Origin of the sequence: Fibrobacter sp. UWH6 (assembly GCF_900142465.1) — a bacterium.
Taxonomy (GTDB): Bacteria; Fibrobacterota; Fibrobacteria; order Fibrobacterales; family Fibrobacteraceae; genus Fibrobacter.
Window position 1 is genome coordinate 1 of record NZ_FRAX01000008.1, and the last position, 115,343, is coordinate 115,343.

The 115,343-nt window shown below is 50.5% G+C and carries 86 protein-coding genes and 4 tRNA genes (1 of these 90 running past the window's edge); 18 read left to right on the plus strand and 72 right to left on the minus strand.

Annotation, left to right across the window (positions count from 1 at the left end; genetic code table 11):
- Positions 1 to 3: 3 nt before the first annotated feature.
- The 3 genes from uvrB (at position 4) to gpmI (ending at position 5,182) form a co-directional block, all read left to right on the plus strand.
- Positions 4 to 2,214, plus strand: coding sequence for an excinuclease ABC subunit UvrB (gene uvrB / locus BUB73_RS08320; protein ID WP_073285105.1), 2,211 nt, complete (start codon positions 4 to 6; stop codon positions 2,212 to 2,214).
- 157 nt (positions 2,215 to 2,371) lie between these two features.
- Positions 2,372 to 3,418: a hypothetical protein gene (locus BUB73_RS08325; RefSeq protein ID WP_073285007.1), complete on the plus strand. Its 1,047-nt coding sequence runs from the start codon at positions 2,372 to 2,374 to the stop codon at positions 3,416 to 3,418.
- 129 nt (positions 3,419 to 3,547) lie between these two features.
- Positions 3,548 to 5,182, plus strand: coding sequence for a 2,3-bisphosphoglycerate-independent phosphoglycerate mutase (gene gpmI, locus BUB73_RS08330; RefSeq protein ID WP_073285010.1), 1,635 nt, complete (start codon positions 3,548 to 3,550; stop codon positions 5,180 to 5,182).
- Positions 5,183 to 5,304: 122 nt separating this feature from the next.
- Here the strand turns inward: gpmI and BUB73_RS08335 are convergent, their stop codons facing one another.
- Positions 5,305 to 5,712, minus strand: a complete 408-nt coding sequence (locus tag BUB73_RS08335; protein ID WP_139259164.1) for a hypothetical protein — start codon at positions 5,710 to 5,712, stop codon at positions 5,305 to 5,307.
- 72 nt (positions 5,713 to 5,784) lie between these two features.
- Here BUB73_RS08335 and BUB73_RS08340 point away from each other — a divergent pair.
- Together BUB73_RS08340 and BUB73_RS08345 are read left to right on the plus strand one after the other, a co-directional pair.
- Positions 5,785 to 5,867 (plus strand) — tRNA-Leu (locus tag BUB73_RS08340).
- Positions 5,868 to 5,903: 36 nt separating this feature from the next.
- Complete coding sequence (locus tag BUB73_RS08345) at positions 5,904 to 6,344, plus strand: hypothetical protein (RefSeq protein WP_073158670.1); 441 nt, start codon at positions 5,904 to 5,906, stop codon at positions 6,342 to 6,344.
- A 65-nt stretch (positions 6,345 to 6,409) separates the two neighbouring features.
- Here the strand turns inward: BUB73_RS08345 and BUB73_RS08350 are convergent, their stop codons facing one another.
- Genes BUB73_RS08350 through BUB73_RS08370 form a run of 5 tightly spaced genes read right to left on the minus strand, consistent with a single transcriptional unit; the run spans position 6,410 to position 12,111 of the window.
- Positions 6,410 to 6,958, minus strand: a complete 549-nt coding sequence (locus tag BUB73_RS08350; protein WP_073158667.1) for a hypothetical protein — start codon at positions 6,956 to 6,958, stop codon at positions 6,410 to 6,412.
- 9 nt (positions 6,959 to 6,967) lie between these two features.
- Positions 6,968 to 8,722: a single-stranded-DNA-specific exonuclease RecJ gene (recJ, locus tag BUB73_RS08355; protein WP_073234386.1), complete on the minus strand. Its 1,755-nt coding sequence runs from the start codon at positions 8,720 to 8,722 to the stop codon at positions 6,968 to 6,970.
- Positions 8,719 to 9,876, minus strand: coding sequence for a DNA polymerase III subunit (locus BUB73_RS08360; protein WP_073285011.1), 1,158 nt, complete (start codon positions 9,874 to 9,876; stop codon positions 8,719 to 8,721). Before BUB73_RS08360 ends, recJ begins: the two co-directional genes overlap by 4 nt.
- 12 nt (positions 9,877 to 9,888) lie before the next feature.
- The gene (locus tag BUB73_RS08365; protein WP_083539700.1) at positions 9,889 to 11,262 is read right to left on the minus strand and encodes a murein hydrolase activator EnvC family protein; all 1,374 of its coding nucleotides are present in this window, start codon (positions 11,260 to 11,262) and stop codon (positions 9,889 to 9,891) included.
- 6 nt (positions 11,263 to 11,268) lie between these two features.
- Positions 11,269 to 12,111, minus strand: a complete 843-nt coding sequence (locus BUB73_RS08370; protein WP_254794886.1) for a cell division protein FtsX — start codon at positions 12,109 to 12,111, stop codon at positions 11,269 to 11,271.
- A gap of 91 nt (positions 12,112 to 12,202) precedes the next feature.
- Here BUB73_RS08370 and BUB73_RS08375 point away from each other — a divergent pair, with 91 nt between their 5' ends.
- The 4 genes from BUB73_RS08375 to BUB73_RS08390 all read left to right on the plus strand — a co-directional run bounded on the left by BUB73_RS08375 (position 12,203) and on the right by BUB73_RS08390 (position 15,728).
- Entirely contained in the window at positions 12,203 to 13,219 is a 1,017-nt protein-coding gene (locus BUB73_RS08375) for a CdaR family protein (protein ID WP_073158655.1), read from the plus strand.
- The gene (tsaD, locus tag BUB73_RS08380) at positions 13,216 to 14,223 is read left to right on the plus strand and encodes a tRNA (adenosine(37)-N6)-threonylcarbamoyltransferase complex transferase subunit TsaD (RefSeq protein WP_073158652.1); all 1,008 of its coding nucleotides are present in this window, start codon (positions 13,216 to 13,218) and stop codon (positions 14,221 to 14,223) included. The genes BUB73_RS08375 and tsaD overlap by 4 nt, the downstream gene beginning before the upstream one ends.
- A 144-nt stretch (positions 14,224 to 14,367) precedes the next feature.
- A complete protein-coding gene (locus BUB73_RS08385; protein WP_249269418.1) occupies positions 14,368 to 14,847 on the plus strand; it encodes a hypothetical protein in 480 nt (159 codons plus the stop codon).
- Between the two features lie 2 nt (positions 14,848 to 14,849).
- Positions 14,850 to 15,728, plus strand: coding sequence for a biotin--[acetyl-CoA-carboxylase] ligase (locus tag BUB73_RS08390; protein ID WP_073285017.1), 879 nt, complete (start codon positions 14,850 to 14,852; stop codon positions 15,726 to 15,728).
- Position 15,729: 1 nt separating this feature from the next.
- On the opposite strand, the gene BUB73_RS08395 is transcribed toward BUB73_RS08390, so the two are convergent.
- From BUB73_RS08395 to BUB73_RS08415, 5 genes are all read right to left on the minus strand, one after another.
- Complete coding sequence (locus BUB73_RS08395; protein WP_073158633.1) at positions 15,730 to 15,963, minus strand: hypothetical protein; 234 nt, start codon at positions 15,961 to 15,963, stop codon at positions 15,730 to 15,732.
- Entirely contained in the window at positions 15,950 to 16,843 is an 894-nt protein-coding gene (locus tag BUB73_RS08400; RefSeq protein WP_073158631.1) for a UbiA-like polyprenyltransferase, read from the minus strand. Before BUB73_RS08400 ends, BUB73_RS08395 begins: the two co-directional genes overlap by 14 nt.
- Positions 16,833 to 17,393 (minus strand): UbiX family flavin prenyltransferase, encoded by a 561-nt coding sequence (locus BUB73_RS08405; RefSeq protein WP_073234374.1) that lies wholly within the window; start codon positions 17,391 to 17,393, stop codon positions 16,833 to 16,835. Before BUB73_RS08405 ends, BUB73_RS08400 begins: the two co-directional genes overlap by 11 nt.
- Positions 17,390 to 18,115 (minus strand): ubiquinone/menaquinone biosynthesis methyltransferase, encoded by a 726-nt coding sequence (locus BUB73_RS08410; protein ID WP_073285020.1) that lies wholly within the window; start codon positions 18,113 to 18,115, stop codon positions 17,390 to 17,392. The genes BUB73_RS08405 and BUB73_RS08410 overlap by 4 nt, the downstream gene beginning before the upstream one ends.
- Before the next feature lie 90 nt (positions 18,116 to 18,205).
- A complete protein-coding gene (locus BUB73_RS08415) occupies positions 18,206 to 20,635 on the minus strand; it encodes a CotH kinase family protein (protein WP_073285022.1) in 2,430 nt (809 codons plus the stop codon).
- A 234-nt stretch (positions 20,636 to 20,869) separates the two neighbouring features.
- Here BUB73_RS08415 and BUB73_RS08420 point away from each other — a divergent pair.
- Positions 20,870 to 20,942, plus strand: a tRNA-Phe gene (locus BUB73_RS08420).
- 133 nt (positions 20,943 to 21,075) lie between these two features.
- Here the strand turns inward: BUB73_RS08420 and BUB73_RS08425 are convergent.
- Positions 21,076 to 22,233: an HD domain-containing phosphohydrolase gene (locus BUB73_RS08425; RefSeq protein ID WP_073158620.1), complete on the minus strand. Its 1,158-nt coding sequence runs from the start codon at positions 22,231 to 22,233 to the stop codon at positions 21,076 to 21,078.
- Between the two features lie 87 nt (positions 22,234 to 22,320).
- Between BUB73_RS08425 and BUB73_RS08430 the strand changes: the two genes are divergently transcribed.
- Positions 22,321 to 22,401, plus strand: a tRNA-Ser gene (locus BUB73_RS08430).
- A gap of 68 nt (positions 22,402 to 22,469) precedes the next feature.
- Here BUB73_RS08430 and BUB73_RS08435 read toward each other — a convergent pair.
- From BUB73_RS08435 to tyrS, 20 genes are all read right to left on the minus strand, one after another.
- On the minus strand, positions 22,470 to 23,186 hold the full coding sequence (locus BUB73_RS08435; protein WP_073158923.1) for a phosphoribosyltransferase family protein: 717 nt from the start codon (positions 23,184 to 23,186) through the stop codon (positions 22,470 to 22,472).
- A gap of 105 nt (positions 23,187 to 23,291) precedes the next feature.
- Positions 23,292 to 24,545: a rod shape-determining protein RodA gene (gene rodA, locus BUB73_RS08440; protein ID WP_073158617.1), complete on the minus strand. Its 1,254-nt coding sequence runs from the start codon at positions 24,543 to 24,545 to the stop codon at positions 23,292 to 23,294.
- Entirely contained in the window at positions 24,542 to 26,410 is a 1,869-nt protein-coding gene (gene mrdA / locus BUB73_RS08445; protein ID WP_073158614.1) for a penicillin-binding protein 2, read from the minus strand. The genes rodA and mrdA overlap by 4 nt, the downstream gene beginning before the upstream one ends.
- Positions 26,403 to 26,891, minus strand: a complete 489-nt coding sequence (gene mreD / locus BUB73_RS08450; protein ID WP_073158611.1) for a rod shape-determining protein MreD — start codon at positions 26,889 to 26,891, stop codon at positions 26,403 to 26,405. Before mreD ends, mrdA begins: the two co-directional genes overlap by 8 nt.
- Positions 26,878 to 27,711 (minus strand): rod shape-determining protein MreC, encoded by an 834-nt coding sequence (gene mreC / locus BUB73_RS08455; RefSeq protein WP_073158609.1) that lies wholly within the window; start codon positions 27,709 to 27,711, stop codon positions 26,878 to 26,880. The genes mreD and mreC overlap by 14 nt, the downstream gene beginning before the upstream one ends.
- 17 nt (positions 27,712 to 27,728) lie before the next feature.
- Entirely contained in the window at positions 27,729 to 28,751 is a 1,023-nt protein-coding gene (locus BUB73_RS08460; RefSeq protein WP_073158607.1) for a rod shape-determining protein, read from the minus strand.
- A 69-nt stretch (positions 28,752 to 28,820) separates the two neighbouring features.
- Positions 28,821 to 29,195, minus strand: coding sequence for a hypothetical protein (locus BUB73_RS08465; RefSeq protein ID WP_073234358.1), 375 nt, complete (start codon positions 29,193 to 29,195; stop codon positions 28,821 to 28,823).
- 160 nt (positions 29,196 to 29,355) lie between these two features.
- Positions 29,356 to 30,651 carry a S1 domain-containing protein gene (locus tag BUB73_RS08470; RefSeq protein WP_073234355.1) on the minus strand — a complete coding sequence of 432 codons (1,296 nt, stop codon included), beginning with the start codon at positions 30,649 to 30,651 and terminating at the stop codon, positions 29,356 to 29,358.
- 190 nt (positions 30,652 to 30,841) lie between these two features.
- Positions 30,842 to 31,786: an AgmX/PglI C-terminal domain-containing protein gene (locus BUB73_RS08475; protein WP_073158600.1), complete on the minus strand. Its 945-nt coding sequence runs from the start codon at positions 31,784 to 31,786 to the stop codon at positions 30,842 to 30,844.
- Positions 31,787 to 31,789: 3 nt separating this feature from the next.
- Complete coding sequence (locus BUB73_RS08480; protein WP_073158597.1) at positions 31,790 to 32,284, minus strand: ExbD/TolR family protein; 495 nt, start codon at positions 32,282 to 32,284, stop codon at positions 31,790 to 31,792.
- Positions 32,285 to 32,286: 2 nt separating this feature from the next.
- Positions 32,287 to 33,183, minus strand: a complete 897-nt coding sequence (locus BUB73_RS08485; protein WP_073158587.1) for an ExbD/TolR family protein — start codon at positions 33,181 to 33,183, stop codon at positions 32,287 to 32,289.
- Positions 33,184 to 33,218: 35 nt separating this feature from the next.
- Positions 33,219 to 33,839, minus strand: a complete 621-nt coding sequence (locus tag BUB73_RS08490) for a MotA/TolQ/ExbB proton channel family protein (protein WP_073158584.1) — start codon at positions 33,837 to 33,839, stop codon at positions 33,219 to 33,221.
- 185 nt (positions 33,840 to 34,024) lie between these two features.
- On the minus strand, positions 34,025 to 37,846 hold the full coding sequence (locus BUB73_RS08495) for a tetratricopeptide repeat protein (protein ID WP_249269421.1): 3,822 nt from the start codon (positions 37,844 to 37,846) through the stop codon (positions 34,025 to 34,027).
- 50 nt (positions 37,847 to 37,896) lie between these two features.
- Positions 37,897 to 40,137 carry a tetratricopeptide repeat protein gene (locus tag BUB73_RS08500; protein ID WP_249269422.1) on the minus strand — a complete coding sequence of 747 codons (2,241 nt, stop codon included), beginning with the start codon at positions 40,135 to 40,137 and terminating at the stop codon, positions 37,897 to 37,899.
- Between the two features lie 11 nt (positions 40,138 to 40,148).
- The gene (locus tag BUB73_RS08505) at positions 40,149 to 41,666 is read right to left on the minus strand and encodes an OmpA family protein (protein WP_249269423.1); all 1,518 of its coding nucleotides are present in this window, start codon (positions 41,664 to 41,666) and stop codon (positions 40,149 to 40,151) included.
- Between the two features lie 187 nt (positions 41,667 to 41,853).
- On the minus strand, positions 41,854 to 42,054 hold the full coding sequence (locus BUB73_RS08510; RefSeq protein WP_073158531.1) for a hypothetical protein: 201 nt from the start codon (positions 42,052 to 42,054) through the stop codon (positions 41,854 to 41,856).
- A gap of 124 nt (positions 42,055 to 42,178) precedes the next feature.
- Complete coding sequence (locus BUB73_RS08515) at positions 42,179 to 42,973, minus strand: 1,4-dihydroxy-6-naphthoate synthase (RefSeq protein WP_073285108.1); 795 nt, start codon at positions 42,971 to 42,973, stop codon at positions 42,179 to 42,181.
- A gap of 108 nt (positions 42,974 to 43,081) precedes the next feature.
- Complete coding sequence (locus BUB73_RS08520; protein WP_073285025.1) at positions 43,082 to 43,765, minus strand: phosphorylase family protein; 684 nt, start codon at positions 43,763 to 43,765, stop codon at positions 43,082 to 43,084.
- Positions 43,766 to 43,767: 2 nt separating this feature from the next.
- Positions 43,768 to 44,724, minus strand: a complete 957-nt coding sequence (locus tag BUB73_RS08525; protein ID WP_073158526.1) for a 1-phosphofructokinase family hexose kinase — start codon at positions 44,722 to 44,724, stop codon at positions 43,768 to 43,770.
- A gap of 21 nt (positions 44,725 to 44,745) precedes the next feature.
- Entirely contained in the window at positions 44,746 to 45,963 is a 1,218-nt protein-coding gene (gene tyrS / locus BUB73_RS08530) for a tyrosine--tRNA ligase (RefSeq protein ID WP_073158523.1), read from the minus strand.
- Between the two features lie 260 nt (positions 45,964 to 46,223).
- Here tyrS and BUB73_RS08535 point away from each other — a divergent pair, with 260 nt between their 5' ends.
- A complete protein-coding gene (locus BUB73_RS08535; RefSeq protein WP_158535463.1) occupies positions 46,224 to 46,853 on the plus strand; it encodes an outer membrane beta-barrel protein in 630 nt (209 codons plus the stop codon).
- Positions 46,854 to 46,900: 47 nt separating this feature from the next.
- On the opposite strand, the gene BUB73_RS08540 is transcribed toward BUB73_RS08535, so the two are convergent.
- The 3 genes from BUB73_RS08540 to rpsU all read right to left on the minus strand — a co-directional run bounded on the left by BUB73_RS08540 (position 46,901) and on the right by rpsU (position 49,347).
- Positions 46,901 to 48,433 (minus strand): sigma-54 interaction domain-containing protein, encoded by a 1,533-nt coding sequence (locus BUB73_RS08540; protein ID WP_073285028.1) that lies wholly within the window; start codon positions 48,431 to 48,433, stop codon positions 46,901 to 46,903.
- Positions 48,434 to 48,507: 74 nt separating this feature from the next.
- Positions 48,508 to 48,978: a GatB/YqeY domain-containing protein gene (locus BUB73_RS08545; protein WP_073285030.1), complete on the minus strand. Its 471-nt coding sequence runs from the start codon at positions 48,976 to 48,978 to the stop codon at positions 48,508 to 48,510.
- Between the two features lie 159 nt (positions 48,979 to 49,137).
- Positions 49,138 to 49,347, minus strand: coding sequence for a 30S ribosomal protein S21 (gene rpsU, locus BUB73_RS08550; RefSeq protein WP_014546541.1), 210 nt, complete (start codon positions 49,345 to 49,347; stop codon positions 49,138 to 49,140).
- Between the two features lie 198 nt (positions 49,348 to 49,545).
- Here rpsU and BUB73_RS16905 point away from each other — a divergent pair, with 198 nt between their 5' ends.
- Positions 49,546 to 50,334 carry an SPOR domain-containing protein gene (locus BUB73_RS16905; protein ID WP_073158512.1) on the plus strand — a complete coding sequence of 263 codons (789 nt, stop codon included), beginning with the start codon at positions 49,546 to 49,548 and terminating at the stop codon, positions 50,332 to 50,334.
- 71 nt (positions 50,335 to 50,405) lie between these two features.
- Here BUB73_RS16905 and BUB73_RS08565 read toward each other — a convergent pair whose 3' ends face one another.
- Complete coding sequence (locus BUB73_RS08565; RefSeq protein ID WP_073158509.1) at positions 50,406 to 50,846, minus strand: hypothetical protein; 441 nt, start codon at positions 50,844 to 50,846, stop codon at positions 50,406 to 50,408.
- A gap of 87 nt (positions 50,847 to 50,933) precedes the next feature.
- On the opposite strand from BUB73_RS08565, the gene rimO reads away from it, so the two are divergent.
- On the plus strand, positions 50,934 to 52,250 hold the full coding sequence (gene rimO, locus BUB73_RS08570; protein WP_073285033.1) for a 30S ribosomal protein S12 methylthiotransferase RimO: 1,317 nt from the start codon (positions 50,934 to 50,936) through the stop codon (positions 52,248 to 52,250).
- 253 nt (positions 52,251 to 52,503) lie between these two features.
- Here the strand turns inward: rimO and BUB73_RS08575 are convergent.
- The 6 genes from BUB73_RS08575 to BUB73_RS08600 all read right to left on the minus strand — a co-directional run bounded on the left by BUB73_RS08575 (position 52,504) and on the right by BUB73_RS08600 (position 57,500).
- A tRNA-Arg gene (locus BUB73_RS08575) sits at positions 52,504 to 52,578 on the minus strand.
- Positions 52,579 to 52,693: 115 nt separating this feature from the next.
- The gene (locus BUB73_RS08580) at positions 52,694 to 53,707 is read right to left on the minus strand and encodes an autotransporter outer membrane beta-barrel domain-containing protein (RefSeq protein WP_073285036.1); all 1,014 of its coding nucleotides are present in this window, start codon (positions 53,705 to 53,707) and stop codon (positions 52,694 to 52,696) included.
- A gap of 135 nt (positions 53,708 to 53,842) precedes the next feature.
- Positions 53,843 to 54,616 carry a DUF3108 domain-containing protein gene (locus BUB73_RS08585; RefSeq protein WP_249269425.1) on the minus strand — a complete coding sequence of 258 codons (774 nt, stop codon included), beginning with the start codon at positions 54,614 to 54,616 and terminating at the stop codon, positions 53,843 to 53,845.
- A gap of 69 nt (positions 54,617 to 54,685) precedes the next feature.
- Complete coding sequence (purE, locus tag BUB73_RS08590) at positions 54,686 to 55,156, minus strand: 5-(carboxyamino)imidazole ribonucleotide mutase (RefSeq protein WP_073158501.1); 471 nt, start codon at positions 55,154 to 55,156, stop codon at positions 54,686 to 54,688.
- Entirely contained in the window at positions 55,150 to 56,427 is a 1,278-nt protein-coding gene (purD, locus tag BUB73_RS08595; RefSeq protein ID WP_073285041.1) for a phosphoribosylamine--glycine ligase, read from the minus strand. The genes purE and purD overlap by 7 nt, the downstream gene beginning before the upstream one ends.
- A gap of 122 nt (positions 56,428 to 56,549) precedes the next feature.
- Entirely contained in the window at positions 56,550 to 57,500 is a 951-nt protein-coding gene (locus tag BUB73_RS08600; protein ID WP_083539704.1) for a PD-(D/E)XK nuclease family transposase, read from the minus strand.
- 501 nt (positions 57,501 to 58,001) lie between these two features.
- On the opposite strand from BUB73_RS08600, the gene BUB73_RS17250 reads away from it, so the two are divergent.
- Positions 58,002 to 58,175, plus strand: a complete 174-nt coding sequence (locus BUB73_RS17250; RefSeq protein ID WP_170932339.1) for a hypothetical protein — start codon at positions 58,002 to 58,004, stop codon at positions 58,173 to 58,175.
- 74 nt (positions 58,176 to 58,249) lie between these two features.
- Here BUB73_RS17250 and BUB73_RS08605 read toward each other — a convergent pair whose 3' ends face one another.
- The 7 genes from BUB73_RS08605 to BUB73_RS08635 form a co-directional block, all read right to left on the minus strand.
- On the minus strand, positions 58,250 to 61,873 hold the full coding sequence (locus BUB73_RS08605) for an InlB B-repeat-containing protein (protein ID WP_073285044.1): 3,624 nt from the start codon (positions 61,871 to 61,873) through the stop codon (positions 58,250 to 58,252).
- 94 nt (positions 61,874 to 61,967) lie between these two features.
- Positions 61,968 to 63,347, minus strand: a complete 1,380-nt coding sequence (gene rseP / locus BUB73_RS08610; RefSeq protein WP_073285047.1) for an RIP metalloprotease RseP — start codon at positions 63,345 to 63,347, stop codon at positions 61,968 to 61,970.
- A gap of 136 nt (positions 63,348 to 63,483) precedes the next feature.
- A complete protein-coding gene (locus tag BUB73_RS08615) occupies positions 63,484 to 65,316 on the minus strand; it encodes a glycoside hydrolase family 9 protein (protein WP_073285050.1) in 1,833 nt (610 codons plus the stop codon).
- A 165-nt stretch (positions 65,317 to 65,481) separates the two neighbouring features.
- The gene (locus BUB73_RS08620) at positions 65,482 to 66,627 is read right to left on the minus strand and encodes a 1-deoxy-D-xylulose-5-phosphate reductoisomerase (RefSeq protein WP_073161099.1); all 1,146 of its coding nucleotides are present in this window, start codon (positions 66,625 to 66,627) and stop codon (positions 65,482 to 65,484) included.
- Between the two features lie 210 nt (positions 66,628 to 66,837).
- On the minus strand, positions 66,838 to 67,848 hold the full coding sequence (gene galE, locus BUB73_RS08625) for a UDP-glucose 4-epimerase GalE (protein WP_073161100.1): 1,011 nt from the start codon (positions 67,846 to 67,848) through the stop codon (positions 66,838 to 66,840).
- Positions 67,849 to 67,922: 74 nt separating this feature from the next.
- The gene (locus tag BUB73_RS08630; RefSeq protein WP_083539705.1) at positions 67,923 to 68,792 is read right to left on the minus strand and encodes a phosphatase PAP2 family protein; all 870 of its coding nucleotides are present in this window, start codon (positions 68,790 to 68,792) and stop codon (positions 67,923 to 67,925) included.
- An 86-nt stretch (positions 68,793 to 68,878) separates the two neighbouring features.
- Positions 68,879 to 69,439 (minus strand): flavodoxin, encoded by a 561-nt coding sequence (locus BUB73_RS08635; RefSeq protein WP_249269389.1) that lies wholly within the window; start codon positions 69,437 to 69,439, stop codon positions 68,879 to 68,881.
- A gap of 169 nt (positions 69,440 to 69,608) precedes the next feature.
- Here BUB73_RS08635 and BUB73_RS08640 point away from each other — a divergent pair, with 169 nt between their 5' ends.
- The gene (locus tag BUB73_RS08640; RefSeq protein ID WP_073285114.1) at positions 69,609 to 70,148 is read left to right on the plus strand and encodes a nitroreductase; all 540 of its coding nucleotides are present in this window, start codon (positions 69,609 to 69,611) and stop codon (positions 70,146 to 70,148) included.
- A gap of 89 nt (positions 70,149 to 70,237) precedes the next feature.
- Here the strand turns inward: BUB73_RS08640 and BUB73_RS08645 are convergent, their stop codons facing one another.
- The 11 genes from BUB73_RS08645 to BUB73_RS08695 form a co-directional block, all read right to left on the minus strand.
- Positions 70,238 to 71,371 carry a GGDEF domain-containing protein gene (locus BUB73_RS08645; protein WP_139258445.1) on the minus strand — a complete coding sequence of 378 codons (1,134 nt, stop codon included), beginning with the start codon at positions 71,369 to 71,371 and terminating at the stop codon, positions 70,238 to 70,240.
- Between the two features lie 57 nt (positions 71,372 to 71,428).
- A complete protein-coding gene (locus BUB73_RS08650; RefSeq protein WP_073161103.1) occupies positions 71,429 to 72,310 on the minus strand; it encodes a phosphatidate cytidylyltransferase in 882 nt (293 codons plus the stop codon).
- Positions 72,303 to 73,013: an isoprenyl transferase gene (locus BUB73_RS08655; RefSeq protein WP_073161104.1), complete on the minus strand. Its 711-nt coding sequence runs from the start codon at positions 73,011 to 73,013 to the stop codon at positions 72,303 to 72,305. Before BUB73_RS08655 ends, BUB73_RS08650 begins: the two co-directional genes overlap by 8 nt.
- A gap of 21 nt (positions 73,014 to 73,034) precedes the next feature.
- Positions 73,035 to 73,568, minus strand: a complete 534-nt coding sequence (gene frr / locus BUB73_RS08660) for a ribosome recycling factor (RefSeq protein ID WP_073161105.1) — start codon at positions 73,566 to 73,568, stop codon at positions 73,035 to 73,037.
- A gap of 130 nt (positions 73,569 to 73,698) precedes the next feature.
- Positions 73,699 to 74,406, minus strand: a complete 708-nt coding sequence (gene pyrH, locus BUB73_RS08665) for a UMP kinase (protein WP_073161106.1) — start codon at positions 74,404 to 74,406, stop codon at positions 73,699 to 73,701.
- Between the two features lie 131 nt (positions 74,407 to 74,537).
- Entirely contained in the window at positions 74,538 to 75,434 is an 897-nt protein-coding gene (gene tsf, locus BUB73_RS08670; protein WP_073161107.1) for a translation elongation factor Ts, read from the minus strand.
- A 2-nt stretch (positions 75,435 to 75,436) separates the two neighbouring features.
- Positions 75,437 to 76,171 (minus strand): 30S ribosomal protein S2, encoded by a 735-nt coding sequence (gene rpsB, locus BUB73_RS08675; protein WP_073161108.1) that lies wholly within the window; start codon positions 76,169 to 76,171, stop codon positions 75,437 to 75,439.
- A gap of 302 nt (positions 76,172 to 76,473) precedes the next feature.
- The gene (rpsI, locus tag BUB73_RS08680) at positions 76,474 to 76,878 is read right to left on the minus strand and encodes a 30S ribosomal protein S9 (protein WP_073161109.1); all 405 of its coding nucleotides are present in this window, start codon (positions 76,876 to 76,878) and stop codon (positions 76,474 to 76,476) included.
- Positions 76,879 to 76,900: 22 nt separating this feature from the next.
- Positions 76,901 to 77,329 (minus strand): 50S ribosomal protein L13, encoded by a 429-nt coding sequence (gene rplM, locus BUB73_RS08685; protein WP_073161110.1) that lies wholly within the window; start codon positions 77,327 to 77,329, stop codon positions 76,901 to 76,903.
- A gap of 336 nt (positions 77,330 to 77,665) precedes the next feature.
- Positions 77,666 to 79,594, minus strand: coding sequence for an endo-1,4-beta-xylanase (locus BUB73_RS08690; protein WP_073285055.1), 1,929 nt, complete (start codon positions 79,592 to 79,594; stop codon positions 77,666 to 77,668).
- A 243-nt stretch (positions 79,595 to 79,837) separates the two neighbouring features.
- A complete protein-coding gene (locus BUB73_RS08695; protein ID WP_073285056.1) occupies positions 79,838 to 81,682 on the minus strand; it encodes a cellulase family glycosylhydrolase in 1,845 nt (614 codons plus the stop codon).
- A gap of 272 nt (positions 81,683 to 81,954) precedes the next feature.
- Here BUB73_RS08695 and BUB73_RS08700 point away from each other — a divergent pair, with 272 nt between their 5' ends.
- Positions 81,955 to 83,493, plus strand: a complete 1,539-nt coding sequence (locus BUB73_RS08700) for a PHB depolymerase family esterase (protein WP_083539706.1) — start codon at positions 81,955 to 81,957, stop codon at positions 83,491 to 83,493.
- Between the two features lie 152 nt (positions 83,494 to 83,645).
- On the opposite strand, the gene BUB73_RS08705 is transcribed toward BUB73_RS08700, so the two are convergent.
- From BUB73_RS08705 to BUB73_RS08720, 4 genes are all read right to left on the minus strand, one after another.
- Positions 83,646 to 86,645, minus strand: coding sequence for a glycosyl hydrolase family 95 catalytic domain-containing protein (locus tag BUB73_RS08705; protein WP_073161113.1), 3,000 nt, complete (start codon positions 86,643 to 86,645; stop codon positions 83,646 to 83,648).
- Between the two features lie 173 nt (positions 86,646 to 86,818).
- Positions 86,819 to 90,718 carry a beta-galactosidase, LacZ type gene (locus BUB73_RS08710; protein ID WP_073285058.1) on the minus strand — a complete coding sequence of 1,300 codons (3,900 nt, stop codon included), beginning with the start codon at positions 90,716 to 90,718 and terminating at the stop codon, positions 86,819 to 86,821.
- A gap of 178 nt (positions 90,719 to 90,896) precedes the next feature.
- Entirely contained in the window at positions 90,897 to 93,056 is a 2,160-nt protein-coding gene (locus tag BUB73_RS08715; RefSeq protein ID WP_073161115.1) for a carbohydrate-binding protein, read from the minus strand.
- A gap of 125 nt (positions 93,057 to 93,181) precedes the next feature.
- Positions 93,182 to 95,797 carry a carbohydrate-binding protein gene (locus BUB73_RS08720; protein ID WP_073285060.1) on the minus strand — a complete coding sequence of 872 codons (2,616 nt, stop codon included), beginning with the start codon at positions 95,795 to 95,797 and terminating at the stop codon, positions 93,182 to 93,184.
- A 643-nt stretch (positions 95,798 to 96,440) separates the two neighbouring features.
- On the opposite strand from BUB73_RS08720, the gene BUB73_RS08725 reads away from it, so the two are divergent.
- Positions 96,441 to 101,969: a vWA domain-containing protein gene (locus BUB73_RS08725; protein ID WP_073285062.1), complete on the plus strand. Its 5,529-nt coding sequence runs from the start codon at positions 96,441 to 96,443 to the stop codon at positions 101,967 to 101,969.
- A gap of 4 nt (positions 101,970 to 101,973) precedes the next feature.
- On the opposite strand, the gene BUB73_RS08730 is transcribed toward BUB73_RS08725, so the two are convergent.
- The 8 genes from BUB73_RS08730 to BUB73_RS08765 all read right to left on the minus strand — a co-directional run.
- Complete coding sequence (locus tag BUB73_RS08730) at positions 101,974 to 102,837, minus strand: hypothetical protein (RefSeq protein ID WP_073161119.1); 864 nt, start codon at positions 102,835 to 102,837, stop codon at positions 101,974 to 101,976.
- 69 nt (positions 102,838 to 102,906) lie between these two features.
- Entirely contained in the window at positions 102,907 to 104,478 is a 1,572-nt protein-coding gene (locus tag BUB73_RS08735; RefSeq protein ID WP_073285063.1) for a sensor domain-containing diguanylate cyclase, read from the minus strand.
- Between the two features lie 40 nt (positions 104,479 to 104,518).
- The gene (locus BUB73_RS08740) at positions 104,519 to 106,216 is read right to left on the minus strand and encodes a carbohydrate-binding protein (protein ID WP_073285065.1); all 1,698 of its coding nucleotides are present in this window, start codon (positions 106,214 to 106,216) and stop codon (positions 104,519 to 104,521) included.
- A 166-nt stretch (positions 106,217 to 106,382) separates the two neighbouring features.
- A complete protein-coding gene (locus BUB73_RS08745; protein WP_083539707.1) occupies positions 106,383 to 108,200 on the minus strand; it encodes a carbohydrate-binding protein in 1,818 nt (605 codons plus the stop codon).
- Between the two features lie 95 nt (positions 108,201 to 108,295).
- Positions 108,296 to 109,816 (minus strand): extracellular catalytic domain type 1 short-chain-length polyhydroxyalkanoate depolymerase, encoded by a 1,521-nt coding sequence (locus BUB73_RS08750; RefSeq protein WP_073285117.1) that lies wholly within the window; start codon positions 109,814 to 109,816, stop codon positions 108,296 to 108,298.
- 205 nt (positions 109,817 to 110,021) lie between these two features.
- Complete coding sequence (locus BUB73_RS08755; RefSeq protein ID WP_073285067.1) at positions 110,022 to 112,388, minus strand: beta-xylosidase family glycoside hydrolase; 2,367 nt, start codon at positions 112,386 to 112,388, stop codon at positions 110,022 to 110,024.
- 921 nt (positions 112,389 to 113,309) lie between these two features.
- Complete coding sequence (locus BUB73_RS08760) at positions 113,310 to 114,908, minus strand: sialate O-acetylesterase (RefSeq protein ID WP_073285068.1); 1,599 nt, start codon at positions 114,906 to 114,908, stop codon at positions 113,310 to 113,312.
- A 185-nt stretch (positions 114,909 to 115,093) separates the two neighbouring features.
- Positions 115,094 to 115,343, minus strand: partial view of a carbohydrate-binding protein gene (locus BUB73_RS08765; RefSeq protein ID WP_073234291.1) — the final stretch only. The gene runs 1,889 nt beyond the window's last position; the window shows 250 of its 2,139 coding nt (coding positions 1,890-2,139); its start codon lies off the right edge, out of view; its stop codon occupies positions 115,094 to 115,096.

The following is a 115,343-nucleotide window of genomic DNA, read 5'->3' on the forward strand; positions in this document are numbered from 1 at the left end:
CTCATGGCTAGAGCGCGCAAGACAATTACCCCGGATCCGTATGCAAAACCGATAGCAAAGGTTCTCTCCCCCGAGCAGAGCCTTCCGGGCAGATTGCGTCAGTTCCAGGCGCCGACCCGCGCCAACTTCGAACTGGTAAGCCAGTATGGCGCCGCCGGCGACCAGCCCAAGGCCATCGAGCAGATTACCGAGGGTTTCAAGCAGGGCGATCAATTCCAGACGCTCCTTGGCGTAACCGGTTCCGGTAAGACGTTTACCATGGCCAACGTCATCAAGAATGTAGGCAAGCCTACCCTCATCCTCACCCACAACAAGACCTTGGCCGCCCAACTCTACCAGGAATTCAAGGCTTTCTTCCCCAAGAATGCGGTGGAATATTTTGTCAGCTATTACGACTATTTCCAGCCCGAAGCCTACATTCCCCACACCGATACCTTTATCGAAAAAGACGCCAGCATCAACGACGAAATCGACAAGCTGCGTCTGCGTGCAACGGCTAACCTGCTGACCCGTCGAGATGTCATCATCATCGCATCCGTCAGCTGCATTTACGGCTTGGGCAGCCCCGCCGAATATTTCGACCTGATGGTCCGCGTGAAAAAAGGCGACATCAAGGATCGCGACGACTTGCTTCATGAACTGGTCCGCATCCAGTACACCCGTAACGACTTCAGCCTGGAACGTGGCACCTTCCGCTGCCATGGCGACGTCATCGAAATCCACCCCAGCTACGACGAAGACGGCATGCGCATCGAGCTGTTCGGCGACGAGGTGGATCGTCTGGTGCGCTTCAACATCATTACCGGCGAGGTCATCCAGGAGCTGGAAGAAATGACCATCGCCCCGGCAAAGCACTTCGTCACGAAGGAAGAAGGCCGAGCCGGGATCCTGCAGCGCATGCAGTTGCAATTGACGGACCGCCTTGCGGAACTGGACAAGGAAGGTAAGGTCCTGGAATCCGCCCGACTGAGTAGCAGAACCCGCTACGACATGGAAATGATCCGCGAGACCGGCATGTGCTCCGGCATTGAGAACTATTCCGCCCTTATCGAAAACCGCGGCCCCGGCACCCGCCCCTTTACCCTCATCGACTACTTCGGCGATGACTGGCTTTTGATGGTAGATGAATCCCATGTGAGCATTCCCCAGGTGGGCGGCATGGCCGAAGGGGACAAGAGCCGAAAGACGACGCTGGTAAATTACGGTTTCCGTCTGCCTTGCGCCCTGGACAACCGCCCCATGAACTTCAAGGAGTTCGAATATATGTACCCCAAGCAGGTGCTGTTCGTCAGCGCCACCCCGGGGGAATACGAACTTGAAAAGACTGGTGGCGTAGTGGCCGAGCAGATTAACCGCCCCACCGGCCTATTGGATCCGAAGATCGAGATGTTCCCCATCCAGGGCCAGATGGACGTTCTGCTTTACCGTATTGACGAAGTGGTGAAGAAGGGAGACCGCGTACTGGTTACAACGCTGACCAAGAAGATGGCCCAGGACCTTACGGACTATTTTGTAGAAGCAGGCATCCGCGCCAAGTACCTCCACAGTGACATCAAGACCCTGGAACGTCACGACTTGATCAAGGGGCTGCGAACCGGTGAGTTCGACGTGCTGGTGGGAATCAACCTTCTGCGTGAAGGTCTGGACCTTCCGGAAGTCAGTATGGTGGCCATTCTGGACGCCGACAAGGAAGGTTTCCTCCGCAACTACCGCAGCCTGATCCAGACCATGGGCCGCGCCAGCCGTAACGTAAACGGAACCGTATTGCTGTTCGCCGACAACATGACCGACAGTTTGCAGAAGGCCGTCGACGAAACCATCCGACGCCGCACCCTGCAAGAGGAATTCAACAAGGAACACGGTATTACGCCAAAGTCCGTCAGCCGCAAGCTGGAAGGGGACCTGGTCATCAACGATCCGCTGATGGACCTGTGGCGCGGCGACAAGACTCCCAAGGCAGCCGAGGACCCGGATTTCGACGCAGATTACGGTTTCGCCGACAACGACGAAAATGGGGATGCCCCCCTGTTCAAGGGCGCCCCCATGGGCAAACCCAAAAAATCCTCGAACCTGAAAGCAAAGCCACCTCACACCTCAAAGCGAAGCGACCTGTCAATCGAGGAGCTGGAAAAGCAGATGAAGGCCGCCGCGGCCAAGCTGGATTTCGAGGAGGCAGCCCGTCTCCGCGACCTGATCCGCGACCTGGGAAAGTGATTTTACCTCCTGCGGAACCCTTTTTAGTATGCTTTTTTAGCCTGAATTCACAATATTTTCACGTTTTTTTACACCTATTTAATAGGTCCCCTAGTCCGTTTTGGAATATTTTTGTGTATTTTCAATGGGCAAAAAACATTTAGAGAGAGGAATCTATATGACTTTTAATTTCGCAAAGACCCTTATGATGGGTTCCGTGATTACCATGGGCGCTTTCGGCCTCATCGCTTGCGGTGATGATTCCAGTAGCGGCGCACCTGCAGATGAACAGCCGGGCAGCTCCGCCAGCGCCGACGCCACCCAGGATATTTCTATCAGCGCAACCAACCTGGGTTCCAGAATTAGAGGCAACGGTGCCGACGCCGAAGTAATTTTTAGCGGCAACTTCGACATCGACCTGAGCGCACAGCAGACCGGCGAAGCCACCGATATCAGCTTCACCGCCATTTCCTATGACGTGGCCTACGGTACCGTGGTTCCGGGCGAAAGCTACAGATCTCTGGGCGATCAACTTGTCGACCACAAGGAAGTCAGATTCCCCACCAAGATGATCGACTTGGGCTCCGACCACTCCGCCGGCGTTTCCATTTCTCTTGCAAATCCCGCTCTTGACCCGGTCGGCTGCGGCACTTACACCTTGATCGTCAAGGTTTCCGCTGTCGATACCGAAGGCAACGACAAGGTTTCCAACCAGTTCATCACCTTCGACCGTCCTGAATCTTTCTGCAAAACCAGCGAACCGGAATCTTCTTCTTCTGAAGCCGTAGTCGAAGAAGTTCCCATGACCAACTGCCAGGTTAAACTTTCTACCAACATGGCTCCGGGTCTCGACCTGGCAACCTGCACTGCAGTGGACGCTGCTTCTGCAGCAACCGCCGACGTCATCTTCACCGCAGCAAATGGCGACATCACCATGTCTAGCGGCAACGGCGCTATGTTCGGCAAGCTGGATGCAGACTACTCCGTAGGCTACTGGCCCGAAACTGCAAACAACCGCACCTTGGCTTACAAGAGCGACTTCCCGTATCGTGCAATTGCAAACGCAAGCTTTGCAAACATGATCGAAAGTGCAGAACAGATCTATGTCATCCAGACCGCTGCCGGCGGCTTCTACGCACTGGGCTTCGCAACCGAAAAATCTTACGAGAAGCTGACCAACAACGACTACTCCTTCTCTATCAAGCTCTACATGCCTGCACAGTAATTCCTAGCGAATTTCTCCTTTTAAGGGCTTCCCGTTTAGGCGGGGAGCCTTTTATTGTACCCCACATTTTTCTATTTTTTAACCGTAATTTAACACGCCCGGAAGGTCCGGGCATAACTGGAGTAAACTATGCTTAAGAAGCTTTCCAACTTCCCTGGTATCAAGGGTCCCGTTGTCACTATCGTGATGGACGGTTACGGTTTCAACCCCAACGAACAGGGCAACGCTATTGCCGCTGCTCGTAAGCCCACTCTGGACGCCTTGTTCGCCAAGTACCCCAACGTTCTTCTGAACGCTCACGGCCGCGCCGTGGGTATGCCCACCAACGAAGACATGGGTAACTCCGAAGTCGGTCATAACGCTATCGGTGCTGGCCAGGTCTATAACCAGGGTGCAGCCCTCGTTCAGGACGCAATCGTTTCTGGCGATATCTTCGGCCGCGACGCATGGAAGGAAATCTCCGCCAACGTTCGTGAAAAGAACTCCGTTCTTCACTTCATCGGCCTCTTCTCCGACGGTAACGTTCACTCCAACATTTCTCACCTGAAGGCCATGGTGGCCCAGGCCAAGAAGGAATCCGTCAAGACCGTTCGCGTTCACATCCTCCTGGATGGCCGTGACGTTCCGGAAACCTCCGCTCTCGATTATGTCGGCCCGTTTGAACAGTTCCTTGCAGAACTCCGCTCTCCGGAATTCGACGTTTGCATCGCTTCTGGCGGTGGCCGTATGCAGATCACCATGGACCGTTACAACGCTAACTGGAAGATGGTTGAACTTGGCTGGAAGACCCACGTTCTGGGCGAAGGCCGTATGTTCGCTTCTGCAAAGCAGGCTATCGAAACTCTCCGTGGCGAAACCAAGGCTATCGACCAGGATCTTCCTCCGTTCGTAATCGCAGCTAACGGCCAGCCTGTTGGCACCATCAACGACGGCGACTCCGTGGTGTTCTTCAACTTCCGTGGCGACCGCGCTATCGAAATCACCCGCGCCTTCGAAGAAGAATCCTTCAATGAATTTGACCGCGTCCGCTTCCCCAAGGTTTGCTACGCCGGCATGCTCCAGTACGATGGCGACCTGAAGCTCCCCAACCGCTTCCTGGTTCCTCCTCCGGCAATCAAGGAAACCTCCGGCGAATGGTTCGCAGAAACTGGCGTTAAGCAGTTCGCCTGCTCCGAAACTCAGAAGTACGGTCACGTGACTTACTTCTGGAATGGTAACCGTTCCAGCAAGTTCGACGGCGAAACCTACCTGGAAATCGAATCCGACGTTGTCCCGTTCGAACAGCGCCCCTGGATGAAGGCTGCAGAAGTTACCGACGCCATGATCGAAGCTATCAAGAGTGGCAAGTACCAGACTCTCCGCTGCAACTACCCCAACGGCGACATGGTGGGCCACACTGGTTCCTTCCGTGCAGCTACCATGGCTATCGAAGCTGTGGACATCGGCCTCGCTCGTCTCCTCCCGGTGATCGACGCAGCCGGCGGTGTTGCTCTCATTACCGCTGACCACGGTAACGCCGACGAAATGTACGAAATCGACAAGAAGACCGGCATGCCCAAGGTGAACAAGGATGGTTCCTTCAAGGCCAAGACCAGCCACACCTTGAACAAGGTTCCCTGCATTCTGTACGATAACGTTACCGGCGGCAAGCTTGGTCTCAAGGAAGGCAACTGGGGTCTGTCCAACTTGGCAGCAACCACCGCCAACCTCATGGGCTTCGAAAAGCACGAAGCCTGGGACGACTCTATGCTTATTGTTAAGTAGGAATTATGAGTCATCTACACCGACCAAGGTCGGTGTTAAAAAAGGTCGGGCATTCAGCTCGACCTTTTCTTTTTTATGTTCTTTTTATAGAATGCAGTTCTATTCTGCGAACAAAATAAAAACTAGCGGAATACTTCGCTGGCGATTTCCTTGCCGGGGGCGTTGCTGCCCTTGCCGTGCTTGATTTCGTACTTGATGTCGCCTTCCTGGTTCAGTTTCACCCGGACTTCTACGTCCAGTTTGTAGGCGCCATGGGTGCCCTTGATCTTGAAGCCGCCGGCCACTTCATCGATTTTTACGTAGGCGGTTTGGGGAGCCTCGAATTCCAGGGTCTGCCAGCTGCCGCCGATTTTTTCGGGATTCTCGTCGGCCACCATATTGACGCATTGGACATAGCTGTCGCGGACCAGGGCCAGGTCTTCCTTGAACTCGTGGTATTCGTCCATGTCGCCATCATAGGCGAAGGCGGAAAGGCATCCAAACAGGCTCAGGGCCAGAAAAACAAGGGTATTACGGATTAACTTCTTCATAAAACCCAATGTAGCTAAAAAAACAGCCTGCATTGCCCCGCTTTTTTATATATTTGCGCTACGCTCACACCAGCCCAGGTGGTGGAATGGTAGACACTGGGGACTTAAAATCCCTTGGGGGCAACCTCGTGCGGGTTCAAGTCCCGCCCCGGGCATTAATGAGCTAACTTTTAAAAGGTAGCGAGGTCAACATGATCGACTTTTATCCGAACAGCATTTACTACCCGCGCGAAGCGGTGGAAGAGAAGCTTGCCAAGGGCGAACTTCAGCGCACCGAGAAGCACCTGATTGGCTGGACGGAACGCCACCGTGGCGAAATCTGGGACTGCGCCCGTGACGACGCCGACGAACCTACCGACGAAATCCTTCTGGACAACCTGCGCGCCCTGCTGCTGTGCAAGGGCTCCCTGCAGCCCGCCGCCGAACTGGGCGACATGATCCGCGAAATCAAGAAGGAAGAATGGTATCAGAACGAAAAGGAAAAGGACGGCGGTCACGAAGACACCGAAATGGTGGCTGACGATTGGCGTGCCAAGTACCTGATCAAGTGGCGTGAAGCCCGCATGTTCGAAGCCTTCATCCTGATCGAAAAGAAGGCCGACCAGTTGCTTTCTATTCTGAAGGCAAAGTAATTCCAACGTTTATTTAAAGTTTGACGTATTTGAAAAGGCTGGGCGGAATGCTCAGCCTTTTTGATTCACTTAGCCACGAAGGGGCTCCAGTCCTGTTTCCAGACGAAGGGGGCCCACATTTCAAAGCGACCGCCAGCGCTCTTCCTGTAGCGCCAGAACTGGCTGATATGCTGCTGCACCAGGGCGTTCAAAGCTTCGTCGTTGACGTTGCTGAAGAGGATCTGGGATTCGAATTGACCCAGAGAATCTAGGGAAAGTTTGATGCCCATGAGGATGTCGCCCTCGGAGGACAGGGGCTGCAGACGGCTGGGTTTCTTGCGGGATTTCTTCTTGGCCTTGAAGTGTTCGGCAGCCAGCCAGTGGAGGCCCGCGGCACGGCCCTGGATATACTGGGCGATCTGGTTCAGGTCGCGGTTGGCCGTATTCTCGAGAACGTAGATGTCGTTGATGGAAGGCATGACCATGCGGCCCGTGTAACCGGCCATGGGGCTAACGGGAGCGGGCTCGGCGGGAATGATGGTCACGATGGGAGCAGGAGCCTGCTGGATGCGCAGGAGGGCAACCACCATTACGGCAATGACAAATGCCAGAAAAATCAGGGGAAGGTTACGCATGATCCAGTGCTACTCGATGGCCTTGATGCAAAGTTGCAGGGTCTTCTTGCCGTTGAAGTAGTTCCAGGTGGGTTCGAAAAACACGGAGACCAGTTCACCGCGAGTCAGCAAGTTCTTGTTCTTGCGGAGGCCGAAGGCGATGGCCGGGAACACGCGGCTACCCGCCTGGGAGATATCCATCTGCAGGTGTCCGCCCTTCAGTTCACGCATCCTGTGTACGCGGACGCCGGCGGCACGGAAGGTCGGAGACGGGAAGTTACCGCCGAAGGGTTCCATCATATCGAAGAAGTCCAGCACCGTGATCATAGGACGCAGCATCTGGTTCTGGGCGAAGGGGATTCCCTTGGTGGGCATGTACTGTCCAGCTTCCACTTCAAGTTCGTGGAGAGAAACTTCAATATCGTAGGGGTAGGCTTCTTCCTGCAATTCCTCTTCGCCGGTGTAGCCCTGAACTTCGGCAGAGCGTTCCAGACGGGCGCGGAGTTCATCCACCTTGTCGGCAGGGAGAGAGAAGCCGGCGGCGTTGGCGTGGCCACCCCAACGGTCAAACAAATCCTTGGATTCGAAAAGGGCCTTGTGCCAGTTAAAGCCGGGAACAGCGCGGGCACTGGCGTGGGCCATACCATCACAAACCGACATGACGGCGGAGGGTCTGTGGAATTCCTGGGCCAGCTTGGCAGCCACGATACCGATCACACCCACATGCCACTTTTCACCGGCCACCACAATCACGGTGGGAATACGTTCGCCATAGACAGCGCGAACCTGTTCCATGGCCATCTCGGTGATTTCCGCTTCCTTCTGCTTGCGGCGGGCGTTCCAGTCGCGAAGTTCCGCCAGCAGGGCATTGGCGCTGGCTCTGTTGGGGCTCAGCAAAAGCTTAAGTGCCGGATCCGGACGTTCCATTCGACCGGGGGCATTGAGGATGGGGGCAAACTTGTACATCACGTCGATGCCGCCCACGGCGCTGTGGGGCTTCATCAAGTTGCCATACATTTCCTGAAGGCCGGGCCAGCTACTGCTCTCAAGATTCTTGAGGCCAGCCTTGGTAAAGCATCTATTCTCGGGAGTCATCTGAACCAGGTCGGCCAGAGTTCCAAGAGCCACCAGGTCCAGGAATTTTTCGGGAACGGGACGTCCGAGCCTGGAGTACAGAGCACAGACAAACTTATAGGAAACACCCACGCCGCAAAGTTCAGGGTTCTGGTAGGTATCGCCTTCCTGATGGGGATCCAGAAGAACATCGCAAACCGGGAGGCCATCGCCAGAAGGCTGATGATGGTCGATCACCATGACCGCCATTCCCAGTTCCTTGGCGTGAGCAATTTCGGCGTTGGCGGTAATACCCGTATCGACAGTCACCACATAGCGGGCGCCAGCTTCGTACATCTCGTCTACCGCCGACATAGAAAGGCCGTAGCCATCACCGAAGCGGTTAGGCAGGCGCCAGTCAGACTCCATGCCGATTTCAGCCAGGGCACGAGTCATCAAGGTCACGGCAGTCATACCGTCCAGGTCGTAGTCACCAAAGACGAAAACCTTGCCACCTTTTTCGCGCACATCCAGAAGCCAGTTGACTGCGTCTTCCATCCCCATGATTCCAAAGGGGTCCAGCACATCATCCTTGCTACCGCAGAGCATGCGGTGGGCATCGGCCGCAGAAGTAATTCCGCGGGCCACCAGGAATCGGGCCACCACATGGGGGATCCTGAGGCTGTGCGAGATAGACGTCGCCAGGCGTTCTTCTGTTACGCCAAAAGTCATTTATAGCCCTCGAAAAGTTTAAGGGCCAGATTCTGCAGACACATGGAGGCGGTCACGCGGCGGGACTCGATGCGGGACATGGTCTCCTGGACTGCAACCAGTGAAAGTTCAAGGGCGGTGGCATCTACCCGCGGGAAGTTCTCGATACCCACGTTAGCCGTGGTCTCGGGCAAGCGCAAAGCCGCACCAGCCACCAGGCGGATCAGGTCCGCAATCAGGAAGGAAAGAACTTCGAGGAATCGGTTGGCCTCGTAGGCCTCATCCAGTTCGGCATCCTTCAAAGTCATAAAAAGGTCGGTGTAGTCCTGCAACAGGGACTTGCGGACGAATTCGGCGGCAAGCTTGCACCAAGTCTTGCTCCGCTTGGCATAGTAGAGAGCCTTGCCCGGAGAGCCTACAGCCAGGCCCACCACATCGTCGGGAATTTCAACACCTTCGCTAAAGCTATCCTCATCCTGTTCCTCTTCGGAAACCTCGCCGGCAGAAACCCGGGCACATTCGCTGCGGACCTCGGCATCGGTCAGGGGCAGCAGGTGCAGGGCCAGGCAACGGGAACGGATGGTCTGCAGCATCTTCTCGCGGGAAGACGTGGTCAAGATGAAATAGGTATCGGGGGGAACGTCTTCCAAAGTCTTCAGGAAGGCGTTGCTGGCCGCCTCGTTCATGCGGTCAGCCTCGGCAATGATCACCACACGGACGCGGTCACCCTTCATGGCGAATCCACCGGTCATGGAACGGATCAGGTCCACCGAAATAAAGGAGGCAGGGCCAAAAAGGTCTACGCGGTAAGGGTTCTTCTGGATTTCCTCGATGTAGCCCTTCTTAATATCTTCTACAGTCTTGGCGGTACTGCCGGCGGAAACGTCGGCACCGCTCTTGGAGTGGGCTTCCTTGGAATCCAGGGGAATAACCCAGCTATTGGTATCGCCGCTGTCCATCGCCATACGGCAGCCAAAGCAGTGGCCGCAAGGGCGTTCGTCAGGGTTAGAGCACTGCAGAGCCTGAGAAAGCTTCATGGCCAGAGCCTTCTTGCCGATACCGGCAGGACCGTCAATCAGGATTGACTGCGGGAAACGATTCTCACGGAGAGCCGACATCAGCCGGATCCTTGCACGTTCCTGGGAGGCGGGGCCATTTAGAATATATTCAATCATCTACTGCTTTATTTACTGCTTTAACCACTGAAGGGGATCCACGGTCTGAGTCCCTTCGCTAACTTGAAAGTACAATTTAATTCCATTTAAGGAAGCAACGTCGCCCACCTCGCCAATTTCTTCGCAATTTCGGACTTCCTTGCCTTCTTGCACGCGAATAGACTTCATATGACCATACACGGAATAGGTTCCGCCCTGGTGTTCGATAATCACGGAGGGGCCGCGACCGTCAATTTCGGAGACCATGACCACGGTACCGGCAGAAGCAGCCTTCACCATTTCGCCACGCTTGCCACGGATTTCTACACCCAAATTGCGAGTCATGATATGAAGCACCGGATGTTCCTGGAGACCATAATTACTGATGACGTCACCCTTCAAAGGTCTGCACTTAGGTCCCTTTACCGATTCGGCCACCACGACCTTGGGCTTGGACACCGTCTTCGTATCCTTCTTCTCGGGCTTCTTGCCCTTAGACTTGCCCGCCTTTTCCTTTGCCTTGCGTTCGGCTTCGGCCTTCTTGGCCGCCTCGATTTCCTTCTTGCGGCGCTCTTCCAGCTTCTTGATCAAGGCCAGCATGGTCTTCTGGTTCTGCTCAAATTCCTTGAGGGCGCGGCGCTGCATATTCTGGTCCTGCTTCAGGGACTTCAACATCCGTTCCTGACCAGACATCTGGCTCACGAGACCCTTTTCTTCGGCAGCTTTCTTGTCGCGCATTTTCTTCAAGTCAGCCAGATGGTCGGTGGACTGCTGTTTCTTTTCATCACGTTCATAAACCAGCTGCTGCAAGGTTTCCACTTCCTGCTGGTCCTGATTCAAAATTCGATGTACCCAGTACACCTGTCGATCAGGGTTGCCTTCCTGAGTCAGAAGATTATAAAGGACCTTCGCCTCGTTAGCGCGTCCATTTACATACAAAGTTCTAATTCTCTTTTTCATGGCCTCCTTTCGTTCCTCGATCTTCTGGTCAAGGGAATCGATATCGGCCTCCAGCTGAACAATGGCGCTTTCCAGCATGTTCTCGCTCTTGGAAAGTTCGCTGATGTAAGTTCGAGTCTGGTTCAAGTTCTGGTCCAGAAGAGAAATCGTGTTCAGCACGCCCTTCTCTTCGGTTTCAAGGAGAGCCAGTTCCTGACGTTTCTTGGCCAGGTCGGACTCCAGTTTCTTAAGTGCGTTTTTCTGTTCGCTGATCTGGGCGTCTGTTTTTTTGGTGACCGCCTTAGGAGCCGCAGACTTTGAGGCGGCCGGCTTACCGGCCGAAGGTTTTGAAGCCGCAGGTTTTGCAGGCGCAGATTTCGCAGCAGGTTTTGCAGGCGCAGCCTTTCCATTGGGAGCGGCAAAGCCTACACCCACCAGAAAGCACAACAGCAAGACCAAAAAACGCATGAAGCCCTATTCCTGTTCGTTACGCTTGACCATCAGGAACCGGCGAACAGTCCTAAAGCTGAAATAACCCGACAGGGCCGTCACCAGCAAGACCACCAGCGCCAAGACAAGACCCAGCCCATCCAGGTAAGTCCAGACAATCGGGAAAGCCTGCGTCACGGAATTGACCAGCGTCATCAAGAGGATCACCGCAAGACCGCTACCCACAAGGCCCTGAATCACGCCCTGCAGCACAAAGGGGAACTCGATAAAGAAATAGCTTCCGCCGGCGTACTTCATGTTCTCTACCAGCAGCTGGCGAGAGAACAGCGAAAGGCGAACGGAATTACAGATGATCAGCGACAGCGTCACCAGCAGCAACACGCTAATACAGACGGGCCAGAAAACCAGTTTGAATTTCCAGGCCGCAAATTTTTCAACCCATTCCACAGGCGCCTGGACTTCCTCGAAAAATTCTTCCTGGGCCAGGGCATTCCGCAAAGTCACCAGGTCGGCAGGATTCTGGCTAGCCTCATCCAGGGTCACCCTGAAAAACGGAGGAATGGGGTTCCCTTCCACAAGGTCCAGCATCTCACCCGAGAAATGGTTGCGGAAATCCGCCAGGGCGGAATCGGCACTGATAAAGGAAACGGAATCGATATGCTTGGTATGCTGCAGGCGGGTCTGTATAACTTTTATGGAATCCATCGAAAGGGATTCGGGCAGGAAAGCCTCGATTGCATACAGGTTCCGCTCCGTAGACATCAGACGCACAACACCACCCAAAACGGTGATGGAAGCCGAAAGCAATAGGGAACAGAGAAAGATTGTGACCAACGAAGGCAAGATCACCGTACGGTGTTGCCTCATTCCTCTAAAAGATTCTGATATTAAGTAGCCGAGTTGTCCAAGCACGGGTTGAATAATAACTAAATTTTCAAGAGTTCTTTACGGGGCGACAATGGGAAATATCGTAATAAAGATAACAGCACTAGTCTTTGGCATAGCCCTCTGGTTTCTTGTCATTTCACAGAAGGACTTCCAGCTTTCCATGGAAGTTCCCCTGCACTTCGTGAAACTTCACGAGAACATGGCCATCGCCTCTAAACCGCCCCACACCTTGCACATTACCGTAGAAGGCAAGTCCTGGGATTTGATCCGTCTGCGCCACCAGATGAACAAGGACAAACAGAATTCCGTAGCCATGGTGGTAGACCTGCAGAACGCCGAACTAGGCGGAACCCGAATCCACCTGGACGCCCACAACTTCGTGGCCCCCGGATTCCCCGACATCCGCTTTGTGGAACCCGACAACCAGCTTATCTTTATCGACCTGGAAATCGACACCCGCATCGTCCGTAACGTTCCCATCAAGTCTAACGTAAATTTCAACGCCGCCCAGGGTTACCTGCTGGCCGACGATCCCGCCATCCTCCCCGAAGAGCTTAAGGTTTCCGGCGCCCGTAATGCCCTCACCCGCATTATCGACATTCCCACAGACTCTGTCAACTACGATACCCTCCGTAAGAGCGGCAAGTTCAAAGTCCCCCTGAATTTCGCATCTCTTCCATCCTTCGTAAAGCCCAGCGATTCCACAGTGACCATCGCCGTGAACATCCAGAAGATGGACAGCAAGACTTTCCAGAATATTCCCGTCAGCCTGATTGGTTTCTTCGACAAGAAGATCTACTCCCTGAACCCCGACACCGTATCCGTAGAAATTACCGGCGGCGAACAGGTACTGGATTCCATCTCGTCAAAGGACATCGAACTGATACTGGAATTCAACCGATTTGCAATTGAAGACGCCGACAGCCTGGCCCCCACCGTCAAGCTTACGCTGCCCCCCAGCGTAAACCGCGAAATGTCCATCAAGGCTATCCAGATCAAGCCCGAAAAGGTTCGCCTGAACAAGGTAGAAGTCAAGCCGGCCGTCACCGAGAATCCCGAAGAAACAGTCCAGGAGGCCACACCATGATTTGGCTTGGAATTGAATCCAGCTGCGACGAAACAGCCTGCGCCATCTTGCAGGATGACCCGCTGAAAGTGCTTTCCAACCCGCTGTACAGCCAGATCGACGAACACGCCCTCTATGGCGGCGTGGTTCCCGAAATCGCAGCCCGCGCCCACCTGCAGAAAATTGTTCCCGTCGCCGAAGCCGCCGTCAAGGAAGCAGGCATCAAGATGGAAGACATCGACGCCATCGCCTACACCACAGGCCCGGGCCTTATGGGACCTCTCCTTGTGGGCGCAAGCTTCGCCAAGGGTCTTGCCCGCGACTTGCAGATTCCCGCCTACGGCATCAACCACCTGGAAGGCCACCTGGCTGCCGCCTGGTTGAGCCACCCCGAAATCGAGCCGCCCTTCCTGACACTTACGGTATCCGGCGGCCACACGGAACTGGTGTTGGAAGAACCGGGATTCAAGTACACAAGCATCGGACGCACCCGCGACGACGCTGCCGGCGAAGCCTTCGACAAGTGCGGAAAGCTTCTGGGTCTCAAGTACCCTGCAGGCGCCACCATCAGCAAGCTGGGTGCCAATGGCAACCGCAAGTTCGTCGAATTTCCCCGAGCCCTCCGCTCCCACGACAACTGCGAATTTTCCTTTAGCGGCCTGAAGACCGCCGTGCTGCGCTATACCGAAACTCACGATCCGGAATACATCCAGCAGAACCTGGGCGACATCTGCGCCTCCCTGGAAGACGCCATCGTGGATAGCCTGGTGACCAAGACCATCAACGCCCTCAAGAAGACCAAGATGAAGACTTTGGTCATGGGCGGTGGTGTCAGTGCCAACGCCTGGCTCCGCACCCGACTGCAAGACTATTGCGGCAAACACGGCATCAAGTTCCTAGTTCCCGACCGCAGCCTCAGTACCGACAACGGCGCCATGATCGCCGCTGCAGCCATCCGCCGAGTCCGCCAGAATATGCTGACCTCCATTGACGTAGTCAAGCCCTGGATGCCTCTAGCCCAGTAGCCCTAGATACCTGCGGTTTTACCAAAAAAATCGGATCCTCCTGTTCCAATCAGAAGGATTTTTCGTATCCTGGCAACGTCTTCGTGTATTTTTTCGCACAAACTTTTGCACACCCCTCTTTTCGATTGCGTTTGTAAGTATATTATGAACATGAATTGCCCTGCTTTCAAAATTTCTCTGTTTACAGTGACCCTGGCAAGCCTCCTCTGGGCCCAGGATCTTTCTAAACCTGTAAACGACGTAGATGTGTTCCGCCCCGAAAAGCGCGAAACCCAGGTGCAATTGGTCGACTCCACCAAGAACAACGCCGTGACGCTGAACGTGGACATCTTTGCCGATGGCATGGTAGGCTCCTACTACATCCTGTGGGATGAGGTGGACCTTTCCGAAGACATCAAGAAGATGATGACCACCCGCGATTTCGCCCGCGACGAATTCTTTATGCAGAACATCGACCGCGAGCAATTCGAACAGGAACGACTGCTGCAGCTCTTCGAAGACAAGAAGCGTGAATACTTCGCCATCTTCCCCGAAGAGGCCCTGAAGATGCTGGAAGACCAGAAAAAGGATGACCTGGTCGAGACAGAACTCGATCCCAAGAAAGACGAGCCCAAGGCTCAGTAAGAATGTTTTCTACGGAACCAAATTTTGACCGCTGGAAACTGACCGGCTTCGCCGGCCAGAACGCATACCTTTTGGAGACAGTCGAGAGTACACACTCTCTTATGAAACAGCAGGCAGCCACGGGCAAAATACAGCCTGGCGCCCTCGTTGTCGCCAACCAGCAAACCGCAGGCCGAGGCCGCCACGAACGCACATGGGCCTCCCCCGCCAACGAGAACCTCTATTTCAACATCCTGATTCCGCTAGAGGGAATCGCCCTCTCCAAGGCACCGCAAATCACTCAGGTCGCCGCCCTCACCTTCGCAGAAACATTCCGCGACATCCAGGACGAATCCGGCACCGCACCGCAGCTGGGACGCGTCACCGTCAAGTGGCCCAACGACATCCTCTGCGGCAAGAGCAAGTTCTGCGGCATCCTGGCAGAAATCGTCTTTGTACCCGGCGAAACCGTAGACGGCAAGCGCCAACCGCCCAGACCCGCAGTCAACATGGGCATAGGCATCAACGTCAACAGCGATCCCGCAAACTACGCCTTTCTAAACCGCCCCGTCACCACCCTAAAAGAAATCGCAGGCGGCCGCCAGATCAACCGCGAAAAATTACTGCAGGCCCTCGTAGGTAACCTGGAGCGTGCCATAGGCCAGTTCCGCGCCTTCGGACTTTCTCCCTGGATTGAAGCCTGGCGCAAGATGGACCAGTTCATCGGCGCCCGGGGCACCATCGTGGTCAACAACAACTGCACCGACGAAAACCGCGACAGCGGCGCAGGCTCCATCAAAAAATCGGGCCGCATTCTCGACATGCAACCCGACGGAAGTCTACTATTCGAAACCGACGACGGCACCGTAGAAACGGTCTACTCCGCCGACCTTGAAATTTGACTTATTTTCTCTTTGTCTTAAAGAATACGCTACCGACCAGCGCCACTGCCAGCACCACGATCATGGCAGTGAGCCCCATGTCCAGCAAATTCTGGTAAGCCTCGAACTTTCCACTCTCGATCATCAGGATGATAATCAGTGCAAGGACGGCTCCCAGGGAACCCAGACGTTCAAACATCTTGATCTTGTCTTCGTTATCAAACTTCTTCGGACCGTTACCACTAATAAAGGACATTGACATCGCCTCCCATTAAAATCCAGACGAAGAGACCCACCATGACCAACACACTGATGGTGACATTGGCCAAGAAGAAATCACGGTTCATCGCATCCAGATCGTCAGACTTTCTAAACAAGTGAATATAAAATACCGCGGCAGCCATCAGGGCCGTTACAGCCCACCAGGCTACACCCATCTGCCAAATAAAGCCGAAAGCCACACAAAGGGCAAGCATGGCCATATGACTCCAGAAGGCAATCTGCAAGGAACGCTTACGGCCAAATCTTGCCGGCACGGAATGCAATCCCATCTGGCGGTCAATCTCTTCATCCTGTGTGGCGTAGATAATGTCGAAGCCCCCCATCCAGAGCATCAGAATCATCAGCAAGAAAATGGGGAACAGCGCGAATTCGCCTCGGATAGCAATCCAGGCACCCAGGGGGCTCATGCCGATGGCAAATCCCAAGAACCAATGGCAAAGCCAGCTAAAGCGTTTCCAGTAGGAATAGGACAACAGCAATAGCCACACAGGCAAGGCCAACAAACCGGCCAGAGGCTGCAACAGCGCCGCAAACAGAACGAACAGAACGCCGTTTACCGCCAAAAAGGCAATCACCGATTTCTTGCTCAAGCGTCCATCGGGCAGGTGGCGCTTGGCCGTGCGAGGATTCTTGGCATCGATATCTGCATCGGCAATGCGGTTAAAACTCATGGCGCTGTTACGGGCCGTTACCATGCAAAGCACAATAAGCACCACGATGCGGGCAGTCTCCTGCCAACTCATATCACGGAAACCATTTGCAGCCACCCACATGGATCCCAGCGCAAAAGGCATGGCGAACAGCGAATGACTCAAACGAACCAGGTGACCGAATTCAAGAATCTTATTTAACATCAACTTTCTTCCATGGTTCTACAATTTTCGTTTCTTCTCCCAGGTGTTTCAAAATTTTCGCCACCACCGTATCCACCAGTTCCTCCATCGTCGTAGGCTTGCTGTAGAACTGGGGGCTCGCGGCAATCACAACCGCTCCCGCGCGAGTCAGACGTTCCATATTTTCCAGGTGGATTAAATTATAGGGCATCTCCCGCGGAACCACAATCAGAGGGCGGCGTTCCTTCAGGCATACATCCGCCGAACGGACCAACAAATTGTCAGATGTACCTGCCGCCATTCTCCCCAAAGTTCCCATGGAACAGGGCACCACTACCATGCCTGCATAATCGGCGCTACCGCTGGCACATTCCGCAAAAAAATCATTCACGTCAGGAAGTTCATCGCAGTAATCGTACAGAGATTCCTGCCCCTCGTAGGCCACCACTTCGCGACCCGGGGAAGTCACCAGGGCCGTCACATGATGCCCCAGTTTCTTGAGATGCATTGCAGTGCGGGTCGCATAGATAGCGCCGCTAGCACCCGTCACGCCCAGAATATAACGGCTCACTTGACCGCCCCCGCCGCAGATCCATCCGCAGAAACTTTCTTCAGAAGAACGCGATAGGCAACGCCCCAAAAGCAGGGCTTCACATGGACCAGTTCAAACCCGTTCTTTTCGGCCAGCTTCACAAATTCGTCTACCGGCAAAAAGTGCAGCACGGAATTCACCAGATATTCATAGGCATCATGCTTGCTGAACAGCGCCCCCATTACAGGAATGAACATAGGCGCCAAAACTTTATAGAAGAACTTATTGAACGCATTCCGCGGAGCGAAAAACTCAAGCACCTGCAGGTAGCCTCCGTGGCTCAGCACGCGGGCCGATTCCTTCAAGCCGGCATCGGCATTAGGCAAGTTTCGCATACCAAAGCCATTCAGCACCACATCGAAGGAAGCATCGCCAAAGGGCATCTTCATGGCATCCAGCTGGACAGGAACCGCGGTCGTATTCTTGCCTTCTGCACCACGGAGCATTCCGTAAGAAAAGTCCCCGAGAATCGCCACGTCCTGAGTCCCGTTAAACTTTTCGTAGGTCACGGCAAAATCGCCAGTACCGCCGCACAGGTCCAGCAACCGCCTGCCCGGACGCAACTTTCTCAGTTCCTTACAGCAGGCCCTGCGCCAACGGATATCCTGAAAACAGCTGAGGGTATGATTCAAAAAATCATAACGCCCCGAAATTTCGTCAAACATCTTGCGAACGTAGCTCTTGTCTTCAGGATTTCTCATACTTCAAATTTAGAAATTAAAAAAGAGTGCGATTCACAAACGTGAGCCGCACTCCTTTCAAATGTAAGCCACGGGATCGCCCGCCGGCAATTACTTGAAGTTAGCCGTAATGGTCATGCCATCGGTAGGTGTAATGATATGGGGATTGTCGGTAGAACCGTCGCTCCAGCCGCTGAACACAGCGCCTCCCGTTGCGACGGCTGTCAATTCCATATTCATACCACCAAAGAACTTGCCCTTATAGGAACCGTTGCCCGGAAGTTTCATACCTTCCATCAACACAGTACCGCTACCATTTGCAGAAATAGTCAGGGAAATGTCTCCAGAAAGACCAAATTCACTTGTATATTCGCTCCTTACAGTAGCGTCACGTTCAGAAGCCCAGGGGCCAAGCTTTTCGCCATAGGGGTCGAAGGAGTGAGCATAGCTGTTTCTTCTTTCCTTATAGGCTTCAACAGACATATCCCTTTCAACGTCAGATGCATCAAGCATGTTGGCCAGGAACTTAGCCTTTTCCGTCACATTGCTTCCATTCAGGTAGGTACCGAACATCACAGAGGCATGGTTAACGAACAGACGCTTAAAGTCAGCATTCTTGATCAGGCTGTTGTACAGAGAGGCGAAGCAATTATTTGCAGCCGAAGCGCAACCATTCTTGCCACCCTTCTTTACCCAGGAGAACATATTTGTAGACTGGCTGAAACCAGAAACAGACCAATCCCATTCAAAACCATGGTCAAGGTCATAGACCATAAACTTCCAGGGCTGTTCCGGAGACTTCCAGGCGCGAACGTTATTGTCGGGCCAGTCACCATTATGAATGTACATTTCTGCAATCATATAATCGGCAAAGTTTCCAATATCGATGAGAGTCTTGGCCGCTTCATAATTTTCAGGAACGGTCATGTCGTTTCCACCGATAAAGGCCAGCATGGCCAGGTAATCAGCTTCGGTGCCGTTGCTCGCAGTTACAGTCTTATTCAGGTGCTTAATAAAGTTCACGGAGCCGGCATCGATGCCATAGTTTGTTTCTACATAGTTCTTGTTGTAGCGTTCACGCATATCGTGGATGCCATAGTATGTACCATTGTAGAACACCACCACCTGGCGGCTGCGCTGGTAATCAACGCCACTGCCTTCAAGGATGGCACCGCCAGCAGCATCGGCAAAATAGTCAGCCACAAAGCGGTTACCGTTGTTACGGAGGTTAAAGCCCTTGAACTTGCTATTCTTATCCTTACGGGTTTCAAACAAAGGATATTCAAGCCAGCCAGCTTCATATTCTTCACGCATGACAATGGCCACAGACTTCTTTCGTTCCATGCGGCTCCAGCCACCCATCAGAGAAATACCACCATCAATTTCCCAGGCCTTCTTGCTAGACTTGCTTCCTTCGGCGTAGAATTCCACATGAACAGGAAGTTCACCAGAATCATCAGGATAAGCCTTGTTGGGTGCATACATCTGGTCTTTATCCATATCGGGTTCGCCACCGTTAGTCTTCTTATAGTACTTCGTAAAGAATTCCGGGGCTACGGACACAGACACCACAGGCATCTTCACCTGTTCACCAATAAAGTAAGTATTGGTAACAACCTGTCTGGTCAACAAACCATCCTTAAAGGCGGCACAACGCAAGACTGTATTCTTGTCAATTACGATGGGGCTATTAAATTCCTGGGAACTCTTCGTGGGAATAGAACCATCCTGGGTGCAGCGCACAGAAAGTCCACCGCTAACAGAGGGCGGATTCAATGTCACAGGTTCGTTATAGAAACCGCCCTGAGCGCCATCAAAAGAGAATGTAGGTGCATAGCCATCGTAGGCAGTAGACTGGTTGTTGGGCTGTTCCGGAGTGGGAACATCAAACATCTTCCAGGCGCCACCATCCACGATACCCCAGCTTACGTTACCCGTCAATGCCGGATAAGTTACCGAGTCACGAATTCCATAGTAAGGGTCAATCAGGTATACGGTACCGCCATCCTTTTCCAACTTCCAGTTGGTATGGACACGATAATGCCTGTCGAGGGTATCAGTTCCAGCCACTTCATTCAGGTTTTTCTTGTCGCAGAATACGGTGGTAAACTGCTTGGGCTTCAACACTACGTTACCAAAGAACCACTTACGGGCATTCTTCCTGTTTTCTACAAGGGTATAACCCTTCAGGTTTGCTTCGGTTCCGCCAGCGTTATAGATTTCAACCCAACCCGGGTCGCCACCTTCTTCGTCAAGCCAGTCCAAGTTCACCGGAGCAATTTCCGTAATCACCAGGGCAGAATTGCCAACCCAGCGAAGAGTCGTGTCAGCCGGATAGTAAGCCGTGTCTAGCTTAATGATCGTATCGCCTTCGGGAGTAACTACACGGATAGAATCAATCCCCACCACGCTGGTATCGCCGCTGGGGCCAATAACAACAGTCGTAGTATCACCATCAGGGGTTACGATTACGGTAGTATTACCTTTCTTATCATCTTCTGCAGATGCACTATCGTCGGAGCAAGCGATAACTCCATTCAATACCAGACCAAAACAGCAAAATGCTGCAAAACCTTTTAACGATTTTCCCAGAAACACATCGCTACCTTTTAATTTTTTAACAAAAGCCGAAATAATCCCAAAAATTCGGTCCCTACATTCAACACCTGGCATTAAATTTAGAAGTTTCTTAAAAAAAAAGGAAAAAATGTCGGTAATATCTTATTTACCCTTGACAAGACTCACAGATTGAGTTATATTTGGGCACATCAAAACGGCGCTGTAGCTCAGTTGGTAGAGCAGCGGACTGAAAATCCGCGTGTCGTCAGTTCAACTCTGACCGGTGCCACGAAAAAAGACCTTAGCGAAAGCTGAGGTCTTTTTCATTTTCCCCATATACTAAAAAAAAATTAGACGGACCTGCCAGAGGTCCACCCATTCATAAATAATTTATTCAAAGAATCCGTTAACGCCCAGCCCGATTATCTGCGATAGTCAATGGCGTCGACGTCAATAGTTGCATTCTGGGAACGGTAACAAGAATAGATATCGTCCCAATGTTCAAGCAGAGCATCAACAATTTCCGGCTGGAACTGGGAACCCTTCATCTTCGCAAATTCGGTCTTCACCTTTTCTTCAGGCCACGGGGCCTTATAGCAGCGGTAGCATGACAAGGCATCCAGCACATCCGCCACGGCACAAATACGAGCAGCCAGAGGAATACTCTCCCCCTTCAAACCAAGAGGATAGCCCTGTCCGTCCCAACGTTCATGATGGGAGCGAGCCACATCGGCCGCATAGCGCAGCAGCTTTCTCTTAGAATTACAGAGCATCCTGTAGCCGAGATCCACATGAGTCTTCATGACGGCGTATTCTTCATCCGTAAGGCGGCCAGGCTTATTCAGCACAGCGTCAGGCACGGCAATCTTACCCAAGTCATGGAGGGGAGCCGTCAGACGGATTCGTTCAACCTCATCCGGCGGCAGTCCGAGATACTCGGCCAACTTACGGGAAATCTCAGCCACACGCAAAATGTGGTCACCCGTTTCCTGGCTACGGTATTCAGAAGCCTCACCCAAGGTATGAATAATTTCACGCTGGGTCGCTTCCAGTTCCGCTGTCAGCATGGCAGACTCCACAGTCTTCGCGGAATATACAGCAGTCAGCCTCAGACGTTCCAGGTCCTGTTCAGAAAATTCATCCACAGTCCCGCCCTGCTTGTTAATCGCCTGGAACACTCCCATCACCTGCCCCGTAGAATCCTTCAGGGGTACAGTCATCACTGACTTGGTATGGTAGTGAGTTTTCTGGTCAGTACGACTATCAAACCTGGAGTCCAGGTAGGCGTCCTTAATGAGCAGAGCTTCGCCGGTAGTTACGGAACAGCCTACAAAGCCTGCAGTCTTGGGAATCCGGAGTTCGCTGACACCATGGGCCACCTTCGTCCAAAGTTCGTCTCTTTCATCATCCACAAGCCAAAGGGAGCAACGGTCAGCCGAAACAATGGAACGGCCAAGATCGGCCATCAATACAAGCAAATTGTCCATCTTACGTTCAGCCGCGATCTTCGGCATGTAAGAGAACAGCAAATCCAGAATTCTCTGAGATTCTATCGCCTGTTTTGAATCAAACTCCGTCATACGATGTAAAAATAGCTAAAGATTTTCAAATAATCACAGGAATTGTTGACGGAAACACCCAAATTTTTCTATCCTTTGCCCACCCCTGGAGGAATAGGCTAATTGGTAAGTCAGCGGTCTTGAAAACCGCCGCCGTAAGGCTTGGGGGTTCGAGTCCCTCTTCCTCCGCTCCAAAGAAGACCGTTCGAGAAGACCTCGACGGTCTTTTTTTTGACCCCGAAGCCGGCTGACCGCCCCTATCGGTAATTCCAGTCCATTCGATTATCCGCCACGAAATCAGCCACGGCCGTGATCGGTTCATCGTACAGCAGCGTACACACCTTAAGGGGCAGCGGGAAATCCACTCCCAGCGCATCCACACAGGCCGAAGTCGTCGACCCGGTCGTGTAGACATCATCCACAATAATAACGGTTCCACCCTCAGGCAGCCGTTCTGGCAAACGGGCCACAAAAGCCCCCATCACGTTACGTTCGCGAGCCTCCCTAGAAAGTTTCGTCTGCGACATCACGAAGGTCCGCCTCTTCAGCCAGCGGCACACCTGGCCTCCGGTCACCAAGGCAAGAGCCGCGGCAATCTGCTCCGCCTGGTTATACCCGCGTTCCCGCATACGAGCCCTGTGAAGAGGCACCGGCACAAAATACAGCGGATGGGGCAAGAGCGCAAACTCCTGTCCCACAGCGCCGTCCCGCACCGCCGCCGAGCGCCGCACAAGATAGGCCGCCATCCCATGAATGCTCTTGTACTTCAGGGCATGCACCAAATTACGGGTCAACGACCGCATCGGGAAAAGACAGTACACCCCCTCCTTCGGGCTGGAATAGGATTTCATCTCCCTAGCCAGTTCATCCACACACTCCGGACAAAGCCAGGGGTCTAGACCCCCCGACGCCTTGCCGCACCCCAGACATTCCGAACCGAAAATAAAACCGCTCACCTGACTTGCAATACTCATATCAACCTCTAAAAAAAGAGAGACCCACACGAGGCCTCTCTTATTAACACGTTTGAAACAAGTCGAGATGACGAAAAACTTTATTTACAAAAAATTTCAGTCAAACTATCGGCGGCTTCCCTGGTAACGCAGGCAAAGCAAAAATCCCACCAGCACCATGCAAGTCAAGGCAAAAGACCCACCATAAGAAAGGAACGGCAGGGGAAGCCCGGTCACAGGCATAAGGCCTATGGTCATGGCGATGTTCACAAGAATATGGAACAGGAAAATCGTAGAAGCTCCCATCACCATCAAAGTCACGAACGGATCCGCCGAACGCTTACAAATAGACGTGGCACGCCACAGGAACAAACCATAAAGAACCAGGACAAAGGCGCAACCCACGAAACCAAATTGTTCCCCAAGAACACTAAAAATAAAATCGGTATGTTCTTCGGGCAGGAACGCCAAATTGGTTTGAGTTCCGTTACCAAAACCCTTACCGGATACGCCTCCGGAACCGATGGCGGTCAAGGACTGCAGCACCTGATAACCATCCCCCAGGGGATCACTCATTGGATCCAGGAAGGTATTCACACGCTTCTGCTGATGAGGCTCCAGCATATTCCACGCCATGGTACTTGCATACCCAGCCAGAATATTTGCAAAAAGGAACAACCCCGTCAAAATCTTGGGCAATTTCCGACGAACCAAGGTAAACACGACCGCACAAATCAGAAGCCCCCACAGAACCTCAAACTGTATAGACTGGGAATGGGAAAACAACACCGACAGCAGCGGGCTCACAATCAAGAAAACATCTGCAAAGGAAAGCCCGGCAAAAAAGAAACCGACCATAGTCACCGCAATAAAAACGAGGGCGGTACTCAAGTCCGGCTGCTTCAACACAAGGCCAAAAGGCACAATGAACAAGGCAAAGGGGACCGCAAAAGTCTTCACCTTGTGCAAGCTGACGGGATGTCTAGAAAGCCAATAGGAAATTGTCAGAAGGTAGGCAATCTTCGCAAACTCGGAAGGCTGAAGCTTAAAGACACCAAGGTCAATCCAGCGACCCGCACCCTTCACCACATCGCCAGCAAAAAAGAGAACCACCGCCAGGAGGATCAGCGAAACAACATACAACGGAACCGCCGCACGCTTCAGCCAGTCAATACGGACAAAGACCAACGCTCCCGCCATAATAATTCCGCAGAAGAAATAAACAATCTGCTTAAACCAGAAAGCATCCTTCAGGGGGACTTCTTCAAACACTGTCGCAGAATACACCAAAGTAATGCCGCAACCCATCAGGGCCAGCACCAGCACGATGAAAAGCCAGTCAAACTTAAGGGAATGATCTACAAAACGCTTTGAAATCATGGTTCCTCCTCCACAATTCCTTCATCGAGCTTCTTGTTTTCAAAGTAAGCTTCCAAGACCTTCTTGGCTATAGGTCCAGAAACGGAACCACCGCCGCCTGCAGCTTCCATAATGACAGCCACAGCAATTTCCGGGGCATCCAGAGGGGCAACCGCCGCATACCAGGCATGAGTCTTCTCGCCCTTCTTCCATTCGCCAGAGCCAGTCTTCGCACCCACGCGAACATTAGGAAGAGCGCCTCGCTTACCCGTTCCACCGGGATGGTTCACCACAGAATCCATGGCGTTCATCAAAATGCGATGAGTGTAAGGCTTCATGTTGCCCGGGCGAACAACCTCAGGCTCATAACGGCGCACCACGTTACCCTTGTCGTCCCGCAGTTCCTTCATAAAGTGAGGCCTATAGACGCCCTTTCCCGTAGCCAGGGAGCCCACAAAAACAGCCTGCTGAAGCGGAGTCACAATCTGGCCCTGACCGATAGACAAGTTCAAAATCAAGCCGCGAGCCCAACGCCAGCCAGCCCTCTTGTTACGAACGTTGAAGGAAGCCGAATCCGGAAGCCAGCCAGCACGTTCTCCGGGAATATCAATACCCAGCAGCTTTTCACCATAACCAAAACGTCGGCCAAATTCGTTAATACGCTCCATGTCGATTTCCAAACCAGCCTGGTAGAAGAATACGTCACAGGAAAGACGGATGGCATGAACCACATTCAGGCCACCATGAGTTCCCCAGCACTTCTGATAGCGGACGCCATACTGATACCCACCCGTACAGGATTTCGGGTAATACTTGTTCTCTGTCAAAACACCATGTTCAAGCCCCGCCCCAGCCGTCACCAGCTTAAAGACAGAAGCCGGCGGATACGTACCAGAAATGGCACGATTAGTCAAGGGTCGCATAGAGTCCAGAGCCACATGAGCCCAGCCCTTGTTACGTTCGCGACGCTTCAACGAGAAAATGTTCGGGTCCAGTCGCGGAGAACTGACCATGGCAAGAATTTCGCCAGTTCTGGGATCAAGGGCCACCAGGGCCCCCTTGGCGCTATCGGGAATGGCGGCTTCAGCCACCTTCTGCAAACGCAAGTCAATGGTAGAAACCAGGTGCAGTCCAGGTACGGGAGCCAGCTCACCACCACTAGACACAACGCCCACCTCTCGACCAGAAGCGTTCACCTCAACAAGCTTTACACCGTTCTTTCCACGGAATTCCTTATCATACCCCTGTTCAAGCCCTTTCTGACCAATACGGTCACCCTGGGAATAATCGGCGTATTCAGGCAACTTCAGCTGATCTTCAGAAATTTCGTTGGTATACCCCAGCACATGGGAAGCCAACGTTCCATAGGGGTATTCACGGCGGGATTCAATCAAGGTCACCACGCCAGGCAATTCCGACGCATGCTCCTCAATCACAGAAACCTGTTCCGGCGAGGCGTCTTCCAGCAAACGGATGGGGCGGGTCTTAATCCAGCGGGACCTCATAAACGCCGTATCCAGCGAAAGGGAGTCGAAAAGACGTTCGCCTGACTTGTCTCGAATTCTCAGCAGACGATTCAAGACAGAATCGCGCTGATCCTTCTTGCGGGGCATCTGCACCGCCTGCAACGAAATCTGATACGACGGACGATTTCTAACAAGAACTTCACCGTTGCGGTCGTAAATGTAACCGCGTTCCGCAACCAGTTCCACCTTACGGATACGGTTGTTATCGGAACGCTGCAAATTTTCATCGTAGTGGGTATACTGCAACGAAAACAGTCGGAAAAGCAAAACCGAGAACAGCAACACCACACCAGCCATGTAAATCAATACATGGAGGTTCCTGTTCTGCACAACCTCATTTTCCGAAGCACCATTAAGCATGCTTTTTCTTCTTGCCTACATCCAGGTAGAACAAAATGCTACCAATCAGCATGGTATAAGCGCAACCCGGCAAGGAGAACGTCAAGAACAAATTCGTAACGATTTCCTTCGAGAGTCCGGTAATGGCAAAATAAATACCGTCACAAATCAAGCACGAAAGTCCAAGCACGCCAATCTTTGCAGGCATGTTCAAAGACAGGAATCGTTCTTCCAGCTGTCCAACCACAAAGCCGATAACCGTCATTGAAATGGTATGAGCACCAAGCCATTCAATGGGAGCGTACACATCCTGAGTGAAACCGGCAAGGAATCCCCAGAAACAACCTGCAGCGGGACCGCACTTAATAGCCACAGCCACAATAAAGATGATGACAAAATCCGGACCCACGTCAAAAATGGAAAGCCAGTCCGCCACCGTAATCTGGAAAGCGAACGTAACCACGAAAAGGATCAGGAGACTAAACCACCTAAGGTTCTTCATCGAGCAACTCCTTTATTTCCCAGTCCGGATCTTTTTCCATCACAAAAACTTCTTCCAGAGTAGAGAACTCCTGGAACGGTTCCACATCCATCTGACGCATTACATCCAGGTCAGACTTTCTAACCTGCTTAACCGTCCCCACGGGAATCCCCTTAGGAAAGATACCGCCAAGGCCCGATGTGACCAAAGTATCGCCAACACTGACGCCAGCATGGGCAGGCACCATGGCCGTAAGCACATGGCCATCCATGGATTCCAGGAAGCCCACGACGCGGGTGCGGCGCTCCATTACAGACAACTTAAGGTTTGGATCTACAAGCAACTGAACTCTTGAATGCGTAATCGAAGCCTTGGTTATCTTACCCACAAGTCCATTCATAGAGAACACAGGCATGTTCTCCTTTACGCCATGCTTGCTTCCACGGTTCACCACCAGAGTCGTAAGGAAACGCCCCGGATTATGCCCCACCACGCGGGATGTCACGATCGGGAAGTCCCACTTGTCGTCAAACCGAACCAGCGTATGCAGTCGGGCCAACTCCTGCAGGCCTTCGCGGGCATGGTAGGTCTCCTGACGGAGCCTTGCATTTTCCGATTTCAGCTGGGCATTTTCGTCTGCCAGGGAACGATAGGCGTTCACAGAAGACACAGCCAGCTGAGCCGGATAGAATACAGAACCTAATGCAGACGAAACGACACTCTGACGCACCGAATTGGGAGACTGCCTCATCAGCAGCCCCAAAGCGAGAAAAAAGGCAAAGGCGACAACGCCATGCCTTTGAGTGAACAAGTCGATAATAAAGCGAAAAGCCCTAAGCATCGATCAAGATTCTGTTATTAGGTAGAAGAGGCAATCAGGACCGGACGATACTTGTCCAGGTCTTCCAGAATGCGGGCGGCACCCTTGCAAACGCAAATGAGAGCTTCGTCGATCACATTCACAGAAAGGCCAGTTTCCTGACGGATGCGTTCGTCAAAGCCGCGAAGCTGAGAACCGCCACCAGTCATGATAATGCCCTTGTCGTAGATATCAGCAGAAAGTTCCGGCGGAGTAATGCTCAGAGCCTGCTTGACCGCTTCAACGATAGCAGTCACAGGTTCGTTCAGGGCTTCGCGGATTTCAGCACTGTTGATGGTCATGGTGCGAGGCATACCGGCGATAAAGTCGTGACCCTTCACTTCCATGGTCAGTTCTTCTTCCAGGGGGCTTGCAGAGCCGATCTGCATTTTGATCTGTTCGGCAGTGCTTTCGCCAACGCAAAGGTTGTACATGGTGCGCAGGTAACGGACAATGGCTTCGTCCATTTCATCGCCGCCAACGCGAACAGAAGCGTTACAGACAGTACCATTCAAGGCGATAACAGCGATATCGGAAGTACCACCGCCAATATCCACGATCATGTTACCCACGGGATCTTCAACAGGAATACCCATACCCACGGCGGCAGCCATAGGTTCGTGAACCAGATGCACTTCCTTGGCACCAGCCTGCTTGGCAGCGTCGATCACGGCACGCTTTTCCACTTCGGTAATACCGGAAGGAACACCAACCACAACGCGGGGCTTAACCATCCACAGCGGATACTTCTGAACACGCTTGATGAAAGTCTGGAGAAGGCTTTCCACCAGTTCAAAGTCTGCAATCACGCCATCGCGCATGGGGCGTACGGCGCGGCTTTCGCCCGGAGTTCTACCGAGCATCTTCTTTGCTTCGGAACCGATGGCGGAAACACGGTTATTCTTGCTGTCCACCGCAATAACCGTAGGTTCATTAATGACGATGCCCTGGCCAGCTACATGGACCAATGTATTTGCTGTACCCAGGTCAATACCGATATCGCAAGAAAAAAGACCGAACAAAGTTGTGCCCTTCTTATAAAAAAATGAAACTTAACGCAGCAAATATAATTAAGAGAAAAACAGTGCGTGTCAATCGGGAATCGTATCCCTACCGAATTTCAGCACTTTCAGATAGCGATCCCACTTGCGGGTATGTACATCATACCTGTACTTGCGCTTTTCATGCATGGCAATATCCTTGTAGATGAAAAAATCCACTTCGGCATAAGCCGCATAAATGCGGGACTCGGCCCCTTCGAACAAACGAAAATCCTTGACGCGATAGTACGGCTCTTCCATCAAGGCCGACTTATCACCCGACGACCGGATCGTTTCGGCCACCATGAACTTCAGGTCCTCCTGCAAGTACGGAGTTAACTTATTTTCAATACGGTCTGTAGGCTCGGAGCAACCCAGCACCAGGAATAGGAGGGACGTCAAAAAGAAAATCGCTAACTTTTTCATAAAATTAAAAAACGTAAGAAGTTACACCCCTAAAATAGAAAAGCCCCTCAAAAAAAGAAACATCAAACAAACAAAAAAAGAGCCGCCAAATGGCAAGCTCTTCACACCCGAATGACGGGTGGGAGTCCAGAGGGAGGGCAGGCCCTCCCTTTGCATCTCATCAGAAGGAGTAGGTAGCGTCCAGACGAGAGAAGATGCGACCTTCACCCTGGAACGGGTTGCGGAACAGCAGGTCTTCTGCGACAGTAACGTCGATCTTCAGCTTTTCTTCGATGTTGATACCGAAGCCGAAGCCAACATGGTCGTCATTGGAGCCATCAGCAAGAGGATTGGTGGTGAAGAAGGAACCATCGTCCTTGCAAACGCCGTTACCCTTGTGCTTGCCCTTTTCAGCAACTTCGCATTCGGTGTACAGGATAGACTTCTGACCGCCAACGCGGATCACGAACCAATCCCACCAGATGTTACGTTCAATACCGAAGCTGATCTTGCCGCCGATATCAGAACGCTTGTCCCATTCAGGATCGTCTTCGTAGCGAGAGTCATAGACCCAAGCCTTCTTGTCGTTGCTGTAATAGTAGTCATGAGCCTTCAGCTGATTCCAGATGAAGTCAACACCCATCCAGAAGAAACCGCGGTCCATAGCGACGTTAATACCGAGACCGCCCTGAGCGCGCTTGTCATCGATACCCGGAGCCTGAGCAAGTTTCATAGAGACTGCAGGAACCAGTTCGCCGTCAATTGCTTCGAGAGTGAAGAATGCACGAGCCTTAGCCAAGAAGGTAAAGTCACCATTTTCGAAGAAGTCATAGTGACCCGGGCCATACTGAACACGAGCCAAACCGAAAGAAGCTTCGTAAGAAGTACCACCGGAAGTCTGGATATTCAAGCCACCGTCAGCCTGAACGATAGAAGCATGAGCTTCAGTATCCGGCTGATAAGTACCGCTTTCATCCAGATCGCCACCATCCTGGTGAGCGATGTAAATGTGCAAGCCCCATGCATCACCGCTAGAGAAGGTGCCGCCAAGGAAACCGTCAAAGTTGGTCACGGTTTCAGGAACCTTGTAGAAAGCATTGTCGCCTTCCTGCACATAAGCAGGCAGGTACATAGCCAAGTCAGTGTTGATACGGCCAAAAAGACCACCGATCGTGAACTTCGGATCCGGATTGTTGTCATCGCCGAAAGAAACCGCGAAGATGCCACCGAAGGTCGGGTGCTGAGGATCATGATTGCCACCTGCGGTAACGTTCATGTCGGTATAGGCACCGAAGCCACCGATCAAATAGTTGGAATAAAGATTTGCATTAGCAGCATTATCAAAAATGCTCACATCATCCATAATGTAAGTGGTATTCTTACCCATGGATTCTACACGAGCATAAGTTGCAAAGGCGGAACCTACGCCAAAGACACCAACAGCGGCGCCAACAACAGCAGCAGTTCTTAAGTTCATTATAAAACTCCTCTTGAAATTTCTGCAATAAAGTTAGTTTTATTAAACGTAAAACGCAATAAAAATTTAAACAATTGCGTTTTTTTTGCCCCCTTTAAGTCTTTTTCGCCCAATAGCATAAAGGAAAAAGGCCCAGACCTTGCAGTCTGGACCTTTTTCAATCTCTACTGAAATATCTTCAGAAAAAGAATTATTCAGAGAAGGTGAACGGAATCGTCACAGTGGTGTTACCGGACTTAACCTTGCTGAACTTCCAACGGCTAACAGCGGTCTTGATTTCACCATCAAATTCGCCGAAACCAGTGGTAGAAGAAGCAATGGAGATGCTGATAACTTCGCCGCCCGGAGCGATCGTGAACTTCAAGGTAACCTTACCCTGGAATCCCGGTTTCTTCTTCAGGAACTTGTTATAGATGTGACGGAGACCCGGAGTACGCTGACGGACAACCTTCATGATGTCTGCAGCAGAACGGGAACCACCACCAGCGCCCATATCGATATCACGTTCAGACGGAGTCTTGATAGAGCCCTTAGACTTAGTAGCGATACCACCGCCACCACCGCCAAGGAGGCCTGCAAGACCGTCACCGATACCACCGGAACCGCCTTCAGCGTAACCTTCGTTAAAGCCACCATCAGCCTTACCGCGACGGCCACCGAGAACAGTCTTACCAGTAGTCTGGAGACCTGCAACGTCCTTCAGCACCTTATCGATGTCCTTAGAGAACTTCTGGTTCTTCATAAGGTCGTAGGCACCAGCACTTGCATTCTTGGTCTGAGCAGTGAGGAGCTTGAGCACGCCACGAGTCTGGGGAGCGTTGGGCTGACCCTTACCACGGGGCTTACCACCGCCACCAGCCTTCTTACGAGGCTTCTTGGGTTCTTCCTTCTTCTTCTCTTCCTTCTTCTCTTCCTTCTTTTCTTCGATGGTCATAGAAGCAGTAAGATCAGCAGCTGCGGAGTCATCGAACACGACTTCATCCACAACCTGTTCGTACATGGAAGCCCAAAGGCATATTGCCAAAGCGACAACCAGAGAGATACCTGCGATGGCACCCATCTTCTTATCGGATTCCGGCATCAGGGACGCTACTAACGGATCAATAGCAGGAGCTGCCTTTTTAGTCTTTGCCATATGTTATTCCTCCCCGCCGTTCTTTTCCATCACGGCGAATGCAATATTGGTGTAACCGGCAAAGCCACAAGTAGCCATAACCTTATACATTGCATCGTAAGGGATGTTCTTGTCAATCTGCACAACAATGTGACCGGCTTCGTCGGCAGGCAGACCCTGCTTGAGGGCATGTTCCTGTTCAACAGCGCGGCGTTCCTTCAGCACAGAGTCCACCTGAGCAACCAGGAGGTCTTCCTGCTTCAAGACGTCGTCGGTCGGGATAATCTTAGCGTTATCAACGATCACATAGTTTGCGTCAACCACGACAGTCAGAGAAACTTCCTTCGGCTGCACACGAGAGGTGGAAACCGGAAGAATCAAGTTTTCTGCCTGAGTCAAGAGCTGACCTTCTGCGTCCATGTTCTTAATCATGAACACCAGAATAATGGTCATCATGTCCATCATGGACGTAATTGAGAACGGGACTTCTTCACCGTATTTACGACTTTTTCTAGCCATGATTAACCTCCCAACTTAGCAAGATTGATCTTGCTGAAACCGGCTTCTTTAGCACGGTCCATAAGTTGAATGATCTTGTCAAACTGAGTATCATCGTTAGCAACGATAATAATATTGTCCACGTCATCAAGGTCGATGAACTGAGTATGAATCTGGATAAGGTCCTTAGCAATCAGATCATATGCAGACAGCGGGTAGATCATGTTCTTTGCAGCCACATCCGGTTTCAGCTTACGAGCAGAGTTCGGAGTGAGGGTAGCAAGATCAGCACCTGCGCCCGGCTTCCTCAGAGTAGACGGCGGATTCAGACCAAGAGCGCCTTCACCCGGAGCCATGAGGAAATTGTTGTTACCATCTACGTATGCACTGTCAGCAACGGCTTCTTCAGCGGTACCGCCGTTGGTGTAAACAGCCCACATAACCTTACCGGGATCTTCTTCAGATTCCTTATTGATAGCCCAAAGTTCGATGCTCTCGATTTCATAGAGATACTTCTCTACGTTCATCTCGGATCCATCCTTACACTTAGGACCATGACCGCTTTCGACAGCTGCCTTAACATCATCCGGAGAATGGGTAATCAGCTTAGCATCGGACTTGCAACGGAACGTCCACATTTCCTTGAAGTAGACATTCGGCTGGAAACCACCGCGAGCACCAATAACGAGGTACTTGTCGGTAATAGCCAGAGACAAGTTCAAAGCCTGCTGGTCCGGTTCCGGAGGTGTATCGTTGTCCATCTGCATCATGGAACGTTCCGGCAGATTGACTTCAACGATAGCCAGCTTGGAGAAGGCAGCCATAGACAACAGCATAGGAATCAGAATCGTGAACAAGCCCATGGCCGGCAACAGATCCGGTTCTTCAGGCTTTGCTGGTTTCTTAAGTTGTCTTGACATATTTTAAACTCCAGTTAATTATTAATCCTAGGCGATTAAGCGAGGGAGTTGATAATCTTGAGGCCCTTTTCTTCCATTTCCTGGATAAGGCGTTCGGAGTTCATGTTCAGGAGGCCAACGATGACCAGAAGAGGCACTGCAGAGAGAAGGCCCAGGAGAGTGGTACCCATAGCGATAGCAATACCGTCAGAAAGAGCCTTAGCACGTTCAGAAGCCGGCTTGTTAGCAACAGCGTCGAAGGTGAAGATCAGACCGTAAATGGTACCCATAAGTCCGAGCAAGGTAGAGATGGAAGCCATAACGGAGATGATGGAAACGTAGCGAGTCAGACGGGGAGCTTCGGTCAGGAACACTGCATCGCAAGCAGCAGTCATGGTTTCGCGGCCACCGTTACGGGTAGAAACGATTGCAGCCATAACGCGAGCGATGGGGAGCTTGGTAGCATTGGCGAGGCTCAGAGCCTGATCATACTGCTGAGAAGAGATCAGCTTACCGAAATCAGCGAGGAACTTTGCACGACCCTTAGAGCTCTTGAGCAAGACGTAGACAAAACGTTCGATGGAGAAACCAAGGCCGATCAGGAAGACGACCAAGATGATCCACATGAACTGCCAACCATCGGATTCAGGGCTGAAGGATTGAAGCATTTTAGACATTAGAGTACTCCTTTATTGAGTGTTTTGGTTTATTTTGAAAAATCTTTGTTCATATTTAATTTTTTTTGAGAAATATGGGACAATAATTGGGTAAAACTTAGTTTACCGAGTAAAAAACGCCATTTTTCTCAAATAAAATAGGGGGAACCCTATGAACAAGGTTCCCCGTAAATTTGTTTTTACCGCTAGTAGCCGGCTTCGTCAGCGTCAGCAGCACCTGCAGCAGCACCAGCACCGGTAGTCGTCGGAACCGGAGAAAGCTTCTTCTTCAATTCAGCAAGTTCAGCCATCAGCTTTTCTCTTTCAGCCTTAGCTTCCTTGATGATATCGCGGTAAGTAGCAATCTGTTCTTCCGGAGTCATGACTTCGGACTTGGAAATCTGTTCGATACGAGCCTTGGTCTTGAAGTAGGCAGGATCAGAGAACAGAGTAGACGGGTCAAACTTTTCGATCTTGGTGTTGAGAGCTTCGTCGTTTTCGTCGAGGCTCTTGAGCAATTCGAACAGCTTGGCAGTCCACTGGTTGTCGATACCATAGTGGGCAGAGGCCTTAATACCGGTAGCGCACTGGGGCTTAGCAAGATCCTTAGCACCTTCAGAACGGGTATTCAGTTCTTCACGGTATGCTTCGAGGTCTTCATGCACAGCTTCAACAGCGTCTTCCTTAGCCATACCTTCGTATTCCACGTATTCCTTCACGATGGAGGCGGAGTCCGGGAGCGGAGAGTTAGCAAAGGCATCGGCAACTTCAACGAAGACTGCGCAACCCTGGTAGTACATTTCGATATAGCCTTCTTCAGCTTCGATCACGTCCTGGTTGTAGAAGCCCTGGTCGCGAGCGAGGTCGATGTTCTTCTGGAAGATGGGACGTGCCTGTTCGTAGTAGCTGGGCAGCTGCTGAACAATACCGATACGTTCTGCAAAGCGTTCGTCTTCCTTCTTGCCGTTCAGTTCCTGTTCACGGATCTTAGCAGCCATGGTGACGAAGAGCATACCCATACGGTTGGTAGCACGGAAGGTCCAGCGTTCAGATGCGTAGGTTGCAGACTTGGAGTAGTGACCCATAGCCTTCTGGAGGATGTCCACCAGCTGCTTGATGATCTTAGCCTTTTCCTTATCCTTACCCTTCAGGACGATGGGTTCCATCTTCTTGTATTCATGTTCACCGAGGTAGTAGGCAGCTTCAGCAGGAACACCCGGATCAGCGTTCTTGATCTGAAGACCGAACTTATCGTAGTTCTTCAAAGTTGCATCGTAGTCAGCAATGGCCTTGTCTTCTTCCTTCAGTTCCATGTAAGCACGAGCGGCACCGATGTAAGCAGCAATCAGCTTTTCCTTGTCTTCGGTGTACAGCTTGATGAAGGTGTGGTATTCCTTAGCAGCCAGATCCCACTTCTTTGCGTTAGCATAAGCCATGGGGATAGAGAATGCTGCATCCAGAGCGTAGGAGCTCTTCGGGTAATCACGGACCAGGTCCTTGTTACAACGGATAGCTTCATCAACCATCTTGGCTTCGTCATAGCTCAAGCATGCGCTATAGAGGTAACCCGGAGTACGTTCATCCTTCGGATAACGCTTGTAGGCGATTTCGTAGGTGACAGCAGCGGACTTCTTATCAGCGATGGAGTCATAGACCTGAGCAGCAGAACCGATAGCCATGAATGCCATGGAATCCTGCGGGAAGTTGTTGGTGATGAACAAATAGGTCTGAGCGGCATTACGGTACATCTGATCGTAGTACTTCTTGTCGTTCTTCTTAGTTGCAGCTTCCTTCTTGTAAGCGTCACCAGCACGGACAATGCCCTTAATGGTGAGCGGAGAAGAAGCATACTGCTTGGGCAGCATCATGAAGGTTTCAGAAGCCTTGGTGAACTGCTTTGCGGATTCATATGCAACTGCAGCTTCGAACACAGCCTTATCAGCAATGTCGATGAGCGGGTAGCGCTTCACGAGAGCCAGGTAAGCCTGAGCACCCTTTTCGAACTGACCCTGCTTTACACTCTGTTCAGCCATCTGGAAGAGAACGTAAGCGATAGCCTTTTCGATTTCCTTGGCCATGGAGTCATTTCTGGTTTCCTTGACCTTGGTGTACTGAACAAAGAGCCATTCGAATTCCTTCAGAGCGTCATCCAGCTGGCTGGATTCCAGGAGGGACTGAGCCAACATACGGCTGATGAGCAAGATGTACTGATGGTTGGGGAACTTCTGCTTCAGATCGCGGAGCACCACAACTGCAGTCTTGAACTGCTTTGCATCATAATGAACGATAGATGCGTTGTAAGCGAGTTCTGCGGCTTCCTTGTACTGACCGAACTTAGCCATGTACTTATCCACCTGAGCGAAGTAAGCCTTGGTTTCTTCGGACTTGTAAGCCTTGACAGCGTCATCGCCATACTTGTTCTTCTTGGCAGTTTCGCGAGACTGATCCATCATGAGCACGGCGTTATAGGCTGCTTCTTCCTTCTTCAGGAGAGCTTCAGAACCCATGGGACGACGGCCATAACGGGTAGTATCAGTGTCAACGATCCAGTTGAACATCTTAGCAGCGTTAGCATACTGAGCCATTTCCTGGTAAACGAGGGCCAAGTTGATGTGGACCTTGTATTCATCCCAGGTCGGTTCCTTCTTGTAGCGAGCCAAGAATGCTTCGTAAGCCTTGATAGCTTCTGCATACTGCTTCTTACCGGCTTCCAAGTCACCTTCCTTAGTGAGCTTAGCAGCGCGAGCGTGGTGGTACTGCGGAATGTCGAGCATAGCGCCACGGATTGCAGTTTCAGCGTTCTTCACAGATTCCGGATACTTCTGGTTCTTCTTGTACCAGGAAGAGTTACGGTCATAACGCTTCACGACAGTGTAACGATGCTTCTGAGCTTCTTCAAACTTCTGCTGGATGATCAAGATTTCGATCATAGCGATGTCAGCCAGAGGAGCGTCGATATAGTCGGGGTTGATGCTCATCAAGCGCTTGAAGGACTGGACAGCTTCTTCGTTACGGTCATGGTCCTTATTCTTCATACCGATACGGTAGTAGACGGAATCCTTGAACGGAACCTTCTTGTCCTTCAAGAAAGCTTCAGCTTCCTGGACACCACCACCTTCCAAGTCAGAGAAGGAAGCTGCCATGAAGTCCATAGCTTCTGCGCGCAAGTCAGCAGGGTATTTACCCTTGTCAGCGCCAATGATGTATTCAAAGTACTTGATAGCTGCAGTTTCGTATTCTGCAGTGTTATAGTAAGATTCTGCCAAGTGGTACATGGCAAGTGCGGCTTCCTTACCGGTCAGGTTGTCGAAGCCAGTCACCTTCTTATAAGCATTGATAGCGTCACGGAACTTACGGTTCATGAAGTGGTATTCCGCAATACGGAGCCAAGCCTTCGGAACGAGACCGTTATCCGGGAACTTTTCAACAAGACGCATACGAAGCTTGTAAGCCTTGTCGTCTTCGCCAGAAGCTTCCTGCACTGCAGCAGCCTGGTAAATCACGGTCGGGGTCTTGCTTTCGTTGGGATACTTGTCGATGTATTCCAGGAAGTAACCCAAGGACTTCTGGTGGTCGGCCTTGGGGAGCTGATCGATGTTAGCGCACTTAGCCGGCTTGTTATCGCGGTCTGCGCACCATGCAACATCCTCTTCATACTGGGCATTTTTGTCCAGGAAGAGCTTTTCTTCCAACTGGAACTGGTAATGACCCAACTGCTGGAGAGCAGAAGCGCAACGGGCATTCTGCTTACCCTTACAGTTATTAACCTGTTTTTCCCACTGAGCGATAGCCTGACGCATACCGTCTTCATCAAGGCCACCAGAACGGCAAGCCTGAGCTGCCTGGTTCTTAATAACCTTATAGGAACTTGCACACTGTTCGTAGCCAGAGTTGCCCTTACCAATGGACTTACACTTGGCCATCATCTTTTTTGCTTCGGCGGTCTTTTCCTTACAAGGATCAGATGCTGCAATGGAATTTCCAGCAAGGGAGCAAATAATTGCTGAAACAAGCAAAAGTTTTTTCATCGTTCTCTTATCCACCTATGATATCATCATAGAAAAGGGAAGAACCCGGATTACTCCAGGTCCTCCAGTTCATCAAGTTCCTGCTGAGCTTCCTGAGATACACCAGCACCCTGACCCATCTTGGTCTTAACGGTTGCCAAAGTAAAGCCAGCATCATCAAGAATACGCTTACGGTTGGATTCGAAGCGGTCACTCTGGATTGCTCTCTGGTTGAATGCAGCGTAGTCTTCGATAGCTGCATTAGCCTTATCAAAGCTGGGCTTGAGAGCTTCACGCTTGCTTTCCACACGGGGAGTGGGCAGCTGGCGAGCGAGGTCAAGAGCCTTAACCTGCACAGAGTCGAAATCATCCTGCATAGCTTCGTATGCCTGGCGAGCGCTATCACGGGCAGCCACAGAAACAACCGGCTGTTCAGTGCGCTTTTCAGCCTGTTCGAGAGCCTTGACAGCACCGTTGTAGTCCTTCTTCATGAAGTGGCAGTAACCAATCACGAGGTAGGCTTCAGAAACCAGGAAGGATTCCGGGAGGTTGCTGACGATCCACTGAGCGGGCTTCATAGCTTCATTCGGCTTGTTAACCTTGAGGAAGGACCATGCAATGCCGAGCATAGCTTCATCGTACACCGGAGAACCGGGCTGGACCTGACCATACATCTGAGCAGCAGCACCGATGTCAGCCTTTTCGCCAGAGAAGAACAAGTGGCCGAGCTTCACACGAGCAGCATCCTGCAGGTCGCGTTCAGACTGGTTGGAAACGGGCTGTTCGGTAATGTCGCGGAAGCAGTTTTCAGCTTCGTCGAACTTGCCGAGACGGCTGTATGCGATACCCATGGTATAGCGAGCATAGAAGTAGTTGGCGTTACCCGGAAGAATTGCAGCGAGCAGGTCGACAGATTCCTGATAGAGACCCTGTTCGAACTTGATCTGGCCTGCAACGTAGTCAGCGTCAGCCTTAACGTCGCTTTCACCGAACTTCTGAGCAATTGCCTGATACTTAGCCATAGCGTCAGTGTACTTGCCTTCCTTATAGTCGATGTTCATCAACTGGAAGTGGTACTTGGCGCGTTGGTCACTCTGCGGATAGCGCTTGATAGCGTCTTCGTACACAGACTTTGCAGCCTTGTGCATACGGAGGTTTTCAAAGGACTTTGCCTTGTAGAAAGCAGCCTGGTCAACAAGGTGGAATGCGGGGTACTTGGTCTGAACCTTACCGAAAGCATAAGCAGCTTCGAGGAACTGACGGTTCAAGTAGAGACGCATTGCTGCACGGTAGTCGTTTTCAGGTTCGATCTTCAAGCGGCGATAACGTTCTTCACCAATCTTTTCTTCGCGGGTGTCACCGAAGCGAGAAGTAATCTTCACGGCCCAGATGAAACCACGATTCTTCTTGGCATAGAGGTCATCGTGAGACATTTCCAGATCCAAAGCCAGGTAACGGAAGATGCTAACATCCTTAACGTTAACGGTGGCACCTGCAACCGGGTAGCCTTCCTTAGTAAAGCGGAGGCGGACACCGAGATGAGAGGACAGGTAATAAGTCAAGGTGAAGCTCATTTCCGGGTTCACACCGTCACCACCTTCGGTATCGGAGTGGAACACGTCGATGAGGGAAATTTCAGCCTTTGCTTCGAGAGAGCGGTTGAGACCGCGGTAGAAGAAGGAAAGGTTCAGGTTGCTGGGGATGTTGTAGGCATCATCGCGATCGCCACCGAAGAAACCCGGAGCGACGAAGCTGCCACCATCTTCTTCCATGCTGATGCCCGGCTGAGCCAGGTTCTGCAGGGCCACACCTACCAAGAGGTAGCCATACTTAGAAGAAGCAAGGGGATTCCAGCTAACACCCACGTCAGCACCGACGGTCAAGTGCTTGACATCGTCGAACTGGTTGATGTAAAGAACGGAAACATCGATACCCAGAGCAACACACTGCATCAGGTTGTAAGCATAGCCGAGCAACCAGGAGTATTCACCATAGGACTTACCGCCATCAATGGAAGCACCGTTTTCGAAGAAAGACAGGCCCAAAGTGTGCTTGTAATCCATGGGGAAGGTCAAGCTGACGTATTCCTGAGAAGCTTCACCACTGATGGAGCTGAAGAAAGCTGCGCTGAATTCCAGCTGTTCAGTTTCTGCAATTCCTGCCGGGTTGACGTACATGGCGGTATTGCCACCGAATTCTGCAAACCAGTCATTCTGCTGATACTTATGCGGAGAATAAGTGGCTTCTGCAAACAGAGAAGTGCTGGCTACTGTGAGTCCGAGGACTGCGGTTTTAATAAAACTAGAACGCATCACTTACTCCTTTACTTAATATCCGTGCGGATGAACTCGATACGACGGTTCTGAGCACGACCTTCCGGTGTCTTGTTGGATGCGACAGGCTTGGTGTCACCCATACCGTCGGTGACCATACGGCTTTCGTTAATACCCTTTTCTACAAGGAAGTTCTTAACGGCGGCAGCGCGATCTGCGGAAAGCTGCTTGTTCTTGTCTTTGTTACCAACGTTATCTGTATGACCGACGATTTCAAACGTTGCTTCGGTGAAGGTTTCCATAATGTCGACAACCTTCATCAGAGAGATGTAGGAATCCGGAGTAATCGTAGCCTTACCAGATTCGAAGTTAACACCTTCAAGGACGAACACCTTCTTAGGCGGCTGGGGAACTTCATCCGGGCAACCATCTTCGTCCTTGTAGCTGTTGAGAGTTTCAGCCTGTTCGGGGCAGAGGTCAACGCCCTTACAGACGTGAGCGAAGTTGGCCAGCATACCCTTAGCTTCTACCCACGGGTCGCAGAGACCGTCGCGGTCGTTATCTGCATCCGGGCAGCCATCGTCGTCCTGGAAGCCGTCGAAGTCTTCAGCTTCTTCGGGGCAGTTGTCGAGGCCGGTGCAGACAGAAGCATACTTGTCGGAGAAGCCTTCTTCGGAAACCCACGGATCGCAGAGGCCATCGCCATCGGTATCCGGATTACGAGTTTCTTCAACGGCTTCTTCTTCCTTCACCAGTTCGGCAGCAGTCAGACCGATGTCCAGCTTGCCCTTACCGCGCTTCAGCATCGGAGAGGTGGACTGGCAGTAGAAGTTCGGCTTGGAGAGCGAAGGATTCATGAACTTCGGATCCAAGGAAACGTTAGTGCGGTTCACCTTGATGAACTGGTTGAACGGATAGTAGTTCTTGTAGATGTTGTTGTATTCCACCTTGGTCTGGCCGGCAGCGGGGTCGGCGAACACACCGTAGTAGTGGTTTTCCATGAAGATGTTGTTGCGGGCAATCACGTTGGTCGGGCCCTTGAGAGCGAGACCGGAGTAGCCGTTACGGAGCACAACGTTCTGTTCGATATAAGCGTCGAGGGACTTAGCACCCCAGGCCAGAATGCCGGACCAGCGGTTGCCGTACACCACGTTATTACGAAGATGCGGGAGGGAAATGAAAGCACCGATACCGGTTGCCTTGTTATCCATCACGTAGCAGTGATGAATGTAGGGGGCTGCGTTTTCGCACAGAATACCTTCGAGGCCGTTCTTCACAGTGAAGTGAGACATTTCGGCGCCAGAAGTACCCATGACGGTCGGACCGCGACGGCCACCATCGATGATGGTAGTGAGCGGGTCCTCGCCCTTAAGCACAACGCCCATCACCAAGGTGATGTTTTCGTTGTAAGTACCGCGTTTGACGAGGATGGTATCCCCGGCATCTGCATTACCGAGTGCGTCTGCAATCTTCTGGTAGTCGCCAGGCACGTTGATATTCTTTGCCATGGCGGTTCCAGTCAAGAGCATAGCCCCGGCCGTGATCAAGACCAGTTTCTTTAGGGTCATACTGCTACGTTTCTCCAATCATAGAACACATAAAATTCATGCATCTATACTACCCCCAATGGGGCAAGTATAAAATTCAAATGGGAATATACCTTCAAAAACGCCATTAGTCAAACGATTTTCGCAAAAATGGGCAAAATTATCGTAAAAATATTGTGATAGTGGTCGCATTTGAAGTTTTCCCAGGTCAATCGTCGGCTTCCGGTTCGTCCTTTTCGCCGTCCTTCTTCGCCCCCTGGATGGAGACGCGAATCTCTTGGCAGGTTTTCTTTATGTCCTGCAACACTTTACGAGCTCTTGTACCAGCGGACTTATTGCCGCGCTGGAACTTCTCGTACTCGCGCTTAAAGTTCTCGACTTCCTGTTCAAGATCGTTCACTAAACTCATAAGCAAACTCCAAAAAAAAGATGCTGTAGGGAAAATAATTAAAGTTTTTTCTAAAAATTCGCCATTTTGTAAAATTAAGTTCACATTAACATAATATTACAATAAAACGAAACCCTTCAACAACTTATAAACCACGTACCAACGTCCACAAATGATCCAGGGCGGCCTGGCCGCGTTCCCCGACGTTTTCGGAGAAGTCATTGACAAACATCCTGATGTGGGCTTCCATGACAGAATCGTCCTCGATCTGAGCCTTTTCGCTGATAAAATCGGTGATGAGCGTATCACGGGAGCGGGCCATTTGCAGACTCTTCCGGATTTCACTTTCAACCAGTTTAACGGTCTCGGGTCCGAGTTCCCTTCGCGCCAGCGCAATTCCCAGGGGGATCGGGGTTCCAGTTTCCTGTTCCCAGAAGGCACCAAGATCCTGCAACAGGAACAGACCGTCCCTTTTCCAGGTAAAACGATGTTCGTGGATGACAACGCCCTGAGGAGCCTCCTTGGAGCGCAAGGAACGATAGACTTGGTCGAATAGGGCGTATCGCAGGTCTGCGGGGACTTTCCGGGTTCGGGAATGCCAGAAACGGAACAGCAAGGCGGCCGTGGTGTCGCAACCGGGCAAGGTTACCGGCAGGGAATCGTCAAAGGACTCCCCCACTGCGGAAAGGAGCAGAGGTCCGCATCCATAGCCGATAGCGCCGCCACAGCCCAGGCAGACATAATCCTTTTCCACCTTGGGGTAAACCTGGGCGCTCACCTTGGCCACGTCCAGTTCGCCACGGCGGACCATTTCGTTCAGGGTCTGGACATCGGCAAAATGGACGTCCCAGTCAAAAGGGGAACCTTCAAGGCCCTTTACCAGGGCTTCGTAAATGTAGGTGTCATTGGGGCAGGAAGAAATTCCGAGAGAAAGTCGCATAAGAGATGAGGGGTGAGAGACGAGATACAAGATATGAATTACTAATTAAACAGCTAGCGTTTCCATCCTGCGAACCCCCTTTAGCCGTTTCGCTTCAACCTTTTCGCTTTACGCTAAAATGGTTGCGCGCAGTTTTTCTAGGGCTTCCCTGGATTTCCACTGGCTCTTGTCACGGGATGTGGCAAAGTTGCTAACGGCGCGGATCTGGAAAGCGGGAATCTGGAATTTTTCGCAGACCGCGAAACAGGCGATGCCTTCCATGGACTCTACGTCGCAATCCAGTTTCTGGGAACGCAAAATGGAGGTACATTCCGTACCGGTGCAGCAATTTACGGTTGCGCCTCTGACAGATTTCAGGTTGGAAACAATGTTGCGGATGGATTCCGGAGCCTGTTTGGGAGAAGCGGCGTGACGAGCTTTCGCCCAGGAACTAAAGGAACCGTCCTGCTCCTCGCAGCCGTAATCGCCCAGCAAGTCTTCGTCGACACGGACCACGTCAAGAAGGTTCAGACAACGGTTCGGATATGCGCCACAAATACCGACGTTGACTACTGCAGAAACGGCAATATTAGTTTGTCTACACTCAAGGAGGATGCTTGTCAGACCAACAGAAAAATCCAGGGCACCGACGTCAAGTACGCAGGCGTAGGCACCGCCGGGAAATTCATCGATAGGGATCAGCTTATTGACAGCGTCGGGATATTCTGCGGACGCCTTGGGGAAGACCGCCGAAAATTCCATAGCTGTCGCAAAGGCAAACAAGGGTACATTTTCAAAGGCGGGCTTTTCCATAATCACTCCAGTTTTTCTACGGCTTCGGCCAGGGACGCCTGCAGTTCCGACACACGTTCCAGCTTAAGATTCCAGGGACGATCCGTTTCGCAACGGGCTGCGGCGACTGCGGTGGCAAGAACCAGACTGTCTTCGAAAGACATGCCCTGGGTATCTGCGTACAGCCAACCGGCAAAGAAGGAATCACCTGCACCAACGCTGTTCTTGACCTGAATTGTAGGCGGCTGGATCTGGACTCCCTGGAACTTTCCTTCTAAAAGTCTGAAGGCTCGTACCGGAGATTCCTCATCCGTAACCACAAGGTTCTTGATCGGCAGACGTTCCAAAACCGCCGTGGCGGACATCTTCCAGAACTGGGGGCTGGACATGACCAGGGGAATTCCCATTCGTTCGCACAACTTGCAGTATTCCTGCATGTTGATCTTCAGCAGTTCCACGCCCTTGGCAAGCCAGGCATCGATGTCTTCTACGGCATCCACAAAAATTTTTTTGCCGGTAAAATCCAGGGAATTGATCTTATTGACATCAAAGCCCTTGGGGAACGTTCCACAAAGGGCCACACGCTGGGTGGAGTCCCAGTAGTCGTTCAGGTTCTGCAGGAAATCATCATTCTCGGATTCGGTCAGAACGGGAGAGGGTTCAATCAGCTCCGTAGATTCACCAGCACTGACGATGGTGGTACAGATTCGGGTCGGTTCCTTGATCCACACCGGGGCCTGCTGAACACCGCAAGCGGAAAGTTCATCAAAGATGTGCGAACCGTTCTGGTCGCCAAGGAAATGCATCAGAAGAGCCGAACCGCCCAGCAGCTGCAGGACGCGACCACAGTTGATGCCCTTGCCCGAGGCGTATTCCTCTACCTTGGAAATACGATGTACCTCGCCAGGCGTAAACTTGTCCAGGAAGAACAAGCGCTGCCAGGCGGGATTCAAACCGAGGATGAGAATTTCTTGAGCCATACCCAAACCCTTAAAACACCCTTAGAAGTTCACCTTGTAGAACTTACGCTTACCCACCTGGATAACCATCTGGTCACCGCCCTTGATTTCAATCTGGGCCTGGGGGTCAGCAAGTTTTTCACCGCCAATCTTTACGCCACCGTTCTGGACCATGCGGCGGGCTTCACCCTTGGAGGCAAAGGCCTTGACTTCAACGAGGAGGTCGAGAGCGCCGTAGGAACCGGCTGCTACAGAGCATTCTGCTGCGTCGCTAGGAATGGCGTTACCGCTGTGGACTTCCTTTTCCTTGGCGGCGGCAGCGACCGCGGCTTCGGCGCCGTAGTACTGGGTGACGATGTCAATAGCCAGGCGATGCTTAGCTTCGTTGGGGTTCATCTTGCCGGAAGCCACGTCAGCCATCATCTGCTTGATTTCTTCCATGGGGATTTCGGTCAAGAGTTCGAACCAGTTTTCAACGATGCTGTCAGCCAGGCTGTAGATCTTGTGGTACATCACGTCCGGGGCTTCGTTGAGGCCCACGTAGTTACCGATGGACTTGGACATCTTGACCTTGCCGTCGGTACCAAGGAGGATAGGCATGAAGAGACCGATCTGGGGTTCCATGCCTTCAAAAATCTGAAGGTCGCGACCGCGGAGCACGTTGAACTTCTGGTCGGTACCGCCAAGTTCCACGTCGGACTTGATAGCCACGGAATCGTAGCCCTGCATCATGGGGTACATGAATTCGTGAAGGCTAATGGGGGTATTTGCAGTATAGCGGTTGTGGAAGTCTTCGCGTTCCAGCATCTGGGCTACAGTGAACTGGCCCATGAGTTCTGTGACCTTGCTGAAGTCCAGCTTGGAGAACCATTCGCCATTGTAGTGGATTTCCACCTGGTCGCGACGGACAACCTTGAAGAACTGTTCCTGGTATTCCTTGGCGTTTTCCAGAACCTGTTCGTGAGTCAAACGAGGACGGGCCTTGTTACGGCCGCTGGGGTCACCAATCTGTGCGGTGTAGTCACCGACGATAAGAACAACGGTATGACCCAGATCCTGGAACTGACGGAGCTTGCGCATCACAACGGTATGGCCGAAATGAACGTCCGGTGCGGTGGGGTCCACGCCCATCTTAATACGGAGGGGAACGCCAGTCTCGTAAGACTTCTGGAGTTTCTTTTCGAGTTCATCCTGCGGGACGATATCGATAACGCCGCGCATCAAAATATCAAGCTGTTCTTTAACAGGACGGAATTGCATAATTTTCTCAGTGGTTAGTGGTTAGTGATTGGTGGTTAGGAAATGCTAGCCATCAATCAACTAAAGCCCATGGAAAAAGAGTGAATTTTCATTTTCTACGGGGAAAGATAGAAATTAGTAGGAAGTAGGTAGTAGGTAGTAGACAGGAGAAAGGTCCACGGAAGGCGCCTTACCAAAGATTAACAAAAGTTTACAAAAAAACAACAATCTACTATTACTCTTTTTTATCTTTTACGTTGTTCAATTTTAGGAGGATTACCTTGAAAAAGAGTTTGTCTATACTCGCTCTTGCTGCGGCGTCCACTTTTGCGGCTTCTGCACCCCACACCCATGACGGATTTTTTCTGAGTTTTGCAATGGGACTGGGTTTCCAGAGCATTGATTTTGTCCTTGGTGATTATGATGACGAAACAACCAGTCAATCGGGGCTAGCAACAGACATTGATATAAAAATCGGTTTTTCCTTAACAAACAACCTCGCCCTTCACTTGACCCTTGCTGGCAACACCCCCACATCCACGATTTACGATCTTGAAGATTTTAACGAGGATGACGAATTCAAGGATTTTAAGACAAACCTTTCCATCCTCGGCATCGGTGCTACATACTATTTCCCGGGCAACTACTTAGCATCTGCGTCTATCGGCGTCGGACAGTTCCGCGTATGTGATGACATTCCCACATTCCAGGCCAATGTCCAGGGGAATCCAGACGATTACTCCCGCAGTGGCTTCGCTCTCCAGCTGGCCGGCGGCAAGGAATGGTGGATCAGCGAAAACTGGGGTATCGGCGCAACGGCCGCTATTCTGTACGGCAGAGAAACTAATCTTGGCGACGCAACTGAATCTTCCATCGGTATATCCGCAAGGCTTACCGCAACTTGGAACTAAAGTTTCTACGATAAAAAATTACAAGGACCTCCCCAAAGGAGGTCTTTTTATCGGGTAAATGCAGCTAGGTCGATGCCTAGCTGTTTTATTTTGTACGTAAGAATGCGGGGCGTGGTGGAGAGGCTGCGGGCGGCAGCGGCCATCTTGCCCTTGGAACTCTTGAGGGCATCGCAGATGATGTCGCGTTCGTAGGCTTCCACCATCAGCTTCAGGTTGCCGGACACCTGGGTGCCGGAAGTTTCTGCCGTCTGCAGCGTTGTGGGGAAATGGTGCGGGTAGATGACGTCTTCGTCGGTCACGAGGACCGCGCGCTCGATGGCATTTTCCAGCTCGCGGACGTTGCCGGGCCAGGGGTAGCTCATGAGCATGTTGATGGTGGTGCGGGCCAGACGGCGCACATTCTTACCTACAATACGGCAGTAATGTTCCACAAAGTGGTCTGCCAGAAGAACAATATCCGTCTTGCGGTTATGCAGGGCGGGAACGTAAATGGGAGAAATGTGAAGCTGGTAGTAAAGGTCCTCGCGGAAAGTTCCCTCGGCCACCATCTGCTGCAAGTTCTTGGTGGTGGCGGCAATGATGCGGACGTTCACCTTCTTTGAAAAACGGGCGCCCACGCGTTCCATTTCGCCGTCCTGCAGAAGGCGCAAAAGTTTCACCTGAAGGTTGGGAGAAAGCTCCGCCACTTCATCCAGAAAGAGAGTTCCACCATCAGCCTGCTCCACGCGGCCCGGAGTTTCCGTAAGCACGCCAACCAAGGCGCCACGCTCGCTTCCGAAAAGTTCGCGGTCCAGCACAGATTCTGGCATAGAGGCGCAGTGGACGCGAATGTAGGGATGAGTGTTGCGGTCGGAACGGTAATGGATAGCTTCAGCCACGAGGCCCTTGCCGGTACCCACCTCCCCCACGATCAACACGGGAAGAGGATTCTTGGAAACCTGGTCGATCTGGGCGTAGACACGCTGCATTTCACTGGAGCGACCGATAATATTGTCAGGCTGGAAACGGTCCTTAAGCTCCATGGTCAAGCGTTCATTTTCGGCCTTGAGGATCTCGTTTTCTTCGCGAGCCTGACGGCGCAATTTCACGGCCGCGGCCAACATCTGGGCGATAATTTCCAGAAGGCGAAGTTTTTCGGGAAGCTGTTCTTCCACAGGATCCTGGACGTCGGCACTCAAGGCACCAATGACCTCATGTTCCATGATCACGGGAACGCAAAGGAAAGCACGGTTTTCATCCTTACCACGACCAGTACGGTCAAGGAAGTTGGGATCCTTACCCACAGAGGGAATGATGACCGGCTTACCAGTTTCCACCACGCGGCCAGTGACGCCTTCACCCACCTTATAGCGACCCTTACGGGCCTGGCGGCTGGAAAGGCCTTCTGCAATTTCAATGGAGATTTCGCCGGTATGGCGATTATACAAAGTAAGGGTGGCATGCTGCACACCCATGGTAGACTCCAACACTTCAAGAATGGGATGAGCCACATTCTCGAAGTCCAGACTCTGGTTCAAAATGGAGCTGATCTTGTAGAGCAGCTCCAGTTCTTGAATCTTACTTTGTTGTAGTTTTTCCATCTAGTAGTTTTCGCTGGATCCTTCGCTTCGCTCAGGATGACATCACTGTCTACTTCCTACTAACCACTGTCTACTTACTTCAGGGCTTCCTGGACCAGGGCGCTGACGCGCTTGCCATCGAAACGGCCCTTCACCTTGGGCTGAAGTTCCTTCATGATCTTGCCCATATCCTTGGGAGAGGAAGCACCAGTTGCAGCCTTGATTTCGGCGATGAGAGCCTTCACTTCTTCTTCGGAAAGTTCGGCAGGCATATACTTCTTGTAGATGGCGATGACAGCTTCTTCAGCGGGAATCTTGTCTTCAAATCCACCCTTCTTGAGGATTTCAATGGCTTCCTGCTTCTGCTTCACGCTCTTTGCCAGGGCATCGACGCACATTTCGTCGGTAATGCTTTCGGTAATCTGGGCGGGAGTAGCGCCGGCCTTCATGGCTTCATTCTTGATATCAGAATGAAGAGTGCGAAGAACGCTGAGAGTTTCGGAATCATGAGCCTTCATAGAGGCCTTGATATCATCAAGAATGCGAGTCAACAATTCACTTGCCATATTTTTCCCTTTGACTATAAACACCTAATGAGCCACCAACCACAGGTTAGCGACTCACAAAGTAGAAAGTTTCGCTTTTTAGGAATGCCCGGCTACGCGTAAGCTAGACATTCTCCGGCGTGACACTATCTGGACTGTACCCTAGACAGGGCGACCAGACTAGTAGAGACGCTTGCGGTTCTGGTCAGCGATTTCCTTCAGGCGCTTGCGACGAGCAGCAGTTTCGATGCGCTTCTTTTCTTCAGAAGGCTTTTCGAAGCGCTGACGCTTCTTGACATCGGAAATGATGCCGTTCTTTTCGCAAGACTTGGTGAAACGCTTGAGAGCGCGTTCGAAAGGTTCGTTGGACTTAACAATAACGCCGATCACGATAATCCTTTGGTTAAGTTTAAAATTCAAAATTGGATAGCCAAATATATTTATTCCCAATAGTTCCGTCAAGGGTAATAAAAAAAAGACCCTTTTTATTTTTTTATAACTTGCGGAATATCAAAGACTTATGTATATTTTAACCGAAAATCATATAGCTTATTTTTTTGATACATTCAATAAAATTCGGAGATTTTGATGAAATCCCTTTCCGTTTTTTCTGCGAAAATCGCAACGATAATTTCTCTTGCCGCGGCATGTTCGATGTTCGTTGCCTGCAACGAAGAGGAAGACCTCGTTCCCCAGATGGAACCCGCCAAGCCCGCCGCCCAGGCAGCACCCGCTCCCAAAGCAGCAGCTCCCGCCCCGGCTCCCAAGCCCGCCCCCGTCGAAGAAGCTAAGAGCGCAGACGAACCGGTCCTGGTTCCCATCCAGTCCCTTTCCAACGACAACAAGGATGATGCTCCCGCAGCAGTTGCCGCCCCCGAAGGCAGCAACCAGCCCGGCAGCAAGGGCGACTTCGTAATTCAGGTCAGCATCCAGTCTTCCAAGAAGGCCGCTGACGGTATCGTAAAGAAACTGGCAGAACAGAATATCAAGGCCTACATCGCCGAAGTCGAAAATCCGGGCGAGCTGGAAGGCACATACTACCGCATCCGCGTCGGTTTCTTTGAAACCAGCAACGACGCCCAGGAATACGGTAAGCAAGTCCTGAAGGCATTGAATTTTGCATGGTGGGTCGACAAACGTAAGAACGACGAAGTCGGCAATCCCGCAGGCGATTACTCCAGTGATATGGAAGAAGACGACGAAGAAGAAGAGGAAGAAACTCCGGCTCCGGCACCCAAGCCCGCACCGGCTCCTGCTCCTACTCCGGCTCCCGCTCCTGCCCCTGCACCGGCTCCGGCACCCGAGCCCGCACCGGCACCCGAGCCTGCTCCCGCTCCCGAAGCACCGGCCGCAGACGGTTTCGACGACTGGGACTAATTCAAAAAAGAGATTAAAAAAAGCTCCGTTCCAAAGGAACGGGGCTTTTTTTAATTGCTTCAAAAAACGAACTACATTTCGCCGCGGCTAACGAAATCGTTGAAACTTTGGCATATGTCGTTAAAATTTTCTTCGACTTCGTCCAAGCCCTCTGCAGCGCCGTATAAATACTCGCTGTATTCATCAACAGTTATCTGCAAGCCGGAGCATTCGACCTGGTAGCTGCCATCTCTCCATGAAGCAGCTTCTTCCTTCTGATCAGCACAAGCCACATCGGCATCCGCCTGAGTCGAGTAACCATAAACAGAATGGAAGGTCACCTTGGAGTCGCTAACCACAGTTGCAGTGGACGTATAGGAAATACCCATTACGTATTCGCTCAAAGTCACAGAGTTTCCAGACCTGGAAACACTACATTGAGCACCCTGGGCATTAGAGCTGCTATCACCACAGGCAGTTAAAGAGAACATGGCACCAGCGGCCACGACAAATGCGAATTTACTCAAGTTCATAATTCCTCCTTTTAAGAAAGTTAGCTCAAATACACTCTTTTTCTGCCAATCATTGAAAGCTATTCCACCGAAATCTATATTTTACCCATGCCTACAAGAAAGCCTAAGATTTTCGTCGTTCATCTCGGTTGTTCCAAAAACCAGGTGGACGCAGAACGCCTCGTTGGAGAAATGCTGAACGTCGGTTTTGAAACCACGGAAACAGCCTCCAAGGCCGATTACATCCTGGTAAACACCTGCGGATTTATCGAAGCCGCCAAGGAAGAATCCATCAACGCCATCCTCGCCCAGGTAAAGGGCAAGAAAGCGAAGCAAAAGCTGATCGTGACGGGATGTCTCAGCAAGCGCTACGGCGAAGAGCTGGAAAAGGAAATCCCCGAAGTCGATTTCTGGGCAGGCACCTATCAGCCCGGCGAACTTCTGGCAAAGATGGGCATCGACCAGCCGGCAGGCTGCAATCCTGCCAAGCTTCCCCGCCTGAACCTGGGCGGACTCCCCCACCACGCCTACCTGAAGATTGCGGAAGGCTGCAACCGCCGCTGCGCCTACTGCGCCATTCCCAATATCCGCGGGCTGCAGAAATCCACCTCCGTTGCGGAACTGGTGAAGGAAGCCAAGGAACTGGAAGCCCAGGGCATCAAGGAACTGACCCTTATCGCCCAGGACACTACCTTCTTCGGTCGCGAAAAGAAGAAGGAAGGCGAAACCCTCACGGACCTGTTGAAGGCGCTGCTCGCCGAGACGAACATTCCCTGGATCCGTATGCTGTACTGGTACCCCGCCTTCATCGACGATGAACTGCTGGACCTGATGGCCAAGGAACCCCGCCTGGTCAAGTACATCGACATGCCTATCCAGCATAGCAGCGACCCCGTTCTGAAGAACATGCTGCGCAAGTACACCCGTCAGGAACTCCGTGACATCCTCCGCAAGATCCGCACCAAGCTCCCCGACGTCACCCTCCGTACCACCGTGCTGGTAGGCTTCCCCGGCGAAACCCACGAAGACTTCGAAGACCTGATGGACCTGCTCCAGGAAATCAAGTTCGAGCACTTGGGCGGATTCGTGTTCAGCCCCGAAGAAGGCACTCCGGTCATGAACATGAAGAAACTCGCCCCCGTGGACGAAAGCGACGCCCGCGCCCGCCTGGACGCCATCACCGACTTCCAGGAAGAACTGGCAGCACAGCGCGCCGAAGAAATGATCGGCAAGACAGTGACCGTCATCCTGGACGAAGAAGCCGAAGAAAGCGAATACCACTTCTACGGCCGCACCGAAGGCAACTCCCTGGACACCGACGACATCGTGAAGGTGCTGGAAGGCGACGGTGAAGTTGGAACGTTCCGCCAGGCATTGGTTGTCGATGCGGAACCCCACGAACTGATCGTAAAGTTGCTAGACTAGATTATTTTGGGGTGGTCCGCCGACCCCAAGCGCAAACAATAAAAAGAACATAAAAAAAGACCCCCGCTGGGGGTCTTTGGCGTTTTTATGCTCTCGACGCGATTCATCAAAACTTCGTTTTGATAGCTCCTGCGCGGCTCGGCAATGAACGAACAAGTTCGTTCGCTGCACTCGCCTTATGCAGGAGTCGAACTAGTTCTCGTCGCCTAGTAAAATAAAACACCAAAGACCCAATGGGTCTTTGGCGTTTTTATGCTCTCGACGCGACTCGAACGCGTGACCTTCTCCTTCGGAGGGAGACACTCTAATCCAACTGAGCTACGAAAGCGAAAGCCTCTAGAACCGTTGAACGTTCTTCAAGGCGATTCGCAATATAGTAAAAAAGAAAACCGCCCATCTTGATTGGGGCGGCATTCTTTAAAACTTGTTCCAAAAGTTAGCTGTTATCGACCAGCAGCGCTAGAACGGGCACGAGCCTTTTCACGTTCACGACGACGCTTTTCGGTGTCATCCGGGAAGAGTTCCGGCAGGGCATAACCGATGGCGATACCGAAGACAATACCAGTCTTGTTCATACCGTCCTGGTTAACCACCTTGGAATCCCACTGACCATTCTGCCACATGCCAAGCACTTCACGCTTGCCCCAGCTGGGGTTGTCGGTGGATTCATCCCACTGGGCAGGCTTCTTTGCCAGCTTGGGAGCATAGTACATACCGATAGAGAACTGCAGGTAGTACCATTCATTGGTCATATAGGCAATAAGAACGTCAAACTGGTAACCTTCCACAGAAATCAAGGCACGAACGTTATTATCCGGTTTGATGTCATGGTCGAAGTAAACAGTGCCATAAGAAGCAGAAATACCCAGATGGAGAGGATTCTTCGGGAAGAGGTAGTAGTTAATACCGGCCTTCCAACCAGAGCCACCTTCCAATTCAAATTCTTCGAAGTCGGTGTCGGTACCCTTAGGCAGGAAACCGAAAGAACCGAATACGGCCAGATGGAACGGCAGGACGTATTCCGCACCGATACCGAAGCTCATACCCATACCGGTTTCACCCATGAAGGCATAGCGAGAACCCATACCCATCTGCAGAATGAGACGGTTACGGAGCCAGTCACGACGACGTTCGGAGTTTGCGTATTCATCCTGACGCTGTTCTTCTTCGAACTTCTTGCGTTCCAGCTGTTCCTTGCGCTGAGCGACAGTCAGATCGCCGCTGGCAAATTCTTCATCTTCCCCTTCTTCGTCATCGTCGTCCATGGCAGCAGCACGGGCAGCCTTGCCCTTAGATGCCTTCGGCGGAGCAGAGACAAAGCCATCATCGTCTTCGTCAGAAGCAACAGACGGAGCGGAGACGTAATCGTCGTCATCATCATCCTGAGCCCAAGATACAGACGCAAAAGCGGACAAACCGAGAGTCAAACAGGTAGTCAACAAAAGTTTTTTTAACATCAAAAGCCTCTGATTATATAATCGCCTTTGGAATATAACTTATTAAATCCGCCAAATGCAAAAGCCTTTATGTAAAAGTTGATTAAAAATGCCGATTTTTATAAAAACAGCGGGTTTGTGCGACCCAAGGTCCCGCTATTCCACTTTTAACAACTTAGCTTTTATGGAACCGAGGGCAATTTCGCACTCCATAAGGACCGGAATACGACGTTCATCATCGGTCAGCCATATAAAAATGCGGCCCTTCGACACAAAAATGCCGTCTCCATCCAGCACGGGTTCCACTTTTATAGTGTTTACCGTGCCAATTTTGGTCTTTAGGGTTTCGCGTCCATGGACAAGGACCTTCAGTTCGTAGCGTTTCTTGCCGCTCACTGCCGAAAAGCGAGAAGTATCCCCTACCGTCAACGGCAGAGTTCGGACCAGGTAAAAGGCAGACATGATGCTGTGCTCGATACCCTGGATGGCCACGACGGTATCGGCGGAGCGCTTGACCTTGCGAACCTTTCCGTCGGTAAAGACCGTGTCGGAAAGCCATGCCTTTTCGCCCTTGCGGTCGAACCGGATTACGGACTTGTTATGGTAGCTACCCTCGTTCAAGGTCTTGCGGAAAACTTCCGTCATGAGCCCCTTGTTACGAACGCGGGTGTAGATGGTGTCAGACACCGGATAGATTTTCTTGAGGGACCCCTCATCATGAGCCAAGGTGTAGAATTCAGTCTTGCCGTCCTTGGAAGGTTTGACCTCCAGCACGGCCTTGCCTGCAGTAATGATACCCCAGCCCAGACTAAAAGTCAGACGTTCACCCTTCATCCAGGGAGCCTTGACCTCGGGAAGGTTCGGCTCACCGGCAAAGGATGAAGTAGAAAGCAGGCCTAGAAACGCAAATGCAAAAAACAACTTAGACACAAAGCCAAATTTGCACTTGATTTTTTTCACGATCCTAACCACTTCCTACCGTCTACTTCCTACTACCTACTAGCCTTCGATGTCGCCCAGACCCTTGCGGTATTCCACAAGCTTTGCCTTGACGGCAGGGTCAGTGAGAGCGACGATGTGGGCGGCCAGGTAGCCGGCGTTCTTGCCGTTACCGATACCAACAGTTGCAACAGGAATGCCACCGGGCATCTGGACGATGGAATGGAGAGCGTCCACACCGTTCAGGGGACCGCCAGCGCAGGGCAGACCGATCACCGGAAGGATGGTGTGAGCGGCCAACACGCCCGGAAGAGCTGCGGCGAGACCGGCAACACCGATGATGACCTGGAGGCCACGGCCTTCAGCTTCCTTGGCGTACTTTGCAGTAGCGTTGGGAGTGCGGTGTGCAGAGTAAATGTTGAATTCCCACTTGATGCCGAAGCTGTCCAGCACAGCGGTGATCTTGTCTACAACTTCCTGGTCGCTCTTGCTACCAGCAACGATGCCGACCTTAGCGTTTTCTACTAGCATCTTGCCAAACCCTTCTTACCAATGTCCTTACGATAGAACTTACCTTCGAATTCAACCTTTTCGCAAGCGGCGTATGCAACGTCCAGAGCTTCGCGAAGAGTTGCACCGTGACCTACGACGCCGAACACGCGACCACCGTTGGTGACCAGCTTGCCGTCGGCCATCTTGGTACCGGCGTGGAGAACCTGTGCGCCGTTCTTTTCGGCTTCTTCGATACCGGTAACCACCTTGCCCTTTTCGTAGGAACCAGGATAGCCAGCGCTTGCGAGAACCACGATTGCAGCGGAACCCTTGGGAGCCTTGGGGGCGCCAAGCTTAGAGAGTTCGCCCTTTTCGGCAGCGTCAAAGAGAGCCAGCACGTCGCCATCGTAAAGCGGCAGAACAATCTGGCATTCCGGGTCGCCCAGACGGCAGTTGTATTCCACAACCTTGGGGCCCTTAGAGGTCACCATGATGCCCACATAGAGCACGCCAGTGTAGGGCTTGCCTTCGGCAGCCATACCCTTGAGGGTAGGTTCGATAATGGTCTTCTTCACTTCGTCCAGCAGAGCGTCGGTAACAACCGGAGCCGGAGAGTATGCACCCATTCCACCGGTGTTGGGGCCCTTGTCGTCATCGAAGACGCGCTTGTGGTCCTGGGCGGAAGAGAGGATGGCGTAATCCTTGCCGTCGGAAACGACGAAGATGGAAGCTTCTTCGCCGTCCATGAATTCTTCGATCACGACAGTCTTGCCGGATTCGCCAAAGACGGCCTTTTCGCCAAGCATTTCTTCCACAGCGTCGTCAGCTTCCTTGTCGGTCATGCAGACGATGGCGCCCTTACCAGCAGCAAGGCCGGAAGCCTTCACCACGATGGGAGCGGGATGTTCTGCCAGGAACTTCTTTGCGGAAGCCAGGTCAGTGAAAGTTTCGAATGCTGCGGTGGGGACATTGTACTTCTTCATGATGTCCTTGGAGAAAGCCTTGGAGCCTTCCAGAGCAGCAGCACCGGCGGTGGGGCCGAATGCACGGAGACCGCGAGCGCGGAATTCGTCAACCACACCTGCTACCAGCGGAATTTCCGGTCCGATGATGGCCAGGTCGATGTTGTTAGCCACAGCCAGATCTGCAATAGCCTTGGGGTCAGCCACATCAACGGGGATGCACTTGCCCAGGTTTGCCATGCCAGGATTGCCCGGTGCGCAGATGAGAGAATCGCACATGGGGGACTTCTTAACAGCGAGGGCGATGGCGTGTTCACGACCGCCGCTACCGACTACGAGAATGTTCATACTAGACCTTGGTGGTTAGTGGTTAGTGTTTAGTGGTTAGTGGATGAATACGACACTAACTAATTTTCGGATATAAAGTAGAAAAAAAGCTGTCAGGAAATGTGGAAGGGGACTCGCAAAGGCTACAATGCTTTTACCTGTTCCTCGGTGAGATTCTGGTACTTAATGACCTTTTCCAAAGGAATATTGTCACGAAGCATCTCGCGAGCAGCCTGCAACTTCTCAGACAAAGCCTTTTGGCGTTCTTCCTTGCGGCCAATATCTTCGCCGTCGGCTTTACCCTGCAGGTACGAGCCTTCTTTTTCGTATGCGAGATCAGTCATGCCGTCGGCCTCCAGAAGAAAAACATCATTAGTGTACGAGGAAAAAGATACATCATTTGCAAACTCCCTGTCAAGGAGACCTTCGGCTTTTTCCTCCGTGATTTCCTTATCCTCCAAAATTTCGCGGAAGAGACGAAGCATGTCGGCTCGGCGGCTCCGTTCACGCTGTTCCAGCGGAGTACGGTCCTCAATAGCAAAGAACTTTTCCAATTCCACCAGGTTAACATCTAGTTTATCATAGTAAAACTTTTTGTTGCGAACCAATTCCAAAGTGTGGTAGTAATGGTCTCGGTCCAGGACGAACTGATCCTCGGTTAGGATACTCAGAATGTAGATGTGCGGCAGGTCGTAGGACTTGGATTTCTTCACGGTTCTACTGATTACACGGGATGTGTAGTAGATGAGACGATCAACAAACAACTGGTTATAGTTTTGCTGAACTTCAATGAGTACAGGTTCCCCCACCTGGGTAGTACCATAGATGTCAAAGATTGCAGTCTTCTCGTTCAGTACGCCAGGGTTTTCTTGCACGCCTAGGGAAAACTTCGAAATGGCCTTGTCACCCTCCAAGCCAAGCATTGCGTTGAGGAACATTACGGTTCGCAGCGGTTTGGCTTCGTTCGCTAATAAAATTTTGATCATTCCATCACTGAACGGATAGACATTCTTGAAGATCTTGCGATAATGGGCCAGACGGTCGGGATTCTTTTTGATATCCTTCGCCATGGCGATAAATTCCTTGCGATTCATTTTCACTCCATAAAAAAAGACCGCCGCTGCTTCCGGGCGCAAGCCCTAGGCAGTAAAGCGATCTAACAAACTATGTTACGTGATGGAATTTAGAAAGAGGCTACGAGAAAAACAAGGGACCAGGTTTCCACTGACGCATTTTGCAAACAACTGTTTGCACGAGAGCCTTGGCGATCAAGTTTACTTGAATCGACATGGCCGAGGCTTAGGTTGTTCTAGAAACAACTGTTGACACGAGTGTCGTGACCATGGCAAGTTTACTTGCCATTGGGCACCTGTCCTCGCTTGACGGGGATGACCGAGGTCAAGGTTGTTCTATAAACAACTGTTGACACGAAAACGTGGCCCTTGACTTATTGCACCAGATGGATGTATATTTGCGCAATTAAATTGCGCATTAATCTGCGCCTCGGTCATATCCAAGCAATCTTGGCTGCGACTCTCGGCTTGCGATTAATTTAGGGTCATTGGCTTATAGAGAATTTCAAGGAGGCATTCAGAATGGATTTCGTTCGTCCAAACTACAAGACTGTCGGCGACGCCATTTTTGAAGACGGAGAAAAGCGCCAGGCCGAAGAAACCGCCCGCAGGATACTTGCCGAAAATGAGCCCATGGAAAAGATTATCGCCTACACAAGTCTTTCCAGGGAGCAGATCGAAGCGCTCAAGAAATAATTTGTACGGGTTTAAAGGGAAAGGCTTCTGTCTACTTGACAGAAGCCTTTTTTACAACAAAAAAATGCTAGCACTTATCTTTTCAATAGGACTTTCCACATACGTTTCCCAGCCATAACGATATACGTTCCAGGGCGATTCACTTTTATCCGAGCAGTTCCATTTGAATAAGACTTCGAAAGCAATTTTCCATTCACATCAAATACAGTAACAAAACCATCAAATTCGTCCACAAAGATTTCATTTTTAAAAGTGTATATAGACACAACGGGAATCTTTTTCAATTGGAAATCAAGCCCATCTGTAGCTGAACTGGAATCGGGATCAACTTCGTCACTCGGACTCGATTCAGGATTTTCGCTTGAACTTGATTCCAAAGTTTCGCTTGAGCTGGATTCAGGAGCATCACCTGGATATGAGGGAATAACTGGAGCTCCAGAAATATTTATTTCACCGGTCAAATTCGGATAGGAATCTACGCCAATGTTTTGTCCCCACATCGATCCATCAATTTCATCACTGTCATATTCACGCAAGGCTTTCGCAATTGAACCATCAGCGAACTCTAGCTGAGTCGCAGCTGAGCCAACTGATTCTACACTATCAAGAGACAAATAATAAGAATGTTCAACTTTGCACAAGGAATCGCTATTGCAATTTATTAGGTTAGAATTACCATTACTTAAAACCATCCCGTTAAAAGAATTGACAATACGAACGAAGCTCCCCGAATTAATTTTTCCAACCAAGCCTCCAACACTTACATCATCCCCACTTCTTACGGAACCGATATTAAAGACATTCCGCACAAGCAAGTGACCATTCTGTTTTACAAGACCGACTAAGCCACCGGCCAGCCCAGCTGAAATAATAGAGCTGTTGAATACACCTTCCAGCAAAACGTTTCCTTCAACAGTTCCTGCAATCGCACCAGCCTGACCAGAGCTTTTTAGATATGATTGTGCAATGCCAACGTTCTTGACAACAGCTCCATCACCCTCGACATCTCCTTTCAAATTTGCAAACAGTCCTACCCCTACAACATAACTTGACGCATAAAAGAGTCCGTTTATTGTATGTCCCTGACCGTCAAAGGTTCCTCTAAAGTTTTGAATTGGAGTCCATACAACCAAATCATCATCACTAAACTTCAACGTTCCATCTGGTTTAAGAAAGTCCTTATTAACAGTGATATCAGCTACTTGTTTGGCGCAGGCTCTTTCCTGTTTACTCATTCCATTTGCACCATTAACAATAGCAGCAAAACTGTACAGGTCATCGACTGTTTTTATGACATAACATTCATCCTCTGTTTCCGGCTCCCTGATTGAAATCCACTTTGCATAAAATTCCATATCACCCTTAGTTTCAGCATTTATAGGATGGACTACAGAACCATCAAATGATTTATTATTATACCATCCAACGAATATCTTATTTTGTACGGATGGGTTCTTGATATATTCTGGAACACCTTCAACGTAATTCATGACTTCGTCTGTAATACTATCGTCATTATAGTGAAACGCTGCTTTTGAAACTTTAAATAATTCAGCATCGAAATTAACGTTTAAAACAGGATATAAATCTACGCCTACATTTTGTCCCCATACGGATCCATCGACATCCGTACTTGAATAGTTATGCAAGGCCGAAGCCACAGAGCCATCCTTGAACTGTTCTAACTTGACCGAGGTTTCTCCATAGCCAGACGAACTAGGAGCATAAGAGTGAACAACAATAACACTACTATCCTTTTTATTCTTAACGTACCCAACAAAGCCTTGTTTCGTATTGAAGGAATTTATGAACTTGACCTGTTCGTTTCCATACGAACCACCTAGCATACCTCCTACACATTGATAGCCAGCAACGTTTCCTGCGAAGTACGAATTGCTAATAGTAAGGGCATGTCCATTTTCGTAGCCAACAAGGCCTCCCGTAAACGTCCCTCCTTTTATTGTACTTGTACTGTAAGAATTTTTGACATAAACATAGCCTGTCGCCTTGCCTATCAAAGTCCCCGCATCATCGTGCGAATTGATATAGGAATCTACAAGGCCAACATTTTCTATAATGCCAGGATTTTCGCTTGAGCCAGATACATAACCAAAAAGACCAATCTGATCCTTCTTGGAATCATTGTAATAAAGTCCAGATATATAATGTCCTTGGCCATCGAATGTACCGCTAAACGGGCCTATCGGAGTCCAGGTTTTAAAAGTTGATGAACCTGCACTATTCAAATTTCCTTTTTCATCAAGAACATTTTTATTGACAACAATATTTGCAGTCAGCCTGCCACAAGCAGTTCGTTCCTGAGTAAATCCATCATTTCCATTGACAATTGCAGCAAAAACATAAAGATCTTCACCTGACGAAATTTCATAACAACCGTCTTTCTTTTCAAGTGTCTTTAACCACTTCGCAAAGAACTCTTTTGAGCCAGTATCACTCGCCAAAATTTTCGTTACAGCATTCCCCGAAAAGTCACTATCGGAATACCATCCTCCAAAAAGATAATTCTGCCGTAAAGGGACCTGTAATGTAGTGCCAACACCTTTCAAATACTGTTGGACATATTCAGCAGTGTCGCCATCAAAGGTATGCAGTTTGACATCATAAAGAGTTACTTCTCCCGAATACCCTTTTACAAACCCACTCAGAATCGGATACGGATCTGTACCAACGTTTTGACCCCAAACCTCACCTTTAAAGCCATAGTGAAGCATAACTGCTAATTCGCCATTAGAGAAGGACGCATCCGTTCTCTCAAATTCACCCGAATTCGTCCCTTTATTGAACGAATTATTCGTTGTCAAGTTTGCGGTAGCATCTACATATCCAACCAAACCTGACAACAGTGCGTTATACAGTTTTACTGTATTAAAAGAATTTTCAATCGTGAGATCAGTTTCTTTACCAACAATTCCGACAATTCCCCCAACATAACTTCCCGATTGATCAATTTGCGCGATGTTGTAACAATTTCTCACCAGGTTCTTACCCGTATGAATATAGCCGGCAACACCACCAATGTACATAGCCGGATAAATACTATTGGGTCGTTCATATCCTTTAACAACGCCCTCGTTGTACGAATTAAGGAACGTTCCATTCATGCTGGAAAGTCCAACAAGTCCACCTACCCCCGTAGAGCCAACCACAGTACCCTTGTGAAAAACATTTTCCAAAGTGAGATTTCTCGCAAGAGCAACAATTCCTCCTACATACAGATCTCCATAGAAATAAGAATCAACAATTCCGACATTCCTCACAATCGAGTAATCTTTTTCGGACGTTCCCGTAACAGTCAGGATAAATCCCGCAGAAGCAAAGGTTTCCGTATTTTTGTAGTAAAGTCCTGATATCGTATGATTTTGCCCGTCAAAAACTCCCGTAAAATTGGCAATAGGAGTCCAGGGAATAAAATCACTTCCATCCCCATTCAGGGAGTCACCTTCTAAAACATTGTTGTTGACTACAATATCCGCAACAAGCTTCGCGCAAACCGACTCCTTCGATTGCCCCCCAGCATCCATCTCATTCATGATTTTTGCGAAACCATACAATTCTTCTGCAGAAGAAATTTGGTAGCAATTGTCAATTTTCATAGGAACCTGCGGGGTTCCTGAGTATGCAGCAAGAACTGATTCACTTAAAAGGAGGCATAATCCAACGAGAGATACGAATTTCATACGTAAACCATCCTATGGCTAAACTGATTTCTTCCACCATCGCAGTGAATTGACTCAGCTAAATCTGATACGGGACTCAGGATGACGCCATGCGTTACTTCAAGAACAGGCTCAGCTTTCCGAAATCGAGGATTGTGATGAACACGAAGAAGCTGATGAAGAAGGCTGCAGCGACGTTCTGAATAATAGTCTGAGTCTTTGTGGAAAGGGGCTTGCCACGGAGTTTTTCGATGCCGAGGAACATGAGGAGGCCGCCATCGGTAATGGCCAGCGGAAGCAAGTTCATCACGCCAAGGTTGATGCTGATGAGTGCCAGGAGCATAAGGAATTCCTGGAAGCCGCTCATCCATACGTTACCCATGACCGCCACGATGGAAACGGGGCCGGAGAATGCGTCCATCTTGACTTGACCCTTGAAGAGGCGGCCAAAATAACGGAAGATGCTGGTGGTCATTTTCCAGCTGGTAGCGCAAGTCTTTTCAAGAGCCTCGATGGGACCGCGACGAACAAACTTTGTTTCGCGGAAGAGGACATAGCCCATCTGCACACCCACCATATAGCGCTTGTATTCTTCGTTATAGACCGGAGTCATGGGGAGAGTAAGAGTGTCGCCATTGCGTGTAACGGTTACGCAGACTTCTTCGCCCTTGGAACCATCAATCTGACGGACCACATCTTCGTAGCGGCCAATATGCTTGCCGTTAATTTCAAGAACGGTATCGTTCTGAAGAATTCCAGCCTTTTCTGCAGCGGAACCTGCCACCGGCGGCAAACGGACAATCACGCGATTCTGAGGGTAAATGCCAATATCGCCGATACCCATCTTGGTTTCGGAATCGGTGGAGTCCTGTGCGGGAATTACCAGTTCTTCGGGCACCACAACAATGGTCTGCACAGAACCCTCGCGATGGACTTCCAATTCCACATTGGCGCCAAGGCTTACGCCGATCTGCTCGCGGAAATCATCCCAGCCCTGAGTGGGCTTACCGTTAATGGCGGTGATGGTGTCGCCGGGAATAATGCCTGAAACTTCGGCGGGAGAATTCTTACCTACAAAGCCAATAATCAATTCCTTGTTAGCGGGTTCCTGAACGCCCACCATGTAAAGAATCATCAAAAGGACAAATGCAAACACAATGTTGATGAAAGGTCCGGCAAAGGCGATGGCTGCGCGGGCGCCAACGGACTTAGCCATAAAATCACGTTCATCCAGAGCTTCGCCTTCCTGGATCTTGTCGGGATTTTCACCGGCCATGGCCACATAGCCACCAAAGGGAATGGCGGAAATACAGTATTCGGTTTCGCCAACCTTGTACTTCAGAAGTTTCTTGCCAAAGCCAACACTAAAGGTGTTCACCTTGACGTTATTCCACTTTGCCACCAGGAAATGACCCAGCTCATGGATAGTCACCAAAAAACTCAGGCCAATCAGGCCCAAAACAAACATCAAAACATTATCAAGGACATTTTCCATCGTTTTTCAATATAGCAAAAGGCGAGAGCAACGACGAGTAACACTATGGGCTTTATAGCAGAAAGGCGAGCCGCAAGGCTCGCCCATCCGCAGTTTTTTATTTACCGGCCAAGGGCCGGTTTTCAAAAGGTTAGAACTACTTTATCTGCATACCCTTCAAATCAAAACGTTTTCCATTGCGTTCAATGAAGACCTGCTGATCCACAAATCGCATACGGAGAGCGCCTTCTGGAGAGGAGTGCCTTGTCACAGAGGGTTTAATTGATGTAGCTTCGCCCTTGGCCACACCACCCACAGCAAAGCTAGGAGCATGGCCAGCATTAAGGGCTTCGATTGCACCAGCCAAATAAGCCAGCGGAGCATTCCAGTTGATAGCCACTTCGTTGGATGCATAGCTACAATTGTGGTCGGTGTAGGAAGTTGCGGGAACTCCCGTGCGGTAATCCTTACATTCCCAGGATTCAGAACCGATGTCTTCACCACCGGGCTGAGGACCACCCACCAACATACCGGGCACAGGGTCAGTCACCTTGTCAGCGGTACTGGGACGATGATGAGGCTTCTTCGGGGACTTGGTTCCAAAACCTGTCATAAAGGACATGTCCAGAGGATTCTTGCCCAACAGATAATCCAGGACCTTGCGGGCTGCCTTGTAGTACTTATCTTCACCAGTCAGGTAATAGGCATGCAACAGCCAGATGCCCTGATTAGCGGCCACTGCGTTGGATCCCCAGACAAAATCATCTTTGGCCATAACAACACCAAAGCCTGTTTCGGAACGTTTCACAAATTCATCGGCGGTCTTGATCAAAATGTTCTTGCTACCATCATCGGTACCGTATGTGGCAGCACCATAGGCGGCAAGACCAGAGACATCGCCCCAGTTGGGAACATTGGCTTTAGAAACATTCTGCTTGTAGGAAGCATCCCCTGTGGCAATGAACAGTTCGGTACCTGCGAACAGCTTTTCATCGTCGAGCCACTGGTCACCATATTCCCCAGTAGAAACGCCCTGGGGATTGGAATAGGTTACATTGGGATTCTGGGCACCCCATGCGTAAGCCTTCTTGGCGGCTTCAAGACACTGGGCAGCAAAAGTTGCATCGTAGGCCTTGTAGACTCGGGAAGCGGTTGCCATGACGCCTGCAAAATCAAAGGTGGCTGCAGTACCCTTACCGATAACATAAAGAGTAAGTTTGTCTGCAGCGGGCATGTCATCGCCAGGGAAACCAAGGGAGGTCAACTTATGGAATACGCCACCATCGGTATCCTGCATGGTGAGCATCCAATCCAGATTGTACTTGATTTCTGCCAACAGATCAGGCAGAGTACCTTCGGCAGGAATGTTCCACTTGAGGGTCCTGAAGTAATCCGGATAGTGTTCAAACAGAGAAAGGAGTGTATAAGTAGTGATGCCGGAGTTCACGATATAACGACCATAGTCGCCAGCATCGTACCAGCCCTTACCGGAAGAAATGGAGCCCGAACCTGCGGAATTGTGAAGCTGGTAAGTGCCTGCGTTATGGCCAGCGGCACGAGCCCACTGACCAGCATAGGTCTGTTCCAACGCCATGGAGGCACGCTGATAGTAGAACCACTTCAAGGCGGCCTTAGTTACATCTTCAAATGTATTGTCGACAATCTTAAGATCATTGCGGAGAACCTGGCCGCCCACTCGGATAGAGTAAACACCAGGAGTCTTCAAATCGGAGAAATCCACCAGAGACACATTCTGGCTGCTGGGAACCCACAGGGCGGAGGCAGACGGGGTGGCTGTCATGACGACACTGCCCGCAGCATCCACGATTTCGACAGGGCCGCTAACATCCTGAACGGTGAATTCCTTGGCATCATTTGAACGATAACCAATCTGGTTGATGTAGGCATTGGCACCAAAAGCTGTAGAAGCCAGAGTCAATGCAGAAATGGCCAACGGCGCAAACTGTTTGAGACCGAATTTTGAAAACATACACATCTCCTTACACTTATTCAAAATCAATATAGGAGATTTTTTAGAACAAAGCTAAAAAAACATCATTAATTCTGTTTACAAGTGTAACAGCTGTTTCCAAAATGTGTTCCACATCAAAAAAGGGCCCGCAAAGCGAACCCTTTTTCAACAATCTGCCAGAATTTACTTAATCAAGTCAAGAGTCAGGCGGCGAGCTTCGGCGTCGGCTTCCAGAACCTGTTCCAGAGTCAGATGACCGGTAAGGTTGGGAGCGCCGTTGATGATAGTTTCCACATGACGGGGAATATCGGTGAACTTCAGCTTGCCATCCAGGAAGCGATCCACCAGAACTTCGTTGGCGGCATTCATCATGGCGGGAACTACACCGCCGCGGCGGCCAGCTTCAAATGCGAGGGCCAGGCAACGGAACTTGTTGAAGTCCGGTTCGAAGAAGGTGAGCTGACCCAAGGTCGGCAGGTCGAGGCGCTTGGTTTCAAGAGGCAGGCGTTCCGGCCAAGTGAGGGCCACCTGAATAGGAATGCGCATGTCGGGGGCGCCCAGCTGAGCCATCAGGGAACCGTCGCGGAACTGCACCAAAGAGTGCACCATGGACTGGGGGTGAACCACCACCTTGATCTGTTCGTAAGGAATGTGGAACAGGAAGTGGGCTTCAAGAACTTCAAGACCCTTGTTCATCATGGAAGCGGAGTCGATGGTGATCTTGCGGCCCATGCTCCACACCGGATGATTCAAAGCATCGGCAACAGTGATGTTTTCAAAACGTTCGATATCCCAGGTACGGAAAGGGCCACCGGAAGCGGTGATTTCCAGGCATTCCACTTCCTTGTTGGGGCGGTCGGCCAGGCACTGGAAAATAGCGCTGTGTTCAGAGTCGATGGGAGTGATGAAAGCCTTGGGATTTTCGGCCAGCTTGTCCCAGATGACGGGGCCGGCCATGACCATGGTTTCCTTGTTGGCCAGAGCCACATGCTTACCGTGTTCGATAGCGGTAATGGTGGGCAAGCAGCCTACGGCACCCATAAGGGCGTTGATGATGATGTCGGCCTTGGGGTCGGCAGCCAGTTCGCAGAGGCCTTCCATACCGGAGAGCACCGGCATATTGAGCATGGCGCTCAGTTCCTTGGCGGCTTCGGGCTTGAACATGCAAACACGTTCCACCTTGAACTTGCGAACAATTTCAGCAACTTTTTCAACGCTGGAATTTGCAGCCACGGCATAGACCTTGAACAGGTCGGAATGCTGAAGGCAAACATCTACAGTAGAAGTTCCGATAGAACCGGTAGCACCGAGAAGAACGACATTTTTCATAATTAAAACCTTTGGATGCAAGAGCTAGGTATGAGGCTTGAGGTCGTTCGCTACGCTCACTTTGAGGTGCGAGATTTCGCAGGCTTCAAGACTCACCTTTCTCAAAAAAATAATATAATTCCATTCCCGAATAAAGATACCTCTAAGGCCGAAGGCCGCCCTCAAAGCAAAGCGACCTCACCGCTCTTTAAACTTTATCCTTCCTACTACCTAGTATCCCTTGGGATTATTCTTCTGGAAGTTCCAGGAATCGCGGCACATATCCTCGATACCGTACTTCGCTTCCCAACCCAGTTCAGCCTTGGCCTTTGCAGGGTTGCAGTAACAGGTAGCGATGTCGCCGGCACGGCGAGGCTTGATACTATACGGGACCTTCAATCCGTTTGCTTTTTCGAATGCGTGAACCACATCCAATACAGAATAGCCATGACCTGTACCCAGGTTGTAGATGGCAAGGCCACACTTACGTTCAATGGCCTGCAAGGCGCACACATGGCCCGCAGCCAAATCGCAAACGTGAATATAGTCGCGGACACCAGTTCCGTCGGGGGTATCGTAATCGTTGCCGAACACGCCCAGTTCCTGACGTAAGCCCACGGCGGTCTGCGTAATATAAGGCATCAAATTGTTGGGGATTCCGTTAGGGTTCTCGCCAATGAGACCGCTCTGGTGAGCGCCAATGGGATTGAAATAACGGAGGAGCACTACGTTCCACTCAGGGTCGGCCTTCTGCAAATCCATCAGTACTTCTTCAAGCATGGACTTGGTCTTGCCATAGGGATTGGTGCACTGACCCTTGGGGCATTCTTCAGTAATGGGGATGATGGCCGGATCGCCATACACCGTTGCAGAAGAAGAAAAAATAAAGTTCTTGCAGTTATGCTTGCGCATGACGTCCAACAGAACGAAGGTGGCGTTCATGTTGTTCTCGTAATACTCCAGAGGCTTGGCAACAGATTCGCCCACCGCCTTGAGACCCGCAAAATGAATGCAGGCATCAAAGGAATACTTTTCAAAAACTTCGTTCATGGCGGCTGCATCACGGACGTCAGCCTTTACAAAGGGAACCGGCTTTCCAATAATCTGAGCCACCCGGCGAAGGGATTCCTCGCTGGAGTTCACCAGATTATCGACCACAACCACGGAGTGGCCAGCCTTATCAAGTTCAATGATGGTGTGGCTGCCAATATAACCTGCGCCACCTGTAAGAAGAATATTCATCTAAGACCTTATGTTTTTCCACAAATAATGTAGATAATTCACACCACCGAGAGTAAACCGCCCATGTCTAAAGACTAGAAATACAAGGAGGCCACAAGCCCTTTCTGGTCATCATAAAATAGGGGCGCAACGGTAACCCGCATCCCTTTTTCGGGTGCGCCGTTTTTTTCACGATAGAACGCATTTCCGATGTACCACCCGATAGAGGCCCCCATCAGAACACCGGCCACCGCATCGGAAAACCAGTGCGCCTCCCCCTTGGCACCAAGGACCATGCTGGTCGCCACATAGCCCGCAAAGAGGCCACAGCCCGCAACCACGAAGGGATTGTCACGATGATAGCTGGCGATGCTCATGGCAAGGGCTGCGTTGGTCATGGAGTGCCCCGAAGGCCAGCCATAAAAAACACCTCGCTTAAAAAAGCCCCACTTAAAATCCCGGGAAAGGCTTCCGCTATTGCTATCCGCCACCGGGTGGGCACGCCCCGAAATTGCCTTCAGGATATTGTTGTACAAAAACGCCACCGCCGTAGCCTGGGCCGCCACCGCACCGGTATTGTTCAAGGTTTTATTGCCGCTAAAGAAGTACATATAGCCAGGAACAAGAAACGGGAAAAACGTTCCCGCCATCATTCCCGGCATAAAGGCGATACCGAAGGCCAGCTCATTCTGACGAGCCGCAAATCGAGCCACCTTCAAATCCACATCATTGGTAGAAAGCAGGTAGGTTGCGCCACCGCCAACTAGGTGAAAAGCGAGAGGCCAGCCAAAGGCACTCCACAGCATGTTTTGACCCAGGTGATCGAAAGGCGACAAAGTAACGGAGGCTGAATTACTTTTATGGTCCGTTGACTGACGAACCACCGTTGTATCCGAAACCGGTTCCTGCCCGTGAGCAAGAACAGTAAAAAGAAAAATCAAAATTATGGAAAGAATTCGATTCATTTTTAACAGCAAATTTAGAATAAAATAAAAAAGCCATATCCATTACAAAACGGACACAGCTGCATTTTTCAAGGAAAAATGTCCTTTTACCTTATCCACTTTTCCACGTCTTTTTCGGCCTTGGACTTTTCGTTCTGGGCAACGTGACCATAAATGGCGAGACCCATAGTAACATTGGCGCCGGTCAATTTCTTAAGGCGGGCTACACCGCTGAGGCCACTACCTTCGTGAGTGACAAAAGGATGAATAGTTTTACCTTTCAGATTGTACTTTTCGAAGAAGGTTACCATGGGCATAGGCATTTCGCCCCACCACACGGGATATCCGACATAGATTTCGTCGTATTCTTCCGGATTGACACTAACCGGTTTAATTTCGGGACGGGAGTCGTTTGCCAATTCCTTCTTGGCCACAGCGATACAGTCGTCGTATTCTTTCGGATATTCCTTGACGGGTTCCACCTTCAAAAGCGTTGCACCTGTTTTTGCGGCAATGATTTCGGCAACGATTTCGGTATTGCCCTTCTTGATATAGCCCACGCTATAGTTTTCGTCGGCACGGGAATAATAGATGACCAGTTTCTTGGATTCAGCAGCCATGGCAGCCCCCATAAGGATTGTTAAAAGGATGAGGATGATCTTTTTCATTGAAATCTCTTTTTGTTATAATATATCATCTAGAGTTGACTCTAGGTCAAGACCTTGTTTAAATAAATTTCTTTTTTTATAAAGTCAGTTATTTGAAAATGCTATTTTTATAATGAACGTGGTGCCAAATGGCCCTCGGCAAAACTTTTTCGCCATAGGTAAGACAATGATGAACGAAACCCTGATGACTCTGGAAACTCGCCGCAGCTGCCGCAAGTTCAAGCCCGACATGATTACCGACGAGGAATTGGAAGCCGTGCTTCGCGCAGGAACCTTCGCCCCTTCCGGAAAGAACCAGCAGTCTTCCATCATCATCGCCGTAACCAACAAGGAAATGCGCGACCAGATCGCCGAAGAGAACCGCAAGATCGGCGGTTGGGACGAAGGTTTCGACCCCTTCTACGGCGCACCTGTAATCTTGATTGTCATTGCAGACAAGGATGCCAACAACGGCTCCGGAACCTATATCAACGACGGCAGTCTTGTCATGGGAAACCTGATGAATGCCGCCGCAAGCCTTGGCCTCGGCAGCGTCTGGATCCACCGCGCCAAACAGGAATTCGAAAGCGAATTCGGAAAGTCTATTCTAGAAAAGCTGGGCATCAAGGGCAACTACGAAGGCATCGGCCACGTGGCCCTAGGTTACCGTCAGACACCAGTTCCCCAGGCTTTGGCCCGCAAAGAAAACTACATCTTTTACATCAAGTAGCGAAAACTTAAATGGCCGCGTCAAGGATTCCCTGACACGGCCTAATTACTCTTTAATAGTTTGCGTTTCCTGTCCGCGAAACCCAATATCTACAAGGCAAGCCCCTTTATACGCCGCTTGTCTTTTTTCATATCCGCCAACAGACAGTCCTGGAAGTAATCCACGCTTTCGGAACTTCCCGCATATTTCTTGACGCCAATAGCGACAGTCAACTTATACGGTTCACCGCTATTGCGATTGAACTTTTCCACATTCATCCTGATTTTTTCTACGCAGTTGGCAATACTGTTATCGTGATGCGTATCGACCATGATAATGAACTCGTCACCTGAGTAGCGCAGGATTGAACCCCACTGCCCCGTAGACTCACGGAGGATATCGGCCGCATTGCACAAGGCACGGTCACCGACCTTATGGCCTAACTCGTCATTGATTTTTGAAAAATCGCAAAGGCTGACCATGATCCCGCTGGACTGACGCTTTTTGTTATTGTACAGGTACAGCACATAGTCAAGGAAGGGGCGATTGAAAAGACCGGTCAGATAATCCCTGAAAACGCGTTCGTTCTGCAGGCTACAGAACGCGCCCGCAATAGCGACGGCAAAACTAGGCGCCATCAACGACACACCGTAGAAGATACTCTGCAGCACGATGGCCACAACAGTCGGAATCGCGTAAAACCAAATGGGGAAAAATCGGATTAGGCCATCCTGCCTGTAATTCTTATAGTAGAGCGTAAGGGATGTAACCACGATGCTGTAGTTGAAAAAGATATAAATCCAGTAGCCGAAACAGCGAACGTAGCGGTTATGTTCGTTAACGCTAAAGAGTAACGGCACAAAAAGATTCGTCAACAGCATCAGGGGCAAGACGACCATGGAAATCCGCAGGATACATTTCAGGAAGCCATTCAACTCCATACGGAAATGTTCCTTTAGGAAGGACATCCAGCTGTATGCACAGAGGAAGTTGGAGGCATAGACCCACGAGTTCGTGATATACACTAACTGCTTAGCATAGACGCAGGAACAACCATCGGCGGCATAAGCAAAAAGGTCAGAAAGGCAACTGAAAAAGCAGAATAGCAGCATCGCAATGAGCAGCTTGCTTTCCTTGGTTTTTAGACGCAATCTCCAGACATTACCCACAATCATCACGACGACAAGAATCATACCGACAACGTCGGTACCTAGTGCCATCCTGATGTCAATAGGTGTATCCACAAATCCTCCTTTATACCTAACAATAATAAAAAAAAGGAGGTTTGCACCTCCAATTTTTTAAGCAAGATTCTTCATGAAATCAAGCAACAGCCAGAGCATCGGCGCTGCCAGGAAGAAGGAATCGCAGCGATCCAGGACTCCGCCATGCCCCACAAACAAGTTGCCGGAATCCTTGGTACCGCTCCAGCGCTTGAGAGCACTCATGAGAAGATCGCCAGCCTGACCAGCCACGGTCACCATGACGCCAAGAATAATGGCCTTGCACCAATCCATGTTTACATTGAAGGCGCCAAGGGCGGAACTGCAGTTTGCCCAGTAGGCCACCCATGCAATGGTTGCAACAGAACCCGCAATGGAACCTTCCCAGGTTTTCTTGGGGCTGATGCTGGGAGCAAAGAGATGACGACCGAAGGGGCCCTTGCCTGCAGCAAACTTTCCAAAGAAGTAAGCGACAGTATCGCAGAGCCACACGCTGGTCATGACCAGGATAAATCCATAGCAATGTTCAAAGCCCTGGCCATTGCCCATCATCAAGACATTCATACCACCCCAGAGGCCCACATACAGAGGTGCGGCCAGCTGCATTACCAGCCAGGGGAAGAGGTTTTCAATTTCAACCTTGGCGTAAGCCACACCGATGTAGACGGCAAAGATGACCATGGCGGTCATGCCCACCACATAGGGCACGGCAGAAAGACCAAAGTACCCACCCTTGGAAAGAGCCCAGGCAAGAGTCAACGCAAGGCTAGAAGCAAAGGAGAGATAACGTACGTTAGGTCCCTTGTACATCTTGGTGGCCATGCCAGCCCATTCCCAGGCGCCAACACCGGCCAGGAAGCACATCAGGCCGACACGGGAAAAATCGTTAAACCACAAAAGGAAAAATACCAGCGGGATTGCAATCACCGCGGTAATCAGACGTTGAGCCAAATTACTCATGAAGAACCTTCCCAAAGCGGCGTTCGCGAGTATTGAAGAACTCGACCGCTTGCATAAATTCATCCTTGGTGAAGTCGGGCCAGAGCGTATCGGTAACGTAGAATTCGCTATAGGCGGCCTGCCAGAGGAGATAATTGGAAAGTCTGAATTCGCCACCGGTACGGATAATCAGATCCGGGTCGGGAGCGCCTTTCAGATACAGATTTTTTGCAAACAGGGTTTCGTCGATATCATCCACGGACAGGGAGCCTGCGGCAACCTGGGCGGCAATGGACTTTACGGCACCGACGATTTCCTGACGACCACCATAGGAGATAGCCAGGTTCAACTGCATGCCGGTATTGTTTGCAGTAATATCAATTGCAGATTGCAAGCTCGCGCGAGGCTTCTCAGGAATACGGTCCATGTTTCCAATGACTGTAAGCTTCACGTTCTTTTCCATCAGGTCGGGGATTTCTTTAACGACCATCTCAATGAGAAGGTTCATCAGATAATCCACTTCCTTGGAGGGGCGACCCCAGTTTTCGGAACTGAAGACATACAAAGTCATGTGTTCCAGTTTGAGGTTCACACCCATTTCAACGGCATCGATAGTAGACTCGGTCCCCTTGCGATGACCGAAGAAACGTTCCATGCCGCGGCTCTTGGCCCAGCGGCCATTGCCGTCCATAATGATGGCTACATGTCTAAGCTGATTTGCCACGCGTTACCTTACAAAGGACAATTACACCTTGAGGATGTCTGCTTCCTTGGCAGCAAGGAGAGCGTCAATCTTTGCGATAGCCTTGTCAGTAGCCTTCTGGATTTCGTCCTGCTGCTTCTTGGCTTCGTCTTCGGGCATTTCCTTGTCCTTCTTGATGGCATCGTTTGCATCGCGGCGGATGTTGCGGATAGCAACGCGACCGTCTTCAGCGTGCTTGCGAGCGACCTTAGCCAGCTCCTGACGACGTTCGGTAGTGAGGATCGGGAGGCTAACGCGAATGGAGTTGCCATCCTTCATGGGAGTCAGACCGATGTTTGCTGCGTAGATAGCCTTTTCGATCAGGTCCACCAGAGCCTTTTCCCACGGAGCAACCAGAAGCATACGGGGTTCCGGAACGGAAACCTTAGCCACCTGGGAGATAGGAGTGGGAGTGCCATAATAGTCGATACGAATGTCGTTCAGGATAGCGGGAGAAGCCTGTCCAGCGCGGATCTTGGTGAATTCACGTTCAGTAGCTTCAATAGCCTTGTCCATCTTAACTTGATAATCTGCCATAATAAAACCTTTTAGAATAAAGATATGAAATGCAGTTAGTGGTTAGTAAACAGTGGTTAGTAAACAGTGGTTCAGGAGGTTTCATCTTTCCTCAAAACTAACCACTAAACACTAACCACTTCTTACTCCATTAACAATGAACCAGTGTACCTAAATTACCTTCAACGGCGGCCTGAGTCAAGCAGCCCTTTTCCATCTTGAACACGAAAATGGGCATATTGTGTTCCATGCACAGGGCCACTGCAGCAGTGTCCATCACCTTAAGACCGCGGGCGATAACTTCCTGGTAGGTAATGTCATCGAAGCGGGTTGCAGTAGGATCCTTCATGGGGTCGGCGGAGTAGATGCCGTCCACCTTGGTCACCTTCATGATCACGTCGCACTCGCTTTCAATGGCGCGAAGAGCGGCGCAGCTGTCGGTAGTGAAGAAGGGATTGCCGGTTCCTGCGGAGAAGATCACCACGGAACCAGCATTCAAAAGTTTGATAGCCTTACGGCGATCAAAAAATTCGCAGATGGGTTCCATACGGATGGCGCTCATGACCACACTGTCGATGCCCTGCTTATCAAGGGCGTCCTGCATAGCCAGTCCATTCATCACGGTACCCAGCATGCCCATGGCATCGCCCTGGGCACGGTTCATGCCACCGGCTGATGCGGACACGCCGCGGATCATATTGCCGCCACCGATCACGAGAGCGACCTGAACACCCTGCTTAACGACAGAAGCAATTTCGCTTGCCATTTCTGTCAAAATTCCGTTGTCGATGCCATGGCCCTTTTCGCCTGCGAGGGCTTCGCCACTAAGCTTCAACAAAACTCGCTTAAACTTTGCCATAATAAGCTCCAATTACTTAATCATGGCTAATGTAGTAAAAAGAAGGGTATAAAAAATAGCCGCCCCCAAAGGGACGGCCATTTTCTATTTCGCAAGATCCCTCGACTACGCTCGGGATGACAAAAAGCGAATTAGTTACCGCGTTCGAAGCGGATGAAGTTTACGACCTTCAGGGAAGAGAGGCCAAGCTGCTTTGCAACGACTTCCTGGAGGTAGTCCTTGACATTGAGCTTCTTGGGGTTCTTTTCAGACATGAAGAATTCCTGGTCTTCGAGAACGATTTCCTTGAGGACCTTAGCAACGCGGCCTTCAAGCTGACGTTCAACGAATTCCGGCTTGGTAGCCTTACCAGTTGCCTGAGCCTGAGCTTCGATCTGGGCGCGAGCGATTTCGCGTTCCTTTTCGATAGTTTCAGCAGGAACTGCAGCGTCGTTCAATGCAACCGGAGCGAAAGCAGCGGCCTGCATAGCGATGTCCTTAGCAGCAGCCTTGAGAGCGGCTTCGTCGGCAGAGCCTTCATAAGCGAGTTCGGTAATAACGCCGATCTTGCCCTTCATGTGGCTGTAGACACCGAAGACGGAGTTTGCAGACTTCTTGATTTCTGCGAACTTGCGGAAGTCGATGTTTTCCTGGATCTTAACGAGAACGTCCTGGAGGATGTCGTTCACCTTCTTGCCATCGACGACAGCGTTCTTCAGGTCTTCCACAGAGGAGATAGCCTGAGTTTCGACAGCCTTGACAGCGAGGTTAGCGAGAGCAACGAAGTCGTCGTTGTTAGAAACCGGTTCGGTTTCGCAAGACAGTTCGAATGCAGCAGCCTTGTCAGCAGTTTCGATGAGGTAGATGCGGCCTTCCTTGGCAGCCTTGTCTGCGCGCTTTGCAGCAACAGCAGCACCCTGCTTACGGAGGAGTTCAACAGCCTTGTCCAGATCGCCGTCAGTTTCGGTGAGGGCCTTCTTGCACTGCATCATGCCCACGCCAGTCTTCTGGCGGAGTTCGTTAACGAGAGAGGCGGTAATAGTTGCCATGATTACTTGTCCTCACCGTTGTCAAACTTCTTAGCTTCTTCCTTGTCCTTCTTATCGACAGAACGCTTTGCAACGTTAGCAGCGATGTAGTCAACGATGAGCTTGATGGACTTCACTGCGTCGTCGTTTGCCGGAATCGGGAAGTCGACGAGAGTCGGGTCAACGTTGGTATCGCAAATGCCGATGATAGGAATGTGAAGACGGCGAGCTTCTGCAACGGCGATCTTTTCGTGAGCGAGGTCGGTCACGACCATGAGGCCAGGAAGGTTCACCATTTCGCGGATGCCACCGAAGACGTCCAGGAGCTTAGCGCGTTCGCGGGTCTTGTCCAGAACTTCCTTCTTGGAAAGAACCTGGAAAGTACCATCCTGTTCCATGGTGTCGATCTTGTCGATCTTCTTGATGGACTTACGAACGGTCTGGAAGTTGGTCAGCATACCACCGAGCCAGCGGTTGGTAACGGAGAACTGGTTGCAGGAACCAGCAGCATCCAGCACGCACTGACGAGCAGTCGGCTTGGTACCAACGAAGAGCACGGTCTTGCCAGATTCAGAAATCTTCTTAGCAGCTGCAGCAGCGGCTTCGAGGAGGTCGCGGGTCTTGGACAGGTTGAGAACGTAGATGCCGTTCTTTTCAGCCAAGATGTAGGGCTTCATCTTCGGATTCCAACGCTGAGTCTGGTGGCCAAAGTGGGAACCTGCAGCGAGCAGGTCTTCAACAGAAGGCAGATTTGCCATAGTAGTATTCCTTTTTTCGGTTATTTCTACCCGGTCGGTAATTAAGCCGCAAAGTACCTTGGTACCACCGAAGCGGCTCTTACGAGACCAGTGATTGTTTATTTCCCCAGGCGTAATTGCCCGAGTGGGCGTAAAGATAGCAAAAAAAGGGGAAAGATTAAAGGTTAGAGGTTAAAGAGGAAAGGCTAAAAGGGTAGAAAATAGGGGCGATTTTCATTTTCCCATGAGGAAAAAAAGAAAGCCCCCGCCGAGCGGGAGCTTCCTGAAATTGCCTTTGCAATTTCCAAGCAAAATCGTAACGATTAGCGCTTGGAGAACTGGAAGTGCTTACGAGCCTTCTTGCGGCCGAACTTCTTACGTTCAACAGCACGAGAGTCGCGAGTCATGAGGCCTTCCTTCTTGAGGGCAGGCTTGCATTCTGCGTCGTTAGCAACCAGTGCGCGGGAGATGCCGAGACGGACAGCGCCCATCTGGCCAGCGATGCCACCGCCACGAGCGGTAACTTCGACGTCCCATTCTTCAGCGTTGCCGAGGATGGCGAACGGAAGATTTGCAATCATGTTCTGCACTTCAGAATGGAAGTAATCCTTAAAATCACGACCATTGATGGTGCGCTTGCCGGTACCCGGCTTCAAAATCACAGCGGCGATAGCGTTCTTGCGACGGCCAGTGCCGCGGTAGATCTTCTTATTCTTTGCGGTAGCGATAGAGGTATCCTCCGTTCTAAAATTACAAGTCTACGACTTCGGGATTCTGTGCAGCGTGCGGATGTTCGGCGCCAGCATAGATTTTGAGTTTCTTGATCATCTTGTGACCGAGAGCGCTGTGCGGCAGCATGCCCCAAATGGCAGCTTCCAGCGGAGCGGTCGGGTGCTTAGCCTGGAGATCGGCAAAGTTGATCCAACGTTCACCAGCGATGTGACCGGTGTGGTGGAAGTATTCCTTCTTCAGGTTCTTGTTGCCAGTAACTGCAACCTTTTCAGCGTTGATCACAACCACGAAGTCGCCAGTGTCGACGTTCGGGGAGAAGATGGCCTTATGCTTACCCATGAGGAGGCGAGCAACTTCGCTTGCTACGCGGCCCATCGGCTTTTCGGCGGCGTCCACAAGCTTCCACTTGCGTTCGACGTTCTTCGGGTTTACCGTAATGGTCTTCATGTAAATCCTTTGTGTTTTTCGTTAATGTTCCGAAACAGCTCCGTCCCGGACAATGCGAGGCAAAATTTAGAAGAAAATCGAGACTGTTTCAAGGTAAAAAAGTTGCATTTTTTGAAAAAAGTCCGTAGTTTAAAGGATTTTTACTCTATCAATTATATCAATCCTTATAATTAATATATAAAATTTGATGATTTTTATAGCGATCTGTTTGTATAAAGTGATGAATCCACTTCTGCAAGCTCAGAGATCTTAAAAAAAGGAACCCCATGACATACGCCACGGGGCCCTTTGTTTGGTGTTTTGGATTAGGATTCTTGAGGACCGAAGTCCCAAACTTTACTGAGCGATGGTGAAGGAAGTCATCTGCTTGGTATCCTTGTTGCGGATATAGTAGACACCCTTTGCAAACTTGACATCGCTTTCCTTGACGGTATTGATTGCCTGGTCAAAGCTGTAGGCATTGAGACGGCCCATGAAGGAACCCTGCATATCGAATACGTCGAACTTCTGGAGGGTTTCAAATTCCATCTTGAGGTTCTGCACGAAGCTTTCCTTGTCGCCAACTTCAGGAGTCTTAGAATCACTAGAGGCAGGAGCTTCTACAGCAGAGGAAGAAATCGGTTCCGGGTCAGTTGCGTCGGCGCCAGCAACGAAGGTCATATAGTCAAAGTCTACGTAGCCTTCAACGATGGTGAAGCGAACGATCTGCTTGCCAGCCTTCTTGAAATTCACATTGACAGCATTCTTTGCAAAGCTATTGTAGTCATCTTCATTGGCACCTGCAGCGACCTTGATGGTTTCGGTAAGGTCAGAGAAAGTACCATCGGAATTCTTGACAGAAAGCTTGTAGCTGCCGCCGTTACCAGAAGAAGCTGCAACGAACAGGGAATATGTACCAACTTCGACAACGTCCACGGTGTATTCCAGCCATTCGTCAGTTGCGCCCCAACCGATTACGTAGCCAGAGCCAGAAGTCTTGATATCAACGGAAGCATCCTTACGATAATTCGACTTGCAGTCGGAAGCCAGTGCAGGATTGTTTTCTGCGCAGGCGTTGTTGCCGCTGTCGGTATCGTAGTAGGAATCATTGCCTGCGCCAATACCCGGTTCATCAAAGTTTTCAGCTTCGATCTTGCCAGGAATGGTTGCAGCCTTGCCGCCAAACGGAGTCTGCGGTTCCGGTTCTGCCACAAGACCTGTTGCAAGGCCAGTGGTGTTCACGCCCTTGTTGGACTTCAAGTAGTTTCTCATCCAGGTCATGGCCTTACGATCCTGGCCGTTCTTGATCAAGCCGGAACAACCGCTTGCCTGACCGTTACAGTCGAGCCATGTACGACCATAGATGTAACCCCAGATGGTGATGCCTGCGACATTGGGATCTTCCATCCAGTATGCAAACTGTTCCTTATAGCACTGTTCCTGGATGTTGTCATCGGTAGAAGGAACGTCGTATTCAGAAATGAGAATCGGGAAGTTGTTTGTCTTGCTATGGATTTTTTCCATAGTGGACTTAAAGGTGTTGTAGTTGAGGCAGTTGCCACCACCACCGGTGCCGTTGTAGCCACCACCAGTGCTCATCAAGTCATGAGCCTGAAGGCCGTATGCGTCAACAGGTGCGCCATTCTTACGGATGGTATTGATCAGGTCAATGCCCTGGTCCACATTCCACTGGATGGTGTTATAGTCGTTATAGATCAGGATTGCCTTGGGCCAGCGTTCGCGAGCCATCTTGAAAGCGGTAGTCAAGAACTGGTAATCGCCGTTGTTGTCGCCACCCAGAGCCTGAATAATCTTGGTCTTGGTATAGTTGGAATGGTACTGGCCGTTACCGGTACGGATAGCTTCGTTGGCAACATCGATCATTTCGATATCGGGGTAATGAGCCTTGACAGCATCGAACCATGCGGTAATAGCTTTCTTGGTATCGTCAACACTCAGGGATTCGAGCCAACTGGGATACTGGGACCCCCAGAGAAGAGCGTGGAACTTGAAGTGGCCACCGTTATTCTTTGCCCAATCGTAGGCGGCGTCGCAGCCAGCCCAGTTGTAGCGGCCGCGGGTACCTTCGATGGAGCCCCACTTACAGCCGTTTTCAGCAGTGGCCTGGTTCCAGAGCTTAGTAAATTCGTCGTTAGCGCCGGGAGCGGTGTTAGACTGGGTAATGTTACCCACGAACTTTGCAGCGCCATCGGCAATACCCGGGCCTGCATAGGAGATCGATGCAGCGGTAAGACCGGCGGCAACGAGAGAGAAAATTTTATTCATAATCCACATCCTATATTGTCAGAGGTTAATCCCCCCGATGCCCATAAAACTATATCGTCCAGGATGGAACATTCCACCCCGAAAATCAAATGCCATGGACATTTTATCCATGGCGAAATTCGCTCAAAAACGCCGTTTTTCGTGTAAAAAGGGGGCTAAAGTGTGTAAAAAGCCAACAAAAAAAACGGCCCCTTGTCAACAAGGGGTCGCCTCAATAGGATTGTGAACAGAGGGTAGGACCAGCTACCTGGTAATACGAACCGTCCGGGAAACGTTAGACTTTACTGCACGAACGTGGAAAATGCCGTTCGCCTTGATAGTCTTGCTGTTCTTTACGATAGACACGGCCTCACCGATGGAGTAGGCGCTGAGGCGGCCAACGAAAACGCCCTGCATGTCGAATACATCGTAATCGGCACGGACCTTTTTCATCGCCGGTCTAGCAAGCACGGCATCGACGCCATCCGCCTTGAAATTGAAGTAGTCGATGTTCACGTAGTCGCCGGTAATTTCCAGCTTGAACACATGCTTGCCTGCAGAAACCTTGCCGATTTTCACAGCGACGTCAACGTAGTTACTCCAGTCGCCCTCGCCGGTCTGTTCCATCTTCACTTCATCACCGACTTTCTTGTCGTCGATGTAGAGCTGGAAAGCGGAGGTGGCGTTACCGGAAGAAGCGTTTACAACCACTTCATAGTCGCCTTCAGCAAAGTCCAGGGTGTATTCCAGGTATTCACCGGCCTGGGTCATGCCAAGAACAACGCCGGTACCTTCGTCGTAAAGGTCTACAGAGGGGGCGTCATTGCTACGGTAGGTGGACTTGCCTGCGTTTTCGGAAGACTTGTCTGAGTAGGAAGCGTTGCTTGCGCCAGTCTCCGGATCCTTGCCCTTGCCGGAAATGTCGAAGTCTTCCACTTCCACCTTGCCAGGCACGGTCATGGCAACTTCATGGAACGGCTGCTGGGCCACGGGGTCCACAGGCACTCCGCCACCCATTCCGGTGGTGTTCTGGCCCTTGTCCAGATTTGCGGCAAAGTATTCCTTGAGCCACTTCATGGATGCACGATCCGATCCGTCGGAATTCATGATACCAGTATTCTGACGCCAGGTAGAACCATTGATGTAACCCCAGATGGTAATGCCGGCAATCCATTCGGTTTCCCACAGGAAAGGAATCTGGTTTGCAATAATGTTTTTCTGTTTGTTATCATCAGCCTCACCGATGTCATATTCGGTGATGAACAGAGGAATCTTAACACCATTGTAAACTTCGGTCAGAACGTTCTTGAAGCTTTCTGCATCGGGGAAGTCGCCGGCATCGTGAGCCTGCTGACCATAGGCATCTACAGGAGCACCATTCTTAAGAATGGTCTGCACCAGTTCAATACCTTCATCCTTCTGCCAATGCAAGGTGTTGTAGTCATTGTAAATCAGAACAGCCTTGGGCCAACGTTCACGGGCCATCTTGAAGGCCGTTGTAATGAAGTTATACTGATGCTTGCCATTGACAACATCATCACCACCAAGAGCTTCGATAATATAGGAGCCACCGCAAGCAGCATCGTCGGTGCTGACGCCTTCGGCGCCCGTAGCAGGGAGCTTATAGCCGGAATGATAATTGTTACCAGACCAAATAGCTTCGTTCACCACATCGATATATTCCAGGTCCGGGAACTTGGCAGCAACAGCATCGAACCATTCAGTGATGTACTGCTTGGTCTTTTCTACGGTGATGCTGGAGTTCTTGGCCTTGCAAAGGAAGCTGGGATACTGGGAACCCCAAACCAGGGCATGGAACTTGAAGAAACGTTCACCCGGTTTTTCCTTGGCCCAATTATAGGCTCCTTCACACTTGTCGTAGTTATCCCACGCAAACTGACTTTTCCCTTGTGCGTCAAGAGAATGGATAGAGCCCCACTTACAGCCGTTTTCAGCCGTAATCTGATTCCAGTAGGTACCCATGTCACTGCGAATTTCGCCTTTAGTGGTGATATTGCCAAGAAACTTGGCACCGCCATCGGCAAGGGCTGCATGGGAAATGGTAGCTGCCGCAAGGCCAGCAATTGCAATAGTGATGTACTTTTTCATAAACCAAATCCTTTTCTTTTTTCTATTAAACTACCTAGTCCTGACGTAAAAACACATTCAAAAAAAATAGGCAGCGTGGACGAATAGTCCACATTTAAGCGAAAAAAAACATTTCGGGAACTTTTACACCAAAAACCTGTTGTTAAAACATACAACGAATTCACCCGACTCCCCCATAATGTTGTTGCTTTTTACTATTCCACATCGTATTATTGTATACTGGGAGAGAAAGTTCCTTTTTTTGGGGAGATCTCCCTTATCAAGGAGTAGCTATGCATATCCACAAGATGGATTTAGGCAGTGTAGCCCGAAAGGGCGCACTGGGTTTGTTTTTTAGCTCTCTGGCAAGCATGGCCTTTGCCTGGAGCATTGACGGTTACGTCGTCAACGAAAGCGAAGCACGTCTGCCGGGGGTATCAATATCCTCCTTTAACGTGGCAGGGGTGTCCGCAGTCACCAACGCGGAAGGGGAATTCAGACTTTCCAGCGACGGGCAGACGGGAATTGCGGACTTCGGCCTCAAGGAGGCCAAGCTTGCCGTGCGTTATCAGGGTTCTGTACTGAATATCTCAAACAAAAGTGGCACAAATTTCAAGGTTTCCCTAATGGACGCCCTGGGAAAGATGGCCTTCCAGCAGGAATTTAACGCCCCGAACGCCCAAATAGACCTGCAGAAGTTCTCCAACCAGAAAATGATGATCCTAAAGGTTTCCTCCAATGGAACCAGCAGCAATTATGTGCTGAACAAGGATGGCGCAAGGCAGGTTCTGAAAAAGGACGGCGAAACCTTGCCTACCCTTACCTTTACCTTGGACGGATACGGCCTGACTTATCACGAAATGACATCGGATGAAGAAACCGGCGTGAAGATCGTACTGAAAAAGGCGGGCCCCATCCCCACCTCCAGCGCCGGGGTTGTCCCGCCTGCTTCCAGCTCCAGCAATGTTACCCCGGTCGTATCGTCAAGCAGCGCCGCTGTAGACGTGAAGCCCTCCAAGGTGCTCGCCCCGGGAAATTACGACAGGACGATCGGTTCACGCAAATACATTATTCACGTTCCCAGCACTTACAAGGGCGACAAGCCGGTTCCCTTGATTGTGGACTACCACCCCATTGGCGGAAACGCAGACCAGTGGGCAGGAAGCAAGACTTATGAAAGCGAAACCCAGGCAGACCAGGTAATCATCATCTACCCCGACGGTGAAGCAAGCGCCGGCGGATTCATGGGACATGCCTGGAACGTCGGCCCCTGCTGCAACGATGCAGACGATGTCACCTTCAGCCGCAAGTTTATTGAGGAAGCCAAGAAGGAAGTCTATATCGACTCCAAGCGCATTTACGCCGTGGGCTTCTCCATGGGCGGCGGCATGTCCAACTATGCAGCCTGCAAGATGGCCGATATTTACGCCGCAGTGGCCCCCGCCTCCATGGACCTTTCCGAAGAAGTCGTCAAGAACGGCATGAACGGAGGTTGCAAGCCTAGCCGTCCCATTCCCGTGCTGAACTTCCGCGGAACAAGAGACAATGTCGTAAGCTACAATGGCGGCTACTCCAGCGTAGTACCGGGCAAGCCCATCACCTTCCTTGGCGCCGAAAACAACTTTAAGGAATGGGCCTCCATGAACCAGTGCACCGGTTCCCCAAAGGGCTCCACTCCCGAAAACGGCTGCCAGATGTACGAGAACTGCGCCAGTGGCGTAAAGGTGGGACTCTGTATAGACAAGCTAGGAGGAACCTGCACTGGCAACGGTCACGAAGCAGGCTGCGCCCGCATCGGCTGGGCCTTCCTGAAGCAATTCACCATGCCGTAACTAGAGCATCGGCCGTAACCAGCCCTAGTCGGCCTTAGGTACGGCGCGAAGCGCAATAAAAGGTGCATTTAAAAATTCCCAGGTCCTTGACCTGGGAATTTTCTTTTCGACATTATTTTTCCTGCTTTTCCAACCGATTACGGAATTGGCGTTTAAAAGGCGGAAAGGCGAAGGACTTTCTGGCGGGACCCGCAGCGGACAATGGCGACATAATTTCCCTGTGCCAGGGCCTCGCTCACACCGAATTCCACCAGGTTGGAGGAACCGCCAATGCCGCGGGAGATTCCCACCTGACGGCCATCCACATCCAGGAGGCGCACGGTGTAGCTTTCGCCAGCAGGGGCCTTTACCATGAGAGCAATAGAGGCGTTGGACATAGGCACGCGGGACACTTCCAGGGAGTTGAAGCGCTGGGAGGCAACGGTGCCGATAGCGGTGGGATCGCCTTCCAGGGAGAACTTATCCACGTTCATGAGGAAGCCTTCGCCGTTGTAGGTAAAGCGCAAAGTCTGTTCGCCGGCAGGGAGTTCGATAGAAGTGGATTCTTCGTACCAATCATTCCACCCGCTAGTCTTTGCAGGATCAACGGTAATAACACCCAGCTTCTTGCCAGCCTCGTCGGTCACCGTAATGGTGCTTTCGTCTTCGGAACCGGAAGCCACGCGGACCTTCAAAGTGTAGGTTCCAGCAACAGGGGCCTTGACGAAGTATTCGGACCAGTCGCCGTCTTCGATCCAGCCGATATTGGGTTCGCCGGATTCATCGGGTTCAATAACCACACCGTCCATAGCCACGTAATCTTCCGCTTCGATGGTCGCGGGAATGGCCACGGCTTCGAAAGGTTCGTTGGTCAGTTTCAAGTTACCGTCGAATTCGTACTTGCCGCCCGCCATGGTGGTGGTGCTGGCGATATTGCCGTTATATTCGATGGTCAGATTATCCTTGTTGGTGGAGCTAAGGCCAAGATAAGTCAACTTGCCGTTATTCCAGGCCAGGGAATCCACAGTGATTCCGCCGCGGGCCTTGAGACCTGCGATGCTGCCGCTAGACCACTTGGAAGGAAGTGCGGGCAGAACGCGAATCTTGCCGCCCTGACTCTGGATGAACATTTCGTTAATGCCGGAAACGGCACCGAAGTTACCATCAATCTGGAAAGGCGGATGTGCGTCAAAAAGGTTATTGTAGGTACGGTCCGGTGTAAGGAGGTTGCGGACCAGCTTGTAGGCATGATCGCCATCCTGCAAACGAGCCCACAAGTTAATCTTCCAGGCCAGAGACCAGCCGGTGGCATTGTCGCCGCGCTGGGTCAAAGTAGTCTTTGCAGCTTCCGCTTCTTCCTTGGTGCCGTCTACAGAAATCTGGGCACTGGGGAAAAGGCCGTAAAGGTGAGAAACATGGCGGTGATCGCTCTTAGGATCATCCCAATCTTCAAACCATTCCATAAGCTGGCCATACTTACCGATCTGATTAGGCGGAAGCTTCTTCACGGCCGCTTCAAAATCGGCGCGAAGATCTGCGTCAACGCCCAAAATCTTGGAAGCTTCGATGGCATTGTTGAAGGCATCGCGGGCGATCTGAATATCCATGGTAGGGCCAAAGCAGACATTGTAACCACCGTGTGTATTTTCGGGAGAATCGCTAGGTGCGGTTACCAGATACTTATGGCCACTCTTCGGTTCTTCAACCATAGTGGTGAGGTAGAATTCTGCGGCGCCCTTCATAGTTTCGTAGGCGTCCTTCAGGAACTGCTTATCACCGGTATAGAGGTAATGTTCCCACAGGTGGGTGCTAAGCCAGCCTGCGCCAGAAGGCCATACGCCCCAGGAGCCATCTACGGGACCGGTACGGTTCCAGAGGTCAGTATTATGATGGACAACCCAGCCGCGGTCCGTTCCCCAGATTTCCTTGGCGCTCTTGGAGCCCTGAGTGACGAGAGCCTTGATTTTGTCGAACAGAGGTACACCGCATTCCTGAAGGTTGGCGGATTCAACCATCCAGTAGTTCATTTCAAGGTTGATGTTGGTGGTGTACTTGGAACCCCACATAGGAGAAGTATCCTTGTTCCAGATGCCCTGAAGGTTTGCGGGCTGGCCGCCCTTACGGGAGCTGGAAATCATGAGGTAACGACCAAACTGGTAGTAAAGTTCCACAAAGGAAGGGTCATCGGTAGTGTTGAAAGCCTTGACGCGGCTGGTAGTAATATCACCTGCGTTAGAAGCGGCAGCGCCCAAGTTCAGACGCACACGATTGTACAATTCCTGATAGTCCTTAAGATGAGCGGAACGCAGCTGATCGTAGGTCTTGGCGCTAGCAGCCTTGATGGTGGCCTCGGCGCGGGCAGCGGGGTCTGCGGTCACATTATCGAAAGAAACGAAATTCGTACCCGTATTCAAAATGATGGTTGCGGAATTTGCACCGGAAACGTTGACGGTTCCATTGCCTGCAGAAACGGTACCGCCATCAGTCTGCACCACAAAGCGGGTCTGGAACTTGATGGAGTTGACGGTCGCATCCATGGTGAGGGTGTTGGAGCCCACATTCTTCACACTATTATTTTTGTGAGGCGTAGTTAGACCTGCACTAAAACCAACCCTACCCTTTTCGCTTGCGGTCAGGCGGACCACAATCACATTGTCGGGATAGCTGGCAAAATATTCACGGGTGTACTTTACGCCGCCTGCCGTATAGGTAGTCTTTGCCGTTGCGGTCTCAAGATCCAGTTCACGACGATAGTCAGAAGCGGTGTGGCCAGTATTGATCACCAAATCACCAACAGGCTGGAATGCAGCAATGTCATAGGTGGCAAAACTGCCAGTTACATCTTCAGCAGTCTTGTAGTCGCCAGAGAAAAGGGCGTTACGGATCTGACCCAGTTTGCTTGCAGAGCCACTCTTATTGTTGCTGCCGGGACCGCTATTCCATACGGTACCTTCATTCAGTCCGATGATATCCTTGCCGGCTCCGCCATAGACCATGCCGCCCATGTAGCCGTTACCAATGGGGAGCGCATCGGTGAACACATCGCCGGCATCACGGTTGTACCAAAGAACGTGAGAGGTTTCGGGCGCAGCATTTGCAGATGCCACGAACATCGGTGAGGAAAGAGCTGCAAGACTCAAACCCAAACCAAACAACAAATTTTTAGAAAACATATGGACCTCTTTCCCTTTAATTTTTCTCTGTAAAAATATTCCTGTATGACGCATTTTACCCACGTCATTTACAAAGTCTCATGGATAGATTGTCAAAGCCCATTAACAACAAAAAGCACTTCGAAATTTCTCTCGAAGTGCTATGGGTGTGGCGTATACAGATTCCGCTAATTTTATTTCGTAATCTTGATCAACTGCTTTACGTTACCATCCGCACTGCGAATAATGTAGGCTCCGGGTTGCATGCCGCGAACCTGCAATTCCTCACGGACCTGGTTCAAGTCAGCCGCATTCACCTTCGTCAACATTCTGCCCTTGGCACTGAACACGTAGAAGTCCTGGGATTCTGCCACGTCCAACTTCAGCGGGTTGCGAATGGGCAGGCCTTCTTCAGTCGTATCAAAGCGGATCCAGTCAATGTTTGCGTAGGCGCCAGTAATTTCAACCTTGATCACATGCTTACCTGCGGATACCTTGCCAATCTTTCCATCGATAGTTCCGTAAGTATCCCAGTCATTGCCCTTGGGGACCTTGACCGTATCCGTTACAGCCTTACCGTCAACGTACAGCTTGAAGCCACTTCCTTCAAGGCCGCTAGCCACGTTAGCACGGAACAGATAATCATCTGCAGTCTTCACGTCTACGGTAAATTCCAGCCATTCGCCAGGCTGAGTATAGCCCACGGCATAACCAGTGCAGTTCGAGCCCTTCGCATCGCAACCGACACCAACAATATCCACTCCATCTTCGCGATAGAGGCCGCCTTCGTTTTCCATATCCACATCATGGAAGCTCAGGTCTTCACCACCCTTGTCGTAATTTTCCATCTGGATGGTGCAGGGGAAGACATGTTCAACGAATGCTTCCTGCTGAACCTCTCCGTACTCGATAGTCGGATACTTGGCGTTAATCACCTTGCTGGTTTCCAAGTTGGGGAAACCAACATTTGCCAACACGGTAGGATCTTCCATAAGACCGCGAACCGGAGAAATGCGGAACTTATGCTTGTAGGTATTCTTGGCACCAATCATGTAGGAACTGAGCGGCTTTGCGCCCCAGCTATTTGTGCCACCGAGGCCCATCTGCTGAAGGTCAACGCGGAGAGTGATTTCCTTATCGCGCTTAAGATCCCAGGGCAGCTTTACATCGGTCAGCTGTTCCGGAGTGTAATGCAAAGCATTGAATTCCATGCGGGGAGAACCCACAACCATAAGGCCCTTGCCCTGAGCGTTGGTGAGCATCATCCATTTTACATCGCTACGCTGACCGGTTTCGCCCACTTCCATGTAAGGCACAAAGAAATCGTCTACATTTGCAGAATAGATGCCGGCATAACTACCTTCACGACGGCCAACATAGTTTTCGCTGGGGCCGCGACCATACCACTGGACCTTTTCAAATCCACCCGGAATGGTGAAGAGGGTACCTACGTTAGGAATATCGGGCTGGGCGGCATCGGGAGTAAGGGTGTAGTCCACCAGGATATCGCCGCTACCGTAAATGGTGTAGCTCAAGGTCATGGTAGAATAGCCGGCGGAAATTCCCAGGTTAAAGTCAACGCGAGTTTCATTTTCGTCGACCTTGGTCACCTTGGAGCTGTTCACCTTGCGGGAGCTACCGGCCTTGCGCCAGACACCGCTAACCTTTTCCATATTGTAGCCCTTGTCGTTATCGGTAGGTGCACGCCAGAAGTTAGGCACACCACCTTGCCGAATCAATTCCAGGCCATTCAACTTGTAATTTTCAATGGTTGCATTATCCATATTGATGGTAACGGAAAAATCGCTGCCATCAATGGTTGTCTTGCCAGAACCTTCGGAAACTTTCTGCTTGGGCAGGCTAGAGTAATCCACCTGGGGAATATCACCCTGACCCAGCTGAACGGCAAACTGTTCATGAGCAATGCTGAAACCCGCATCAGCCCAGTCTTCCTTATTCTTCAACTGGAAATCAATATCCAGCATATATTCGGAACCGGCCTTCAATTCAGGCTTCTTGAAATTGATGGTCACTTCCTTCTTGGCCAAGGGAGCCACATCCAAGTCAGAGCCAGAAAGTTTACCGGTAGCGATTTCCTTGCCGTCTTCCTTCAAGGTCCAGACAGCGTTGGCGTAATCCTTCAGGTTCACGAAGTCAAAGCGGTTCTCGATTTCTACAAGTCCCTTTTCCAGAGTCTTGGCGTGAACCACTACGTTACGGTACTGGTGCTTGACTTCCCACATTTCAGGCTGCAGACTACGATCCGGGAAAACCAGGCCGTTGGCGCAGAAGTTGTCATCGTTAGGTTCATCACCCCAGAGACCGCCAAAGTTAAAGTACTTGGTTCCGTTGCGACGGAGGCCCTGGTCGATAAAGTCCCAGATGAATCCGCCGAATACGCGGGGATTATCATAGAAGGCCTTCACGTATTCCTTCAGTTCGCCTACGGAGTTACCCATGGCATGTTCGTATTCGCAAAGCATCCAGGGCTTGTTATTGTTATTGTAGGTGGCTGCAGTCCAGTCACTGCAATACATACAGCTATTCACGTCGGCGTGGTCGTTGTCGCCTTCGTAATGAACCGGGCGAGAAGCGTCAGCCTGATGGGCATATTCCTGCATGGTGCCGAAAACGTTACCCCAGCCGGCTTCGTTACCCAGGGACCAGATCAAGATAGAAGGATGGTTCTTGTCGCGCTGGATCATGGAGCTGATACGTTCCACGGAAGCGGCACGCCAGTTGTCATCGTTCTTGGGAACCTTATCGTTGGCACCATGAGTTTCCAGGTTAGTTTCGTCAATGACGTAGATGCCGTACTTGTCGCAAAGATCGTACATACGGGGGTCATTGGGATAATGAGACATACGGAGAGCATTGATATTGAACTGTTTCATCAGGAAGACATCCCTTTCCATCAGTTCATAGCTCATGGTATGACCATAATCCGGATCGATTTCGTGACGGTCCACACCGCGCAAGATCACCGGAGAATTATTCACATAGAAACGGGTAATGCCGTTGCCATCCTTCTTAAGTTCCACCTTGCGGAAACCGATGCGGTTACTTTCCACCTGCACGGTCTTGCCAGAGCCATCCTTAAGGGTCAACACAAAGGTATACAGGTTGGGAGTTTCAGAAGCCCACTTTTTGACAGAAGTAATGGTCTTGCTGAAGGAAACCTTTTCTTCTTTACCGGCGGCAACAGAAACAGTAGCCTTGTCGGTAGCCACAGCGGTACCGGCGGCATTATACACGCCCATTTCCAAAGTGTAGGAACCGGATGCAGAACCGCTAGTATTTCTTACCCAGACGCTTGCATCCAGGGTACCATCGCTGTAATTGCTAGCCAGGGACGCATTGACCTGGAAATCCTGAATGTGAGTCTTGGGAGTAGCATAGATATAGACATCGCGATGAATACCGGCCAGACGGATAAAGTCCTGGTCTTCCATCCAGGAGCCATCACACCAGCGGAACACCTGCACAGAAATATTGTTGGTACCGCTACGAAGTTTGTCTGTAATATCAAATTCGTGATCGGTGAAGGAGTTTTCGCTATAGCCCACGTACTTACCGTTCACCCAGACATAGTAGGCGGATTCCACGCCTTCGAAATGGAGACGGATACGCTTGCCGTCCCAAGCCTTGGGCACGGTAAAGTCACGACGGTAATGTCCAACGGGATTGAACTTGGTGGGAGCTTCGGGAGGGCTGATCCAGTCGTTCTTGCTCCAGGGATAAATTACATTACTGTAAATGGGATGATCGTAACCATACATCTGCCAGTTACCAGGAACCGGGATATCGTCCCACTTGGAAACATCGTAGGTATCGCCGTAGAATTCGTTGTTACGCTGAGCAGGTGCATTCACATGAAAGAACTTCCACGTGCCAGACAAGGTCTGATACCATTCAGAAGCACGACGGTCCATTTTCAGAGCTTCTTCCAAAGTGCTGTAAGGCATGGAAGTCACATGGGGTGTAAGAGTATTTACTCCGAACACCGTGGGCTTGCCATTCCATTCATTGTTAGGCTGAGCCATAACCGCTGCGGCAGAAGCCAATGCAGCACACAAAACCAATCCTTTTTTCATAAGGTCCTCGCTTTATTACCAACCAATAAAAAAATACCCCTTTTAAAGAGGTAGCGAAATATCTGTTGTGAAAATCTCATTGACAGATTGTCCAAAAGCGTCCATTATGGACAAAAAAAGTCCCAGTCCGAAGACTGAGACTTTCCCCAAAACTCCCTTTCGGAGTATCAAAAGATTTTTACTTCACCTGAACTTTCTGCATGGCATTAACGCCTACGCCACGGAGCAGGTATACACCGCGAACAAATCCTGCAGACTTCATTTCCTGCGAAATGGAAACAGCCTCGGTTGCAGACAATTCCACATTGCCAATCAGTTTGCCGTTCATGCTAAACACTTCATAAGAAGCCGGCTGAATTTTGACGAACTGAACACGAGATCCAATAGAGACTTCCTCATCATTAGATTCATTACCTATGGGAGAGCTGTCTTCAGCATCCTTGCCAGATTCAAAGTTGAAGTAGTCCACATCGAACCAGTCGCCGGTAGCGGTAAAGCGAAGAATATGCTTACCCGCAGTCAGCTTCACATTGGCCTTTGCCTTGGCGTATTCGCTGTAACTTCCTTCTTCCTTGGCGGCGGGAACTTCTACGTCAGAGGTAATATCTTCACCGTCAATAGAAAGCTTGAAGGTAGAGCCACCTGCAGATGCCACCGCAGCATACATGGTGTAATCACCATCCTTGGCCACATCCACGGTGTATTCCAGCCATTCGCCTTCCTGGATAAAGCCGATAGCGATACGGCCATCCTTCTTCTTGTAAATATCAACGCCAGTGCCATCACGGTAGTCGGAACATTCAGAAAGATCGTCTCCGGAGCAAGCATGGTTTTCAGCATCCTTGTCCATGTAGGAACTGTTACCGCGACCCACACCCGGCTTGTCGAAATTCTCGGCCTGGATCTTACCGGGAATTGCGAATGCAGCACCCAGATACGGTTCCTGAGGAACAGCGGTTGCAGAAGTTTCAAAGTACCAGTAGTCAAACTTGAAGTTGCCCGACTTAAATACGAAATACAAGTCTCCAATGCCTTCGGCACCGGTCACTTTAAAGGAGTTTTCCTGCCAATCGGTGCTTGCAGGAACCTCGATGGTAGACATCAGCGGACCAGTTGCAGAACCGGAGTGAAGTTCAATCACACCAGAGCCGCCCTTGGTGCAGACCACAATATCATCGGCACCCATGCTCATGTCCACAGAACGGACCTTAGTCCAGGAACCCGCATTCATATTGGTAAGGTAAACAGTCTTACCTTCGGTTTCAACATTCTTGATAATGGTATAACCACCGCTCTTATCTAGATTGATGCCTTCCATCCAAGCCTTGGTTTCGGCCTGTACCTTTTCGTACGGGTCCAGATTCTTGATAGGAGTCTTGACGCCTTCATCCGTCATGTGAATGGTAGGAATGGTACCATCAGCACCCCAGGTGAATTCCTCCACTGCAGAAGTACGGGAATAGCCACCTGCACCAGGAACACGGCGCTGATTATGATAGAAGAAGAAGCTACGGCCCTGGAAATCCACAATGCCGGAATGAACTGTAAATGCGGCACCCGATTCGCCGCTAGGCATAATAGTGCCCTTATACTGCCAGCCGCTAGTGGGCTTGTCACTCCAGGAATAGTCAATAGATTCAGGAACACCGCTTGCAGCGTAAATCATGTAATACTTGTTGCCGCGCTTATGGATCCACGGACCTTCGGTATACTTGCCGTTAAAGCTAGACATGTCGGTAAGTTTCACGTCGGTGGCACATTCGATCATGTTTTCCTTAAGAGGGCAATAATAAAGCTTGGGGTTACCCCAGTACAGATAAGCCTGGCCATCGTCATCAATCCATACAGTCGGATCAATGTAGTCCCAGTTGGGGCCAGCCAAGTGCTTACCATTCAAGGCATCCTTAAAGGGACCTTCCTTGGTGTCGGAAACAGCCACGTTAATGGCGCGGCCACCACGGGTTGATTCCACTGTAACGTAGTAGTAATACTTGTACTTGCCGCTGGCATCCTTACGACGGATTACCTGGGCAGCCCAGTCGCCATTCTTCTTGGCGCTGCCGTTAAAATCACCAGCTTCCAGAATCAGCGTACCCATATCGGTCCAGTTCACCATATCGGTGGTGCAGGAAACACGCCAGCCGTGCATGGTAAAGAAGGAACCACCTTCGTCGTTACCGGAATAGGAGCAAAGGGTATCGCCAAACACAACCGGAGCCGGGTCCGGGGAATAGTACGTCTGGATAATCGGATTATCAGCCATGGCAGAGGGCACTAGACCCAAGCCAAACAGGCCGAATGCGGCCGGAGCAATCCACTTCTTGAAACTCTTTTTCATACAATACCATACCCTTTTATGTTTTTTTATAAAAATATCTTTAGGAACCGCTAACCGACCAACAGAAAGAAGAAATCCCATTGACAAGTTGTCAATGGGATAACAATGTTTCATTCCTTAAAAAACTACTTCACTTTCATGCGGAAGGCGGATCCGTTGGGAGCCTTCACCATGTAGATGCCGGCATCATGAATCATGGCACGGGCGGCATTCTGAGCTTCGCGGGCGGAATTTGCATTCACGTAGCCCATGAGGCGGCCCTGAGCGGTATACACCTTGTAGGCACCAACGCTGTTCAAATCCAAGCTGATTCCGTAATTCACCGACTTGATACCCATGGCGTTCAGTTCTTCTTCGGTCAGAGCGAACTTGATCCAGTCCAGGTTGCCGTATGTACCGGTAATGGCCACACGGAGCACATGTTCACCCTTAGTCAGTTTCGCCGTCTTACCATCGATGGAATCGTAGGTCACCCAGTCTTCGCCCTGGGGGATCGCAATGGTATCGGTAATGGCCTTGCCATCCATGAACAGGCGGAAACTTGCCATATCCAGGCCGCTAGCCACATTGGCACGGAACAGGTATTCGCCATCCTCAGCCACGTTCACGGTGTATTCCAGCCATTCGCCAGGATTGGTGTAACCAATGGCATAGCCCTTGCAATCTTCGGTATTCAAGGTGTCGGAGCAGCCATAGCCCACAACGTCTACGCCATCTTCGCGGTATACGTTACCTTCGTTGATGAAATCCTTGTCGCTGAAGGAAACGCTCTGACCGCCTTCATCGTAGTTTTCGAGCTGGATTACGCCCGGGATAGCTGCGGCCACGCCACCGAAAGGAGCCTGGGGCACCGTATTGGAGAAATCAGGCAGCGGAATTTCCGTGATTTCCTTGATGTACTTGAAATCCTTTTCGATACCGGCATTGTCTGCAGTATTCTGGTTCCAGTAATTACCAGTCTGGTTAATTGTATTGGTTCCTGCCTGGTTCTGGCCTACACCACCCTGGGCATTCTTGAACACGTTTTCCTTGATGGTAAAGCCGCTGGTACCTTCATCCAGGTAGATGGGCACATTCCAGTAGTCAGCCCACTTGGAAGTGGTGTTATCGTGAATATAGTTGTACTGGATTTCACCACCAACACCCTGGTTAGACAAAGTGTAAATCGGACCTGCGTCGCAAAGCAGACGAGCGATATGGTGAATCTCGTTCCAGTTAATATGGTTATTGGTCATGGCCGTTTCTTTCTTGGTCCAGCCGAAACCAACGGAAATGCCGGAGTAGTTCGTATAGGAAATTTCGTTATGGACAATTTCCACAAAGCGGGGGTAACCAGCGCCAATACCAACAGCACCCTGATGTTCCGTAGTCACGTTATTGACCAAGTTGTTCTTGATGGTATCGCGGGTGCTGATTTCTTCCTTATCGGTAGGATTGTAGGCTTCGTGAATTTCGGTGAGGGAGTCCTGGGCAAACTTACCGATCATGATACCAGCAGCGCCAATATCGAAGAAGGCGTTGCCCTGGATCATATCGTCATTGGTACCGCTAACAAAATCAAGTGCCGTTGCGGCAATCTGGGAGAAAACGTTTCCCTGGACCTTGAAATGATGGGCATTTTCTACGCGGAATGCGGCATCCGGACGCCACAGCAGGAACTTATTGCTGTTCAAATTTTCCCAGTTTCCGCGACCCGGGTCAGCCAAGACATCGATATTGAAGTTTGCGGCCTGCAGATCCAGGAAGCCTTCATCGCTGGGGCGCAGGTAATTGGAATGGCCGAAGTACAGGCCTTCGAATGCCATATAGCCCACCTTGTTCTTGGTATCCTTACCCAGAACGTTAAACAGGGTATTGACACGGGGAGCCACAACAACTGCAGAGCCCATATTTTCGCCTTCGCGGGCCTTGTAGTAAAGCACATGTTCCTTTTCGTCCAGGAACCATTCACCCGGGGCGTCAATAAAATCGTAGGAGTTTTCGAGATAGAAAGCCTGCTGCTTGGGCGGATTGCTGGCAAAGGCGGTACCCAGCATAGGGTAGGCGCGGTGGAAGAGGCGGGTACGTTCCGGATCCTTGGGAATCAACTTGGAAGTACCACCGTTATTCTGAATCTTTTCCAGACGGAGGATATTTTCGGACCAGGCAATCATCAAGTGGATTTCCACATTGTCCGCATCCTTGATCATCTTTACATCGTCGGTAGAAACATCAAAAGCGCGGCCAGCGGAGTCCACCTTGGTCAGGCGCCTAAAATCATGGTCCATGTCGTTGACCATGTTGGGGTAGCAAGCGCGAACGGCCTTCTTGTTGTTCACATACAGCTGGCGGAAACGGCCATCTACGTTTTCTGCCTTCCAGATGTTATTCTTTTCGTCATGGATAGTCCAGCCGGTAATGGGCATACCACCGGTAATCAGGGGCTTTTCGCCATCGGCAGCCTTATAACGGACGTAATAGCCGTTCTGACCGCCATCAGCCTCGGTAAAGTTCACGGTGTTGGTCAGCTGGTAGGTACCTTCCCGGAGAATGACCTCGATATCGCCGGTCATGGAGCCGTTGATAGCACGAACCGCCTTCTGGGCAGCCGTAATCGTCTTAAAAGGGGCGTCCTTGGTACCCTTCGCGGCATCACTGCCATCGGGAGCCACATAAAAGGTAGCCTGAGTCGCAGCCTGAGCCAGGCCAAAGATAGATGCGCAAGCCAGAACTGCGCCACCAAAAACATGTTTAAAAGCCATACTTCCTCGCTTTTTCCGTTACCACACGGATATACCAACCACATCCTAAAAGATATTTCTATGCAGGGCAAAAAGAATTGCCCCTACAAAACATCCCATGGACAAGTTGTCAACACTCCAAGTCAGACGATTTACGCGTCAAAAACTAGACCAAAAACATATTTTTTAATTAATTTGATTAAATTTTACCAAATAACTTAATTTCGTATAAAACATTACTATATTATGGACAACTCCAAACTTGAATGACAAGTTTTGTTGTTATCCTCCTAACCCCCTACAAGTCCCGGCATATGCTGGGGCTTGTTTTTTTTAAAATGTTTAAGAATTTTTATAAATGCAGACTTTTTGATAAACAGTCCAAGAGTAAAATTTCCGAAACAAGAACTTAAAACGCCTATTCCAAATAGAATTACTATCCATTTGCACACTCAAAAGTGTGTAAATTTTTTCTTTGTTATAGTTTGCTTAGACATCCCCACGTTCACCCCTACCCCGTAGCATTTCCGTCACATTTTTGTTTTCAAAAAAAAGTTTGCGACCAAGGGCCCTATTTCTAAATTTCGCCTTGTCCGCATAAAAATCTCAAAAATCTCTGAGGTCAACCTTGAGTCTCAAGAATTTTTTCGGGCGTGTCTTAGGAGTGTGTATTATTAGTCTAGCCGCATCTGCTGTTTTTACGGCAGGTGCTTTTGCTGCAGGCTCCACCTACAAGATTTCCGCCACCGCCACAGAATACAACGTCAAGAATAATGGTTTCCTAGGTTCCACCAACTATTCCAACGAAGGGGTCAGACTTATCTTTGTCGCACCCACCACAGGCACCTATACCATCAATTTCCAGACCGACGCCCCCGACAAAGAGTTTAAGATCATAAAGACAGACTCGTCCTACAACGCCAACTTTTTAACCACCTACTTCTATTCCACCTTCAAGGACTCTGTGGCGGTAAATGCTGGCGACAGCCTCTTCTACAAGGTGAACAACTACTGGTACGCCGATACGCTGGAAAACTTCAAAGTCAGCTACAGCACCCTTACGGCCACCACAAAAAATTTGACCGTCACTTCAGCGTCGAAAAATTGCTACACCAGCGGCTCCTCCGGCAAAGTGGTCGTCGGCACAAAGCAGACTTTTTTCGGATACGGGAAAGAGGGGTACCGCCCCGCCGGTTGGAAATACACTTCCGATTCCCTTCGCGCATACGATAACATCACCTATAAGTTTAGCGCCTATTTCTACGGGAACACAAAGCTGGAACTCCAGTGCGAACCCGGCAAAATTTACGACATCACCACCAAGCGTACAGGCTACGACACCGACCGCGATTTTTATGACGTCAAGCCAGAAAACGGCATATGGTTCCGCTACGTCTTCCCAGACACGAACCTCCACGTGATCAAGGGCAGCCCCAAGAGCAGGACCCATTATTTCTACTCATACGAAAACGATTCCACCTTCACGACCTCAAAAGGGAACAGAAGCCTCTACCGCTATTCCTTCGTCCCAGTCAAGGGCAAGAAGGGAGACTCCTGGTATTTCAAAGACAAGCAATCATACTACGATTACAAGGATTCCCTCTTCATCCAGGCAATGGACGCCGCCATTGTCACCACCCAGGGCAAGACCAGGCCCGACACCGTCGGAATCAACGACACCCTTTCTGTATCGGTAAGCGTCAAGGCAGACTCCCAACTGGTCAACTGGTACGTCATATCGGGCAAAGGTACTTTCGCAGACTCCTCCCTCAAAAGTACCCTATTCATACCTTCTACGGCCCAGGCTACTATTGGTTACAAGTTGAAACTGGGCGAGATGTACACCCTGACAAGTAAGCCGACCTCTTACAGCACCCCTAAAAACGGATCCGCCACTAAAGACGGTTATTACGGCATACGTTTCAAGTTCGTCGCCACAGATTCCAGCAATTATACAATCTCGTACAACACCCAAAATACCATACACATACTTTCTTATCAGGACGACAGCCTGTTTTCTCGCAGCAAGAGCAGCACCTACAATTATAACGGCAACGGCCATGCCTTTACCGCCGAAAAGGGGAAAACCTACTACTTCTTGCTGGACCAATATTCAGACCCGGCCGAGACAATAAACGTAAGCGTACAGAAAGCGCTGAAGGTGGATGCAGACATCGACTCCACGCAAGGATACATCTACATCTCCGGCAACCAGAAAAATTACGACTACTCCCACATCAAGGGAGACTCTCTCAGCCTATCCGCTTACAGCCGCAACGACTACATATTCTCCAAGTGGGAAGTGACAAGCGGGCAATGCTCCGTTCTCGACCCCAAGAAAGCTAGCACAAAACTGGTCATCAACAGCGATTGCCGCATAAAGGCCGTCTATAGGCTGGGCCAGGTCTATCCCATCATCGCAACGCCCGTTTCGTACGACTTTAACGATCACAGCTTCAGCAACGCTTCATACAACAAGGAAGTCCGTCTCAAGTTCGTAGCCCCAAAGGCAGGAAAGTACACCATCGCCATATCACGCCCTGTCGTAGATTACAGCGAAAGAGCCCTACAAATCACCCGATACAAATCTTCAGCATTCAGTACTGCAGACACCTTATTCAGCTACGTATCAAGCATCCTGATAGACACACTGAACATGAACGCAGGAGATTCCATTTTCTACTCAGTGAAATCTTATTACAGCAACTATCAGGACGATCCCTTCTGGATCAGCTATTCCCAGAATACAGCCTCCCTGACGATCATCACAGATTCCTTGGGAACAGCCTCCCCCAGCGGTTACTCGTCGGCCTACACAAACGTGGCCTATCCCATCCGAATTTCTTCTTCCAAACACAACCGGTTTGACCACTGGAGAGTCATCAAGGGAAAGGCAACCATCAAAGATTCCCTAAGTAACGGAACCGTGGTCATTATCAGGGATTCCTCCACAATCAAGGCTGTATTCAAGAAAGGCGTCTTCAAGACCTTGTCTACAGTCAAGAAGCATTACGACTTCTATAAGGACTTCTACAGCGAAAGTCTCCGTACTTCTGTCTTGTTCAAGTGGACTCCCACAGACACCTTAAAGCACATGCTGGGTATCGCGTTTGATTCGACTACGTCATACACCATCAATCACTGGGGAACCGATTCCACCTTGAGCAACTCTACGCGATCCTGGGTTGCAGTTGGCAACACTTTCCAAGCCCAAGTTTCAGGAACACCCGGAGTCCCCCTCTATTTTGAAGTTAAGCTGAGCAGCGCATACGGATTCAAAAACCCGGGTTTCACCATCAGCGAACAGACTCCCGTCACAGTTATCGTTTCAGAATCAAGTAACGGCAGAGTCTTCCCTAAAAACGAAATCATAACTTACCCCGGCTTTGACACCTCCTTGACCGCGATTCCCTATGGCGGCTACAAATTCAAGTCCTGGGAACTGGTAACCGGAACAGCCACTTTCGCAAGCAAGGATTCCGCCACCACGAGAATCAAGCCCACTTCCAGACAATGCACCATCCGCCCGAATTTCGAGCTGGACTCCAGTACGGTTACCGCCGTAAGCATCCTGGACATCAACTTGAACGAACATCCGGGCGTTTGCGTTTCCGTATCGGCAAGCGACAGTAAAACAGGGAACCCCATCCAGAACTTGTCCGCAGAAAACTTCGAAATCTTCCAGGATGGCAAAAGTGTTCCCACCCAGGTTTCCACTATGGAGCAGGTGGGAGGCGTTTCCGTGGCCCTGGTCGTTGATGAAAGCGGATCTATGTCGGGAACAAGAATTACCGAAGCCAAGGAATCCATCCGTCAATTCATCTCGGATATGGGCCAATACGATAGAACGGCAATCGTAGGCTTCTCTGGCGGAAGCAATTACAAGGTCCACCAGACCATGACATCGGATAAGGAATTGCTGATGAATGCCGTTGACCGGCTTACAGCATCCGGCGGGACCAACATCAAGACCGGAGCCTATTACGGCGTAGAACAGGTCTTTGGCGAAACCAACCCAACGGCAGTCATCATTTTCTCTGACGGCGATAACGGATCCGAAACCATTTCCAGCGACGAAGTAATCGATTACGCCAAAAGTCTAAATACCACCATCTATTCTGTAGGCATCGGCGGCAACTACGAAGTTCCCCTGAAAGAATTGGCAGAAGCTACTGGAGGCACCTACACTAACGCACCTACCGCAGGACAATTGGCTTCCATCTATTCCGAAGTCAGAACCTCCGTACAGACCCGCTACGTTGTCTGTTACCGAAGCCCCGATATGATTCTTGACGGAGACGTCCATACCGTTTCAGTGAACGTCAAATTCCTGGAAAACGCTTCTCAGAAAACCGCCACCTGGAGTGAAGATTTTACGCCACCCATTATCCGTCTAACGGACTCCACCAAGGCCCTCATCGGCAAAAAGCAAGCCGCAGGCGACTCCATTGTTATCGAGGCTCGCATTACCACCAAGAGCGACGTGGACTACGCCCGAATCTACTTGCGTCATGCAGGCATCCCCCAAGGATCCTTCAGCCCTTATGACATGGAAAATGTTTCTGGCAACTTGTGGCGTTTTGTGGTTAGCGACTCCATGGCCGTGGCTCCGGGAATCAACTTCTACATCATAGCCGCTGACACGACAGGTCTAATGGGCCGCGGCCCTAATGTCAGCAACCCCGCCGCGCAACCCTACACCATTCCCATTGACAACCAGGCACCTTCCGTTTCCATGGTTTACAACTGCGCAGACACTTCTAACGGAAAGGCAACCTTCTCCTTTAACATCCTGGACAATGACGGCATTTACGAAGCCAGACTGTTCTACAAGAATTCCGACATGGTTGTCTTCAACGGCAAAGCCCTTAGTCACCTGGCCGGCGAAAACCGTTGGTCTGTAAAAATTCCGTCAAGTTTATTCCAAGGTGATAGCGTTGAATTCTACCTGAGAGCCACTGACAAGGCTGGCGTTACCACCCGCTGGAAAACCTTCAGGAATTCATTCATCAACGCCTGCGAAGAACCTATTGAAGAGGAAGAGGATATCCCCGAAGAAGATTCCACCCGTGTAGCGGACAAGGCCGAAATATATGATTTGAATCTGGATGGTACCGCAGACTTTATAAAGATCCGTTTCCAGGAAAAGCTTCTGAAAAAGATCGCCGGCATCGACACCTTGTTCTGGAATAGCCCCGATGGAGATTGGCGAAGCGTTACCCAGAACAACGTGGAAATTTCAAGCGATTCCCTTTGGATTACAGCCAATTTGGAGCCCTTCAAATATGGCCTTACCAGCGCAAAGAATTCACCCTACCTGAGAATCCTTCACAAGAAAAGGGGCAAGACGCAGAAACTGAAAATCAGGGACAAGATTGGCGCAGTTGTTGTCAGCGCCCAGAAGCGCCCCGGCGAATTCGCCATAAACAACGACATGGGCGGAATCAACGAAATCTACCCCGACACATTAATCGTCAAACTGTCAGAACCTATCGAAGTAAAAGAAACGACCTCTTCCAAGAAATCAAAAAAATCTGAAGATAGGGAACCTTGGCAAAAACTGTTCCGATATTCAGAAAACTGCGAAGATACAGTTTCCCACCCCATCAATCTGCTGAGCATTCCGAAAAAGGATTCATCGGGATTGGTGTGGACCTTACTTCTGAAAGACCGCGTCGTAAACGTAGGCAACTGCATCATCACAGACCATCAGGCCCCTTATCAGGATGAAGCAGGAAACGCTATGGGCCGCGGAGGCGTAGAGGCTACCGGCACCGACATCGCCACCTATCTTTACAAGATCAGGAGCAACCCCTCTGTCAGCGGCTTAGGCCAACCTGTCGAATGGATTCCCGACGGTCAGGACGAATGGGAAACTCAACCCGATTCTATTTCTAGCGTAGAGGTATGGACAATCGCCCCCTATAAGGTCTCTGTCACCATTTACGATGGAATGGCCCAGGTGCTTGCCACCTTCAACCAGGAATTCGGCTCAAACGGCGAAATGGAAATGGAAAGCCGCAGTAGCAGCGAGCACCGTTACAAGGTTGGATTCATCAGCTGGAACCAGCGTTCGTCAGAAGGACGACTCGCCGGAACCGGAGTCTACACCTGGAGAATCCTGTTCAGATTCGAAGACGGGCATTCCGAACTCCGAGTCTTGAATACAGGCATCAAGCGCAAACAGAAATAGAAAATCAGTTCACCTTAGCCTTGTCTGCTTTTCGGTTCTGGTCACCGATCTTAATGCGAACCGTAAAGCAGTTTTCCAGATTCAGAGCCCTCAGGAATTCATGAAGGATTCTGTATTCATCGCCTGCGGTAAAAGCCTCGAAATTCTTCTGGAAGATATTGAAAGTGTGGGCCACATCGTCTACCAGTTTCTGAGGCACTTCAAACATTTCTACAAAGCTGACACCGTACAGCTTTCTAAACAGGAAGGCGGGCAACACCATTACACTCCTGAACCAGTCCGTAACGACCTGGGATTTCTGGGGCTTGGCATTCTGCTGCTTGATGACGTTTACATAGGTGCGGATTTCCTTGCCCATGGCATTCAGCTGTAAGGGACGGAATTCTTTCATCTGATAGATTTTTGCGTCTGCGATCAAATCCATAGAGGCACAGACAAAGAAGTTGGTAAAGTCGGAATACAACGACTGGGACATGGATTCCAGCACTTCCATCTGAGACTCGGGAACAATCTTTTCTAACTCGCCACGGAACTTACCCACGGCATTCCTGAAATTAGATTCAGTACAGCAGACTTCATGCTCCCTGTTATTCAGAATAGATTCGCGAGCCATCTCAAAGCGGACGACTTCACGCAATTTCTTATACACGTCACCTTCATCGTCAGAAGTTTCCATCTTGACACCATACTTCTTTTCTACAGAGTCGGCCTTCTGCTTGACAAGGGCAGCATAATCCGTCTCGCTACAAATCTTCATAGAAGATGAAATCAACTGCTTGAAAAGTTCATTGTAACGGTCAGCGGACTGACTGTCAACGGGCTTAAAGTTCAGCAATCCTTCCAGGGCGTTATCGAATTCGTTCTGCATATACTTACCAATTTCAAAAAATCCCGGTCAAATGCCGGGAGGCTAATTTAACGATGCCAAATATAGCTTTTAACCGAAACTTTTCATCGCTCTCTTATTTTCGTACATGGCGTCATGGGCACGCTGCACCGCATCAACAAGAGGTTCGTTCGTGTAACAGTTATAGACGGCAAGTCCCTTGGCAATAGAGATGCGATCCCAGGGAGCAGAATCTTCGGAACGGGTAGCAGCCATCTTGCGGTCCATTTCAGCCAGAAGAGCCTCGCGGTTTCTGTAGTCTTCATACTGGAGGACAGCCACAAATTCGTCTCCGCCAACACGGAATACGGGACTATGGCCAAACACCTGGCAAATAATCTGGCAAGCGTTCTGCAAGAGCAAATCACCATGATCATGGCCGCTGCATTCATTTACCTTTTTCAAGTTGTTCACATCAAACGAGACAAAGCCCAATTCCGTAACGGCAAACATGTTCACCTTATTCTGCAGGTCTGCCAAAAAAGTATCAAAGGCCGTTTTATTGCGCACCCCAGTGAGGCCATCCTTAAAGGCCACGCCCCTTACAAAACCCATATACTCCTTCACATACTTTCGGATTGCAGCAAAATTATGGGCAAGATCCTCCACTTCATCATCAGAATGGAATTCCAGCGAAACATCAATATTTCCGGCAACCATTTGATTGGCGGATTCAGTCAGCGCCGTCAGAGGTTCTGTAATAGAGCGGGCCATACGTACAGAAATCAAACCGAAAACAAGAAGGATTATAAAAGTAAAGCCCATAATTTCGGCAACCAGTGCATCGCGCTGCATATTGGTCTCGGAGGCTGGAACTTCTAGCACAAGCACCATCCCATTAGAAAGGACTCTCTTCACGCAGACCCTGCGGAAATTATCAGGAACCCTAGAACCTCTCGACAGAGACGGATGATAAATTACAGTTCCATTCTTGTTTTCCAGGTAGGCATATCCAGACTCAAGGAATGAAATGCTCGCGATTTCTGAAGTCAGATACCCAAAGTCGATATCAACACCAACAACGCCAACTTCCGTTCCGAACTTGACCAAGGGCATCACATAGGATATCATGTAAATATCGACATTCTTATTTTCGTAAGGATCCATCCAGATGGGTTTACCCGAAATAACGGGGACGTAATACCAACCCACATGTTCGATGTCGCTGGGATCGTACTTTGAAAAATCGGTCGGGACCTGCTTCAGGATGTTTCCGTTCTTACTTGTCTTGGCCAGAAAAACCCCAGAAGTGGGAGGCGTAAACTTGGGATTATAACGCAAATACACAGCCACAGCACTATTCACGTTATGGATGGTCGCCCGCATAAAATTCAGGTTGTAATCCGTAAACGCTTGCTGGCGCAAGGTATCCTTCAATTCATCCAAATCATCAAGCCCATCCAACACCACATAAGATACGGTCTTCACATACTGCTCGATATTCTGCAACCTGGCAGAAATGCGGGCTGATTCCCTCTGGCTGATCAACTGCAGATGTTCCTGGGTGTCGTCCTTGACAAAATGACTAGCACACAAAATGCCAAAACCTCCCACGAATACTGCGCAGAGCAGCAATACGGAGAGGTTTAATCTTAGGATTTTGCTATGAATAGACGTCTTCATGGGTTAAAATATAACCAAAACGTCTGTATACAGCCGGCAGCTACTTCACATTAAACTTTACAGCGGGACCATAAGCGGGTTTCGCCACATAAATTCCAGGATTTTTCACAAGCCCGCGAACCTGTTCCGCAATACCCGCAGACAAACCGTACACAGTCCCCACATAATTTCCATTTACGGTAAAGACTGAATAGTTCTGCGGAGTAGCCACGTTAAATTGCAGGCGTGTTCCGACAACCGCATTCGGATCTCCAAGACTGACCCAGTCCACATTGCCGTAAGCACCCGTAAACTGTAGCTTCAGCACATGTTCCCCTTCGGCGATTTCAGACACGGGGAATTCGATTTCGGAATAGGTTACCCAATCTCCGCCCTTGGGAATCTTGACCGTATCGGTCACCGTCTTGTCGTCGATGTACAGGATAAAGCCTGCCCCCTCGAGACCGCTAGCCACTCGGGCAGAACCGACAAGAGAATCATGGGCTCCAACGTTCACAGAATATTCCAGCCATTCACCCACCTGGGTATAGCCCAAGGAATAGCCTTCGCAATCCTTGGTATTCAGGGAGTCGGAGCAGCCAAAGCCAACGATATCCACAGCATCATCCCTATAGACATTTCCCTGGTTTGAAGCATCCTTGTCGTAGAAGGAAACACGGTTTCCGCCCTTGTCATAATTTTCAGCTTCAATTTTTCCGGGCAACGCAATGATTCCGTCAAACGGTTCTTGAACGGCAGGAGTCGTCTCAACAGTATCCGTCCAGGAATACTGCATACGGTCTACGCCAGACTGGTTCACGATTTCAAGTTTGGTATTGGCTCCTTCACCGGAACGGGTTACCATACTGTACCAGTCACCATCGCGGAGGCCAACCCAGTAGAAACTGCCCATCTGCCATTCACGAAGTTGTTCGGACATACCGCGAATGTAGGCCATGAAGTAGTTGGTGGGATTGGGATCGTTGTAATCCATGATCTCGTAATGAACGCCGTTCTTGTCGCCAGGGCCCATAGCGCCACCCCATTCGGTTGCCACGGTGCGGTCGGCGTACTTGCCCACCTTGCCCTTGAAACTGTTCATCCAGCCCTGTTCGGTAGTAATGCTCATGTTCCAGAAGGTGTATTCGTGCACTGCGAAAAGGCATCCATCAAAACGGGAATCGTCGGCGATTTCGGGCACATTCCATGCAAGGCCCGTACCATCCAGCAAAACATGGTCACGAGGAACATCCGGGTAACGAGCCAGCCACTTTGCGTACAGACTACGAAGTTCGTCCTTGGTGTACATGTGGGGTTCGTTGAAAATTTCGAAATAGGCATTGGGATTGTCACCGTATTCCTTGATGACGGTATCCCACATTTTCCACCAGTCATCCATGTTCTTGGGGCCGGCGGGCTGTGCAGGGCCCCAGTAGCCAACGAGCATACGACCGTGAGCCAGAATACCGTCGATAATGCCCTTATAGGAGCTCCAGGCCTTTAAAGCGGTAGGTTCGTTAATAGGAATGCGCAGGCTGTTGATGCCCAGTTTTTCTACGAACTGGCTCATGACGCGGTCGGACAGCGCGTAGGCGGCCTGGTAGTCCTCAGTGCCGGTCATGCCGGAAAGTTTCAGCACATCGGAGACGAAATTGTCACGCTTATCAGCCCAGTTCGTACCGCGGAACTGATTCGTTACCGCAAAGGAGCTAACGGCAAAAACAGCAGCAAATGCTGCAACGGAAACCAATTTCCCCATAATATCCTCTCAATTGCGTCAACCACGACGCACCAACCGTAAACGGAACCACCACAATCCTGTTTACAAGTCTAAAGATATTTTTCACAGCGGTAAAAAACGCAAACAAAAAAAAAGTTCCTTTGACATTTTGTCAAAGGAACCAAAATCAATCTGACTTGTTTTTTTAGCGAAGCAGATACATGCCGTTGGAACGCTTCTTTGTTTCGCGGCCCAGATTTCGGCCCGTCAGAGAATAGGCGTTACGTTCGCCCTTCACAAGACCGGCAGAACGGCTCTGAGCCACCTTCTTACCAATGCGAGCTGTACCACTACCCTCGAACTGAACATAGTCAATATCCATCCAGTCACTAGTAACAGTAAAGCGGAGAATGTGTTCGCCCTTGGTCAAGTTCACCTTCTTTTCAACCAGGTTGTAGTCATCGTAATTATCATCGCCTTCACCCTTGGGCACGGAGATTTCTTCGGTAATGTCAGTACCGTCTACAGAGAACTTGAAGCTGGAAGTTTCGTTGGCAGAAGCCACATAGGCGCCCAAAGTGTATTCACCTGTTTCGGCAACATCAACTGTATATTCGAGCCAATCACCCTTCTGGTTGTAACCAATTACAATGCGGCCGTCAGTCTTTTCATAAATGTCTACGGGAGTTCCCTTACGGTAATCGCTGTTGCCCTGATTTTCGGAATCGCCATCGCTATAGGAAACGTTACCCTGGCCGATACCGCTAACGTCAAAATCTTCCATTTCGATCTTGCCGGGGATTGCAAAGGCCTTGCCCTTGAACGGTTCGCGGGGAACGGGTTCAAGAATCAAGCGGAGCAATACAGAACCGTGGGCAGGAACTTCAACAGAGACATGGTTCAGCTTGCCCAAATCCTTCTTCTGCCAGGCATCGCGAACTTCCACTTCACCAGTTACACCGATATCTGCGAAATCGCATTCGATAGTCTGGGTAGAGGTATTGTCATTCAGGAGAGCTACAGCGAGGTCACCATTGCGCAAGGGCTTGGTCCAGACCTGCTTACCATCTACATTAGAAATTCGATGTCCCTGCACGCCCAGGGAATCCTGGTTAATGGCAATCATATCCTTGTTCAGGTAAAGCTCCTTCACCTGGTCGCTCATCTTGCGGACATCGGAACTGATCATGATGGGAGCCGCCATAATGGACCACATGGTCATCTGGGACTTCTGTTCTTCATAAGTCAGGTTTCTGTTATCCACTTCGAGCATGTCCGGGTCATTCCAGTTACCCGGCTTTGCAATCTTCCAGTACTTGTCATTGGCATCGATAATTTCGTAAACGCCGCGGTACCAGGAGGTAGATCTCCATTCGGGGCCAATATCGAAAGTGGTACGCCACAGATGGGCGATTTTCGGCATCCAGTCCTTATATTCCCAGGCGCAAATGCTGAACACGATGTCGCGGCCGGAATTGCGGAGAGCCTTGGACATACGGGTGTAATCTTCTTCCTGGTTGGAGCCGGGAGCCGGGTCGCAGTTATCGTACTTCAGGTAGTCAACGCCCCATTCGGCAAACTTCTTGGCATCCTGTTCTTCGTGCATGTAGGAGCCGTTTTCGCTTACCCAGTTGCTGTTGTAATGATGGCAGGTACGTTTACCGCGGTCGCCATACACGCCGAACTTCAGGCCCTTCTTATGAATGTAATCGGCCAGAGCCTTCATGCCACTGGGGAAAGTCTTGGGATGGTTCTGGAGGTCGCCATTGGCGTCGCGCTTGGTGTCCATCCAGTTGTCGTCCAGATTCAGGTAGATATAGCCAGCATCGCGAAGGCCAGAAGAAACCATGGCGTCGGCCACTTCCTTGATCTGGGTTTCGTTGATGTTTTCGTGGAATACGTTCCAGCTGTTCCAGCCCAGAGGGGGCGTAAGCACCAGACTATCTGGGTGGGCATTTGCAGTAACGGCAGCTACAGCCATAGCGGCTGCAGCAAGACCCATCTGTTTCTTCAAACCGAACATCTTTTCACTCCTGTTTAATTCGGTATTAAACTATCCACTTCTGTCACTGAAAACACCAACCTACCAGAATATTTCATGGACATTTTGTCTAGATATTATCGACCAACCTGAATCGATTTCACAGAACTTCCTGAACGAACCATATACACGCCAGATTTTTTTACCAGCGAAAGTACATTCGATTTCATTTCATTGAAATTCAAGGCATCAATCTTTCCAAGGTAGGCACCAGATAAACCGTAGACTTCATAAGTTCGTAAAACATTACGATCCAAATTCAACGCATGCACAGCGGTTTCGCAGCAGGGAACCATGGGCACATCATTTTCATCAACCTTTTCAATGGAAACATTATCCAGCATAAGGGTTCCCGTAGATGTCGCCGCATTAAAGCTTAGGCGGGCATTGGTGTCCGTCGCAGCGGTCATCTGGAAATAGAATGAAAGGGGCTGCATGGAAGTACTAACGTCAAAATTCTGGACCGCGGTCAAATAGCTATCCCAAGGATCTTCGTGCTGTTCCACGTTCACTTCAAGAACACGATCTGCATCGGCACCGGCCTCAAAACTGACCTTGTACCATTCACCCTGTTCAAGATGAAGATTGTGCTGGATCAGCTGCACGGTATAAGGCTGCGACCCGACAGCGGAAATATCAAGAACATACTTGCCATCCTTCACAGAACCAACGGACTTACCATCGCCATGATTCTGGAGGGTCCATGCATTCGCAGTAGAATCGAAACCACCATTATAAATGCTGTCGCGGTTGGTGGGTTCAACAAAAGGAGGTACGGCAGGCGTTTCCGCTACCGCTCCGTCGAGAGAGAAGCGCTTTACAAAATTCCAGATTTCGTCAGAGGTATTGACGCTGGCCAAATCCATGGAATACCAATGGCCCTTATCCTTAATGGAAATCAGACGGATATCGCTATTTTCCTTACAGCCGCTCCATTTTTCCATGGAGGCTGCAGAAGTGGTTTTGCCAACTGGATATTGGGAAATCTTTTCGGAGTTGGAGGAACAGCCTTCGTATTCCACCCAACGCTTCAAATAGGAAACAGCGCTGTTGTAGTTCACCGTAGGATCCGTCGTGCCGTGAGTATGCAGAATCGGCATCATGCGCTTGCTGGCGGGAGCGGGATTTCCAACCGGGTAGCCGGACACGGGAGCAATTGCAGCAATCTGGTCGCTCATCTTGTTAGCAGCGTGATAGCTCATCATGCCGCCCATGGAGAAGCCTGAAACATATACGCGTTTCTTATCAATTCCGTATTTCGTATACATTTCATTGATGATTGCTTTCAGGAAGTTCACATCCTTGTCGCCAGAAATATCCCAGGACTTATTTTCGCCATTAGGGAACACCACCACAAATCGGGCGGTATCCGCGATTTCTTCCCACTTAGCCGCATCATGCTGGTAGGGGGCATCCTGATTCATGCCATGCATCTGAATAATCAGGGGGCGATCTTTTTCGATATTAGCGGGTGCGTAAACCAGCATATTACGGTTCGCACCATTCACATTGATATTCTGAGAAGGAATCCCAAAGGAACTTCCCATAAATACAGTCAACGCAGCAAATGCTGCGACAAAGAACTTTTTGCCAGACATCCACATCCTCATTTTTAAGGTTAGCGGACACCACTCCGCGAACCCACCTTAAAACTATATGGGTTGTAAGCAAAAAGAAAACATCAAACCATAACAACTATGGATAAAAAGTCCATGACAAAACAAGCAAAAAAAAACGGCACCCGACGTAAATCAGGTACCGCTTTAGTGTATGGGATGTGTTATGAAAGATCGTTTGTAAAATTTACTTGGTCACGGAAATCTTGTGAACCAGGCCACCACGGACTGGCTTTACGATATACATGCCGCTCTGCTTTACAAAATCGCGGGTAACGTTCACGATATCGGCGCCATTGCTGTTCACGATTCCCAGCAAGTTTCCGTTCAGGTTAAACACGCGGTAGTTCTGCTGACCGCCAACCACCATGCGAATGTCCCTGATGGAGGTGGTGCCAATAGGAGCGGGATCCGTTGCGTCCTTACCTTCGGCAAAGTTAAAGTAGTCAATGTCGAACCAGTCTGCGGTGGCGGTAAAGCGCAGGATATGTTCACCGGCAGGCAGGACCACATTGGCATTCACCTTGTTGTAATCATCAAAGTTCTGTTCTTCGCTATCACCGTCTTTCTTTGCAGCAGGAACAGCGATGTCTTCAGTAAGATCCTTACCATCCAGAGAAAGCTTGAAGCTGGAGCCACCATCGGAAGCGACTGCGGCAAACAAAGTATAGTCACCAGCCTTTGTAACATTGATGGTATATTCCAGCCATTCATCCTTCTGGATATAGCCAACCACAATGCGGTCGCCAGATTTCTTGTACAGATCTACGCCAGTATCCTTACGGTAATCGGAGCATTCGCTAACCTTGTCACCAGTGCAGGCACGATTTTCGGAATCCTTGTCGCTGTAAGACGGACCGCCCTTGCCCTTACCCGGATCGTCAAAGTCTTCAGCTTCGATCTGGCCAGGAAGTGCCCACGGAGTCTGGGTTGCATTGTGTGCCGTCTGGGGAATAGGTTCTGCGCCGGCACCATCCAGGTAGATTTCATCATTTGCGTCTACACCAATCTTGAACCAGTCAAAGTCAACAGATCCGCCAGCGGTTTTTGTTGCCCAGTTGAACAAGCCAAAACGATTACCCACGAACATGTGCAAATCGAAGCTCAAGCTTACATTAGTACCGATCTTCTTCCAAGAACTGCCATCTTCGCTGTAGTAGAAGGAGGCTGTGCCCTTATCGATAGGAATGTCAAAATCGACGCGGAGGTAAACCTTGGAGCCAGAAAGATTTTCAGAAGCCTCGCGCTTTTCACCATCCTTGGTGCCGCTGTACATGACAACCTTATAGCTGCCACTTTCCTTCGTAATGGCCACCATGCCCTTGTTGTCCTGCCAAGCAGCAAGACCGGCAACATCGCCATCATTCATATTAGAGCCATCCACCAAGGTACGGCCAACGCACTTGGGGCCAAAGGTACGCTGAGTCAGCATATTCTTGACGCTGGTAATGCGGGCATCGGTACGGCCAGTGGTAATGCGGAGCTTGCCATCAGCCAGTTTCCACTTGGAGTTATCCGGATTGTGGTTCCACTGCCATTCCAGCGGAAGTTCGTCGCCATCAAAGTCATCGGAAGTGACCATGCCGTAACCCGGTTCCACTTCGCTAGGCAAATCCAAAGTTGCGGGAGCCTTCTTGGAACCGCCTTCAGGTTCCGGCCAACCATCCTTCCACACCGTGGGAACCAGGTGAGAAATACGGCCAATAGGACCAGAATCGCGGAACAGGAGCGCATACCACTTGCCATCGGGAGTATCAAAAATACCGCCCTGGGCTACGCCATTATCCTGCAAGAAGATTCGGCCGGTAAAGCCATCCAAAAGGTTCTTGGAACGATAAACAATTTCAGTACGGCAAGCGCCTGCGGGCCAAGAAATAGTAAACAGGTAGTATTCACCGTTCACCTTTTCCATGTGAGAGCCTTCCTGCTGCACATAGTAATCGCGATCGCCCTTGCCGGTAATCTTGTTGACACTAACGCCACCAACCTTGCCGCTCTTGCCGCCAGCCTTTACGCCAGACGCATCGTCGTTCAGCTGCACATAGCTAATCTGATCGCCAGAACCGTAGAAAACCCAGGCCGTGCCGTCATCATCGAAGAACAGAGAGGGATCGTGATAGAAGGGCAGCTGGACTTCGCTCCAGGGGCCGCCTTCGATATCCTTGGTCTTGTAAAGGTGAGTCTTGTTGGTGGTATAAGACGGAGTCAGGACGTAATAGTAACCGTCCTTCTCTCGATAGCGGATGCTAGAAGCCCAGGAGCCCTTACCATAGGCATCCTTACCGCCGTTCAAATTCATGTTGTCGTTATTGGTCAGGGTTTCGTACACATAACCAATAGTGCGCCACTGAGCCAAATCGGTGCTCTTGAAAATGGGAATGCCCGGAGCGTAATGCATGGTGGTCGTCACCATGTAGTAGTTGCCCTCGACGCGTACAATGGAAGGGTCCGGAGAATCGGACCAGATCACCGGATTATTAACAGTGACGGCAAAGGCGCCAACTGCAGAACCGAGCAAAGCTGCTCCGGCAAAAAACTTCTTTAACAATCCCATATCAATCTCCTCAGCAGGCCACACCAACAACCTGCGGTTTTCATGACTATAAATTACCTCTGTCCAAGGACAAAAAACATGCCTAGACAAAAGCTTTTATTGACATTTTATCAATGGGGGGACGTTATAAACGTCTGACTGTTTTCTATAGGTACTGCTTTGCGGGGAGAGGGCCCGCACTCGGAGTTACGAAGGCCGTCAGCCCTCTCCCCCGCACCCCTTTCCCGCCCGGCCACGTGAAAGCAGATTAGAACGTTATTGCACAAAAGGAACGTCTTTTTCACTCCTCACTAAAACATTTTTTCAATGGGGGGGGACGTTATAAACGTCTGATTGTTTTCAGTAGGTACTGCTTTGCGGGGAGAGGGCCCGCACTCGGAGTTACGAAGGCAGTCAGCCCTCTCCCCCGCACCCCTTTCCCGCCCGGCCACGTGAAAGCAGATTAGAACGTTATTGCATAAAAGGAACGTCTTTTTCACTCCTCACTAAAACATTTTTTCAATGGGGGGACGTTATAAACGTCTGACTGTTTTCAGTAGGTTCTGCTTTGCGGGGAGAGGGCCCGCACTCGGAGTTACGAAGGCCGTCAGCCCTCTCCCCCGCACCCCTTTCCCGCCCGGCCACGTGAAAGCAGATTAGAACGTTATTGCATAAAAGGAACGTCTTTTTCACTCCTCACTAAAACATTTTATCAATGGGGGGACGTTATAAACGTCTGATTGTTTTCTATAGGTTCTGCTTTGCGGGGAGAGGGTGTGATGCATCAAAAAAAGAAAGGGTCCGCGAACGGACCCTTTCCCCTCTAACCACCAAAATTTCGTTTTATCCGTAAATCAGACCAAGCGCTACTGCTACAATGCCGCAGACAACAATCTGTTTTACGATGGAAATTTCGTGAGCGCCCATAAATCTTCCTTGGTGTTATTTTTCAACTCGCATAATGAAGTTCTTTTCGCCGGGGACACTGACCAGGTAAACGCCCTGCTTCTTGGTAGCAGACTTGCTTACGCGATTGCCCTGCATATCGAAGTACTGGGCCTTGGACATATCCACCTGCTGATTGGACTTCACACCCAAACGGATTGCCGTGGGATCTTCTTCAGAACCGCCCACCTTGACAAATTCCACATAGTCGATGTCAATCCAGTCGTTGGTGATTTCCAGTTTCAGCTCATGTTCACCAGCGGTGAGAGTTGCGGTGCCGCCCTTCACAGTCGTGTAGCTTTCTTCGCTAAAGCCCAAGCCCTCGTTGACCATTTCAGTACCGATCTGCTTTTCATCCATGTAGAGGACAAAGCTGCCAGTGCTGTTTTCGCCAGCGATTCTTGCAGAAATTTCGTATTCACCATCAGCAGCCACGTTCACGGTATACTTGAGCCATTCGCCCTTCTGGCAATGACCGATAGCCATACCCTTATCCGGCTGGTAAATATCCACGTCATCCTTACGGAGCTTGCCACCTTCGTTGCCCTTGCTCAAGTCATAGTAAGCTTTTCCGGCGCCGCCCTTGTTGTAGTTTTCGGCCTGAAGCTTACCCGGAATTTCAATAGGATCTGCATAGGGGCCATATTCTTCAGGGGGTTCATCAGCCACTGTAGACTTGCTGGGGTCAACCAGATCCACGGCGGGTGCGTTGGGGTCAATAGTCTTGTCGATCAGCTTCAGCATTTCGGAGCAGTAACGCTTGCCCAGTTCAATGACACCTTCGCGTCCGAAATGGTAAACATCCTTGCCGTTACCCTTCAAGCCCTTGGAAGACGCCAAACCAAACTTCTTGAAGTTGTTCTTCAGCAGAGCAATGCCGCCGTTCTTGCTGGAACAGCAGTTGTTACCTTCCTGGAGCAATTCACCAGCCACGAAAGGAACTTCGTTTTCGTCCAGATCGAGAGCGTCGATAATGTCCTTGTAGGTCTTGTAAACAGTCTTACGCCAGTTATCATCAGTACCGTCAGATTCACCCTGATGGAAGATGAACCCCTTGATGACACCCACTTCCTTGGCCTTCTTGGCAAGTTCCAGAATACGTCCCGGAGGATTGTTGTCGTAATCCTTGGGCCAGCCCCAAGACTTAATGTCCTTACCATCGCCGTTAAAATAAGCCTGATACTGATCCTTGTCAAATGCGCGGATACTGACAGCACCGATAGCCACAGGAATAATGCCCACGGTCACACCCGGCAGGGAGTCCACCATGGCGCGGCCAAAGTAGTCAGCGGGGGAAAGCTGTTCAAACGCGTGGAACATGGGGGGAATTGCCGGATACCATTCTCCGGTCTTGATAGACTGGGTTGTGGAACCAGTACGGCTGCTGGCATTTGCCGTGTGAGAAGCCAGCATAATAAAGTTCTTGGGTTCCTGAGCCTGATCCACAGACGGAACGATTTCACCGTTACCCGACATATTGGACTGGCCATAGGCAATATAAATATGGAAATTCGGATTGGGTGCAGCAAAAGCACAACCGGCAACAGCCAATACACCCAGCGCCGCCTTCATAAATTTAGACTTAATTGTATTCATAACACTCCTCGTACAATTTATCACACTATAAACTATTCTTTAATGGAATAAAAAGCAAAATTTCTACACGTAAAATATGGATTATATGTCCAAAAAAACGTCATATTTTAAAAAAAAGGGACATCCCAGTTTCCCAGGACGCCCCTTTTTGGTTTTGGTTTGGTTTATGGAAGTTTTTATGAATCTTACTTAGTTACGTTCACTACAGCAGAACCAGAGACGGACTTCACCAGATAGGAACCCTTTGCCTTTACAAGGTCAGCAGTCTTGTTCTGCAGATCCACAGATTCAGACTTGAAGGAACCCATCAAATTACCGTTCATATCGAACACGGAGTAGTTCTGTTCGCCAGCCACGTCAAAACGGACCTTGACAATACTAGTCGTATCTTCAGGATCTTCGGGATCCACAACCGGTTCCGGGTCAGTTGCGTCC

Excerpts from the sequence above, each read along its gene's own strand:
- BUB73_RS08605 (WP_073285044.1), bottom strand. The coding sequence starts at position 61,873 with ATGAAATTCGTATCTCTCGTTGGATTATGCCTCCTTTTAAGTGAATCA.
- pyrH (WP_073161106.1), bottom strand. The coding sequence starts at position 74,406 with ATGGCAAAGTTTAAGCGAGTTTTGTTGAAGCTTAGTGGCGAAGCCCTC.
- BUB73_RS08735 (WP_073285063.1), bottom strand. The coding sequence starts at position 104,478 with ATGAAGACGTCTATTCATAGCAAAATCCTAAGATTAAACCTCTCCGTA.
- BUB73_RS08615 (WP_073285050.1), bottom strand. The coding sequence starts at position 65,316 with ATGTTTTCAAAATTCGGTCTCAAACAGTTTGCGCCGTTGGCCATTTCT.
- BUB73_RS08715 (WP_073161115.1), bottom strand. The coding sequence starts at position 93,056 with ATGAAAAAGAGTTTCAAGAAGTGGATTGCTCCGGCCGCATTCGGCCTG.
- BUB73_RS08640 (WP_073285114.1), top strand. The coding sequence starts at position 69,609 with ATGAACGAAACCCTGATGACTCTGGAAACTCGCCGCAGCTGCCGCAAG.
- purE (WP_073158501.1), bottom strand. The coding sequence starts at position 55,156 with ATGCTAGTAGAAAACGCTAAGGTCGGCATCGTTGCTGGTAGCAAGAGC.
- BUB73_RS08385 (WP_249269418.1), top strand. The coding sequence starts at position 14,368 with ATGAACATGAATTGCCCTGCTTTCAAAATTTCTCTGTTTACAGTGACC.
- BUB73_RS16905 (WP_073158512.1), top strand. The coding sequence starts at position 49,546 with ATGAAATCCCTTTCCGTTTTTTCTGCGAAAATCGCAACGATAATTTCT.
- tyrS (WP_073158523.1), bottom strand. The coding sequence starts at position 45,963 with ATGCAATTCCGTCCTGTTAAAGAACAGCTTGATATTTTGATGCGCGGC.
- BUB73_RS08490 (WP_073158584.1), bottom strand. The coding sequence starts at position 33,839 with ATGTCTAAAATGCTTCAATCCTTCAGCCCTGAATCCGATGGTTGGCAG.
- rplM (WP_073161110.1), bottom strand. The coding sequence starts at position 77,329 with ATGAAGACCATTACGGTAAACCCGAAGAACGTCGAACGCAAGTGGAAG.
- mreC (WP_073158609.1), bottom strand. The coding sequence starts at position 27,711 with ATGCTTAGGGCTTTTCGCTTTATTATCGACTTGTTCACTCAAAGGCAT.
- BUB73_RS08335 (WP_139259164.1), bottom strand. The coding sequence starts at position 5,712 with ATGAAGAAGTTAATCCGTAATACCCTTGTTTTTCTGGCCCTGAGCCTG.
- BUB73_RS17250 (WP_170932339.1), top strand. The coding sequence starts at position 58,002 with ATGGATTTCGTTCGTCCAAACTACAAGACTGTCGGCGACGCCATTTTT.
- BUB73_RS08565 (WP_073158509.1), bottom strand. The coding sequence starts at position 50,846 with ATGAACTTGAGTAAATTCGCATTTGTCGTGGCCGCTGGTGCCATGTTC.
- BUB73_RS08515 (WP_073285108.1), bottom strand. The coding sequence starts at position 42,973 with ATGCGACTTTCTCTCGGAATTTCTTCCTGCCCCAATGACACCTACATT.
- BUB73_RS08400 (WP_073158631.1), bottom strand. The coding sequence starts at position 16,843 with ATGTTAAATAAGATTCTTGAATTCGGTCACCTGGTTCGTTTGAGTCAT.
- BUB73_RS08630 (WP_083539705.1), bottom strand. The coding sequence starts at position 68,792 with ATGAATCGAATTCTTTCCATAATTTTGATTTTTCTTTTTACTGTTCTT.
- BUB73_RS08345 (WP_073158670.1), top strand. The coding sequence starts at position 5,904 with ATGATCGACTTTTATCCGAACAGCATTTACTACCCGCGCGAAGCGGTG.
- BUB73_RS08760 (WP_073285068.1), bottom strand. The coding sequence starts at position 114,908 with ATGAATACAATTAAGTCTAAATTTATGAAGGCGGCGCTGGGTGTATTG.
- BUB73_RS08325 (WP_073285007.1), top strand. The coding sequence starts at position 2,372 with ATGACTTTTAATTTCGCAAAGACCCTTATGATGGGTTCCGTGATTACC.
- rpsB (WP_073161108.1), bottom strand. The coding sequence starts at position 76,171 with ATGGCAAATCTGCCTTCTGTTGAAGACCTGCTCGCTGCAGGTTCCCAC.
- tsf (WP_073161107.1), bottom strand. The coding sequence starts at position 75,434 with ATGGCAACTATTACCGCCTCTCTCGTTAACGAACTCCGCCAGAAGACT.
- BUB73_RS08740 (WP_073285065.1), bottom strand. The coding sequence starts at position 106,216 with ATGGGGAAATTGGTTTCCGTTGCAGCATTTGCTGCTGTTTTTGCCGTT.
- BUB73_RS08505 (WP_249269423.1), bottom strand. The coding sequence starts at position 41,666 with ATGACCCTAAAGAAACTGGTCTTGATCACGGCCGGGGCTATGCTCTTG.
- mreD (WP_073158611.1), bottom strand. The coding sequence starts at position 26,891 with ATGAAGAACCTTAGGTGGTTTAGTCTCCTGATCCTTTTCGTGGTTACG.
- BUB73_RS08470 (WP_073234355.1), bottom strand. The coding sequence starts at position 30,651 with ATGAACTTAAGAACTGCTGCTGTTGTTGGCGCCGCTGTTGGTGTCTTT.
- galE (WP_073161100.1), bottom strand. The coding sequence starts at position 67,848 with ATGAATATTCTTCTTACAGGTGGCGCAGGTTATATTGGCAGCCACACC.
- BUB73_RS08580 (WP_073285036.1), bottom strand. The coding sequence starts at position 53,707 with ATGTTAAAAAAACTTTTGTTGACTACCTGTTTGACTCTCGGTTTGTCC.
- BUB73_RS08500 (WP_249269422.1), bottom strand. The coding sequence starts at position 40,137 with ATGCGTTCTAGTTTTATTAAAACCGCAGTCCTCGGACTCACAGTAGCC.
- BUB73_RS08370 (WP_254794886.1), bottom strand. The coding sequence starts at position 12,111 with ATGAGGCAACACCGTACGGTGATCTTGCCTTCGTTGGTCACAATCTTT.
- BUB73_RS08410 (WP_073285020.1), bottom strand. The coding sequence starts at position 18,115 with ATGAGAAATCCTGAAGACAAGAGCTACGTTCGCAAGATGTTTGACGAA.
- BUB73_RS08620 (WP_073161099.1), bottom strand. The coding sequence starts at position 66,627 with ATGAAAAATGTCGTTCTTCTCGGTGCTACCGGTTCTATCGGAACTTCT.
- rodA (WP_073158617.1), bottom strand. The coding sequence starts at position 24,545 with ATGATTTCAAAGCGTTTTGTAGATCATTCCCTTAAGTTTGACTGGCTT.
- BUB73_RS08710 (WP_073285058.1), bottom strand. The coding sequence starts at position 90,718 with ATGAAAAAAGGATTGGTTTTGTGTGCTGCATTGGCTTCTGCCGCAGCG.
- BUB73_RS08435 (WP_073158923.1), bottom strand. The coding sequence starts at position 23,186 with ATGAGTATTGCAAGTCAGGTGAGCGGTTTTATTTTCGGTTCGGAATGT.
- tsaD (WP_073158652.1), top strand. The coding sequence starts at position 13,216 with ATGATTTGGCTTGGAATTGAATCCAGCTGCGACGAAACAGCCTGCGCC.
- BUB73_RS08755 (WP_073285067.1), bottom strand. The coding sequence starts at position 112,388 with ATGGGATTGTTAAAGAAGTTTTTTGCCGGAGCAGCTTTGCTCGGTTCT.
- rimO (WP_073285033.1), top strand. The coding sequence starts at position 50,934 with ATGCCTACAAGAAAGCCTAAGATTTTCGTCGTTCATCTCGGTTGTTCC.
- BUB73_RS08485 (WP_073158587.1), bottom strand. The coding sequence starts at position 33,183 with ATGTCAAGACAACTTAAGAAACCAGCAAAGCCTGAAGAACCGGATCTG.
- BUB73_RS08465 (WP_073234358.1), bottom strand. The coding sequence starts at position 29,195 with ATGAAAAAGTTAGCGATTTTCTTTTTGACGTCCCTCCTATTCCTGGTG.
- BUB73_RS08425 (WP_073158620.1), bottom strand. The coding sequence starts at position 22,233 with ATGACGGAGTTTGATTCAAAACAGGCGATAGAATCTCAGAGAATTCTG.
- BUB73_RS08525 (WP_073158526.1), bottom strand. The coding sequence starts at position 44,724 with ATGGCTCAAGAAATTCTCATCCTCGGTTTGAATCCCGCCTGGCAGCGC.
- BUB73_RS08745 (WP_083539707.1), bottom strand. The coding sequence starts at position 108,200 with ATGTTCGGTTTGAAGAAACAGATGGGTCTTGCTGCAGCCGCTATGGCT.
- purD (WP_073285041.1), bottom strand. The coding sequence starts at position 56,427 with ATGAACATTCTCGTAGTCGGTAGCGGCGGTCGTGAACACGCCATCGCC.
- BUB73_RS08475 (WP_073158600.1), bottom strand. The coding sequence starts at position 31,786 with ATGGCAAAGACTAAAAAGGCAGCTCCTGCTATTGATCCGTTAGTAGCG.
- BUB73_RS08635 (WP_249269389.1), bottom strand. The coding sequence starts at position 69,439 with ATGAAAAAGATCATCCTCATCCTTTTAACAATCCTTATGGGGGCTGCC.
- gpmI (WP_073285010.1), top strand. The coding sequence starts at position 3,548 with ATGCTTAAGAAGCTTTCCAACTTCCCTGGTATCAAGGGTCCCGTTGTC.
- BUB73_RS08390 (WP_073285017.1), top strand. The coding sequence starts at position 14,850 with ATGTTTTCTACGGAACCAAATTTTGACCGCTGGAAACTGACCGGCTTC.
- BUB73_RS08750 (WP_073285117.1), bottom strand. The coding sequence starts at position 109,816 with ATGTCTGGCAAAAAGTTCTTTGTCGCAGCATTTGCTGCGTTGACTGTA.
- BUB73_RS08495 (WP_249269421.1), bottom strand. The coding sequence starts at position 37,846 with ATGAAAAAACTTTTGCTTGTTTCAGCAATTATTTGCTCCCTTGCTGGA.
- BUB73_RS08375 (WP_073158655.1), top strand. The coding sequence starts at position 12,203 with ATGGGAAATATCGTAATAAAGATAACAGCACTAGTCTTTGGCATAGCC.
- frr (WP_073161105.1), bottom strand. The coding sequence starts at position 73,568 with ATGGCAGATTATCAAGTTAAGATGGACAAGGCTATTGAAGCTACTGAA.
- rseP (WP_073285047.1), bottom strand. The coding sequence starts at position 63,347 with ATGGAAAATGTCCTTGATAATGTTTTGATGTTTGTTTTGGGCCTGATT.
- BUB73_RS08545 (WP_073285030.1), bottom strand. The coding sequence starts at position 48,978 with ATGGCAAGTGAATTGTTGACTCGCATTCTTGATGATATCAAGGCCTCT.
- BUB73_RS08705 (WP_073161113.1), bottom strand. The coding sequence starts at position 86,645 with ATGTTTTCTAAAAATTTGTTGTTTGGTTTGGGTTTGAGTCTTGCAGCT.
- BUB73_RS08730 (WP_073161119.1), bottom strand. The coding sequence starts at position 102,837 with ATGCAGAACGAATTCGATAACGCCCTGGAAGGATTGCTGAACTTTAAG.
- BUB73_RS08350 (WP_073158667.1), bottom strand. The coding sequence starts at position 6,958 with ATGCGTAACCTTCCCCTGATTTTTCTGGCATTTGTCATTGCCGTAATG.
- BUB73_RS08695 (WP_073285056.1), bottom strand. The coding sequence starts at position 81,682 with ATGAAAAAGTACATCACTATTGCAATTGCTGGCCTTGCGGCAGCTACC.
- BUB73_RS08540 (WP_073285028.1), bottom strand. The coding sequence starts at position 48,433 with ATGGAAAAACTACAACAAAGTAAGATTCAAGAACTGGAGCTGCTCTAC.
- uvrB (WP_073285105.1), top strand. The coding sequence starts at position 4 with ATGGCTAGAGCGCGCAAGACAATTACCCCGGATCCGTATGCAAAACCG.
- BUB73_RS08700 (WP_083539706.1), top strand. The coding sequence starts at position 81,955 with ATGCATATCCACAAGATGGATTTAGGCAGTGTAGCCCGAAAGGGCGCA.
- BUB73_RS08510 (WP_073158531.1), bottom strand. The coding sequence starts at position 42,054 with ATGAGTTTAGTGAACGATCTTGAACAGGAAGTCGAGAACTTTAAGCGC.
- BUB73_RS08720 (WP_073285060.1), bottom strand. The coding sequence starts at position 95,797 with ATGGCTTTTAAACATGTTTTTGGTGGCGCAGTTCTGGCTTGCGCATCT.
- recJ (WP_073234386.1), bottom strand. The coding sequence starts at position 8,722 with ATGACTTTTGGCGTAACAGAAGAACGCCTGGCGACGTCTATCTCGCAC.
- BUB73_RS08690 (WP_073285055.1), bottom strand. The coding sequence starts at position 79,594 with ATGAATAAAATTTTCTCTCTCGTTGCCGCCGGTCTTACCGCTGCATCG.
- mrdA (WP_073158614.1), bottom strand. The coding sequence starts at position 26,410 with ATGCTTAATGGTGCTTCGGAAAATGAGGTTGTGCAGAACAGGAACCTC.
- BUB73_RS08365 (WP_083539700.1), bottom strand. The coding sequence starts at position 11,262 with ATGCGTTTTTTGGTCTTGCTGTTGTGCTTTCTGGTGGGTGTAGGCTTT.
- BUB73_RS08360 (WP_073285011.1), bottom strand. The coding sequence starts at position 9,876 with ATGATTGAATATATTCTAAATGGCCCCGCCTCCCAGGAACGTGCAAGG.
- BUB73_RS08480 (WP_073158597.1), bottom strand. The coding sequence starts at position 32,284 with ATGGCTAGAAAAAGTCGTAAATACGGTGAAGAAGTCCCGTTCTCAATT.
- BUB73_RS08650 (WP_073161103.1), bottom strand. The coding sequence starts at position 72,310 with ATGAGTAATTTGGCTCAACGTCTGATTACCGCGGTGATTGCAATCCCG.
- BUB73_RS08395 (WP_073158633.1), bottom strand. The coding sequence starts at position 15,963 with ATGTCCTTTATTAGTGGTAACGGTCCGAAGAAGTTTGATAACGAAGAC.
- BUB73_RS08520 (WP_073285025.1), bottom strand. The coding sequence starts at position 43,765 with ATGGAAAAGCCCGCCTTTGAAAATGTACCCTTGTTTGCCTTTGCGACA.
- BUB73_RS08600 (WP_083539704.1), bottom strand. The coding sequence starts at position 57,500 with ATGAATCGCAAGGAATTTATCGCCATGGCGAAGGATATCAAAAAGAAT.